Origin of the sequence: Pseudoalteromonas shioyasakiensis, from assembly GCF_001550135.1 — a bacterium.
Lineage (GTDB): Bacteria > Pseudomonadota > Gammaproteobacteria > Enterobacterales > Alteromonadaceae > Pseudoalteromonas > Pseudoalteromonas shioyasakiensis.
Genome location: NZ_LRUE01000014.1, coordinates 115,343 through 230,685, shown reverse-complemented (window position 1 = coordinate 230,685; position 115,343 = coordinate 115,343). Strand labels below are relative to the sequence as shown.

Annotated in this window: 93 protein-coding genes, 7 tRNA genes and 1 pseudogene (2 of these 101 running past the window's edge); 36 read left to right on the top strand and 65 right to left on the bottom strand. The window is 40.1% G+C overall.

The annotated features are described in order from the left end of the window. The 5 genes from phnW to PASHI_RS08275 form a co-directional block, all read right to left on the bottom strand. Positions 1 to 1,009, bottom strand: partial view of a 2-aminoethylphosphonate--pyruvate transaminase gene (phnW, locus tag PASHI_RS08295; protein ID WP_062565239.1) — the 5' portion only. 86 nt of this gene lie to the left of the window's left edge; 1,009 of the gene's 1,095 nt are visible here — the first part of the coding sequence; the start codon lies at positions 1,007 to 1,009; its stop codon lies beyond the left edge, outside the window. 141 nt (positions 1,010 to 1,150) lie between these two features. Next, positions 1,151 to 4,174: a TonB-dependent receptor plug domain-containing protein gene (locus PASHI_RS08290; RefSeq protein WP_062565238.1), complete on the bottom strand. Its 3,024-nt coding sequence runs from the start codon at positions 4,172 to 4,174 to the stop codon at positions 1,151 to 1,153. 8 nt (positions 4,175 to 4,182) lie between these two features. Further along, complete coding sequence (locus PASHI_RS08285) at positions 4,183 to 5,253, bottom strand: FecR family protein (protein WP_062565237.1); 1,071 nt, start codon at positions 5,251 to 5,253, stop codon at positions 4,183 to 4,185. Then, the gene (locus PASHI_RS08280) at positions 5,250 to 5,810 is read right to left on the bottom strand and encodes an RNA polymerase sigma factor (protein WP_062565236.1); all 561 of its coding nucleotides are present in this window, start codon (positions 5,808 to 5,810) and stop codon (positions 5,250 to 5,252) included. Before PASHI_RS08280 ends, PASHI_RS08285 begins: the two co-directional genes overlap by 4 nt. 85 nt (positions 5,811 to 5,895) lie before the next feature. Further along, entirely contained in the window at positions 5,896 to 6,771 is an 876-nt protein-coding gene (locus PASHI_RS08275) for a LysR family transcriptional regulator (protein WP_062565235.1), read from the bottom strand. 106 nt (positions 6,772 to 6,877) lie between these two features. Here PASHI_RS08275 and PASHI_RS08270 point away from each other — a divergent pair, with 106 nt between their 5' ends. The 10 genes from PASHI_RS08270 (at position 6,878) to PASHI_RS08225 (ending at position 20,211) form a co-directional block, all read left to right on the top strand. Beyond that, a complete protein-coding gene (locus PASHI_RS08270; RefSeq protein ID WP_062565234.1) occupies positions 6,878 to 7,531 on the top strand; it encodes a peroxiredoxin-like family protein in 654 nt (217 codons plus the stop codon). 55 nt (positions 7,532 to 7,586) lie between these two features. Next, entirely contained in the window at positions 7,587 to 8,279 is a 693-nt protein-coding gene (locus PASHI_RS08265) for a haloacid dehalogenase type II (protein ID WP_062565373.1), read from the top strand. Between the two features lie 203 nt (positions 8,280 to 8,482). After that, complete coding sequence (locus PASHI_RS08260) at positions 8,483 to 9,688, top strand: efflux RND transporter periplasmic adaptor subunit (protein ID WP_054561341.1); 1,206 nt, start codon at positions 8,483 to 8,485, stop codon at positions 9,686 to 9,688. A gap of 14 nt (positions 9,689 to 9,702) precedes the next feature. Further along, positions 9,703 to 12,876: an efflux RND transporter permease subunit gene (locus tag PASHI_RS08255; protein ID WP_062565233.1), complete on the top strand. Its 3,174-nt coding sequence runs from the start codon at positions 9,703 to 9,705 to the stop codon at positions 12,874 to 12,876. A 104-nt stretch (positions 12,877 to 12,980) separates the two neighbouring features. Beyond that, entirely contained in the window at positions 12,981 to 13,574 is a 594-nt protein-coding gene (locus PASHI_RS08250; RefSeq protein WP_058584935.1) for a PilZ domain-containing protein, read from the top strand. A gap of 84 nt (positions 13,575 to 13,658) precedes the next feature. Continuing rightward, positions 13,659 to 14,717: an agmatine deiminase family protein gene (locus PASHI_RS08245; protein WP_062565232.1), complete on the top strand. Its 1,059-nt coding sequence runs from the start codon at positions 13,659 to 13,661 to the stop codon at positions 14,715 to 14,717. Beyond that, on the top strand, positions 14,710 to 15,603 hold the full coding sequence (locus PASHI_RS08240) for a carbon-nitrogen hydrolase (RefSeq protein WP_062565231.1): 894 nt from the start codon (positions 14,710 to 14,712) through the stop codon (positions 15,601 to 15,603). Before PASHI_RS08245 ends, PASHI_RS08240 begins: the two co-directional genes overlap by 8 nt. Before the next feature lie 29 nt (positions 15,604 to 15,632). Next, a complete protein-coding gene (gene mfd, locus PASHI_RS08235; RefSeq protein ID WP_062565230.1) occupies positions 15,633 to 19,106 on the top strand; it encodes a transcription-repair coupling factor in 3,474 nt (1,157 codons plus the stop codon). Then, positions 19,106 to 19,936 carry a peptidoglycan binding protein CsiV gene (locus tag PASHI_RS08230; protein WP_062565229.1) on the top strand — a complete coding sequence of 277 codons (831 nt, stop codon included), beginning with the start codon at positions 19,106 to 19,108 and terminating at the stop codon, positions 19,934 to 19,936. Before mfd ends, PASHI_RS08230 begins: the two co-directional genes overlap by 1 nt. Before the next feature lie 11 nt (positions 19,937 to 19,947). Continuing rightward, positions 19,948 to 20,211 (top strand): hypothetical protein, encoded by a 264-nt coding sequence (locus PASHI_RS08225; protein WP_062565372.1) that lies wholly within the window; start codon positions 19,948 to 19,950, stop codon positions 20,209 to 20,211. 49 nt (positions 20,212 to 20,260) lie between these two features. Here the strand turns inward: PASHI_RS08225 and PASHI_RS08220 are convergent, their stop codons facing one another. From PASHI_RS08220 to PASHI_RS08210, 3 genes are all read right to left on the bottom strand, one after another. Continuing rightward, a complete protein-coding gene (locus PASHI_RS08220; protein ID WP_062565228.1) occupies positions 20,261 to 21,637 on the bottom strand; it encodes a hypothetical protein in 1,377 nt (458 codons plus the stop codon). Between the two features lie 108 nt (positions 21,638 to 21,745). Beyond that, positions 21,746 to 24,337, bottom strand: a complete 2,592-nt coding sequence (locus PASHI_RS08215; protein ID WP_062565227.1) for a TonB-dependent receptor plug domain-containing protein — start codon at positions 24,335 to 24,337, stop codon at positions 21,746 to 21,748. 590 nt (positions 24,338 to 24,927) lie between these two features. Beyond that, positions 24,928 to 25,347, bottom strand: coding sequence for a hypothetical protein (locus PASHI_RS08210; protein ID WP_062565226.1), 420 nt, complete (start codon positions 25,345 to 25,347; stop codon positions 24,928 to 24,930). 346 nt (positions 25,348 to 25,693) lie between these two features. On the opposite strand from PASHI_RS08210, the gene ccoN reads away from it, so the two are divergent. From ccoN to uspE, 10 genes are all read left to right on the top strand, one after another. Then, positions 25,694 to 27,127: a cytochrome-c oxidase, cbb3-type subunit I gene (ccoN, locus tag PASHI_RS08205; RefSeq protein ID WP_036967883.1), complete on the top strand. Its 1,434-nt coding sequence runs from the start codon at positions 25,694 to 25,696 to the stop codon at positions 27,125 to 27,127. Between the two features lie 12 nt (positions 27,128 to 27,139). Then, a complete protein-coding gene (gene ccoO / locus PASHI_RS08200) occupies positions 27,140 to 27,814 on the top strand; it encodes a cytochrome-c oxidase, cbb3-type subunit II (protein WP_054561332.1) in 675 nt (224 codons plus the stop codon). 5 nt (positions 27,815 to 27,819) lie between these two features. Continuing rightward, the gene (locus PASHI_RS08195; protein WP_054561331.1) at positions 27,820 to 28,005 is read left to right on the top strand and encodes a cbb3-type cytochrome oxidase subunit 3; all 186 of its coding nucleotides are present in this window, start codon (positions 27,820 to 27,822) and stop codon (positions 28,003 to 28,005) included. Next, on the top strand, positions 28,002 to 28,967 hold the full coding sequence (gene ccoP / locus PASHI_RS08190) for a cytochrome-c oxidase, cbb3-type subunit III (RefSeq protein WP_054561330.1): 966 nt from the start codon (positions 28,002 to 28,004) through the stop codon (positions 28,965 to 28,967). Before PASHI_RS08195 ends, ccoP begins: the two co-directional genes overlap by 4 nt. Positions 28,968 to 29,116: 149 nt before the next feature. After that, the gene (locus tag PASHI_RS08185; RefSeq protein WP_062565225.1) at positions 29,117 to 29,608 is read left to right on the top strand and encodes a FixH family protein; all 492 of its coding nucleotides are present in this window, start codon (positions 29,117 to 29,119) and stop codon (positions 29,606 to 29,608) included. Between the two features lie 9 nt (positions 29,609 to 29,617). Then, positions 29,618 to 31,993, top strand: coding sequence for a heavy metal translocating P-type ATPase (locus PASHI_RS08180; protein ID WP_062565224.1), 2,376 nt, complete (start codon positions 29,618 to 29,620; stop codon positions 31,991 to 31,993). Then, a complete protein-coding gene (ccoS, locus tag PASHI_RS08175; RefSeq protein ID WP_054553052.1) occupies positions 31,990 to 32,157 on the top strand; it encodes a cbb3-type cytochrome oxidase assembly protein CcoS in 168 nt (55 codons plus the stop codon). The genes PASHI_RS08180 and ccoS overlap by 4 nt, the downstream gene beginning before the upstream one ends. Continuing rightward, on the top strand, positions 32,150 to 32,821 hold the full coding sequence (locus PASHI_RS08170; protein WP_062565223.1) for a sulfite exporter TauE/SafE family protein: 672 nt from the start codon (positions 32,150 to 32,152) through the stop codon (positions 32,819 to 32,821). Before ccoS ends, PASHI_RS08170 begins: the two co-directional genes overlap by 8 nt. Positions 32,822 to 32,859: 38 nt before the next feature. Next, on the top strand, positions 32,860 to 33,594 hold the full coding sequence (locus PASHI_RS08165; protein ID WP_054553050.1) for an FNR family transcription factor: 735 nt from the start codon (positions 32,860 to 32,862) through the stop codon (positions 33,592 to 33,594). Between the two features lie 102 nt (positions 33,595 to 33,696). Further along, positions 33,697 to 34,620, top strand: coding sequence for a universal stress protein UspE (gene uspE, locus PASHI_RS08160; protein ID WP_058584855.1), 924 nt, complete (start codon positions 33,697 to 33,699; stop codon positions 34,618 to 34,620). Between the two features lie 48 nt (positions 34,621 to 34,668). On the opposite strand, the gene ttcA is transcribed toward uspE, so the two are convergent. The 6 genes from ttcA to PASHI_RS08130 form a co-directional block, all read right to left on the bottom strand. Then, positions 34,669 to 35,562: a tRNA 2-thiocytidine(32) synthetase TtcA gene (ttcA, locus tag PASHI_RS08155; RefSeq protein ID WP_054561325.1), complete on the bottom strand. Its 894-nt coding sequence runs from the start codon at positions 35,560 to 35,562 to the stop codon at positions 34,669 to 34,671. Positions 35,563 to 35,788: 226 nt separating this feature from the next. Next, the gene (locus tag PASHI_RS08150; RefSeq protein WP_055021044.1) at positions 35,789 to 36,208 is read right to left on the bottom strand and encodes a hypothetical protein; all 420 of its coding nucleotides are present in this window, start codon (positions 36,206 to 36,208) and stop codon (positions 35,789 to 35,791) included. Between the two features lie 118 nt (positions 36,209 to 36,326). After that, positions 36,327 to 36,641 carry a hypothetical protein gene (locus PASHI_RS08145; RefSeq protein ID WP_062565222.1) on the bottom strand — a complete coding sequence of 105 codons (315 nt, stop codon included), beginning with the start codon at positions 36,639 to 36,641 and terminating at the stop codon, positions 36,327 to 36,329. Positions 36,642 to 36,652: 11 nt separating this feature from the next. After that, positions 36,653 to 37,546 (bottom strand): polyphosphate kinase 2, encoded by an 894-nt coding sequence (gene ppk2, locus PASHI_RS08140; protein ID WP_082665603.1) that lies wholly within the window; start codon positions 37,544 to 37,546, stop codon positions 36,653 to 36,655. A 496-nt stretch (positions 37,547 to 38,042) separates the two neighbouring features. Then, positions 38,043 to 38,711, bottom strand: coding sequence for a DUF2987 domain-containing protein (locus PASHI_RS08135; protein WP_054561320.1), 669 nt, complete (start codon positions 38,709 to 38,711; stop codon positions 38,043 to 38,045). Further along, the gene (locus PASHI_RS08130; RefSeq protein WP_058584850.1) at positions 38,704 to 39,522 is read right to left on the bottom strand and encodes a glucosaminidase domain-containing protein; all 819 of its coding nucleotides are present in this window, start codon (positions 39,520 to 39,522) and stop codon (positions 38,704 to 38,706) included. Before PASHI_RS08130 ends, PASHI_RS08135 begins: the two co-directional genes overlap by 8 nt. A gap of 214 nt (positions 39,523 to 39,736) precedes the next feature. Here PASHI_RS08130 and PASHI_RS08125 point away from each other — a divergent pair, with 214 nt between their 5' ends. Together PASHI_RS08125 and PASHI_RS08120 are read left to right on the top strand one after the other, a co-directional pair. Continuing rightward, positions 39,737 to 41,032 (top strand): anti-phage deoxyguanosine triphosphatase, encoded by a 1,296-nt coding sequence (locus PASHI_RS08125; protein WP_062565221.1) that lies wholly within the window; start codon positions 39,737 to 39,739, stop codon positions 41,030 to 41,032. Between the two features lie 101 nt (positions 41,033 to 41,133). After that, positions 41,134 to 42,225 carry a DUF481 domain-containing protein gene (locus tag PASHI_RS08120; RefSeq protein ID WP_062565220.1) on the top strand — a complete coding sequence of 364 codons (1,092 nt, stop codon included), beginning with the start codon at positions 41,134 to 41,136 and terminating at the stop codon, positions 42,223 to 42,225. A 68-nt stretch (positions 42,226 to 42,293) separates the two neighbouring features. On the opposite strand, the gene PASHI_RS08115 is transcribed toward PASHI_RS08120, so the two are convergent. The 6 genes and pseudogenes from PASHI_RS08115 to PASHI_RS08090 form a co-directional block, all read right to left on the bottom strand. Continuing rightward, a complete protein-coding gene (locus PASHI_RS08115; protein ID WP_062565219.1) occupies positions 42,294 to 44,447 on the bottom strand; it encodes a prolyl oligopeptidase family serine peptidase in 2,154 nt (717 codons plus the stop codon). Between the two features lie 161 nt (positions 44,448 to 44,608). Then, positions 44,609 to 45,610: pseudogene (locus PASHI_RS08110) on the bottom strand (branched-chain amino acid aminotransferase); the annotation flags it as partial. Positions 45,611 to 45,788: 178 nt separating this feature from the next. Then, a complete protein-coding gene (locus PASHI_RS08105) occupies positions 45,789 to 46,577 on the bottom strand; it encodes an SDR family oxidoreductase (RefSeq protein ID WP_062565217.1) in 789 nt (262 codons plus the stop codon). A gap of 21 nt (positions 46,578 to 46,598) precedes the next feature. After that, positions 46,599 to 47,102 (bottom strand): Mpo1 family 2-hydroxy fatty acid dioxygenase, encoded by a 504-nt coding sequence (locus PASHI_RS08100; RefSeq protein WP_062565216.1) that lies wholly within the window; start codon positions 47,100 to 47,102, stop codon positions 46,599 to 46,601. Positions 47,103 to 47,206: 104 nt separating this feature from the next. Then, entirely contained in the window at positions 47,207 to 47,611 is a 405-nt protein-coding gene (locus PASHI_RS08095) for a hypothetical protein (protein ID WP_062565215.1), read from the bottom strand. 54 nt (positions 47,612 to 47,665) lie between these two features. Beyond that, complete coding sequence (locus PASHI_RS08090) at positions 47,666 to 48,328, bottom strand: Crp/Fnr family transcriptional regulator (protein ID WP_062565214.1); 663 nt, start codon at positions 48,326 to 48,328, stop codon at positions 47,666 to 47,668. A gap of 109 nt (positions 48,329 to 48,437) precedes the next feature. On the opposite strand from PASHI_RS08090, the gene PASHI_RS08085 reads away from it, so the two are divergent. Then, positions 48,438 to 49,727, top strand: coding sequence for an amidohydrolase (locus PASHI_RS08085; protein ID WP_055021053.1), 1,290 nt, complete (start codon positions 48,438 to 48,440; stop codon positions 49,725 to 49,727). Between the two features lie 116 nt (positions 49,728 to 49,843). Beyond that, positions 49,844 to 50,473, top strand: a complete 630-nt coding sequence (locus PASHI_RS08080) for a trimeric intracellular cation channel family protein (RefSeq protein WP_062565213.1) — start codon at positions 49,844 to 49,846, stop codon at positions 50,471 to 50,473. Here the strand turns inward: PASHI_RS08080 and PASHI_RS08075 are convergent. The 8 genes from PASHI_RS08075 to PASHI_RS08040 form a co-directional block, all read right to left on the bottom strand. Next, complete coding sequence (locus PASHI_RS08075) at positions 50,470 to 50,925, bottom strand: GNAT family N-acetyltransferase (protein ID WP_062565212.1); 456 nt, start codon at positions 50,923 to 50,925, stop codon at positions 50,470 to 50,472. The genes PASHI_RS08080 and PASHI_RS08075 overlap by 4 nt on opposite strands. After that, positions 50,912 to 52,996: an exodeoxyribonuclease V subunit alpha gene (gene recD / locus PASHI_RS08070; RefSeq protein ID WP_082710891.1), complete on the bottom strand. Its 2,085-nt coding sequence runs from the start codon at positions 52,994 to 52,996 to the stop codon at positions 50,912 to 50,914. The genes PASHI_RS08075 and recD overlap by 14 nt, the downstream gene beginning before the upstream one ends. Further along, positions 52,993 to 56,568, bottom strand: a complete 3,576-nt coding sequence (gene recB / locus PASHI_RS08065) for an exodeoxyribonuclease V subunit beta (RefSeq protein WP_062565211.1) — start codon at positions 56,566 to 56,568, stop codon at positions 52,993 to 52,995. Before recB ends, recD begins: the two co-directional genes overlap by 4 nt. Beyond that, on the bottom strand, positions 56,555 to 59,899 hold the full coding sequence (gene recC / locus PASHI_RS08060) for an exodeoxyribonuclease V subunit gamma (RefSeq protein ID WP_062565210.1): 3,345 nt from the start codon (positions 59,897 to 59,899) through the stop codon (positions 56,555 to 56,557). Before recC ends, recB begins: the two co-directional genes overlap by 14 nt. Positions 59,900 to 60,052: 153 nt before the next feature. Further along, positions 60,053 to 61,069, bottom strand: coding sequence for an alkaline phosphatase D family protein (locus tag PASHI_RS08055; protein WP_062565370.1), 1,017 nt, complete (start codon positions 61,067 to 61,069; stop codon positions 60,053 to 60,055). 41 nt (positions 61,070 to 61,110) lie between these two features. After that, the gene (locus tag PASHI_RS08050) at positions 61,111 to 62,238 is read right to left on the bottom strand and encodes an alkaline phosphatase family protein (protein ID WP_062565209.1); all 1,128 of its coding nucleotides are present in this window, start codon (positions 62,236 to 62,238) and stop codon (positions 61,111 to 61,113) included. Between the two features lie 57 nt (positions 62,239 to 62,295). After that, on the bottom strand, positions 62,296 to 64,653 hold the full coding sequence (locus tag PASHI_RS08045) for a TonB-dependent receptor domain-containing protein (RefSeq protein WP_062565208.1): 2,358 nt from the start codon (positions 64,651 to 64,653) through the stop codon (positions 62,296 to 62,298). A 212-nt stretch (positions 64,654 to 64,865) separates the two neighbouring features. Beyond that, the gene (locus tag PASHI_RS08040) at positions 64,866 to 65,909 is read right to left on the bottom strand and encodes an alkene reductase (RefSeq protein ID WP_062565207.1); all 1,044 of its coding nucleotides are present in this window, start codon (positions 65,907 to 65,909) and stop codon (positions 64,866 to 64,868) included. A gap of 331 nt (positions 65,910 to 66,240) precedes the next feature. On the opposite strand from PASHI_RS08040, the gene PASHI_RS08035 reads away from it, so the two are divergent. Together PASHI_RS08035 and PASHI_RS08030 are read left to right on the top strand one after the other, a co-directional pair. Beyond that, a complete protein-coding gene (locus PASHI_RS08035) occupies positions 66,241 to 66,822 on the top strand; it encodes a TetR/AcrR family transcriptional regulator (protein ID WP_062565206.1) in 582 nt (193 codons plus the stop codon). 85 nt (positions 66,823 to 66,907) lie between these two features. Beyond that, the gene (locus PASHI_RS08030; RefSeq protein ID WP_054561299.1) at positions 66,908 to 67,306 is read left to right on the top strand and encodes a DUF2750 domain-containing protein; all 399 of its coding nucleotides are present in this window, start codon (positions 66,908 to 66,910) and stop codon (positions 67,304 to 67,306) included. Between the two features lie 27 nt (positions 67,307 to 67,333). On the opposite strand, the gene PASHI_RS08025 is transcribed toward PASHI_RS08030, so the two are convergent. Continuing rightward, entirely contained in the window at positions 67,334 to 68,218 is an 885-nt protein-coding gene (locus PASHI_RS08025; protein WP_062565205.1) for an AraC family transcriptional regulator, read from the bottom strand. A gap of 229 nt (positions 68,219 to 68,447) precedes the next feature. On the opposite strand from PASHI_RS08025, the gene PASHI_RS08020 reads away from it, so the two are divergent. Continuing rightward, complete coding sequence (locus tag PASHI_RS08020; RefSeq protein ID WP_062565204.1) at positions 68,448 to 68,972, top strand: carboxymuconolactone decarboxylase family protein; 525 nt, start codon at positions 68,448 to 68,450, stop codon at positions 68,970 to 68,972. A 127-nt stretch (positions 68,973 to 69,099) separates the two neighbouring features. Here the strand turns inward: PASHI_RS08020 and PASHI_RS08015 are convergent, their stop codons facing one another. Further along, positions 69,100 to 70,170, bottom strand: coding sequence for a hypothetical protein (locus tag PASHI_RS08015; protein WP_062565203.1), 1,071 nt, complete (start codon positions 70,168 to 70,170; stop codon positions 69,100 to 69,102). Positions 70,171 to 70,493: 323 nt separating this feature from the next. Here PASHI_RS08015 and PASHI_RS08010 point away from each other — a divergent pair, with 323 nt between their 5' ends. After that, a complete protein-coding gene (locus tag PASHI_RS08010; RefSeq protein ID WP_062565202.1) occupies positions 70,494 to 72,203 on the top strand; it encodes a DUF262 domain-containing protein in 1,710 nt (569 codons plus the stop codon). A 593-nt stretch (positions 72,204 to 72,796) separates the two neighbouring features. On the opposite strand, the gene PASHI_RS08005 is transcribed toward PASHI_RS08010, so the two are convergent. Further along, complete coding sequence (locus tag PASHI_RS08005; RefSeq protein WP_062565201.1) at positions 72,797 to 73,693, bottom strand: hypothetical protein; 897 nt, start codon at positions 73,691 to 73,693, stop codon at positions 72,797 to 72,799. Positions 73,694 to 74,077: 384 nt separating this feature from the next. Between PASHI_RS08005 and PASHI_RS08000 the strand changes: the two genes are divergently transcribed. Beyond that, positions 74,078 to 74,734: an inovirus Gp2 family protein gene (locus PASHI_RS08000; RefSeq protein ID WP_062565200.1), complete on the top strand. Its 657-nt coding sequence runs from the start codon at positions 74,078 to 74,080 to the stop codon at positions 74,732 to 74,734. A 190-nt stretch (positions 74,735 to 74,924) separates the two neighbouring features. On the opposite strand, the gene PASHI_RS07995 is transcribed toward PASHI_RS08000, so the two are convergent. From PASHI_RS07995 to radC, 4 genes are read right to left on the bottom strand one after another with little or no spacing between them, the layout of a single operon-like run. Then, complete coding sequence (locus tag PASHI_RS07995; protein ID WP_062565199.1) at positions 74,925 to 75,164, bottom strand: hypothetical protein; 240 nt, start codon at positions 75,162 to 75,164, stop codon at positions 74,925 to 74,927. A gap of 45 nt (positions 75,165 to 75,209) precedes the next feature. Further along, positions 75,210 to 75,770, bottom strand: a complete 561-nt coding sequence (locus tag PASHI_RS07990; RefSeq protein WP_062565198.1) for a tyrosine-type recombinase/integrase — start codon at positions 75,768 to 75,770, stop codon at positions 75,210 to 75,212. 8 nt (positions 75,771 to 75,778) lie between these two features. Then, complete coding sequence (locus PASHI_RS07985) at positions 75,779 to 76,198, bottom strand: DUF2787 domain-containing protein (protein ID WP_062565197.1); 420 nt, start codon at positions 76,196 to 76,198, stop codon at positions 75,779 to 75,781. Between the two features lie 14 nt (positions 76,199 to 76,212). Then, the gene (gene radC, locus PASHI_RS07980) at positions 76,213 to 76,686 is read right to left on the bottom strand and encodes a RadC family protein (RefSeq protein WP_062565196.1); all 474 of its coding nucleotides are present in this window, start codon (positions 76,684 to 76,686) and stop codon (positions 76,213 to 76,215) included. Positions 76,687 to 76,809: 123 nt separating this feature from the next. Here radC and PASHI_RS07975 point away from each other — a divergent pair, with 123 nt between their 5' ends. From PASHI_RS07975 to dndE, 7 genes are all read left to right on the top strand, one after another. Continuing rightward, positions 76,810 to 76,998, top strand: a complete 189-nt coding sequence (locus tag PASHI_RS07975) for a helix-turn-helix transcriptional regulator (protein ID WP_062565195.1) — start codon at positions 76,810 to 76,812, stop codon at positions 76,996 to 76,998. 70 nt (positions 76,999 to 77,068) lie between these two features. Then, positions 77,069 to 77,719: a HEPN domain-containing protein gene (locus PASHI_RS07970; protein ID WP_062565194.1), complete on the top strand. Its 651-nt coding sequence runs from the start codon at positions 77,069 to 77,071 to the stop codon at positions 77,717 to 77,719. A gap of 186 nt (positions 77,720 to 77,905) precedes the next feature. Further along, the gene (locus PASHI_RS07965) at positions 77,906 to 79,945 is read left to right on the top strand and encodes a DNA phosphorothioation-associated putative methyltransferase (RefSeq protein WP_062565193.1); all 2,040 of its coding nucleotides are present in this window, start codon (positions 77,906 to 77,908) and stop codon (positions 79,943 to 79,945) included. 119 nt (positions 79,946 to 80,064) lie between these two features. After that, positions 80,065 to 81,150 (top strand): DNA sulfur modification protein DndB, encoded by a 1,086-nt coding sequence (gene dndB, locus PASHI_RS07960; protein ID WP_062565192.1) that lies wholly within the window; start codon positions 80,065 to 80,067, stop codon positions 81,148 to 81,150. After that, positions 81,147 to 82,772, top strand: a complete 1,626-nt coding sequence (locus PASHI_RS07955; RefSeq protein ID WP_055022117.1) for a DNA phosphorothioation system sulfurtransferase DndC — start codon at positions 81,147 to 81,149, stop codon at positions 82,770 to 82,772. Before dndB ends, PASHI_RS07955 begins: the two co-directional genes overlap by 4 nt. Beyond that, positions 82,769 to 84,760, top strand: coding sequence for a DNA sulfur modification protein DndD (gene dndD, locus PASHI_RS07950; RefSeq protein WP_062565191.1), 1,992 nt, complete (start codon positions 82,769 to 82,771; stop codon positions 84,758 to 84,760). The genes PASHI_RS07955 and dndD overlap by 4 nt, the downstream gene beginning before the upstream one ends. Continuing rightward, positions 84,760 to 85,110: a DNA sulfur modification protein DndE gene (gene dndE, locus PASHI_RS07945; RefSeq protein ID WP_062565190.1), complete on the top strand. Its 351-nt coding sequence runs from the start codon at positions 84,760 to 84,762 to the stop codon at positions 85,108 to 85,110. The genes dndD and dndE overlap by 1 nt, the downstream gene beginning before the upstream one ends. 202 nt (positions 85,111 to 85,312) lie before the next feature. On the opposite strand, the gene PASHI_RS07940 is transcribed toward dndE, so the two are convergent. The 30 genes from PASHI_RS07940 to PASHI_RS07800 all read right to left on the bottom strand — a co-directional run. Next, a complete protein-coding gene (locus PASHI_RS07940; protein WP_062565189.1) occupies positions 85,313 to 87,382 on the bottom strand; it encodes a DEAD/DEAH box helicase family protein in 2,070 nt (689 codons plus the stop codon). Further along, positions 87,382 to 90,165: a sigma factor-like helix-turn-helix DNA-binding protein gene (locus PASHI_RS07935; protein WP_062565188.1), complete on the bottom strand. Its 2,784-nt coding sequence runs from the start codon at positions 90,163 to 90,165 to the stop codon at positions 87,382 to 87,384. Before PASHI_RS07935 ends, PASHI_RS07940 begins: the two co-directional genes overlap by 1 nt. Positions 90,166 to 90,173: 8 nt before the next feature. Further along, the gene (locus tag PASHI_RS07930; RefSeq protein WP_062565187.1) at positions 90,174 to 90,614 is read right to left on the bottom strand and encodes a DNA phosphorothioation-associated protein 4; all 441 of its coding nucleotides are present in this window, start codon (positions 90,612 to 90,614) and stop codon (positions 90,174 to 90,176) included. Then, positions 90,604 to 92,646, bottom strand: a complete 2,043-nt coding sequence (locus PASHI_RS07925) for an AAA family ATPase (protein ID WP_062565186.1) — start codon at positions 92,644 to 92,646, stop codon at positions 90,604 to 90,606. The genes PASHI_RS07930 and PASHI_RS07925 overlap by 11 nt, the downstream gene beginning before the upstream one ends. After that, positions 92,643 to 92,810 (bottom strand): hypothetical protein, encoded by a 168-nt coding sequence (locus PASHI_RS21985; RefSeq protein WP_156426469.1) that lies wholly within the window; start codon positions 92,808 to 92,810, stop codon positions 92,643 to 92,645. The genes PASHI_RS07925 and PASHI_RS21985 overlap by 4 nt, the downstream gene beginning before the upstream one ends. Positions 92,811 to 93,095: 285 nt before the next feature. Beyond that, complete coding sequence (gene dptH, locus PASHI_RS07920) at positions 93,096 to 98,156, bottom strand: DNA phosphorothioation-dependent restriction protein DptH (protein WP_062565185.1); 5,061 nt, start codon at positions 98,154 to 98,156, stop codon at positions 93,096 to 93,098. Beyond that, on the bottom strand, positions 98,137 to 99,435 hold the full coding sequence (gene dptG, locus PASHI_RS07915; RefSeq protein WP_062565184.1) for a DNA phosphorothioation-dependent restriction protein DptG: 1,299 nt from the start codon (positions 99,433 to 99,435) through the stop codon (positions 98,137 to 98,139). Before dptG ends, dptH begins: the two co-directional genes overlap by 20 nt. 3 nt (positions 99,436 to 99,438) lie before the next feature. Beyond that, complete coding sequence (gene dptF / locus PASHI_RS07910) at positions 99,439 to 101,028, bottom strand: DNA phosphorothioation-dependent restriction protein DptF (RefSeq protein WP_062565183.1); 1,590 nt, start codon at positions 101,026 to 101,028, stop codon at positions 99,439 to 99,441. A gap of 272 nt (positions 101,029 to 101,300) precedes the next feature. Beyond that, positions 101,301 to 101,552, bottom strand: coding sequence for a hypothetical protein (locus PASHI_RS07905; protein ID WP_062565182.1), 252 nt, complete (start codon positions 101,550 to 101,552; stop codon positions 101,301 to 101,303). A gap of 76 nt (positions 101,553 to 101,628) precedes the next feature. After that, positions 101,629 to 102,060 carry a hypothetical protein gene (locus tag PASHI_RS07900; RefSeq protein WP_062565181.1) on the bottom strand — a complete coding sequence of 144 codons (432 nt, stop codon included), beginning with the start codon at positions 102,058 to 102,060 and terminating at the stop codon, positions 101,629 to 101,631. Positions 102,061 to 102,096: 36 nt separating this feature from the next. After that, the gene (locus tag PASHI_RS22210) at positions 102,097 to 102,291 is read right to left on the bottom strand and encodes a hypothetical protein (RefSeq protein WP_062565180.1); all 195 of its coding nucleotides are present in this window, start codon (positions 102,289 to 102,291) and stop codon (positions 102,097 to 102,099) included. Positions 102,292 to 102,309: 18 nt separating this feature from the next. Next, a complete protein-coding gene (locus PASHI_RS07890) occupies positions 102,310 to 103,551 on the bottom strand; it encodes an integrase domain-containing protein (protein WP_062565179.1) in 1,242 nt (413 codons plus the stop codon). A gap of 184 nt (positions 103,552 to 103,735) precedes the next feature. Then, positions 103,736 to 103,823: transfer RNA gene (locus tag PASHI_RS07885), tRNA-Ser, on the bottom strand. A gap of 146 nt (positions 103,824 to 103,969) precedes the next feature. Next, complete coding sequence (gene nadA, locus PASHI_RS07880; protein WP_054561293.1) at positions 103,970 to 105,010, bottom strand: quinolinate synthase NadA; 1,041 nt, start codon at positions 105,008 to 105,010, stop codon at positions 103,970 to 103,972. A gap of 129 nt (positions 105,011 to 105,139) precedes the next feature. After that, a tRNA-Lys gene (locus PASHI_RS07875) sits at positions 105,140 to 105,215 on the bottom strand. 51 nt (positions 105,216 to 105,266) lie between these two features. Beyond that, a tRNA-Lys gene (locus PASHI_RS07870) sits at positions 105,267 to 105,342 on the bottom strand. 51 nt (positions 105,343 to 105,393) lie between these two features. After that, positions 105,394 to 105,469, bottom strand: a tRNA-Lys gene (locus PASHI_RS07865). Between the two features lie 56 nt (positions 105,470 to 105,525). Beyond that, a tRNA-Lys gene (locus PASHI_RS07860) sits at positions 105,526 to 105,601 on the bottom strand. 57 nt (positions 105,602 to 105,658) lie between these two features. After that, a tRNA-Lys gene (locus PASHI_RS07855) sits at positions 105,659 to 105,734 on the bottom strand. Positions 105,735 to 105,790: 56 nt separating this feature from the next. Then, a tRNA-Lys gene (locus PASHI_RS07850) sits at positions 105,791 to 105,866 on the bottom strand. A gap of 168 nt (positions 105,867 to 106,034) precedes the next feature. Beyond that, complete coding sequence (gene ybgF / locus PASHI_RS07845; protein WP_054561292.1) at positions 106,035 to 106,796, bottom strand: tol-pal system protein YbgF; 762 nt, start codon at positions 106,794 to 106,796, stop codon at positions 106,035 to 106,037. A gap of 12 nt (positions 106,797 to 106,808) precedes the next feature. After that, positions 106,809 to 107,351 carry a peptidoglycan-associated lipoprotein Pal gene (gene pal, locus PASHI_RS07840; protein ID WP_054553016.1) on the bottom strand — a complete coding sequence of 181 codons (543 nt, stop codon included), beginning with the start codon at positions 107,349 to 107,351 and terminating at the stop codon, positions 106,809 to 106,811. 34 nt (positions 107,352 to 107,385) lie between these two features. Continuing rightward, positions 107,386 to 108,744 carry a Tol-Pal system beta propeller repeat protein TolB gene (gene tolB / locus PASHI_RS07835; protein WP_062565178.1) on the bottom strand — a complete coding sequence of 453 codons (1,359 nt, stop codon included), beginning with the start codon at positions 108,742 to 108,744 and terminating at the stop codon, positions 107,386 to 107,388. A gap of 9 nt (positions 108,745 to 108,753) precedes the next feature. Continuing rightward, positions 108,754 to 109,692 carry a cell envelope integrity protein TolA gene (gene tolA, locus PASHI_RS07830; RefSeq protein WP_054561290.1) on the bottom strand — a complete coding sequence of 313 codons (939 nt, stop codon included), beginning with the start codon at positions 109,690 to 109,692 and terminating at the stop codon, positions 108,754 to 108,756. 1 nt (position 109,693) lies between these two features. After that, on the bottom strand, positions 109,694 to 110,128 hold the full coding sequence (tolR, locus tag PASHI_RS07825; protein ID WP_054561289.1) for a protein TolR: 435 nt from the start codon (positions 110,126 to 110,128) through the stop codon (positions 109,694 to 109,696). Next, entirely contained in the window at positions 110,115 to 110,819 is a 705-nt protein-coding gene (gene tolQ, locus PASHI_RS07820) for a protein TolQ (RefSeq protein ID WP_054561288.1), read from the bottom strand. Before tolQ ends, tolR begins: the two co-directional genes overlap by 14 nt. Positions 110,820 to 111,963: 1,144 nt before the next feature. Beyond that, positions 111,964 to 112,968, bottom strand: coding sequence for a Holliday junction branch migration DNA helicase RuvB (ruvB, locus tag PASHI_RS07815; RefSeq protein WP_054553011.1), 1,005 nt, complete (start codon positions 112,966 to 112,968; stop codon positions 111,964 to 111,966). A 7-nt stretch (positions 112,969 to 112,975) separates the two neighbouring features. Beyond that, positions 112,976 to 113,596, bottom strand: coding sequence for a Holliday junction branch migration protein RuvA (gene ruvA / locus PASHI_RS07810; protein WP_062565177.1), 621 nt, complete (start codon positions 113,594 to 113,596; stop codon positions 112,976 to 112,978). A 1-nt stretch (position 113,597) separates the two neighbouring features. Further along, positions 113,598 to 114,122, bottom strand: a complete 525-nt coding sequence (gene ruvC / locus PASHI_RS07805; protein WP_054561285.1) for a crossover junction endodeoxyribonuclease RuvC — start codon at positions 114,120 to 114,122, stop codon at positions 113,598 to 113,600. Between the two features lie 136 nt (positions 114,123 to 114,258). Then, positions 114,259 to 115,343 carry the end of an ABC transporter permease gene (locus PASHI_RS07800; protein WP_062565176.1) on the bottom strand. The gene runs 1,417 nt beyond the window's last position, so the window shows 1,085 of its 2,502 coding nt (coding positions 1,418-2,502); its start codon lies off the right edge, out of view; its stop codon occupies positions 114,259 to 114,261.

The window sequence follows — 115,343 nt, the reverse complement described above, 5'->3', positions numbered from 1 at the left end:
AGCAATCAGCATCTGACACCTTACCTGGGTAAATCACAAACCCTTGGTTTTTAAGCAACAAATAAAACTCTTTAAAGTCATACCCATTTGCTGTTGGAGAATAAAATGAGGTGATAATCGGTGAATGTAAGCTATCATCTAAGAGTGTTTCAAAACCTAAATCTCTCATCGCAGTCACTAAGAGTTGCTGATTGTTTTTATAACGCTTATGACGTGCTGCAATACCACCCTCTTGTTCTAATTCAATAAGAGCTTGATGAAATGCGCGTACAACATGTGTGGGAGATGTGAAACGCCATTTACCTTGGTTGTTCTCCATACACTGCCACTGTGCATGTAAATCAAGTGACAACGAACGTGCAACACCCTGAGAGTCTTCAATTAAGTCACGTTTGCAAATAACAAAACCAAAACCTGGAACACCTTGAATACACTTATTAGATGAGCTTATCATTACATCAATGTGCCAATCTGCTAAGTCAAACGGTACGCCACCAAAGCTGCTCATAGCGTCTAAAATATACACTTTGTTATGGCGTGATAATAGTTCGCCAACTTGCTTTGCTGGGTTTAGCATGCCAGTCGTCGTTTCGCAGTGCACCATTGCAACATGACTAATTTTTTCATCGCTCAAGAGTGTTTTTTCAATGTCGTCACAGTTTGGTAGCTGAGTTTCAGTGTAATTTAAAACACAATGGTCAATGCCTAAATACTGGGCAATTTCTGCCATCCGTTTACCATACGCGCCATTGTTTATTATCAATAACTTATGCTCATTTGCGACTAAACTACCTAAAGCACTTTCTACACTCGCAGTGCCACTGCCCTGCATTAATGTGCACGTATAGTCATTGCTTTTAGTGGATAAAGTTACAAGTTTGCTACGAATAGCCTGTACAACACCTAAGTTATAATCGTCATCCCATGTACACCAATCCTTTAACATCGCTTGTTTTACAGTATCCGATGTTGTTAATGGGCCAGGAGTTAACAGTAAGTATTCATTCATTTTTAATATCGCCTAAATCTGGTCTAGTCCAGATATTATTAGGGATTTATGTTGATAAAAAAAGTGAAGTTTTTATGACTGCATTAAAAAAGGGCCTAACGGCCCTTTGCAAGTTAAATAATAAAGGAATCTAAAGGGAGTTTAGAACTTGTACTCTGCACCTACGTAGTAGTACGCACCGTTAAAACCAAATGGTGCTGAACGACGTGAGTAAGTGAATACACCAGGGCTTGAAACAATTGTGTTGCCGCTAGCGTCAACAATCGTACCCGAGCGTGAATTACCAATGGTGTTCTTATCTGGGTAAACATCAAATAAGTTATTTGCACCAATGTTAAATGACAGGTTTTCGTTAAAGAAGTAGTTAACTTTAACATCAGTTAAGATTTCAGCACCGTATGTTTGACGACCACCATCTTCAACTGTGTATTCGCCGTAACGGTTTAGAGATAGGTTTACAGTCCAATCTTCTAAACGGTAAAGCGCACTTAAGTTAATGCGGTCTTCTGGTTGCCATTCTTCGATAATTGATGTTTCTTGGGCAGAAAACACATCTTCTACTGGAATAGTCTCAAGACCACTGCCTGATGGCGTGAATAAATCAACCACATCAGTTTTAGTGAAGTTAGCAGCAAAGGTGAAATCTAGCGTACCGCCAAGACCTTCTGTGTTCCATGTGGCAACTAAATCAACACCTTCTGTTTCTGTGTCTGCTCCGTTTAAGAAGAACTGACCCGCACCTGCGCCTGAGCTTTCAAGTGCAGCATCTAGCGTATCTGATAAACCTTTACCTAAACGGTTTGAAATAACGATACGGTCGTCGATATCAATCGAGTAGTAGTCAATGGTTAAATTGATATTGTCGGTAACGTTATACACAATACCTAAACTACGGTTTTGTGATTTTTCTTCTTTTAGCTTAGGAATACCAATTGATTGCGCTAAAGTACTGTCGTTTCTGAACGTACCTACTTGCTCAGCCACTAAGCTGCCATCATCACCTACAACAAACTGAGTACTTACGTTATTAAAGTAAAGTTGTTGCATAGAAGGTGCTCTAAAACCAGTGCTTAATGCACCACGTAAAGACACATCTTCAGTGACAGACCAGTTACCCGCTAACTTAAAGTTAACTGTGTCACCAAAACCTTTGTAGTTATCGTAACGTACCGCACCTGAAATAATTACATCATCGATAACATAGGTTTCTGCATCCATATAGAATGAGATTACATCGCGCGACTCATCAACTGATGATGCCGGATCTGAACCACCAAAACCTTGCGTGCCGCTTGCAGCGTCAACACTACCAACCCCGCCATTCAAGCCAGAATAGATGCTCATACCATCAACAGTGTCGTAATCACGGTATGCGTATTCGCTACCTTCAAGAATACGGAACTCATCGGTACGAAGCTCAGCACCTAGTGCTAATGAGAAGTTGTCGTAATCTTTAGTGTAATCAAGGTTTAGAGTTTGCAGTGATAATTCAAGGCCATATGCATATGCTGAACGCGGAATAGTGGCACGAATTTCATCGGCCGTTAAACCTTGGTCATAGCGAAGGTAGTTAGCGTAAGAGCCGTTGATAGTGTCACTAGTTGTGTAATCAATGCTGTTTTCACCGTAGGTGTACGATAAATCAATGCTTGAGTCATTATCGAACGATTTTTTATAACCAAAGTTATAAGACACGTCATCAATTACAGTATTAATTTTTGGTAAGAAACCCATAGGAATGGTTGCATCACCATCTTGTAATACAGGGTTACCATTAGCATTAGCGTTGTGACGGAAAAACGCTGCTGATTCGTTTTCACGATTTGAATAAGTGATAAAGCCATATAGCTCACCACCAGCAAGCTCATAGCCTGTGTTAACGGTTAGAGCAAATTGCTGTGAATCTGCATCACCAATTCTAAACGTATTACGAGGTGCCGTTAACTCACGAGGGTCGCCTGCTAAAAGCGTACCGTCATCAAGTTCAGTACAGCCGTAAAATTGACATGAGCCATGAAGGCCTGCACGGTTTGTCGGCGCACGGTCACGGTAGTTGATTGTGGTATTTAAATAACCTTCATCACCTAAAGCAAAACCTTTGTTGAAATCAACAGTCACAGTTTCGCCATCGCCTTCTGAATACTCACCGTAATTAATCGCTGCTTTACCGCCCTCTTCAGCGTCTTTTAATACGATATTAATAACACCTGCAATGGCATCTGAACCATATTGCGCAGCAGCACCATCACGTAATACTTCAATACGTTTGATTGCAGCAGCAGGAATAGCATTCATGTCGGTACCCGCCGTACCACGACCTACTGACGTATTAATGTGAATAAGGCTTGCTTGGTGGCGACGTTTACCATTGATAAGAACTAAGGTTTGATCTGGCCCTAAGCCACGTAATGTTGCAGGACGAAGTGCATCAGTACCATCACTGATAGACGAGCTTGAAAAGTTAAAAGACGGTGCAATGGCCTGAAGCATACGGCCTACTTCTGTTTGACCTGTATTCTCGAGTGCTTCGGCACTTAAAATATCAACCGGAACCGGTAAATCTTCAACCGAGCGTCCTGCTACACGGCTACCGACAACGGCAATTTTTTCGATGTTTTGTTCTGCTGATTGATCTTCTGCTAACGCTTGCGTATTGGCGGCAAGCAGTAATGGCACGACTGCAGCGCTGACCCCTGATACTTTGATCATGTTATTATCTATCCTATCTACTTGTTTGAGTTTTATACTCAGCAAGCCTTGTTGATCAACAACCGCATCGAGCTCAGTGCCTTCTAGCATCGCATTCAGTGCATCAAGTTTGGTGTAAAAACCAAATACAGATTGCGCTTGATATTGCTTTGCTAATTCGAAAGAAAAAATGACTGTTTGTTCGGTTTGCTTTGCAAATTCGATTAACGCCAAATCAGCTCGTTGCGCTTTGATGTCAAATTGCAGCATCTGTTTTTCAGCCGCTATTGCTACTTGGCCTGCTGTGAGGCCATAAATAACAAAAGTGGCAGGTAACAACGGCAATTGCTTACTGCGCAATTTAAACAAACAAGTGAGGAAGAAAAATCCGCTATGTAAATTTAACTTTTTTTTAATTAATTTTTTGTGACGAGAAGGTGGCGCACAATTAACATCATTACATTGGCGTATTCTCATGGGCAGAACTAACCTTTTGCAGCGATAGTTAAGCTAACACGATGTTCACCTAAACGTTGATGTTCTACACCTAAGTTGGCCTGTAAAGAATCAAGCAAACCTTTTATGTCGCCAGTTTTAAACACACCAGCCACTTTTAATGAGGCAAGTTCTGGGTCATTTAATTCAAAACGTGTGGCAGTATAACGGCTTACTTCTTGCAGTGCTTCGCCTAAAGACTCGCCATTAAAAATCAGCATTTCTTGTTGCCATGCCAAATCACGTTGTACGTCATCAACCGATAACTGTTTAATTGGCTCTGTTTTACTTTGTTTTATTAGTGCTTTCTCACCAGATACAACAACATTAGCGCGAAGCGCTTTAATATCTGCACTGTTATCTGAGGCATCTTTTAAACGATTAAAGTCGCTAGCATCAACCTGCGTACTCGGATCAGCAATCATCACCTTGCCCTCAGTCACCACTAGCTCTAAGTCTGAAGCAGTATTTCGCTGAACATTAAACACCGTACCAAGTGCAGTAAATGATTTGTCACCAGCAATAACCGTAAACGGACGGCTCGGATCTTTGGCAACATTGAAGCGCCCTTCACCGCGGCTCAAAATCAACTGACGGCGATCGCCTGAGTAGGCAACTTCGAGTTTAGTATTGGTATTAAGCTGAACAATAGTGCTGTCTGGTAGCACAAATTCAGCTTGCTCACCCACTTTGGTGCGGTAAATTTTGCTAAATTTGGCGTAATCGTTTTCTTCACTTTGCCAATAGCTTGAATAGATAAGCATGATAGAACCAAGCAGCATTGCCACTAAAAAGCTGGCAGCGGTTGCCATACCAAACACTGCTGGTTGTTTTTGCGGTGCTTTATAAGGAAACAAACTACTTAACTCATTAAGTACACTCATTTCATCCCATAAGGTCGCAAGTTCAAACAATGCCTCTTGATGAGCTGCACTTTGGTGAGCCCACAAATGTAATTGGCTTACTTCATCTTTAGATAGGCCACGATCAATTGCACTGATCCATTGACTCGCCTGCTCTTGAATCATGTCTTTTGATGAAAATGGATGAACATTACTCATTTGTTCACCTCTTTTTCAGTGAACTCTGTGGTTGGGGTAAATGCCTGTGGTTGTACGTCGTGTGATTTCATTGCTCGGTGAACATGTAATAAGCCTTTGGCTATATGTTTTTCAACAGTACTTTCGCTAAGACTCATTTTAGCTGCAATTTCCTTTTGGCTTAAGCCATAGACTTTTTTTAAGATAAAACATTTTTTAACCTGAGGGCTTAATTCGTTAGTCACTCGGCAAAAAAACAAAAAACGCTCTTTAGAAGTCACTTCATCTTCAAGTGCCATTGAACGCATGTGATGCTCAACCTGCTGTTGTTCATCTAACGATTCTTTGTATTTATTGTCCCATTTAGCGATATGATTAAGCGCCAAATGCTTAGCCGTTTTCAGCATGTAACTGTGAGTATATTCGATATTTTGCTTAAGATCAGCTTCATAACTTTTTATAAACGTCTCTTGCACAATATCTTCTACATCATCAGGGCTGACGATACGTGATACAAAGCGCCTAAGCTTGCTCGATATCTCGGTAAAAGCGGTGATAACCCCAGTTTGATCTGTCATCCTTAACTCACCTTTATTATATTTTTATTGCTTTAGGGTACGAGATTTCAGTTTAATTACAAGCCATTTGTTAAGTTTTTGTACCTTAGGTAAACAAAGATTTCATAAACTCATAAAAAACCTCTGTTTTGCGCGTCACTAGGCTGTTTTGTGGTTTTAAAAACCACACTGGTGCGTCAGCATCTACGAGGCTATTAGGGAGTATTTCGATTAACCGTCCTTCGGCTAAATCATCTTTAATTGCAATATAAGATTTAATCGCTATGCCATGGCCTGCAATCGCCGCCTGTGTCATGTTATCTGAGTTAGATACAGTAAAACGCGTTCTCGCATTATAATTAACTATTTGCCCGCCTTCGTTAAACTTAAGCTGTCGCTGCCATGGCAAACACACCCAGTAATGGTCTTTAAGATCAGCCACCGACTTAGGTTGCCCATATTTTTCAATATAACTCGGTGCTGCGCACAAAATACGAGAGTTACTAACAAGCTTACGAGAAAGCAGGTTTGAATCTGCCAACTGACCTACCCGAATAGCCACATCTTGTGCGTCATCAACAATATTCACAAATTGATCTGTAATCATAAAATCGAGTTTTAAGTCGGGATATTGCTGTTCAAAGTGGCCAAGCTGTGGCATTACAAATTTCGAAAAGACCCAAGGCGGCATAGTGACTCTTAAAAGCCCTGTAACCGCTGAGCCCCGTGCGCCAATTTGATGCTCAGCATCATATAAAGCTTCTAAAATGGCACCAGCTCGTTGATAAAACAGCTCTCCTGCTGGTGATAAGCGTATTCGCCGACTATCACGAAACAACAATACAGTACTTAATGCTTTTTCTAACTTACTTAAGCGATGACTTACCGTTGCAGGTGAGAGGCCCTGAGCTTTAGCGGCAGCAACTACACCTTGGTTTTCAACTATGGCAATAAAGGTTTCTAAATCACATAAACTGTACATGGCTTTGATTCAACATTTTCGAATTTAGGTTTCAGTTTTGTATTGTATATATAAAAATTTAAAACTCTATACTTGCTACAAATTGTAAAAAATGATTGGAGTATGTATGTCTTTAAAAACCCAAATCGACGCATTTGAAGTGCAAAAGAAAGCCAATGTCCCAGCTGATATCTTAAATTTGATGGATGTCACGACTGAAAAACTGATTGCAGAACAATTAAGTAAACATGCTTTAAACATCGGTGATAAGTTTCCAGCATTTGAATTACCCGACAGCAAGGGCAAACAAATCAGCTCGGCTGAGTTGCTAGCGAAAGGCCCGCTTGTGCTGAGTTTTTACCGTGGTGGCTGGTGCCCGTATTGTAACTTAGAGCTTCGCGCACTTAACAATATGCAACAAGCATTTGCTGATCAAAATGCACAGTTAGTTGCTGTTTCGCCTCAGTTACCTGATGAATCACTGTCTACCCAACAGCAAAACGAGCTGGCTTATACGGTGCTTTCTGATGTGTCTAACTCTTTGGCTAAAAAGTGTGGCTTGGTATTCACCTTAGATGAACGCTTAATCCCTGTTTACCATCAACTTGGTTTAGATATTCCAAAAGCCAATGGTGACGAAAGTTACGAATTACCACTACCAGCAACCTATGTTATTGATAGCCAAGGGGTGATTAAATTTGCTTTTGCTCATGAAGATTACACACTTAGAGCAGAGCCTTTAGATGTTCTTAACGCTGTTAAGGCACTAAACCATGTTTAAAAAAGCATTTTTTAGTCTAGTTTTATTGGTAACCCTAACTTACTCAGGAGGCACAATGGCAGAATCTCAACACCAAGCAAAACCAAAAGTAATTGTGTTTGATGTCAACGAAACCTTGCTTGATCTTGAACAAATGCAAGGCTCAGTCGCTAAAGCGCTTAATGACAATACCCAGCTATTACCGCTTTGGTTTTCGACCATGCTGCATCATTCCTTAGTGAGTACGGTGTCGAATGATTATCATGACTTTGCTGACATCGGCGTTGCTGCACTGATGATGGTGGCAAGTAATAATCAAATTTCGTTAACTAAAGAGCAAGCAAAGCAAGCGATTGTGCCACCGCTTTTATCTTTACCTGCCCATACTGATGTTAAACCAGCGTTGGCGCAATTAAAGCAAGACTATAAACTGGTCAGCTTCACAAATTCGTCAAATAAGGGTGTAAAAGCGCAGTTCCAACATGCTGGTTTAACAGATTACTTTACTCACCGTTACAGTGTTGAAGATATTAAAGTGTATAAACCCGATCTGCGCGCTTACAAGTGGTTGCTTGAACAATTAAATGTAGCGCCTCACGAAGCTTTAATGGTTGCTGCGCACGGCTGGGATGTTGCAGGCGCTAAACAAGCGGGTATGCAAACAGCGTTTATCGCAAGGCCCGGTAAAGCGCTTTACCCATTGGCAAAGCAACCAGACTACATTGTTAAAAACCTTGAAGAGTTAGCCTTATTACTGGCTCAAAAGTAAAAAACGATTTAAACCGTTATATCAACGCAAAGCGAAAATGTTTTTGCGTTTTTTTGCGCCTAACAAAAAAGTAAACTACAGGGTGTACCTTTCTCTTTTTTGGGTATAAACTAAACGCTAAATGAATATGCATAGTGACGTCTTTCATGCTAATAGACTATTTTTTATGCATACCTACTTAACAATTGGACTGTGGAGTAAACATGCGTCTGCCTTTCGCACCTGCCAAATTATCATTATCTGCGTTGTTATTAGTTTCTGCTCCTTTGCTACTGCAAGGTTGTTCTGAAGCGCCACAGCAACAACAGGGTCAAATGCACCCCGCTGCTGTCGCGACTATGACAATGGAAACTCACGATGCCCCTTTTACTATTGAGCTGCCAGCAACGTTGTCTGGTTCAAAAGAAGTTGAAGTTCGTGCCCGTGTTACCGGTATTCTTGAATCACGCAACTTTGAAGAAGGTCAGCGTGTAGAGCAAGGCCAATCACTGTTTACAATTGACCTTGAACCTTATCAACTTGCGGTTGATCGTGCGCAAGCAGCACTTGATGGTGCAAAAGCAGCGCTTGTTCAAGCTGATCGTGACGTTAAACGATTAGCTAAACTACGTGCCGAAAAGTCTGTTTCTCAACGTGATTACGATAACGCTAGTTCAGCCAATGATATTGCCAAAACTGATTTAGCCGCTGCAAAAGTCGCCTTAAAAGAAGCGCAACTTAATCTTGAATATGCGCAAGTAAAAGCCCCTGTAGCAGGTGTAATGGGACGTGAGTTTGTTTCTGAAGGAACCTATGTTTCTGGTCCAGATTTATTACTGACTCAAATGACTCAATTTGACCCTATTCGTATTCGTTTTGGCTTATCTGAGCGTGAACAACTGCAAATGCGTCAAGATGTTAAAAATGGCTCACTAACATTACCTGAGCAAGGCCACTGGAAAACACAAATTAAACTTCAAGACGGCTCTTTATACGGACAAACCGGTGAAGTTAACTTCTCTGATGTGCGTATTAATCCAAACACAGGTACCAGTGAGTTTCAGGCAATTATTCCTAACCCTGATTTTCAACTTCGCCCGGGCCAATTCGTGCGCGTTGAGTTAAGTGGTGCAGTACGCAAAAACGCTTTCATCGTTCCGCAACGCGCAGTACTTGATAACGGCACTGGTAAGTTTGTTTATGTAGTAAGTAAAAACGAGCAAGGTATGGATGTCGCTTTACCTGCCCCTGTTACTGTAGGTGAATGGATCAAAAAACCAGAAAACGAGCAATACCAAAACTTTTGGTTAATTCGCAGTGGTTTAAAAGAAGGCGACCAAGTTATTGTTGATGGCATGGCACGTATTTTCTTCCCGGGTATGCCAGTCAATGTTGGCCAACCTGCCGCTAACCCAAGCCACGCAGAATAAGCACAGGGAGTCTTATGTTTTCTCGTTACTTTATAGACAGACCCATTTTTGCGTTTGTTATATCTATTGTTATTGTGCTTGCCGGCCTTGCTGCGATGCGCAGCTTACCTGTGGCGCAATATCCTGAAATAGCACCACCGGTTGTACAAGTAACCGCAGCCTACCCGGGTGCATCTGCCGATGTACTTGAGCAAACGGTTGCGACACCGATTGAAAATGCCATTACCGGTGTTGAAGGCATGATGTATATGTCTTCAACGTCAACCAGTGCAGGTTCAACCACCATCGAAGTTACTTTTGAAATTGGCACGGATGTTGACCAAGCAGCTGTAAACGTAAACAACCGTGTTAAACAGGTTGAAGCCCGTTTACCTGAAGAAACACGCCGACAAGGTGTGGTGGTTCAAAAAGGTTCTTCTAGCTTTTTACAAGTTCATGCCTTTTACTCACCAGATGGAACACGTTCGAGTTTATGGACATCAAACTATGTCACTATGAACGTACTTGACCGTGTTAAACGCATTCCTGGCACTACCAGTGTACAAATTTTTGGTGCCAAAGATTACGCAATGCGCATTTGGTTGCGCCCTGATGTAATGAGCCAATTAGGTGTTACTGTTGAAGAAATTGCAGGGGCAATTCGCGTACAAAACTCACAATATGCGGCAGGTAAAATTGGTGCGACACCTACGACACAATCTCCTCAAGAGCTGGTTTACAGTGTAACTGCACAAGGGCGTTTGTCTGAGCCTGAGCAATTTGAAAATATCATTATTCGTTCAAACACAGACGGCAGTAGCTTACGCTTAAAAGACGTAGCCCGCGTTGAGCTCGGCTCAAAAGACTATAACTTCAAAGGAACGATTAACGGTAAAGAAGCGGTACTGTTAGGTATCTTCTTGCAACCAGGAGCAAACGCTCTTGATGTAGCTGAAGAAGTAAACAGTGTTATTGAAGAAATGAAAAGCCAGTTCCCTACCGGGCTTGCACATTTAACTTCTTACGACACAACCCGCTTTGTTGAAGTATCAATTCGTGAAGTTGTAAAAACACTGCTTGAAGCCATGGTATTGGTATTCTTAGTAGTGTATTTATTCTTACAAAACTGGCGCGCAACGCTTATTCCAACCCTTGCAGTACCAGTGTCACTACTGGGCACATTTGCCGGTATGTATATGCTGGGTTATTCAATTAACTCCCTCACCTTATTCGGTATGGTGCTGTCGATTGGTATTGTTGTTGATGATGCCATCGTGGTACTTGAAAACGTTGAGCGTATCATGCACGAAGAAGGCCTAGGTGCTAGAGACGCCGCCGTTAAAGCGATGGGCGAAGTAAGCGGCCCTGTGGTGGCAATTGTTTTAGTACTTTGTTCAGTGTTTGTGCCAATTGCGTTTTTAGGTGGCTTAACCGGTGAGCTATTCCGCCAGTTCGCTATTACTATTTCGATTGCTGTAAGTTTATCGGGTGTCGTTGCATTAACCATGACACCTGCGCTTTGTGTACTTATTTTAAAGCAAGAACACAAGCAAACTGCCCGCTTCTTCTTATGGTTTAACGACATGTTTACCAAGATCACCGGCCGTTATGTCGGTGCTGTTGGATTTATGGTGCGCCGTGGTCTGTTAGGTCTTATCTTAATGACAGGCATGATTGCAGCAACAATAGGCCTTTGGCAAAACACCCCAGGCTCACTTGTGCCAGATGAAGACCAAGGTTATTACATCTCAGCAATCTTCTTACCTGACGGTTCATCGCTTGAGCGCACAGAGCAAGTCACGCAGCAAGTTGTTGAGGCCGTGCAATCAAACCCAGCGAACGAAAATGTGGTGGCGTTTACCGGTTTTGACTTTATTGGTGGCGGCTACAAAAACAGCGCTGCAACTTTATTCGTGACGCAAAAGCATTGGGATGAGCGTGAAGTTGATACCAAGGCGCTGGTGCAAGAGCTCTTCATGAAAACAGCAGGTATTAAAGAGGCGCTCGTTCTTGCCTTTAATCCTCCGGCTATTTTTGGTTTAGGTAACACAGGTGGTTTTGAGTTTTATATTCAAAATAAAGGTGATAGCGACCCAGACAAACTTCAACATGCAATGCAGTTGATGACAGCTGAAGCACAAAAGAGCCCTATCATCAGTGGCCTGCAAACACTTTGGCGCCCTGATGCACCACAGCTACGTGTTGATGTTGACCGTGAACAAGCCCGCGCCATGGGTGTCGAAATTGATGATGCGTTCACGGCTCTTGCAGGTAACTTAGGGACTTATTACGTTAACGACTTCAATAAATTTGGTCGCGCATGGCAAGTACTAATGTCTGCAGACGCTGAATTTAGAATGAAGCCTGACGACATTGGCCGTATCTATGTTAAAAACAATCAAGGTACTATGGTGCCGCTTTCAGCCTTTACCACTATCGAGTATAGCCGTGGCCCAGAAAACCTAAATCGTTATAACAACTTACCTGCTGTTAAACTGATGGGTAATGCAGCGCCGGGTTACAGCTCAGGTCAAGCTATTGCTGAAGTTGAACGTATTGCACAAGCAGTATTACCACCTAATATGACCTACGAGTGGACAGGCTCTGCATTCCAAGAGAAACGCAGTTCAGGCACCACAGGAATTGCCTTAGGCCTTGCTGTGATCATGGTATTTTTGATTCTAGCAGCGCTATATGAGCGTTGGTCACTACCACTGTCTGTGATGCTTGCCCTGCCATTTGGTACCTTTGGTGCGCTTATAGCAGTTTGGGTTGTTGGCATGACAAACGATGTGTACTTCCAAATTGGTCTGGTAACACTACTTGGTCTTGCCAGTAAGAACGCGATTCTTATTGTTGAATACGCCTTGATGAAACATCAACAAGGCTGGAGCGCAAGTACGGCTGCACTTGAAGCTGCACGGTTACGTTTTAGACCTATCATTATGACTTCGCTTGCATTCATTTTAGGCGTAGTACCTTTAGTACTTAGCTCTGGCGCAGGTGCAGGTGCCCGTCACAGTGTTGGTACCGGTGTAATGGGCGGTATGATGGCAGCGACATTCCTGGCAGTATTCTTTGTGCCGTTGTTCTTTTATTGGTTAACGGCACGTAAGTTAACTGAAAAACGTTCAAGACAAGAGCTTGCTGATGAGATAGCAGAACATCATCAACAAGAACATGTTAAAACCCAAGAGGGTAACCTGTAAAAAATGAAGGGCAAACAATGAGTTTGCCCTTTTTTTGATTATTTGATTACTAGTAATTTACTGCTTCGAACGCTAGTATTAAGGAAAGATGTGTGGAGTACAGCATGAATAATCAAAAATTAGCCGAATTTGAACAGTATTTTCAAATCAACGAGAGCAACCGTGTCAATTTATATGCGGTTGAACCAAGTGCTGTGCCAAAAACCAATGCTGAACTTGAAGCGGATATCCCTGCCCTATTTAAACTTGCCAACGAAGTAAACGAACTTGAACAAACAAGCTTACGACCACTTCGTAACCTAGGTGATGTTGCACAAGAACTCGCGGCCTTTTTACAGGCGCAGTCTCGTAAAATTGATTTAATCATGAGTCACATCTTAGCCTCAGAGCAGCCTGACGATAACGCAAACTATTGCGATAGTTATGGCGGTGGCGGTGTAAAACTTACCTCAGCTGATGTGTATGAATTAGGGCAAACATTTCGTACTAAGTTGTTCTTGCAGCACGAAGCATCTGCCATTTATTGCTATACCGAATTAGTGGCCATTGAAAAATGCGATGATGATAAATACCAATACACATTATTGTTTACTGCCATTCGCGATGCTGACCAAGATTTAGTCGTAAGAGCAGCCCTGCACGCACAAACACGCCAACTAAAAAAACGTCAGCAAGAAAACAATCAGCAAGACAGTTAAAAATCACGCTTTATCGCGCACAAAAAGCTGACATCTATGGCTAAAATGCTAAACTAGCCCCACCTTAGTTTGTTTAATACCTTCATGAAATTTAGACTTTTACCTGAATGGGCTGAGCAAGATGCCGTTATGCTCACTTGGCCTCATCAAGACACAGATTGGGCTGCAAATTTAACCGCTGTTGAGCCTGTGTATGTAGCACTTTGCCAAGCAATAAGCCAACAACAAGATGTTGTGATTGTGGCCCATGATAATGCTCTCAAAGCACATATTGCAGCTTTACTTGCAAATGCAGAGGTTGATGCTAATCGCATTCACTTTGTGGTGACACCGTGTAACGATACTTGGGCACGTGACCATGGCCCATTGACCTGTGCAAATATTGATGACGCAACTCAATTGAAAGTAATGGATTTTATTTTTAATGGTTGGGGCAATAAGTTTGCAAGTGATCTTGATAATCAAATTAATCAAGTACTTGTAAATCAAGTCGCGAGCCCTAAAAATGGTTATCAGCAAAGTGATCTGGTTCTTGAAGGCGGTGGCGTCGAGATCAATGAACACGGCGTGCTACTTACAACCAGCGAGTGCTTATTAAACCCAAATCGTAACCCAGAACTCACAAAGGCAGATATAGAACAAACGCTGGTTGAGCAACTGGGCGCTACGTCGTTTCTTTGGGTTGATCACGGTTACCTTGCAGGTGATGATACCGACAGCCATATTGATACGCTGGTACGTTTTGCCCCGAACAATACGCTTGTTTATGTTAAGTGCGACGATAAAGATGATGAGCACTTTGCAGCCCTTGATGCAATGGAAAAGCAACTGCAATCATTTAAAACAGCAGGGGGTGAAAACTACACGCTGATTGCCTTACCTTGGCCAAAAGCTGTGTTCGATGAAGATGGTGACAGATTACCTGCCACATACGCTAATTATTTAATTATCAATAAAACCGTTTTAGTGCCAATTTATGGTGACGAAAACGACCAACTGGCGCTTGGTCAGGTTGCCAAAGCATACCCAGATCACACTGTTGTGGGTATTAATTGTGTGCCAATTATTCACCAATTTGGCAGCTTACACTGTATTACAATGCAATTACCGCGCGGCTTTTTAGCAGGAACAAACAATGACTAAACCAACGCATTTAAAGGTTGCTCTTGTTCAGCAATCAAACACCGATAATGGCCAAGACAATATGGCAAAATCAATTGCTGGTATTCGGGATGCAGCAAGCCAAGGCGCTAAACTTATTGTTCTTCAAGAGCTACACCGTAGCTTGTATTTTTGCCAAACCGAAGATGTAGACGTTTTTGATTTAGCAGAAACAATCCCGGGTCCAAGCACAGACACCTTAGGTGCACTTGCCAAAGAACTCAATGTGGTGATCGTGTCATCATTATTCGAAAAGCGTGCTACAGGGCTTTATCACAATACTGCTGTGGTACTTGAAACTGACGGCAGCATTGCCGGTAAATACCGTAAAATGCATATTCCTGATGACCCAGGTTTTTACGAGAAGTTTTATTTCACACCGGGTGATTTAGGTTTTGAGCCTATTCAAACCTCTGTTGGTAAACTAGGCGTATTAGTGTGTTGGGATCAGTGGTTCCCAGAGGCTGCACGCTTAATGGCAATGGCCGGTGCTGAAATTTTAATTTACCCAACAGCCATTGGCTGGGACCCGCGCGATGAAGAAGACGAGCAAACACGTCAAAAAGACGCCTGGGTTATTTCGCAACGCGCTCATGCAGTAGCCAACGGCGTACCGGTGATCAGCTGTAACCGTGTTGGTCACGAAAGTGATCCAAGCGGTCAAAGTGAAGGTATTCAGTTCTGGGGTAACTCGTTTATCGCGGGCCCTCAAGGTGAAATCTTAGCCGAAGCAAACAACAGCGATGAGCAATTATTAGTTGTTGAATTAGACCAAGCGCGTAGTGAAAACATACGTCGAATTTGGCCTTACCTTCGTGATCGTCGTATCGATCACTATCAGGACTTAACCAAGATTTATCGAGACTAAGCAGTAAAAACAGTTTAAAGGAGTAGTAAATGGCGTTTGCGCAATGGGCAGCATTGCCTTGGGTAAAATCTGAAAAAGATAAGATTCAATGGGGACAACTTACCGGTAGCGGGCTTAGCATCGCCATCGCAGAAGGTGTAAAGCAACACAACGAGCTGGTTGTGATTGTCACCCCAGATACACCAAGCGCCCTACGCCTTGAAACTGAACTCGAATTTCTGTTGCCTGAAAACCCAGTCATGGTCTTCCCTGACTGGGAAACACTCCCTTATGATCATTTTTCGCCGCATCAAGATATTATTTCGGCGCGCTTAGCCACGTTAAATACCTTAAAAAAAGAACAACAAAGCGTATTAATCGTGCCAGTGTCGACCTTGATGCTACGTACTGCCCCTGCTTCGTTTATTTATGGTTCAACCCTTAACTTTAAAGTGGGCGATACCCTAGATACCCACACACTGCGTGAAAACTTAGAACAAGCGGGCTATTTACATGTACAACAAGTGATGGAGCACGGTGAATACGCGATTCGCGGCTCTATCGTTGACTTATACCCTATGGGTAGCCCACACCCATTCCGTTTAGACTTTTTTGATGATGAGCTCGACAGCATTCGCTTATTTGATGTTGAAAGCCAGCGCTCAGATGAAAAGGTCGACAAAATTGAGCTACTGCCAGCTCACGAGTTTCCAACTAACGACTCAGACATTGAGCGTTTTCGTATCAACTATCGTGAACAATTTGGCGCAAGCTCTGAACAAGACTCAATTTATATGCAGGTGACTAAAGGAACCTGGCCTGCCGGTATCGAATATTACATGCCACTGTTTTTTGATGAATTGGCAACCATCTTCGATTACCTACCAAGCAATACAACCTTTATGCATTTTGGCGATATTGAACATGCTGCTGATCAGTTTTGGCATGATGTGAATGTACGCTATGAAAACCGCTGTGTTGATCCGCTCAGGCCTTTACTTGAACCTGTAAAGCTGTATCAAAGCGTGAATGAGCTATTTGGTGAATTTGGTAAATATGCACGTATTCGTTTATCGCAAGCAAAATTAGGCACCAAAGCGGGTCACACCAACCTTGCTAGTAAAGAGCTGCCAAATGTTCGTATTGATCATAAGTTACATGAACCGTACCAAGGTTTAATTGACTATGTTGCCAGTGAGAAGAAACAAAAAGGCCGCGTGCTGCTCTCGGTTGAATCGGATGGCCGCCGCGAATCATTACTCACTTTATTAAAGCCAAGTGGTTTAAAGCTTAGAGAGTTTGAATCGTTTAGCGATTTTACCAATAGTTCAAGTGATGTTGGCCTAATTGTTTCGCCACTTGAGCAAAGTGTGGTGCTAGACGGTAAGCCGCGTTTAACTATTATCACAGAGCAAGAATTATTAGGCATTAAGGTCTCGCAGCGTCGACGCCGTAAACATAAATACGAAGCCAGCCAAGATGCGCTTATTCGTAACCTTGCTGAGCTACGTGAAGGCCAGCCGATTGTGCACCTTGATCATGGTGTAGGCCGCTATCAAGGCCTTGAAACCATTGATGCAGCCGGTGTGATCACTGAATTTGTTACGATCATCTACGCTAACGAGGCAAAACTATACGTGCCTGTTTCTGCGTTACATATGCTGAGCCGCTATTCAGGTGGCGAAGAAGCCTCTGCCCCGCTCCATAAATTAGGCTCTGATGCGTGGGAAAAAGCCAAGAAACGTGCCGCCGAAAAAGTTCGTGATGTGGCTGCTGAACTCTTAGATATTTACGCTAAACGCCAAGCAAAGCCTGGCAATAAATTTAAGCTTGATGGCAGTGCTTATCGTCAGTTTAGCGACAGCTTCCCATTTGAAGAAACTGACGATCAACGCAACGCCATTGAGTCTGTGCTCGGTGATATGCAAAGTAAGCAAGCGATGGACCGTTTAGTGTGTGGTGACGTTGGCTTTGGTAAAACCGAAGTGGCAATGCGCGCAGCCTTTGTTGCTGTTAACGATAACAAGCAAGTTGCGGTACTGGTACCAACCACACTGCTTGCACAGCAGCATTATGAAAACTTTAAAGACCGTTTTGCCGATTTACCAATTGAGGTGGGTGTTTTATCGCGCTTTAACTCAACCAAAGAGCAAAAAGACACCCTAGATAAAATGGCTGAGGGTAAATTAGATATCGTAATTGGTACTCACAAGCTTATTCAACAAGATATTCATTTTAAAGATTTAGGCTTATTGATTGTTGATGAAGAGCACCGTTTTGGGGTGCGTCAAAAAGAAAAAATAAAAGCATTACGTGCCGATGTCGATATTTTAACGCTCACAGCAACCCCTATCCCACGTACATTAAACATGGCAATGAGCGGTATGCGTGACCTGTCAATTATTGCTACACCGCCTGCAAAACGTTTAGCGGTTAAAACCTTTGTTAGACAAAGAGATGCTGAACTAATTCGCGAAGCAATTCTGCGTGAGATTAAACGCGGTGGTCAGGTGTACTTCTTACATAATAATGTTGAAACCATAGACCGAGTTGCTGAAGAAATCAGTGAGTGGGTACCTGAAGCCAGCGTAACAACCGCACATGGTCAAATGCGAGAGCGCGAGCTTGAGCAAATTATGAGTGATTTTTATCACCAAAAATATAACGTGATTGTGTGTACCACTATTATCGAAACCGGTATCGATGTGCCCACTGCCAACACCATTATTATGGATAGAGCAGATAAGCTGGGTCTGGCACAACTGCATCAGTTACGTGGTCGTGTTGGCCGTAGCCATCACCAAGCGTATGCCTACCTACTGACTGGTAACCCTAAATCACTTAGTAAAGATGCGGTTAAACGCCTTGAAGCGATAGAGTCACTGGAAGACCTTGGTGCAGGCTTTGCGCTCGCAACTCATGATTTAGAAATTCGTGGTGCCGGTGAGCTGCTTGGTGATGATCAATCAGGTCAAATGCAAACCATTGGTTTTAGTTTGTATATGGAAATGCTTGAGCAAGCGGTTAACTCGCTCAAAGAAGGTAAAGAGCCAACCCTTGAGAACTTATTAGGTCAGCAAACTGAGGTAGACTTAAAGCTGCCAGCGTTATTACCTGATGATTATATTCATGATGTAAACGTACGTTTAGGTATCTATAAACGCATTGCAAGCTGTGCTAACCTCAATGATATGGACGAGTTACAGGTAGAGCTGATTGACCGTTTTGGTCTACTGCCTGACGCCACGAAAAACTTATTCAGTTTGCAACAATTAAAACTGCAAGCAAGTAATATTGGCATTAAGAAGATTGAAGCAAACCCGAAAGGCGGTTATTTTGAGTTTAGCCAGCATACAAAGGTTAACCCTAGCTTCATTATAGGTTTGATACAAAGTGCACCGCAGGTGTATAAAATGGATGGCGCAAATAAACTGCGCTTTGCAATTAGCGAAGCCAACGCTCGCGAACGCTTAAAAATGGTCACTGCAATGATTGCAGATTTCGAAAAAAAGGTTAGCCATTAATGTTGTTTAGAAATAGTTTATTACTGCTTTGTTGCTTATTTACAAGCTCGTCATTTGCAGCACGTTGGTTCGAAATAGAAGTTCTTATTTATAAACAGCGCCCAGCCCCCTACTTACAGGAAGATTTCAGCCTAAAACACGATGAAATCAAGGCTAAGCGTAGCAAAGATCTATTATCTCCTGCATACACAGCACAAGCGAAGCAAGCATGTATTGAAGGTGATAGCCGCTTTCGCAGTGATTCTTTCACAGATTCTTTAGTCAATAGCAATCCTCACTCAAACGTGTGTGATGATAGTGTTGATTTTTTAGCAAGCTATAATCAACTGCCTGTGACACCCGTTGTTGAACCCCGTGAAGACACTGACGAAATTTATTTAATGGCGCCAGAACAATTACAGTTTGTTGAGCAAAAAAATCAGCTTGATAGAAAAGGCTTAACCCCAATTTTACACACGGGTTGGCGTTTTCCTGAAATGAGTGAAAAAAGAGCACCGAGTATCCGCCTCTTTGCCGGCGAGCACTTAGCAAAACACGCAAGTCCTGCAGAAGAAAACAACGACTTTATTAGTTTAGTCGGCCCTACTGAGCGCTACATTCCCGATCAGCTGCAAAATGTGCCTGAGTGGGAATTAGACGGTTTAATGAAGATTTATGTTCGTCACTACCTGTTTATAAACGCAGATTTTGATATTAGTCAGCGCTTAGAAACAGGTGATTACGAAAAAGCTCGTTTTTCACAATTTAAACGTGTGATTAGTAACGAGATACATTATTTTGATCACCCACGTATGGGGATGATCGTGCAAATAAGACGCTACAACCATTAATGGATACAATTATGAAAAAATATATGGCAATTGCAGCAGCGGCTGCGGTACTTACTTTAGCTGGTTGCTCAAAAGTAAATTTAGAGAACTACGAAAAAATTGAAATTGGTATGGATAAAACTGAGGTTGAAGCTATTTTAGGTTCAGCTGATAAGTGTGAAGAAAAGACACTACACACTAACTGTATCTGGGGTAACAAAGATAAAAACATCGAAATTACGCTAGTATCAGACAAAGTGTCGCTTTACAGCAAAACAGGTTTAGACGCTAAATAAACCGAAATGGGTGGCCAAGGCCACCCTTTCATCTTTCATCTTTCATCTTTCATCTTTCATCTTTCAGAATGTCAGTTTGTGAGTAAATACGCTCAATATTAACAATTTTGCTGCGATTTAACGTAATCTTGTAGCGCTGATACAAAGTTTCATCTTCGCTTTGTGTAAACACTAATACCACATTTAACTGATAACGCCTCTCTACGGCTTTCTTAGAGATTTTATTGCTATCTAGATGATAGAGCTTACCTTCACCCCGCTTTAAATAACGAGCAAACGGTGCCAAGCTAAATTGCATGGTTTGTTGCAAGGTATCGTAGCCAGGTAAAAACTCTTTAGCGTTAACTTGTGTTTCGCTTGCAAAATGCAGCCACTGAGCAGCCTGTTTATTTTGATGACGTCGCTTCGAAAAAATTCTTCTTACCGCTTTAGGCAGGCGTTTAAAACTGGTGTATTCAAGCCAAATGTATTGGCTGGCAATTTTGTCTTTAGTAATGCTATTTTTAAATTGAAAGCGCCATTTAGGTCGCCCTCGTACGATAGCTCGCCAGATCACCCGTGTTATGTCTTCTTTAAATATTTCACGAAGACCATAAATAACACCCAAGATCAAAATCAACGTCGCTGTTACTTCGGTAAAGTTTGAACGAGCATTTAACACAACCAACATCACAAAGGCCATGATCACAGCGGTCACCGTGCCCTTTACCATACGTTTTAAATAACTGTTTAAGTGACGCGTGCTACGTGTAAGCACCACTCCATGCTCAATCAAACGTTGTAATAGGCGCATTTTGTTGGTGATACGGTTGGCATCTTCAAGTGTTGATTGCGAGTTATATTCTTGCTCTTCACGGTAACTGTTTTCATTTTTGCAAAACTCTAATAGCTCACTGCGCTCTTTTGCAAAATCACTACTGCGCGGCCCTTCATCAAGTAGTTTTAAAAATGACTGCTCTACATGCCAGCTTAAGTAGTTATCAGCGTTTTTATAAAATGGCAGTAGCTTTTCGTCATCTGGGGTGTAGCGTCTTAGTTTTTTTAACAAACCTTTGGTTTGCTCGCACAACTCAATGGCTACAGGGTAAAACTCTTCAGCTTCTTGGTGCTTTAGGGTGTCTTTAATATCGGCATTCAGCGCGAGTCGAACTTGATAACAATATAGGTTTAAGTTTTGCCGATAATCTTGCTGTTCACCTTTGTTTTTACTAACAAAGCGGCTTCTCACTAAGGGTAAGTGAATGTTGTTAGCGTTATACGCAAGGTGCGATTTAAAGTTATTATTAAAGAATGATTCTTCGCTCAGTGTTTGTGGGTTAACACTCATTTCATTCGGAATGGAGAAATACAGGTCGAGTCGTTGCTCTGTGCGTGGTTTAAGCTCAGGCTCAATAATAAAAGATAAGTTTTCGTCTTGTTTAAGCAATATCACCTCGTTTGTTAAAAGTACATCTATAGTTTACGCGTTGATAGGCTTTCAGACAATAAAAAAGGCCCAGTAAAAACTGGGCCTTAGTAATCATTTCAAACTAGATTAGAACTTGATGTTCATACCAGCGAAGAAACGACGACCTAGTACATCGTATGTGTACGGGTCAGTGTTTGAGTCATTGTTACCTGAGTAGTAAGGTGCTTGCTTATCGAATAAGTTGTTAACACCTGCAGAGAATGACACTGTGTCGTTCAGGATGTATGAACCGCTGATGTCGTGGTATACAACAGTACCAACGCTTGGTACTAGACACTCGCTGTCGTCAGCAAGACATGCGTAGCTGTCTAGGCCGTCGATCATACGTGCTTGGTATTGTGCATCCCAGTTGTCGCCAGACGCGTTAAGAGTGAAGTTAGACTTAACTTTCGCGTAGCTACCGATACCTGAAGTTACAAGACCTGTGTAATCGATTGTGCTTGTGCCTGAATCAACGATGTACTCATCAAGGATAGTTACATCAAGACCTGTGCGCCAGTTAAGACCTGCAGCTTCAAATGCATACTTGAAGTTTACGTCGTAACCTTTAGTAGATTCATTACCAATGTTTTGTAATTGGTTGTTGAAGCTAATGCGACCAGTGCTTTGGTTGAAGTTGATTGCAGAAGACTGACATAGTGCAGTATCTTGGTTCTTGTATGCGCCAGTAGAAGCATCAAGACAGTTTTCAACGATGTACTGGTTGTTTACGCTTGAAATTGAGTTTTCAATTTCGATTTCGTAGTAGTCAACAGTCATTGAGAAACCGTCGAACCATTCTGGAGCGTATACGAAACCAGCAGTTACTGTATCAGCAAGCTCTGGCGTTAATTGGTCGTTACCACCAACAGTTACTTCAGCTTGGTCTTGTGCACCAGGGAAGTTAACTTGTTCGAATGAAGGTGATTTACCTTGGTAAAGCTCAGATACTGTAGGAGCACGGAATGCAGTTGAACGAACAGCACGTAGCATTAGTTCGTCGTTTACACGCCAAGTTAGACCTAGTTTCCAAGTCTCATCTGAACCAAATGTGCTGTAATCGAATGCACGAACAGCAGCGCTTAAGTCAACCATTTGAGCAAATGGTGCGTCAGCTAGAAGTGGAACAGCGAATTCAACGTAAGCTTCGTTTACGTCAAAACGACCACCAGTTGGTTCAACACGTGGGTCATTTGCAAGACCTTGTGAAGTTAGTGAATCTGGAACGTACCATGCTTTTTCTTCACGACGCTCGATACCAGCAGCGAAACCAACGTAACCTGCAGGAAGTTCCATTACTTCACCGTTAAGGCCAGCAGAAAGAACTAATAATTGGCTACCACCTGAGTTGTTTTCAGTGTAGTTGTACTGTGCAAGGTTGCTACCTGACCAATCAGCTTGGTTAAGTGGGTTGAAAGTACCCTCTTCGATTGCGTCTTGGATTGAACCCATGTTAAGTAGGTTAGTTGCACGGTCAACTGAGTCGTTACGACCGAATACTACTGAAGTATCCCAGCCCCAACCGTTGTCGAATGCACCGTCAAGACCGATTACTGCACGTACAGTATCAACAACTTGCTCATAACCACGAGGACCAACATCAGTCATACGACGACCGTAAGAGATGTCTTCACCGTCAGCTACACCGTGAGAAAGAAGTGAGTCACCCATAGTTGCTGCATCGTAAGTGAAGTCAAACCATACTGGCTGTGGAGCCATTTGTTGAGTTGACCAACGCTTAGAGTAAGTGAACTCAGAAACTAAACGCGTTTCATCAGTTACGTCAAAATGGCCAATACCTGTTAGGTTTAAACGACGCATTGGCGTGTAAAGGTAGCTTGTTGCTGAGTAGTTGTAAGCATCACCAGCTGAAGTGAAATCGTGCCACTCGCCGTCTGCTTGACCTTGTAAGCTTGCATTTTCAGCCCAAACGTGACCGAAAGGCGTGTAAGAAGAACCACCACAGTAGAAGCTACCGTTTTCGTAATCTTCTTCGATTGGACAATCAGAGAAATCACGGTCTGCTTGAGAAGCATCACCACGGTCTGTGTATTGTAAACCAATTACAACGTTACCACGGTCAAAGCTTGAACCCATTGTGATATCGAAAGACGTTTCGTCTGCATCGCCTTCACCAGTGATAGCACCGTTAAGGTTCATGTCTAGACCTTCGAAGTCGTCTTTTAAGATGATGTTAACAACACCAGCTACCGCGTCAGTACCATATACAGCAGATGCGCCGTCTTTTAGTACTTCAACTTGCTTGATCATTGATACTGGGATTGTGTTTAAGTCAACAGTAGATGCTGCGCCAGTACCAGAGTTGATCATACGACGACCATTTACTAGTACTAGAGTACGTTGTGCGCCTAAACCACGTAGGTCAACACGTGCGTTACCGCCTGAACCGTTGTTAACAGCAGGGTTAGTCATCGCACCGCTTGCTGCAGTCATTTTTTGTAGAACGCCATCGATGCTTGATGCACCCATTGCTTTGATGTCATCTGCACCAATTAAAGTTACAGGACTAGACGTCTCCATATCGGTACGCTTAATGCGAGAACCTGTAACTTGAATTTTTTCAATAGACTCTGCTGCATCATCAGCAGCTAAAACTTGCATGCTTGAGAACATTGGGATTGCTGAAACAACAGCTAAACCAAGAATTGATTTTTTCATGTGAAAACCCTACTTGTTGGAAATTTACCTTTAGTTAGGTAGCGCTCGTTATTATTAGAATCACGAGTCAGCGGAGGGCAACTTAGGCTCAGTTAACTGAACAAAAACTGAATGACAGGTTAAAGAAAAAACAACCCCAAAATAGCGTATCCGTTTTGGGTAATAAGGTTTCACGATGTATCAATGTTAACAGAAAAAAACACTTTTATATCAGTAAGGTAACATTATTAAGTAGCAAAAAAAACACGATTGAAATCAATTGCACGCACTTTGTAATCAAGTGTAACTAAAGCCCAATTAGTGCTACAAATGAAATTTTTACAAGTTGATCACACAACGTTATAAAAACCGTAAAAGCTTGGTAAGACTGCTAACCATAGTTATTCACTTAAATTAACTAAATAGACAAAGTTAGCCCGTTAAACAGTGTATTAGAGGAAGAATTTTTGTTTTTGTTCCGTCAATTTGTAATACCGTATAAAGATACGGCTAATAAAGAACATTAAAGTAGAAAAAGATGACGTAGGAATGACGACAATCACAGCTTTTGAATAATCAAAAACTGTGATCAACAATAATAAAGGAAGATGTTATCGAGTTTGCAGTGAATCGAAATAATAAAGCAAGGTTTGTGGTTGATTGTCGCCAGTAGTATAAGTGAGCATCATTTTCCAGGTCATTACAGGCTCAGAGCATGCGCCAACCATAGTATCAGCAACCCAAACTTGCCCTTTCTGTTTAAACTGCAGCGGAATAAAACCCATATACATAGTGACACCTTCAAGTTTTGCAGAGAGGTTTTTAGCATCTTTCGGCAGCTTTAGGTTAATTGCAAAAGGCAACTCAGGGCTGACATCTGGGTTGCTCAGCCAAACTTCTGCATTATTAGGGTAATAACAATGACTATTGTTCTCACAACTTGTACTTGTGCTCCCCTCTTCTATACTTTGGCTATCACATGCAGCTAAAAATACACTGAAAAGGAAAACGGGTAAAAAACTAGTTCGCACTCTATTTGCCTGTATAAAATAAAAGCGGATACTAGTGAGCTACCCGCGAAAAGACAACCATGCTAGATGGAATAAGCTAATAAAAATACAATCTCTGACAAAAAATAACCAACAAAGCGCTAAAATTTGATTGATGTCATAATTTTATGCAATTGACCTATCTTTTTAAGGTCAAAAATTTTATCATTTCCATCGCAAAAATAAGGGTTTCTCGAGTTTGTTTTCTGAAGCTAGCACCGCTAAGTTGGCTTTAGGTAACACGCTTGTGAAGTAATAGTAGGCCCCACTTTGAATAAAAGTGGGTAATTCATTTCTAAAACGCATTTATTGCAGCGGAAGCCAGAAAATGAGCCAAACAGTAGCATCACAAACTGAGTACAATTATAAAGTTGTACGCCAATTCGCTATTATGACAGTGATTTGGGGCATCGTTGGCATGAGTGTTGGGGTTCTGATTGCTGCCCAATTAGCTTGGCCAGCACTTAACTTTGATACACCATGGTTAACTTACTCTCGACTACGTCCGTTACACACGAACGCAGTAATTTTCGCATTTGGTACAAGTGCACTTTTTGCGACGTCTTATTACGTCGTACAACGTACATGTCAAACGCGCCTTTTCTCAGATAAACTAGCAGCCTTCACCTTCTGGGGTTGGCAACTTGTTATCGTACTAGCAGCGATTACCTTACCACTAGGTATCACAAGCTCAAAAGAATACGCAGAACTTGAATGGCCAATCGATATTCTTATCGCCGTTGTTTGGGTAACTTACGCAGTTGTATTCTTTGGTACGTTAATCAAGCGTAAAGTATCGCACATCTATGTTGCGAACTGGTTCTACGCTGGTTTCATCATTACTGTTGCCGTTTTACACATTGTAAATAGCATGGCAATTCCAGTTTCACTAACTAAATCATACTCTATCTACGCAGGTGCTGTAGATGCAATGGTTCAGTGGTGGTACGGTCACAACGCTGTTGGTTTCTTATTAACTGCTGGTTTCTTAGGTATGATGTACTACTTCGTACCAAAACAAGCAGGTCGCCCTGTTTATTCTTACCGTTTATCGGTAGTTCACTTCTGGGCTCTTGTTTCTTTATACATCTGGGCAGGTCCTCACCACCTACACTACACTGCGCTTCCAGACTGGACGCAAAGCTTAGGTATGGTTATGTCAGTTATCCTATTCGTTCCATCTTGGGGTGGTATGATCAACGGTATCATGACGTTATCAGGTGCATGGCATAAACTACGTACTGACCCAGTACTTCGTTTCTTAGTTGTTTCTCTATCTTTCTACGGTATGTCTACGTTCGAAGGCCCAATGATGGCTATTAAGTCAGTTAACGCGCTTTCTCACTACACTGACTGGACTGTAGGTCACGTACACTCAGGTGCACTAGGTTGGGTTGCAATGATTTCTATCGGTGCTATCTATCACCTAATCCCAGCACTATTCTCACAAGGCCGTATGTACAGTGTTAAACTAGTTAACACGCACTTCTGGTTACACACTGTTGGTGTTGTTCTATACATCGTAGCAATGTGGATCTCAGGTGTAATGCAAGGTCTAATGTGGCGTGCAGTAAACTCAGACGGTACGTTAATGTACAGCTTTGTACAGTCATTAGAAGCTTCGTATCCGTTCTATATTATGCGTTTCCTAGGCGGTGTATTCATCGTAACAGGTATGCTAATTATGGCTTACAACGTTTATCGTACTATTGCAGCGAAGAAAGATTCGCTTCAATTAGACGCTGACGCACAATTGGCATAATGGAGTAGCACGATGAGCAATAATAATTCACAAAACAAACACGAAATAGTCGAAAAGAACGTTGGCCTAATGGCTATCTTGACTGTCTTTGCAATCAGCTTTGGTGCGTTAGTTGAGATTACTCCACTAATGTTCCAAGACGATACGACTAAACCTGTTGATGGCTTACGCCCTCTTACAGCGTTAGAAATGGAAGGTCGTGATATCTACGTGCGTGAAGGTTGTTACAACTGTCACTCACAAATGATTCGTCCTTTCCGTGACGAGGTTGAGCGTTACGGTCACTACTCTGTAGCTGGTGAGTCAGTATGGGATCACCCATTCCAATGGGGTTCTAAGCGTACTGGTCCTGACCTAGCTCGTGTTGGTGAGCGTTACTCAGACGATTGGCACCATGCTCACTTAATGGACCCACGTGCTGTGGTTCCTGAGTCAAACATGCCAGCGTTTCCTTGGTTAGACGAAAACAGAGTCGATACGACCCATACACTTAAAAAGCTTCAAGTATTCCGTGATAGCTTCGGAATCGACAAAGCAAGCGACCGTTACGACGGTAAAGGTTACGGAAGCGACGAAGAGCTAAAAGCTGACATTGCGAAAATCGAAGCCATGAACAATGGTGAAGGCGCAACTGAAATGCAAGCTCTAATCGCTTACTTACAACAGCTTGGCACACACTTGAAGTAATTATTATGGATTACGGAACATACAGAGGCATTTTGACTCTGGTAATTTTAGTACTGTTTATTGTGATTGTTGTATGGGCATACAGCAAGCGTAGCAAAAGCCGATTTGATAACGCTGCTAATGCCATATTTGAAGATGAAAAAAAACACAACAACACAATCTCTAACGAGGAAAAGGAGTCTGAGAAATGACTAGCTTTTGGAGTATATGGGTTATCGTATTAACCCTAGCGTGTCTTGCTATCATCTTCGGCCTACTTCTGTGGAACTTAAAAAACTACACAGGTGTTAAAGAAGGCGAAAGCTGTGGTCACGAGTTTGACGGCATTGAAGAACTAAACAACCCACTACCAAAATGGTGGACTTACATGTTCTTCGCGACATTCATTTGGTCTGTATACTACCTAGCTGCTTACCCAGGTTTAGGTAACTGGGAAGGTTTAGGTAAATGGACAAGTTCTAACCAAGGTATTACTTCTTTAGCTGAGTCTAAAGAAGCGACTGAACAAGCATTAGCTAACGGTGAGAACGTTCAATTAGACCAAGAATTTATCGCTGCTGATGAGCGTTTTGGCCCAATCTTTGAGTCATTCGCAAAACAAGATATTGAAACACTAGTTAAAGATGAGAAAGCGCTTGAGATTGGTCAACGTTTATTCTCACAAAACTGTGCACAATGTCATGGTTCAGATGCACGTGGTGGTCAAGGCTTCCCTAACCTAACGGATAACGATTGGTTATACGGCGGTACACCAGACAAGATCAAAGAAACACTTCTTTACGGTCGTGTTGCTGCGATGCCACCTTGGGGTGATGCACTTGGCGAGCAAGGCATTAAAGAAATGACTGCTCACGTACTTAGCCTTTCAGGCCGTACTGTTAACCAAAAAGACGCTGCTGCAGGTGCTGCTAAGTTTGCAATGTGTGCTGCGTGTCACGGTGCTGACGGTAAAGGTTCAGTTGCACACAATTTACCATTTGGTGCACCTAACCTAACAGATAACATCTGGTTATACGGTGGTTCTAAACGTGCTGTTGAAGAAACACTAATCAATGGCCGCGCCGGTGTAATGCCAGCATGGAAAGACATTTTAGGTGAAGATAAAGTTCACTTATTAACAGCGTACGTGTACAGCTTATCGCAAGATAAATAACCACGCGGTTAATAAAATGTATAAACAATTAATCTTTTAATTCAATAGATTAATTAAGATCAAAAAAGCCTCCATCTGGAGGCTTTTTTTTAGTCTTTTGCTTTTAAATCCGATAAAATGCGTACAACGTTTTTAAAGGTATAAGTACTATGAAACCCACTCCTTGGTATAAAAACTTTTGGCCATGGTTTTTAATCTCTTTTCCTCTTGCAGCCATCATCGGCTGTGCTGGTCTTATTTATATGGCGATTGGCAACGGCCCAGATATGGTTGTTGATGATTACTATAAAAAAGGCAAAGCAATTAACCTTGAACTCAGCAAATTTAATAAAGCAAAAGCACTTTATTTACATGGCGATTTAAATGTTGCAGGCGACAAAGTAACTTTCACTTTCACCAAGGGTGATGCAAGCAATGTTCACTCTTTAAAAATGTCATTTTATCATCGCACCATTAAAGCCAATGACTTTGATGTAAGCCTAATGAAAAACGCCCATGGCGATTTTACTGCCCTACTCGACACCCATGTTGACGGTGCATACACAGTGTTTATTGAACCAATCGATAACAGTTGGAAACTTAAAGAAGATGTAATTCTACCAACTGAAAAAACGATTTCGATTAGCCCTGAATATAAGTAGTAAACTCTAATGTCCGATAATTGCTTTCATTGTCTTGAAAGTGTGCCAAAAGGCTTTAATGCGACTGTCGAAATAGACGGTAAGGCACAACCTATGTGTTGTATTGGTTGCCAAACGGTTGCTGAGAATATCGTCGCCCAAGGCATGACCGATTACTATAAATTTAGAACTGTACGCTCTGGTAAAGTTGAACAACTTGTTCCAGAGCAACTCGAGTTGATTAAAAGTTACGATAACGAAGATATTCAAGACGAGTTTATTTCAGCCACTAATGATTTATCAGAAGTGCTATTAACGGTTGAAGGCATCACCTGTGCTGCCTGTGCTTGGTTAATCGAAAAACAACTACTTAACTTAAAAGCAATCAAACGTGTTGATGTAAATACTTCAACCAACCGTGCCATGATCCAGTGGGATAAATCGGTTACACCGCTTAGCCAAATTATCACCTCATTACATGAAATCGGCTATAAAGCCTACCCGTTTCAGGCAGACCTTGAAGCGAGCCAAAAACAGCAAGCCGCAAAAGCCTACATTCGCCGTTTAGGGGTTGCCGGTCTGATGACCATGCAAGTAATGATGTTTGCTTTTGCCATGTATTTTGGCATGTTCTCTGGCATGGAAGAGAACTTTGAGCAGTATTTTCGCTGGATAAGCTTAGTGCTTGCTTCTCCAGTTATTCTTTATAGTGCCCTGCCATTCTTAACCAATGCCATTAATGGTTTAAAAGCCAAACAGCTGAATATGGATTTACCCGTCTCATTAGCTATTTTTGGTGCTTATGGGGCAAGCTGTTATGCCACATTAATGTCGGTTGGCGAAGTTTATTTTGAATCTATCTGTATGTTTACCTTCTTATTATTATTAGGTAAATATTTAGAATTTAGAGCTCGTTTAAAAGCCAGTGAATTTACCGCTAACTTGCAAAAGTTACTGCCGCTTACAGCTCGTATTATTGATGAAAATAATCAAGAATCGATAATTGCCGCTAAAAAACTAAAACTAGGTGATGTTGTATTAATCAAAGCAGGCGAGACAATTCCTGCTGATGGTATTGTTACAAAAGGTCAAACAACCGTTGATGAAGCCATGATGACGGGTGAACACCAGCCAGTTAACAAGTTTGTCAGCCATCAAGTTTACGCAGGAACGATTAACCATGATGGCGTGATCAGTATTGAGATCAACAAAATCGGTCAAAATACCCTGCTTAATCAAATTATTAAGTTACAACACACAGCGTTAACCAAGCGCCCGCGATTAGTTGAGATAACAGATAAAGTAGCGCAGTGGTTTGTTGCCTGTTTATTAGTGTTTGCCTCAATAACAGCAATTGGTTGGTATCAAATAGACCCCGAGCATGCCTTTTGGGTTACTATTTCTGTACTTGTTGCAACCTGCCCTTGTGCGCTTAGCTTAGCAATTCCAACCGCTCTCACGTGCGCTGTAGCCAGCCTTACGAAGCGTGGAATTTTAATTAAACAAGCCCATGTGTTAGAAACGCTACCACAATTAACAGATATCGCTTTTGATAAAACAGGTACTTTAACGCAAGGTCGCTTTACCATTGAACGCGTTGAACTTGTTAACAGCCAATACAGTGAAGCTGATGCATTACGACTAGCAGCGCAACTTGAAAGTTTCTCTGAGCACCCTATTGCTAATGCATTCGCTGGTTTCAACGACACAGTGAACCCTATTGAAAATGTGACTATCGAACCGGGTAAAGGCATTACCGCTTTACTCAATGATCAGCACCTTGCGATAGGTAAAAGCGGTTGGTTTGATACCGAAAAAGCAGATGCGCAAGCAACCTTATATATCGATAAACAAGTCATTGCGCGCTTTTACTTAGCCGACAGCTTACGTAATAACGCAGAAAAATTGATTACTACACTGCACTTGCAACAAATTAAGTGCCATATGTTAACGGGCGATGCCTCTAACAGTGGTGAGCGAATTGCAAAACAGCTCAATTTAGATACCGTGCATGCTGCATGTAGCCCTCGTGATAAACAAACCCATGTTGAAGCACTTGCAAGTAAAGGTGCCATTGTTGCTATGGTGGGTGATGGCGTGAATGACAGCCCAGTATTTGCCAGTGCCCATTTATCTATTGCGATGGAAACCGGCGCTGATATTTCCAAAAATAGTGCCGATGTGGTATTACTCAATAGTGATCTAACGGCCATAGAGCATTTGCTTACTGTCTCGAAAAAGACGCGCCGTATTGTTAAGCAAAACTTGGCATTATCACTTATTTACAATGGTTCGATTTTACCATTGGCAGCCCTTGGGCTCGTTGCTCCTTGGATGGCTGTAATTGGTATGTCTGCAAGCTCCATTTTGGTTATTACCAACTCATTAAGGTTATTAAAACTATGAGTATCATCTACATGCTTATCCCAATTGCCATTTTATTTGTGCTAATTGCCATTGGGGTATTCTTTTGGGCTGTAAAAAGCGAACAATTTTCTGATTTAAACAAACAGGGCCACAGTATCCTGTTCGAAGACGATAAAGAGCAGCACAACAAAAGTAATGATTGATCCGCTGTTTATTAGTGCATTTATAATGGGCTTGTTAGGCAGTGGTCACTGCCTAGCTATGTGTGGTGGCATTGCCAGTAGTTTACAACTTGCCGCCAACAAAAACCGTGCAGTGAGCTTTTCGGTTGCTTATAACCTAGGCCGCGCACTAAGTTACATGCTTGCCGGTGCTCTTGTAGCAGGAATTAGTAGTCGCTTTGCAGTGCAAAATACTTCTATATCGATAGCGTTGTCGTTTTTGAGTGGTATTTTTATGCTCCTTGTTGGGGTTTACATTATGCGTTTAGCGGCAACCCTACAGTGGCTAGAAAAGCTAGGCAAAACCCTAGTATGGCAGCATTTAGCTAAACTTAATCGTTATTTATTACCAGTCGATACTACCCCAAAAGCTCTACTCTATGGCGCTTTGTGGGGTTGGTTGCCCTGTGGATTAGTTTATTCAGCGCTAACCTGGGCACTGACTAGCCCATCAGCATCACATGGTGCAGGTGTGATGTTGTTTTTCGCGTTAGGCACCTTTCCTGCGATGATAAGCGTAGGACTCGTCAGCCAGAAAATAAACACTATTTTCAACCATGTTTGGACTAGGGTTATTCTAGGCAGCGTAATAATATGGTACGGTATATACTTATTAATTATAGCAACCGATAAGCTAATTCATTAATCTTACGGGTTGTTAACTTATTTGAATGGATTTGATGTATGGACTTCTCACAAAACAAGTCAAAAGGCTTATGCACAATTAGCTGTAATAATTGCAGTATCAGCCAGCTATGTTTGCCATTTTCATTAAACGGTCAAGAAATGGATCGTCTCGATGAAATCATCGAACGTAAGAAACCACTGCATAAAGGTGATTATTTATTTGAGTCTGGCGAAAGCTTAAATGCCATTTATGCGGTACGCTCTGGCTCGTTTAAGTCTTATACTTTGTCAGAACAAGGTGATGAACAAATTACTGGTTTTCATCTAGCTGGTGATTTGGTTGGTTTCGATGCTATTAACAAAATGGCTCATCAAAGCTTCTCACAAGCCCTTGAAACTTCAATGGTATGTGAAATTCCATTCGATACTCTAGACGAATTAGCGGGTAAACTACCTAAGCTACGCCAACAAATTATGCGTTTAATGAGTAATGAAATTAACTATGACCAAGAAATGTTATTGTTACTCAATAAAAAGTCAGCTGAAGAGCGTCTAGCCAGTTTTATTTATAATCTTGCAGAGCGTTTTGGTGAGCGTGGTTTCTCACGTAAAGAATTCCGTTTAACCATGACACGTGGTGAAATCGGTAATTATTTAGGCCTTACTGTTGAAACAATTAGCCGCCTTTTAAGCCGCTTCCAAAAAGCTGGTTTTATTAAGGTTGAAGGTAAATTTATCACCATTTTGGACCAGCAAGCGCTTGCAGCAACAGCAGCGATTAAATGTAAATAGAGTTTGATTTAACGCAACTTTATATGGTTTGCCCCTTTAACTGTTCTAAATTTAGGTTACACTCAAAGTACTACTTTTTGCGGAACAGTTAAGGAGCAGCACATGGACGCAATTAAACGAATTTTAGCAGTTATAGACCCAACCAAAGAGCAGCAACATAGTTTAAGCCGCTCAATTGATCTAGCCAAAAAATCTGGCGCGACCATCACCGCTTTCCTCAGTATCTACGACTTCTCTTACGAAATGACCACAATGCTTTCTGCTGATGAGCGTGAAGCAATGCGCGAAGCCGTAATAAAAGACCGCCAAGAATGGTTAAATGAACAAATTGCCCTTTACCCAGAGCTTACCATTGATAGCTGTGTTGTTTGGCATAACCGCCCTTACGAAGCCATTATCAATACCGTGATCAACGATGGTTTTGACCTTGTTGTCAAAGGCACCCATCAACACGATACACTTAAGTCTGTTATTTTCACACCAACTGACTGGCACCTCATTCGTAAGTGCCCTGCTCCAGTTTTGCTTGTTAAAGAGAAAGAATGGCCGGCAAAAGGCAATATTTTAGCTGCTGTGAACGCAGTGAGTGAGAATGAACAACACCTTGAACTTAACAAGCGTATTATCAATGACGCTCGTTTCATTTGTGATTTGGCCAACGCAACGCTTAACCTTGTGAATGCCTACCCGGCAACTCCAGTTAATATCGCTATTGAAATCCCTGAATTCAACCCAGGTGTTTACAACGAATCAGTTAAAAAACATCACTTTGAATCAACGCTTTCATTAGCTGAAGGGTTTGATATTGATAAAGCTCATTGCCACATTGAAGAAGGCTTACCAGAAGATGTTATTCCTGATGTGGCTGCACGCCTCAACAGCGAATTAGTAGTGATAGGTACAGTTGGACGAACTGGCTTAAGTGCAGCGCTTGTCGGTAACACAGCAGAGCATGTTATTGATAGCCTTGACTGCGATGTTTTAGCACTAAAACCAGACGGCTATGTGAGCCCACTTGCTAAATAACCTTTTAAATATGCATTAAAAAAGCCCCAGTTTGGGGCTTTTTTCTTTTTATATATTTGTTACATCTATAAATAATGATTCATCAATGTTCGTCGATGAGACCACCGCCTCGCTAAAGTCATAGCTTTCACGATTGCCTTCTCTATCAAGTGGTAAATTTTCAAAATCAAATAAGTTTCTGTCTGCAAGCTGGCTTGGGCTAACATTTTGTAAAGACTTAAAGATACTCTCAACACGACCTGGGGTTTTCTTATCCCACTCTGTCAGCATCGCTTTAATTGATTGACGCTGCAGGTTTTCTTGTGAGCCACATAAATTACAAGGAATAATTGGGAAGTCTTTGTGCTCAGCGTATTTAATTAAATCTTTTTCACGGCAATATGACAACGGACGGATTACCACGTTACGTTCATCATCAGAGCGCAATTTTGGTGGCATCGCTTTTAGTCGTGAACCATGGAACATATTTAAGAACATTGTCTCAACGATATCATCCATGTGATGACCAAGTGCTAGTTTGGTTGCACCAATTTTTTCTGCAAATGAATAAAGTGTGCCGCGACGAAGTCGTGAACACAGACCACAGGTAGTTTTGCCCTCTGGTACTTTTTCTTTTACTACTGAGTAAGTATCTTTATCAACGATGTAATACGGGATATTTAGCGTTTCAAAGTAATCAGGCAAAATGTGCTCAGGAAAACCAGGTTGCTTCTGATCAAGGTTTACTGCAATCACTTCAAATTTAATCGGCGCTGCTTTTTGTAAATTAAGCAAAATATCTAGCATTGCAAAAGAATCTTTACCACCACTGATACATGCCATAACAACATCACCGTCTTCGATCATGTTGTAATCAGTAATTGCGTTACCAACATGCCTTCTTAGACGCTTTTGAAGTTTATTAAATTCAAGAGTTTCTTTTCTAGTATCAGTTTGATTCATTTGCTCTGCTCATACAGGCTTTTGTTAGCCATGTTTCATAGTAAAAAGTTCGGCGTGGATTATACGGACTTTTTGAGCCAGTTGAAATGATTAGCATGGGATAATTAAAGCGCTTCACTCGTAGAGATACCACGTAAAGCACAGCGCTTTGGGAATAGACTCAAAAGTTTATGAATTTATAGGCTGAAAGCTCTAATTTTCTGACCTCTGTAAACTAACTGCTGATTTATTTTACTGTGCATTTGTAACGAGAAGCTGTACAAGCAAGGTCAGGCCAATCATCTCTGCCCCAACAGTATTTATCATTTCTAAGAGGTTTTAGATGCCAAACCACAGGCTTGCCCTTTTTATCTAAGCGAGTTTCATTTTCAAGCTGCACACGGATTAAATTTTTCTCTGCTGAGAGAATATTATAAACGAAGGTTTTTCTCGCTTCAGACGCAGAAATATAGCCCTGCTCATCATAAGAGATTTCTAATGTTTTATTTTTAAACGTTATGGTATGAAAATTAGCTTCACAAACTGGGCTATTTGTAGACTGCCATGAGCCTTGCAACTTAGTTTGCATTTCTTGGTTGATAGGTGAATGACTGCTACAAGCTGAACATAGCAGTAAAATAACAAAAATAGGCGCTGAAGTTTTCATTAAGATGCTTTTAAGTCCCTGAAAAAGTTAGGTTTAGCATATCGAGAATCGTAAAAATGTCCAGCTATACGCTTAATAAAAAACACAGGGCACATGAGCCCTGTGCCCTTTGTTAACTTTAAGCGCTTTTAGTTTTAGCTTTTTTATTCTTTGCCATTCGTTTAGCACGTTTTATTGCCGACTTTTTCGACGCATTTTTCTGCGCTATTTTTAACACTTTGGCCTCTTTTAATTGCTTTTTAGCTGCTTTCAAGCGCTTTTTAGCATTTTCGGCTAGGTTCTCTGCTTCACTGGCACACTCTACAGCTGCTTGTGCTTTTAGTGCTGCATCTTTTGCGATTTCAGAGGTTCTAGCCACTTCTTTTTTACTCTTTTCGAGAATTTTTTCGAGCTTAGCAAGACGTTTCTCAAATACTGACTGTGAATTTTTCATAGTATTTTCCTTTACTGACGTGCAGACATGCGGGTAGGTTCGGTGACAATAAGCGGGTCGAGACGATTCACAATTTCGTGATCTTTTTCTGGGTAATCCAAACAGCTTAAGAAATGACGCATACAGTTGATACGCCCGCGCTTTTTATCATCAGATCGAATTTGTGTCCAAGGTGCATCCTTAGTATGGGTATGAAACATCATGGCATCTTTGGCATCACTGTAATCATGCCATTTAGCCAGTGATGCCATATCAACTGGGCTTAGCTTCCATTGTTTGAGCGGGTCATTTTGGCGCGATTTAAAGCGTCTAAATTGCTCTTCTCTGCTGACCGAAAACCAATATTTAAATAGCTTAATACCGCTATTCACCAACATACGTTCAAGTTGAGGTGTTTGACGCATAAACTCTAAATATTCGTGATCATCACAAAAGCCCATTACCTTCTCAACACCGGCCCGGTTATACCAAGAACGATCAAATAGTATAATTTCACCCTTTGTTGGCAGGTGGTTAATGTAACGCTGAAAGTACCATTGATCACGCTCTCTTGCAGATGGTTTTTCTAAAGCCACTACGTGCGCCCCACGAGGGTTTAAATGCTCCATAAAGCGCTTAATAGTGCCACCTTTACCCGCCGCATCTCGACCTTCAAATAAAATCACAATTTGCTGGTTAGTCTCTTTTACCCAGCCTTGCATTTTTAAAAGCTCGATTTGCAGTTCGTGTTTATGGCGCTCGTATTCAACTACGTCCATTTTGCGTTTATATGGGTATTTACCGTCAGCATTCCACTTCAAGCTTGGGTTTTTAACATTTAGATCAAAAACCACATCCTGCTTCGCATTGGCTTCGGCTAATTTCTGCTGTTTAACTGATACAGGTTCGACATTGACTGTCTGCATAACGACTCCTTTAAAACTATAACTACCTATATTGAGATCTTTATAGTTTTACTTTAAGCCAGTTATTGCTAAGTAACTTGATCTAAATCTATATTTTCAATTCTTGAAAAATCATTTAAAAATAGAAGGTTAGCACTTAATAATTAAGTAAAAATAAGGATACTAAAATAAAATTAAACCTTTTATCTATAGCAAGAAACAATCAGTAAAAACTCATATCTTCATACTGTTTTCAGATCTAAAAACACGCTGATTCTTAAATGCACAGCAATACAAATAGTTAGAAAAGATATGAATTAAAGGGAATAATGTAGATAAAATAAACAGTCAAAGTAACTGCACTGCTTACGATGAATTTCAGATTTTGATGCTAAACCAAAATACCGAGGCAACTCTTTAAAAAAAGAGACATAAGAACTATCTGCTTCACAACGAAAAAAGGACCTAATAAGGTCCCTTTTGTCGATGTTTAAACGCTTTTACCAATATATGGTCGCTATTTAACAATCCACGGTGTGGCACTGATAAGCTCAGCATGACTGCTAAGCACTGTGTTATCGTCTTGCCAGTCGTCTGTTACTTTTATTGAACAACGCTGCTCTTTACAGCTAACGTCATTTGCCGAAATAGCATCTTGGCCGTTAAATTTAAGTACAACACCTTGTTGTTCAGGCAGTAAAAACCACATTAATTTGCTAACAAAAAAGCCTGACAAATCAGATAAAAGCTCGTCAAATTCTTCATTTAACGTATATAAGTTCGCTTTACTGAGTTCAAAATCAGCTAGATCAGTTGCTTCAATTTGTAACTTTAACTGGCATTCATGTTTTGGATTTTCAGGTTGAACAACAATTACGGCTTTATCAGTATCTAGTTGCTTATCAAAAGGTAAAAGTAACTGAGCCTTATCTGTATATGTTAGGTCAAACTCTTGTTTTTCTGTAATTATTTTACCTGATTTAATTGTGCATACTTCGTTGCTAGCAATATCAGACAAATAAAAGTTAACTTGAGCGTATTGAAACTCGCCTTTATTAACAACTTTCAAACGATCGTAAAAGCCATCATAGGCAACAACAAATTCTGTTGCAGCGGCCTTTGAAGCAACTGCACCTAGCGCAACCGCGATGGTTGCTGCTTTTAACCATGGAAGGAGTTTATTCATCAAAGTAAGCTCTGTTTTGATTTATCATTTTATTCAATTCTTCAATGTATGCTTCACGTCGTTCAGAGTAAGACAGTAAACCTTGTGTTAGCTTAGTTGCATCAATTGGCTTTTGCTGGCGACGTAAATCAGCACGAATTGATCTTAAATCTTTATACGCCGCATGGGTATTAATATTTTTAAAATAAGAGTTTACAGCAGCACGTACCGATTGAAACGCAGCCACTTCGTGAGCTGCTTCGTTGGCACGGCGACGAGGAACCATGCCACAGCCTTTTTTATAACACCACTGGCCGAAAAAGTTTAAGCCAATACGTGCAAAGCGTGACGTACCCCATGCTGACTCATTAGCTGCTTGCATAAGCGCAAGCTCTTTAGGAATAATATCAACACGACGAAGTGCCTGGGTAAGCGATAAAGTATCTATGGTGGTAGGCAACTTGTAGCTATTCAGTATTTTTTTAATATCTGATTGCTGTTTGCTACTTAGTGGCTCATTGTACTCCAGCATCATGCGCGCGATTTCTAAAGTCGCACGTTGCTGTAGAATCTTTTTATTTTCGGCCTCAACATGAGGGCGAATAAAATCAAAAAATGCATGTTTCTTTTCTTTCACATCAGTAAAAGCTGCAAAATCTGGCAGTTTCACATTATGTAATGGCTTTTCTTTTTTGATTACGCGCTGGGTCCCTTTTGGCGTTGTCTGCGATTGTTCAGACCCACTTTCTACTACTTCTTTATCTACAAATGGCGATAACAACGCCCATGCAAAAAAAGCAGCAAGTAAAGCTCGAAAAACGTAATTAAGCATGTATTCTCTCATATAAACTACTACTCATGTGCGGTAACGTCACGCACACACAAAGGCGAAGTATACCAAAACCGTCTATTTTTGGCGAATTTGCCCTAAGGAAATTACCTAAACCTTTACCAAAATAGCGTGATTTAGCGCCAATTTACTCGCAATTTTCAAGCGCTTGCGTATACTGAAAAGCAAGCAAACGAGAAAAAGGTAGGTTATTTTTATGTGCCAATCTTGGCAAGCTCGCATTATTGATCAGCAAAAATATCGTCCAAAAGATAACCGCTCAGCTTGGCAAGTTGACCGCTCTCGAATCATCCACGCCGCAGCCTTTAGGCGGTTGCAGGCTAAAACCCAAATTATGGGTATTGGCTTAAATGATTTTTATAGAACCCGTCTGACCCATTCTTTAGAAGTTGCTCAAATTGGCAGTGGTTTATTACGTCATCTAAAAAAGCAGCACCCTGAATTTACGAATTTTCCGAGCGGTAGCCTACTCGAGACCCTATGTCTTGCTCATGATATTGGCCACCCTCCTTTTGGTCATGGTGGTGAAATAGCATTAAATTACATGATGCGCGAGCATGGTGGCTTTGAAGGTAACGCCCAAACATTAAGAATTGTGTCTAAGCTTGAGCCCTATTCAAATGGCTATGGCATGAACTTAACCAGACGCACCTTATTAGGCTTTATTAAATATCCAGCCTTTATTGATGATTTGTGGCACAGCATTCCACCTTTGAGTGAGCAACGTAGTTTTATTAAAGCTGACCATTGGCGACCAGCCAAAGGCTTATATAAAGACGATAAAGATGTTTTCGATTGGATCATTGAGCCACTGTCGAATAACGATAAAGCGCTGCTGAGTAGTCATTATAAGGTTGATGAGTTTAGAGCTAAAACCCATTACAAATCGATAGACTCAGCAATTATGGAATTAGCCGACGATATTGCTTATGCCGTACATGATTTAGAAGATGCCATAGCTACAGAGGTTTTAACGCTGGCTGATTGGCAAAACCACGCCCTTGTACAGTTACAAGAGCTCGATTCAGCGTGGCTAACTACCCATTTAAGCTCGATAACCGCCAGACTCTTTTCTCATCACGAGTATGAGCGTAAAGACGCTATTGGTGAGTTGGTTAACACCTTTATTATTAACGCTCAGTTAGTTGTACAAAACGCAGATTTCGAATCAGAAATACTGCAATACACAGTAAGCCTACCGGATGAATTTGCCGAAATTCTTAACGTGCTAAAACATTTTGTTTTTAAACGTTTAATTCGCGAGCCAAAGATGCAGCAAGTTGAATTTAAAGGGCAAAACCTGCTGATTGAGCTATTTAGTGCTTTTGCTAGCGACCCAATGCGCTTATTACCTGAAACAACCCAAGAAATGTGGCTAAATGCGCATCAGCAAGGTGATAATGCAATGCGCATAATATGTGACTACTTATCAGGGATGAGTGATGAATATGCTTATAAAACCTATCAGCGCTTGTTTTTGCCATCTGCTTAAGTAATTTTTGAACAGTAGTTAAAATTGTTCTAAAATTAAACAGGTTATAGTAATAACAACCTCACCCCTTGAATGCATTTTATTTAACATGGATTGAAATAATGCTCAAAAAATACCTGCTTATTAGTGCTGCTGTTGCAAGCTCATTTGCTTGCTATGCTGCAGAAACACTTCCTGATCCGCTTCTTGAAGAACGCGGCATAATCATAAAAGATGCCACTCATTTCGATTGGGTACGGCTGAATTCGGGCGAATGGCTCAAAGGCGAGCTAGTCTCAATGTATGATAAAGAGATTGAGTTCGACAGTGATGTGCTCGACACATTAATTATTGATCGCGAAGATGTCTACATGATTATCTCAGATCGTCACCATACCGTTCGCTTTAACGATGGTAATGAGCTAAGCGGCACATTAAATATCTCTGGTGGTTATGTAAAAGTTGGCGAACAAGAAGCTAAATACCGTTATCGCGATTTAGTCTCTATTGCGCCTTCAGTTGAAAGCGAACTCAGTGCATGGACAGTGAAAATATCACTAGGTGCCGATATATCAAAAGGTAATACTGACCAAACAGAATATTCGGCTCGTGCAGATATCAAGCGCCGTACGGCGTCTAGCCGTTTCCTCGCAGAGTTTTTAGGTTATCGCACCACCAGCGATGAGCAAGTCACTAAAAACAACATTCGCGCTAACGGTACCTTCGACTGGTTTCAGACCCAAAAAATGTATTACCGCCCTATATTCTTTGAGTACTACCGTGATCCGTTTCAAAATATCGCTAACAAGTACACAGTGGGTGCCGGTGTTGGTTACTATGTAATGGATACCGATAAAACAGAATGGGATTTTTCAACAGGGCCTGCTTATCAAAAAACTGAGTTTGATACTGTCGCTACGGGTGAAGAAAAATCAAATTCATCTTGGTCATATTTTGTCGGCACTAATTACGAGCTAGAGGTCACCAAGAAAATTGATTTTACCTTTAATTATCGCTACCTAACTGCAAACAGTGATGCAGGTGGTGACTCTCAATATGCGATGGCTGCGTTTGAGTTTGAGATCACTGATGATATTGATTTTGATATGTCATTAGTATGGGACTATTTAGCTGACCCGATTGCCGATGAAAACGGTGTAGTACCAGAAAAAGAAGATTACAAAATGATTTTCGCGCTGGGTATCGATTTATAAACACCCCAATTAATCGATATAAAAACGCCGAGCTTAGCTCGGCGTTTTCATTTTAGTTAATAAATATCTTATAGCGATTTAACACCCATGTTATATAGGGTAAAGCCATAAATATCAGCGTATTGATCAATGATCTTACTTGTTGGTGTTCCTGCACCATGACCTGCATTTGTTTCAATGCGAATAAGATACGGATTTTGTTTCGCACCTTTTTCTTGTAGCTCGGCTGCAAACTTAAATGAATGCGCAGGCACAACACGGTCATCATGATCCCCTGTTGTTACTAAGGTTGCTGGGTAGCTAACACCCTCTTTTACATTGTGAACTGGTGAATAGCCTTTTAAGTACTCGAACATTTCTTTACTTTGTTCACTAGTACCGTAGTCATACGCCCAACCAGCACCCGCTGTAAAAGTGTGGTAACGCAGCATATCTAAAACACCTACAGCAGGAAGCGCAACTTTAAATAGCTCAGGGCGCTGTGTCATAACCGCACCAACTAATAAGCCACCATTAGAGCCACCACGTACCGCTAGGTAATCAGGTGAGCTGTATTGTTTTTCGTTTAAGTACTCAGCCGCAGCAATAAAGTCATCAAATACATTTTGTTTCTTAAGCTGTGTACCATTTACATGCCATTCTTTACCGTATTCGCCACCACCACGAATATTAGCAACAGCATATACACCACCGTGCTCAAGCCATGCCGCAATTGTAGGGCTGTAGCTTGGTGTTAGGCTCACGTTAAAGCCACCATAACCATATAAAATAGTCGGATTTTTACCGTTAAGTTCGGTGCCCTTTTTGTACGAAATTATCATCGGAACTTTGGTGCCATCTTTTGATGTATAGAACACTTGTTCAGAGATATATTCTTCGCTATTAAATTTAGCGCCCGACTTGCGGTACACATCAGACTTACCTGATTCAACATCAAACGAATAGGTATTGCCTGGTGTAGTGTAATTAGTAAATGAGTAATACAGCGTTTGTGCATCGTGCTTACCGCTAAAGCCATATGCAGTACCCACACCTGGCAGGCTGATATCACGCACCAATTTGCCTGATTTATCGTATTGTTTTACTTGTGAAATCGCATCAACCATATACTTAGCAAAGAAGTAGTCACCACCTTTTGAAAGGCTAAGCACATTGTCAGTTTCTGGGATTAAATCTTGCCAATTTTCAGGGCTTGGATCAGCTGCATCAACAGTTACAACACGTTTATTTGGCGCGTTTAAGTTAGTCACTAAATACAGTTTCGAGCCGTCATTATCAATAATTGAGGTATCTGAGTCAGTGTTATCTAAAATAGTCACTAGCTCGCTGTCAGGCTTAGTTAAATCTTTGATAAAAAGTTTATTACCTGAAGTTGAAGTACTTGCAGCAATTATTAAATAACGATTATCACGGGTTACATCAGCACCAATATAACGATGTTTCTGAGCCTCTGTGCCACCATAAACTAATTGGTCATCTGCTTGTGCCGTGCCTAACTTATGGTAGTAAACTTTATGTTGATCTGTTTTTGCAGACAGCTCACTACCCTTTGGCTTATCGTAGCTCGAATAATAGAATCCTTCGTTGCCAAGCCAAGAGATACCGCTGAATTTTACATCGACTAATGCTTCTTCAATTGGTTGTTTAGTCGCTGTATCAATAATGATAATTTTACGCCAGTCACTGCCGCCTTCAGAGATTTGATAGGCCGCTAGCGTGCCGTCCTCTGTGAATGTTAAGCCCGACATTGAGGTTGTGCCGTCGCTACTGAAAGTATTTGGATCTAAGAACACCTCAGCTTCTGAGTCACCTTTTTTACGATAAACTACATACTGATTTTGCAGACCATCGTTTTTATAAAAGTAGGTGTACTCACCCTCTTTAAATGGCGCTGTGACTTTTTCGTAGTTCATCAGCTTTTCAAGCGTAGTTTTTAGCTCATCGCGATACGGAATATTTTTTAGATAAGAAAAGGTAACGTCATTTTCGGCTTTAACCCACTGGGCTGTTTCGTCGCTCATATCGTCTTCTAACCAACGATACGGATCGGCTACTTTCTCACCGAAGTATTCATCAACAACATTGCCTTTTTTAGTTTCTGGATAATTCACAGCAGCTTTAACCTCTGCAGTTTTTACTGTTTGTTCTGTTTTTGTTGGGGTAGATTCACCGCAGCCCGCCAATGCAACAACAATTGCACATGCTAGTGTTTTCTTGATCATAATAAATTTACTTTTAGTTATTGTTAATAAAATGAAAGTAAAATTAAAGCATTAGAATGTCTAGTAATTTGCGGTTAAACACAGGAAGTGCTGTAAACCAATGTAAAAACAAAAAAGCCACGTAGTAACGTGGCTCTTCAAAGCATGAATTTGCTCAGCGATTATACTTTTGTTAACCAGCCATGAGTATCTGCTGATTTACCCCATTGAATATCATTCAATGCTTGGCGTAATTTAGCAACTTTCTCACCTGGTTCACCCGACCCCACTTTAAACTCTTGGTCGTTATGAATAAGTGTGCCAACCGAGGTAAGTACCGCAGCAGTACCTGATAACGCAGCTTCAGTACCTGGTTTAGCGGCTCTTTCTAGTAACTCAGACACAGTAAAGTTACGCTCAGATACTGTCATACCTAAATCTTTCGCAATCGTTAAAATACTATTACGCGTCACACCGTGTAAGAATGTGCTATCAAGTGCTTTTGTGATGATCTCATCACCATCAATTAGAATGAAGTTTGCAGCACCCGTTTCTTGTACATCACCACCAGGGCAGAATAAAATTTGGTCTGCTTGATGCTCTGAGCGAGCTTCTAAGATTGGACCTAATGCACTTGCATAGTTACCACCACTTTTAACCATACCCATGTGTGGTGCACAGCGCATGCCGTCTTCTTCAAGTAATACACGTAATGCTGTAGCACCACCTGAGAAATAGTCACCTACTGGCGAAAGCAATACATAAAGCAAGGAACTCATTGACGGCGCAGCCGCTTTACCGATTGCCGCTTCTGTACCAATGTGAGTTGGGCGAATATACATTGAACCCGGCGGTGTTGGTGTTTCGTCTGCGTACTCTTTTACAATGTCTTTGATCATTTGCTCAAGCATGCTTTCGTCAAAGTCAGGTAAGTTTAGTAACTTAGAGCTTTGTTTCATACGAGCAATGTTAGCATCCATACGAAAGATATAGACCGAGCCATCTTCGTGACGAAATGCTTTTAATCCTTCAAAACAGGTGCTTGAGTAATGTAATACGTGAGCACCCGCATGTAATTCGATTTTATCAGATGGGACCAGCTCGCTTTCACTCCATGAGTTATCAGCAAAACGTGCTTGGATCATTTGTGGCATAAATACAGTACCAAATGCGGCCATTGTTGTTCTCTCTTGTTTGGACTACTTTTACCCCATTGTATGCTAATCCATCCCCGTTTAACCATAGCAAACTAGTGCCTTTTATCGATTAAAGTGATAATAATCCGACCATTTGGTACAAAAAATGCGCAACCCAAGTTGCGCATTGTTTACTGAGAATCATTCGCTAACAAATGATAATAAATTATCTATAGTTCATTTTTGCTGTGAGGCGGTTAAAAAAGCCCGGGAAAAAACGCTTAATAGTCGGTGCTAAACCACTTATTCCTTCACCTATAACAACTTCATCTTTCTCGGCTTCAATGGCTTTAATCATTTTTGCAGCCGCTTTTGCCACATCCATACCGTTTTCGATTGATTCCTCTGGCTTATTTTGCGGTATACCTTGGCCATCTAATGAATTATGCGCAATCGCTGTTTTAATTGAACCCGGGCAAATAGTCAGGCAATTCACATTTTTGTCGGCTAATTCTGCTCTTAAGCAATCCATAAAGCCGACAACCGCATACTTAGAACCCGAATACCCAGTTCTGAACTTTGAACCGACTTTACCCGCTACACTGCTAATTGATACCACCATGCCCATACCTTGTTTCACCATCTGTGGTACGACCGCCTTAGTTAAAGCAATTAAACCAAAGTAATTTACTTCCATCAGTTGGCGATAAACAGTAAATTCATTTTCTAAAAATAGACTACGCTGCGACACCCCACCGTTATTGATAAGCACATCAATGCGGCCAATTCGCTCAATCACTGCTGGCATATCTTCAAGTAAGGCTTCAGGCTTTGCTAAATCAAGAGCGACCACATGATGATTACCGCCGAGTCTTGTATTAAGAGCGTTGAGTTTTTCCTCATTACGGGCAGACAGTACTAACGTTGCCCCTTTTGCCGCCAATTGCTCACAAAGTGCCTCACCAATTCCAGAAGATGCCCCAGTAACCCAAACTGTTTTACCATTTAATTGCATGTGTGTTCCTTATTATTGTTGTTATGCTTTGTTAGGCCCTGCATTTTGTTCGATATGATCAGCAATATCTTTATAAAAACCAAGCATAATCAAAAACTCTGCTAATACAAATAACGGCCCTATGACCAAACCAATTAAATCATCAACAAAGGCTGGCTTTTTACCTTCAAAATAGTGACCAATAAACTGAAACACCCAACCAACAACGAAACTGCCAATGCTCACAGCTAGCCATAACTCTGTTGAAAGCGACACCACAGGCTCAGCAGCAATGCTTAACAAACTTAAGCATACAGCCATAATTAACCCCATAGATAAGCTAAGCATTAAGTAATAAAGACAGGTGAGTGCGATCACCATGGTTGCCAAGGAGATAACGGCAGGCTCTGAGATAAGCGTGACGCGTTGTAATAAACAAATAATTGCAAACACAATTAATGGAATGCCAATAAAGTGAGTGTAAATATTGCGTTTAGAACGGTGATAAAGGGCGTAATTTGTCAGTTGTTGTTTTAATGTTTTCATTGTTTTTCCTGCCAAAACTGTGTTCAAAATTCAGATTAGCAGAAAATTCACCTACAAGAATGTCAACTAGCCGACATTTACAGTGGCTAGCTAAAACTCACACATTAAACCAGCGCATCAATAACTTTGCCTTTTTCGGCTTCTGGTCGCATATCCATGCGTTCGCGACCTTTTTGATACTCTTCATCGAGCATCGCTTGCAGCTCATTCATTTTTTCTTGCAGTGCTTTAGTATCGGCACCTTGTTGTTGCATTTGTTCAGCAAGCTTCTCTATTTGCGCTTTTATTTCATCAATTTTCTCTTTATCAACCCCGAGCCGCTGATAAACCAAAGCTTCTTGTGCCTGCGCTAAAAAAGAGCTGGACTCAAACTGCTTTTGTAAAAGTTGTTGTGCTGAAGATGCTGGCGTATGCATGGTATTCACATCATCGAGGCGAGTTGTTTGCGATAGCTTAGCAGCAGCCGAAGCGTGATAAGGGTTATATTGATTATGAAATGTAATTGCCACAAGTTGTGTTCCATTTAAGCTTGATTACAACTTTGTAGCAATTTTAGTTCCAAGCTAGCATTGGGATTGCAATTTATCGATATCAATAATCTCAATCGTTTGATATTTAAGATTAATAATTGAATCAGCTTGCAGAGATTGCAAAATTTGGTTAATGGTTTGCCTCGTTAAATAGGTCATATCGGCAAGTTGTTGCTGGGTAAGCGGCAAACAGCTTTGGAGTGACGACTGATAAAGCATGCACAACCGCTTACTCACCTTTTGCTTTGCTGTAAGGAGTGCGTGATCTTCTAATGAGTCAAACAGGTTTCGCACTTTATTGGTAAGCAGAAGTCCAAAATCATGCCAATATGCAGGGCTTTCTTGTAATAACTGAGTTAATGCCCGCTCAGGTACGTGTAAAAGTCGTACCGCAGTTTGAGCATACACATCGTGGGTGCGCTTACCACCATCAAACAGAGCAACTTCACCAAACCACATAGCACTGGTTACAAAACTGAGCACGGCTTCTTTGCCTTGGCTATTAACCCCAGAAACTCTAAGCACGCCATTAATAACACAATACAGACCGGTATTTTCATCACCACGCAAAAACAATGCATCACCCGCATTTAAGGTGATTAATTTAGCATTTTTTACTAGCTTGTCCCTAAATAATTGTGTGCGATTTTTAAACCATTTGTCTTGGTTAATTACCGAAAGGTCTTGTTCATTCAAGTGTTTATCCTTTACATTGTTGTAGTGTGCATATATCCAAGCCACCTCAAAATGCAGAATTCAGCGTTTCACAGGTTATTTGGATATCTAAATAATAAAAGGATACGGGATGTTAAACAAACTACTTTCGACCAGCCTACTTCTCAGTGCTATTTCTACACCTGCATTTGCTAGTGATATTAATACTGAACTTAAATCTGCCAATAAAAGCGTCAGCGAAAAAGTCATTAAATGGCGCCGTCATTTACACCAATACCCAGAGCTTAGTAACCGTGAGTTTGAAACAGCCAAATACGTGGCTAAGCATTTACGTTCGTTAGGCCTTGAGGTTCAAACAGGTGTGGCTCATACCGGTGTGGTTGCCAAACTTAAAGGGGGCAAAAAAGGCCCGCTTATTGCGCTACGTGCTGATATGGATGCACTACCTGTTAAAGAGCAAGTAGACTTACCTTTCGCGTCAACTCAAACAACAGAGTACAAAGGCAATACAGTTGGCGTAATGCATGCCTGTGGTCATGATAACCATGTGGCTATTTTAATGGCAGCAGCTGAGTCTCTAGTAAAAATTAAAGACCAACTAGCGGGTGATATTCTGTTTGTCTTCCAACCGGCTGAAGAAGGTGCACCAGATGGAGAAGAAGGTGGTGCTGAGCTGATGCTTAAAGAAGGCTTATTTAAAGAAAAGCCAGAAGCCGTATTTGGTTTACACGTAACCAGCTCTCTTAATACCGGACAAATTGGTTTTCGTGAAGGGCCGTTAATGGCCAGCGCCGACAAATTTACTATCACAGTAAAAGGTCGCCAAACTCACGGTTCTCGTCCTTGGAATGGGGTTGACCCAATTGTAGCGTCATCACAAATTATTATGGCAACACAAACCATCGCTTCTCGCCAAGTTGATGTGACCAAAGCGCCTTCTGTGGTTTCATTTGGTGCCATTAATGGCGGTGTGCGTAACAACATCATCCCTGATCAAGTTGAAATGGTTGGCACAATCCGTACCTTTGACCAAGAAATGCGTGCTGACATTAAAAAACGTTTAGCTAAAACCGCTGAGATGGTAGCTGAATCAGGTGGCGCAGAAGCGCATGTTCACATTGATCATGGTTACCCAGTAACAGTGAACGATGTTGAATTAACCAAGAAAATGACACCAACTCTTGCTGGTGTGGTTGGCAAAGAAAACCTGATCACAACGCCACTTATCACAGGTGCCGAAGACTTTAGTTACTACGCCTTAGAAACACCAGGCATGTTCTTTTTCTTAGGTGTCACACCAAAAGGTCAAGATGCAGTTACAGCACCTAGTAACCATTCACCACACTTTTTTGCAGACGAAAAAGCTTTACAGCTTGGTGTAAATGCAATGACGCAATTAGTGGTTGATTACCTAAAATAATAAAAATTTTCTTACCGGCGGGTGACATCACTACCCGCCCTATTTTCTTAGCTGTTCAGCATCAATAAAGTTCATTTTGCTAGGGTTAGATTACTTTTAACAGGTAAGGAAGCCCCATGACATCAGAATACTTTCATTTTTTAAGCATTATCGGTGTAGCGTTTTTTGCTATTTCTGGCACCTTACTGGGCCATGAAAAAAGTGTCGGTGGTTTTGGTGTGGTGGTTGTTGCCACAGTCACAGCTCTGGGTGGTGGCACACTTCGAGACATATTGCTCAACAAACCAGTATTTTGGATAGCTCAGCCCGATTATTTGTACGCAACTTACATAGCCATATTCGCCTCTATTTTATCTATTCGTCACTTACCCGATTTAAGTAACACCACCATGCTATTAATGGATGCCGTAGGGATGGCTATTTTCAACATTATTGGTATCGAAAAGGCGCTGATCGGCGGCGCAGATATGGTTGTAGCCATCACCATGGGTATGACCACAGGTATTTTTGGTGGCCTGATGCGTGATGTGATCTGCCGAGAAGTGCCTTTAGTAATGGGTGAAGAACTCTATTCAACCGCTTGCTTATCTGGCGGGCTGACTTATGCGGCTTTATTCACCCTTGAGGTGAGTTATATTTGGTGCATTCTTGGCGCATTCGCTGTGACGGTCTGTTTAAGATTAGGCGCCATACATTTTGGCTGGCAACCTAACCTGTTTCGTAAAAGCAGCTTTAAACGCTCTTAGCAAGTCATATAAATACAGCCATCGAGTGGCATGTCCGCTGGATACTGGGTTTGTATAAAACCCAGTTTTTCATAGGCTGTTTTAGCAAGGGTATTGTGGCTATACACAAACAACGACAAGCTAGCGCAGTTCAATTGCTGTTTACCCTGCTCTCCTAGTAAATTTATCAACACTTTTGCAAGACCTTTACCACGTTCACTTGGCGCGATAACTAGCCGCCCTAAATGGCAACGACCTTCACGTAAATAGAATTGACCAAACCCTAACATTTGGCCTTCGTCATTAATCAACGCGAAGGAATTCAGCGCATCTAGGTTTAAATCATTTTTAAAGCTTTGCGTATCAAATGGGTAATTAAAAAATGGCCCAGACCAAATACGCAGTTCAGCCTCTGAGTTAAACCAACCCATTAACTCTTTGAGTTGGTCACTCGTTACTTTAACTAGCCTCATGTTTTAACCTATCGTATAAACCTGATGCACGAGTAACAGATTTATTCATTGCCATGAGCAATACATTTTTATCGGCCACCAGCTCAAATGTGGTTTTCGCGCGGGTGATACCCGTGTAAACCAACTGCCTGTTAATGCCCTGATTAGCCTGTTTTATTGGTGGTAAAATCATTGCTGTGTAAGCAAATTCAGAACCTTGCGACTTATGAATTGTCATGGCATACACTTTATCGTGAGCAGGTAAACGTGCGGGCGAAAAGGCGCGAATATTTTCTTGTTCATCAACAAACATGGCTTTTAACTGACCTTGCTCATCATGCATTAAAATACCTATGTCGCCATTAAACAGTTTTAGCTGGTAGTCGTTTTGACTGATCATAATTGGCATACCCACATAATGCCTTTGGTATGGCGAAATTAAACCTTGTTGAGCCAGTGCTTTTTCAATACGCTGATTAAGGCTATTTACACCATAATCACCCTCTCTGACGGCAGCCAGTAACTGATAATGCGCAAATGCTTTATGCACACTGGCAACACTTGCCCCTTGTTGTATAAGTTGCAAATAATCGTGGTATTGCAACGCCGCTTGTTGCACAAATTGCTCAATCGGTTTACTAATTACGCTGTAATTAAGTTTAAGGTCTTTGAAGCCACCTTGATTAATCGTTTGCTCTACATAGCCCAGTAAGCCAGTGTTATTGGTATTTACAGCTTGTGCTAATTGACCAATGCCGCTGCTGCCATCAAAACGATAACTTTGCTGTAAAAACGCAATACAATCGTTAAGTACAAAATGACTGCTCGCCGCGGGTATCTCGCTCTGATTATTAAAACAAACGCGATTAAGCTGCGCTGCTCTTTCACTGCTGTAATCAGGCATTTTGCCAAGCTCTAACCCTTGGCATAAGTCACTAAGAATACTGCCCGTATCAACCGAGGCTAATTGGTCTTTATCACCCAGTAAAATAAGTCTTGCATGGCTTGGTAATGCCTCGATTAGTTTTGCCATAAGCGACAAATCTACCATCGATGCCTCATCAATGATCAGTACATCTAAATGCAGCGGATTACGCTTGTTATGGCGAAACTTATTGGTATGCGGAATAACGCCAAGTAAACGGTGAATCGTTTGCGCGCTTTCAGGAATAAGTGGCGCGATATTACCAGGGATCATATTCAGCTTTTGCTTTGCCCCTAAAATCGACTCGGTTAAACGCGCTGCCGCTTTACCTGTCGGTGCAACCAGCTTAATTGTTAGCGGCGCACTGGCATACAAGGATTGTAATATTGCTAGTAGCTTAGTTACTGTGGTGGTTTTACCGGTACCCGGGCCGCCAGTGATCACACTAAAGCCTTTTGTTGCGGCAATCGCACAGGCTACTTTTTGCCAGTTTAATGTTTTAATAGGATCGCTTGGGTTTGTTGTATGTTCACTATTAGGAAAATACACCTCAAGTAATGCCGTTAATTCGGCTTCATCAAGGGTGAGTTCTTTCGTTGCTAAATGATGTAAACGCGAAGCTAGTGTGGTTTCGTACTCTGCCAATCGGGCAAAGTAAAGTTTATTCGCAAACAATAGCAGTGGTTTGTCGTCCCCGACACACTCAGCATTCATTAGTTTATTAACAGCCTCATTAAGGCCAAATTCCATATCAAACGGGGTTAAAACCTCAGGGGCTACAATGCTGGCATCAGCTAGGCTTTGCTCTCTTATTTCAAACGGGTTTTGCCAGTTTATATTCACGAGTTCTAAACAGCTGTGCTGACTTTGCTGCGCTACCGCAAGCAATAAAATCAGGTAAAAAACCTCATTGTGCGCTGCATCGTTATTCTCTATCAACGATTGTGAACCGGCTACTGTTTCTGTACCAGTCAATAGCTCTGCGAGTTTCACATCAACTAAGCGAATACGTTTTGCCTCAAGTAAATAACTCAGTAAAGGCTGCGTTTTAAGTTCTGTGGCAGGTAACACTGAGTCGCTTTGGGCATGTTGTGCTGGCTGCTGTGGTTGCTTATTCATTGGCTCGTTTGGCTCATGGTCATCAAAGCCGAATGTCATTTGACTCATAGCATGGCTCCTTGTGCGAATAAGCTATCAAGCTCAGTTATTTGCTGTTTAGTAAGCTGATTAAAGTACACCCCTTGCCCTTCGCTCATACCACGTAAGAAGGTGTAGTAAACACCGCCTAAATGCGTGTCGCTATCGTAATCTTGAATACGTTGTTTTAATAAGCGGTGCAATGCCACGGTATATATCAAATACTGCAAATGATACTGGTGACTGGTCATGGCTTGCTCTAGTTGCTCATGTTGGTAGTCAGCCGCACTATTGCCTAAAAAGTTCGATTTATAATCAAGAATATAATACTTACCCTGCCAGCAAAATATTAAATCTATAAAGCCTTTTAGTAAGCCTTGCACCTCACTAAAATCAAGCTGCCCGGGTAAGTTAAAGTGTTTTACTAACACTTGGTTAAGCTTATCGCTTGAGAGCGATAACAGCGGTAAGTTAAATTCCATTTCGACTAAACAGGTATCGGGCTCAAGTACTGATAAACTAAGCCCTTTATCGTTTAATGGGCAATTCAGTGCAGCAAGGATCCACTGCTCGGTCATTTCCTGCCAACTATCGTCAATATGGTATTTTTCGAATAACGTTTTGATCACTTTATCTAGTGCGTGGTCGTCTTGCTCAGTGGCTGGACGCTTTAACGCATAAGGGTCAGTAAAGTCTAATTGCTCAAATATTTCATGCAAACAACTACCCTGCTTTGCGCCTTTAGGGAAGCTGTAAGGTGTTAAAGCATTGGCATTTTGGGCTAAAAATTCATCTTTTTCGTGGTCTTCATCACTGCGACCAAGCTCAATATGGTCAGTATGCTTTTTCAGCGTCAAGCTACTAAAACTGGTTGAGCGCCAATCACGCTGAATGTCTGCTTTTACAGTATTAACTTGATAGGCTTGTTCACTGTCAGCACCAGCAAATGTTAACTTTTCAAGCTCATCCGCTTCGCTAAACGCCTCATAGTGCATGTGCGCTGAGCCTTCACAAAATTGTTGTAACAACGCGCGCCATTCATCGCCCGATTTAATCTCTAACCCTGCAAATAATACGTGGCCGATACTAGTACTTTGAATACCAGGGCGAGCACTGCGACCTTGCGAAATGTTATACATACCCACAGAACAAAAATGCACGGCACGAGTCAGCGCCACATAAAGTAAGCGTAAATCTTCAGCCAAGCGCTCTTGCTCTGCTTTTTGCATTGCCTCGTCACTTTTAGCAAGGTCATAAATCAGCTTACCGTCTTTATGATAAAGGGCTTCTTTGCTTTCTCGATAGCCACAGGCAAACGGCATGAATACAATCGGGTACTCTAAGCCTTTTGAGGCGTGCATGGTGACAATTTTCACCAAGTTAGCATCGCTTTCTAAGCGTACTTGCACCGCTTCACCATCTTGTTGACTGACTTTTTGCGCAAACCAACGCAGCAATCGATGGGTTCCCTCAAGCTCAATTTGCTTTTGCTGTAATATTTCCCCTAAATGGCGGAAATCCGTGAGCCAGCGCTCAACGTTGTAACCTAAGCCCTGCCAACGTGCTGCGAGCTGATTATGGCTTAATAAACGCTCGAGCATCGCCATAGCGCCCTGTTTATGCCAAATGTGAGCAAGCTGAGCAAAAAAGTTTAAATGCTCTTGCCATGCACTTTCATTTTCGTGAAGCTCATAAATGCGGTTGTAGCTTAAGCAAAACAATGGCCCAGCAAGCACACCACGCAGTAATGATTCATCATACTGTCCATGCAAGGCCGTTAAAAAGTTCAGTAAATGATGACTAAGCTCTTGGTTAAACACACTGTCACGGGACAAATACACGCTGGCAATGGCGGCTTCTGCTAGTGCGTTTTTCATCAACTGTGCTTCGTTTCGGTCACGCACTAACACACAGATATCAGCGGCCGTGAGAGGCTTTCCTGCAATGGTTGCAGCGCCTGCATTAGCTTGCTTGAGTAGCTCAGTAATTTTTTTCGTATACTGCAAAGCCAGTGCCTGTTGAGCCACCCCTTTGCTGGTTGGCTTGTTGTTGGCTTCGGCGTACTCATCAACAAAAACCGAAAATTCAAACGCACTGGGCATTTCACCGTTTATTAAAAACGCTTTGTCTTGCTGTTTTCCTTTGGCATTGACCTTTTGAAATGGGATCGCATCGTTGTAAATAAAGCTATTAGCATTTTTAGCAAATAAGCGGTTTACACTATCAACAACCCCTTCACTTGAGCGGTAGTTGGTATCTAGGGTGTATTGCTTGTCTTTTGCTACGGCTTGTTTTGCGCCAATATAAGTAAAAATATCTGCACCACGGAATCCATAAATAGCTTGTTTTGGGTCACCTATCATGGCAAGCGTGGTGTTTTTAATGCCATAAATACGGCTAAAAATGCCATATTGAATTGGGTCGGTATCTTGGAATTCGTCAATCATGGCAACCGGAAACAAAGCGGCAATTTTTTCACTTAATGCTTGGCCTTGCTCACTTAAAAGCGCTTGATGCAAATTACTCAGTAAGTCATCTGGAGTAATAACGCCTTGCTCTTGCTTGCGTTTAGCTAATGCACTAGCCACCCATTTAGCAGCATATTGCACTATCGCAATATTCAATCCGTTATTGATAAGGCTACTGAGTGTGGCCATTTCATCAAACTGAGCCAGCATTTCGTGACTGAGTAAGCTGCCGTTTTTCTTATAATTTGCAGGGTCGCTTAAATTCTCTGTACTCCACACTTCAAACGAGTATTTACTGGTACCAAATACAAAAAACAACTCGTCATTGCTTATATACTCTTCAAGCGCAGCAAGGCTATTTTTTCGACCTGGGGTTTTTGAACCACTTAAATCAGATGCTTTTACAGCATTAATAAATTCACTCTCACGGCACGCCGTTTTAAATGCCGGTACTTTTGCCACAAAGTTGTCGCGTGCTTGCCATATATCGTCAAGGTCGTACTCAGGGGTAATTGTTGCCCCTTGTTTATTGAGTAAACTCACTACCTGTGAATACAGTGACGCAGGCACTGGGAAAATATCGGTAATTGCTTGCGTGCGCTCTTTTGATTGTGGGTAAACAAAGGCACGCCAAAAATCATTAAGGGTTTCTTGAATAAGCTCACGCTCATCTAAAATAAACTCTAAGTTAAACGCCACGCCAGATTCAAAAGCATGTTGTTTCAGCATTCGCTGACAAAAGCCATGAATGGTGAATATAGCGGCTTCATCCATCGACTTTGCTGCAGCGTCTAACAAATCAAATGCGGCGTGTTTGTCAGTCACCTCGTTAATTACTTGCTCAATCAACTCATCATCTGGCTTTTTACCAAGCAATGCATCTCTTGCATCGATTATACGCGCCCGCACACGGTCTTTAATTTCTTGGGTTGCAGCCTCGGTGAAAGTCACCACCAGTATTTGCTCAACACTTAGAGGCGTATTTAATGCTTCATCTTCACCGGTCGCTTTTTGTAAGCCCAACAAATACCGTAAATACAAACCTGTGATGGTGTAGGTTTTGCCTGTACCGGCACTGGCTTCGATAAGGCTTTGCCCACACAGCGCCATACTCATTGGATTAAGCGTTTGCATGATCGGCCTCCTGTGCTAATTCAACAATTGGCGATAACAGCAGCTCGCTCCATTTTATAAACTCTTCTTCACAGTCTTTAAGGCTTTTTATGGTTAAGCGAATATACGGATTTTCACCCTCACCCATGCCTATGTATTGCGGCGTGAATTTATTGTTTGCTTTGACCATGTCTTTATCTGTTTTTATGTACTCGTAACCACTGACCGGAAAAAACGCCACTGGGCGAGTTAAAAGCGTTTCATAAAGCAAAAACCAATCATTTAAATAGCTGCGGGCATCGTCTTCTGACAAGGGGGAAAAACTAATTTGCTTGTCTAAACCAAGAATAAGGGTTTCAACAGGTTGCCCCATTATTTGCGCCGCTAAATGATGCACAAAGCCGCGAATAACATCTTTTGCTTTAATGCTGGCGGTGCGATAAAACACCTGTTTTTGACCATAAATATGATTTAACCAACCTTCTAAAGTGGTGTTGGCTATTTTAATATTTACTTCAACGGGTAATGCTTCATCACCTTGAATATGCGCTTTTACTTGCCCAGCAAGCACATCAACTCGGTGCTGCATACTTTCAAATACAAGATCGCCAACATGGGCTTGGGGTAATTCACCGCGCTGCATTATTTGCGCTTTGTTAAGCGGTAGCTCTTGAATGCTAGCTTCGAGAATTTCGTCAAGGTAAACGTAGCGGCGTAATGCATCTAAACTAAATGGCTCTTCATCTTTAGCGATATCGTTAAATTGCGGTAGGCGTAAACCCAAACTTTGCTGATAAAAGCTCTCGTGCGGCTGGCAAATACTGCGAATAAACTGAGTTAACTCAACACTGTTTTCTGGCTGAACACTTAGCGCTTGCTGTGGCTCAGGATTAACAGCTTGAGTTGGCATCCACACTGGGTTATAGCTGTGTAATTGTGTGGCTAACGGTTTGTTTGCTTTTTGCTCGTCATCAGTTTGGCTTTTATTACCTTCTTTGTTAGTGGTCAGATAATAAGCTGGGTTAAATGGCTGTAAGTGCTGATAATTAATCAGCGCCTCTGGTAGCTTTAAGTGAGTGTCTTGATCAGCAAACTCAAAGCTACGGGCTATGTATTCCAAAAGCTCGCTCACTAAAGTCGAGGGCATTCTTGGTTGGTTATCAAAGCAAGAACGGCCAATATAACTGATGTATAAATTTTCACGGGCACTTAAAATCGCTTCTAAAAACAGGTAACGGTCGTCGAGCTTACGAGAGCGGTCGCCTTTTTGGCGTTTTGAGAAAGGCACTAAATCAAAACCAATTGGCTGAACGGTACGCGGGTAATCTGCATCATTTAAACCTAGCATACACACCACTTTAAATGGCACTGCACGCATTGGCATCAGCGTACAAAAGTTAACTTGCCCCACTAAAAAGCGCTGTCCTACGCCTTTTTCTTGAATACCTTGTTTTACAAGGTAACTAACAATGCGCTGCGAAACAGCTTGTTGGTAATCGCCATTGTCATAATGCTTAATCAGTGTATCGAGCACTTTTTGCAGCACTAATAAATCCCAGCTTTGTTCGCCTTCATCGCTGTACACATCGTTTAATAATTCTTTTAGAATTTCTGCTTTTTCGTTAAGTGGTGCATCAGCTTGCAGCTTGGCTTTATAACGGGCCAGTACATCAATAAATTCAATGAGTTTATTTAAGGTATTTAATGCCATGCCCTCAACTTCATCGGCACTGTAAATCCCCGAAAACGGCAATTGTTCATCACGTTGCGCAACGCCAAGTAACAAGCGGTTTAGGCCATGTTGCCAAGTGTTTAAATCTATTGCGGGTAAGCCAAAACTGTCTTTGTGGGCGGCATCTAAGCCCCATTTAACGCCAACGCGTTCAAGCCAAAAACCAATTTGCTCATATTCATGGGCTTCGAGGTTAAACTTCTCGGCAATTTGTGTGACTTGCAGTAAATCAAGAATGTCAGACACACCAAAGCGTGAGTATGGTAAGTCAGCTAAACTAGCAAACGAACTAAGCACAGGTTTTTCTTGCTCTATGGCTAAATCGGCTAACGCATAAGGGATAAAGCGTCGTCCTTCTGCACCACCAAACACTGCCTCAATATACGGGCTGTATGTGCCAACATCCGGCATCATTACAATAATATCTTTTGGTGTTAGCGCTTTATTTTCATTGAATAAATTGAGTAAGTAATCATGTAGTCGTTCGACTTCGCGTAGTGGCGTGTGACAATCGCTCAGCACAATGCTGGTGTCATCAACCTGAATCGGCAATTTGCCTTCGTCATTAATAAACCATTCTTTATCAGGCGTTAGTGATTCACCCTTAAAAGCTAATTGATAAATTTCAGACTGTATTTGCGATAACAAGCTTTGATCAAACTCGTTATCGAATCCGTCAAGCCACTGCGCATCTAGTTGCAGTAACTGCTCAAAATAGTCTCGGCCTAATTTACCCCACGACGATAGTAACGGGTTACCAATAAAAAAGTACTCGTGATCAGGGTTTTTAGCGCTGTCTTCAAGCGCTTGTAACTGCGGGCGTTTGGCATATTTAGCAGCAATTTTGGCTGCTGTTTTTTCATCGAGTGTGTCGCCCCAGTAATGTTCACTTGGGTTAAAGAAAAACAAAAACACCTGCGTTTTTTTCGCAATGGCCTGAAACACTTCAAGCTGGCTACTCGCAATTGCAGAAATACCAAATAAGCTAATACGCTCAGGTAATTGGCTTGCGTCCATTTTTTCAAGGGCTGCAAGGAGTTTGTCTTGCATATTGGCGCGGTGATATTGGCTTTGCCCTAGTTCTTTACTGTGCGCCACCAGCTTACGCCAGAGATCTGGCTGCCATGGCGCAATGCCCACATCAACATCATCAAGTTCATCGATGCCCTGCTCCCAAGTGGCAATCCAATTGGGGCGATACATTAAATATTGGTCATAAACGTCGGCAATTTTCTCGCACAAGGCAAAGGTTTTTTGCCCTTCACTGTCACCATCCAAATAGGTTTTCAGCGGTAAGTACAGCGGCTCATCAATGCAGTTTGGTAAAATAGCAAACAGCTTCCAAGCAAGGTTAGCTTTGTTATACGGAGATTCACTGGGTACATCTGGCAATAATTGTTGGTAAAGCTGCCATATAAAACTCGAAGGCAGCGGAAAATCAACCTGAGCGGCAATCCCTAAGTGTTCACTTAAACCTATTTTTAGCCACTGCGACATACCTGGTGACTGCACAAGCACAATTTCTTTTTTAAAGGGGCTCGTTAATGGATTAACTTTAAGAAGAGCGTGAAACCGCGCTTGCAGTGCTTCCATGCGATTTGATTGAATTATATTCAGCACTCTACACTGTCCTTGCTTGAAACTAACTAATTGACACAGTGTAAGATATTTTAATTAGATGGGATAGAGAGAAATACCCGCAAACAAGGCTTAACCCATGTTTGCAGGCATGAGCTGCGGGCATATGTTAAGGATATACGCTGCAGGCAAGATTTACTGGTATGGGCTTATCGTCGATAACGCGAACTCAGTGTGCATTATCTCATCACCCTTAATACCTTTAAGCGCAATACGAATGATAGGGTCTGCTTTTTGCCAATCGATTGTTAAGTCGCCGTAATTCACCTCATGAGTGTAATCACCCACACGGTGTTTATTAGGGCTAACATCTTTCCACTTTTCTGTTAGCCCAGAACTAGTCATCTCATACAACGGGTAATCTAGGTTTTGTTGATACTTAGACAGCTCACCCCAGTGAGTATCACCACTGACAATAATCACACCGTTTACTTTATGTTTTTTAATAAGCGCAAATAAACGCTCACGATCAGCAGGATAATTTGCCCATGACTCCCAGCCTGTAAAATCAGCTAATAGCTGCAAGCTTGAGGCAATGATTTTTATCTTCTCATCTGACTTAAGCTCTTGTTCGAGCCATTGCCATTGGCTTTCACCAAGCATAGAGGCGTTTTTATCGGTTGTTGGGCTATAAGGCCCTTGTTTTGCAGGTTTTCGCTCAAGTTGGTAGGTTATCGCCGATACGTGATTTAACGGTGCGCGATTAAAACGCAGATCTGGCATGATGACTTTTACTGTTTGCTCACCGTCACCGTACGTGTACGAAGTGTAAATACCATCTTCACGAGTCCTGCGAGCAGAATCTGCAGGCTCTTGCCAAAAGTCGAGCATGATTTTTCGTGACTGCTGTTTTTTGGGGTATTCACTGCCAGCATCATTTTCGCCATAATCGTGGTCATCCCACATGGCAATGATTGGCGTATTCGCACGTAATGTTTTAAAGCCCGGCTTTTGCCCTAAACGTTGATATTTATCAGCAAGTACCGACATATCTTCGGTATCTCCATAAATGTTATCGCCAAGGAACATAAATAAATCGGCTTGCTCTTTGTTGATGGCATCAAAAATCGGAATAGCCTTGTCTTGATGACCACATGAGCCAAACAAAATTTTACTCGGTGCGGCAATCGCACTCGCACAACTAACCAGCATTAATCCAGATAAGGCGCTTCTAAAAAAACTAAAAGTTAAACTCATTTTAAAATCTCCTTAATCGGCGCTGCCATCTTTGGGTTAACTTGCTGACTGTTGATACCTAAAACGCTCAACACGGTTGCAGCCACTTGCGCTTGTTTAAGTTCATTTTTGGGCTTTATTAAGCCTTTTGCTTTTATATCTGGGCCAATGGCCGCTAACCAAATATGCTCAGAGCCAACAATGCCGTTTGGAAAACGTTGCTTACCTTGCTCTGAACGTGCCAAAGCACGCTTCGAACTATGATGCTGCCAATCATCTGCATGACTGCCACGGCCATGATCGGTGGTAATGATCATTGTGGTGTTGTCTTTATAGCCCGGTGTTTGTTGAATTGTTTGCCAAAGGTCACGAATAAACGCATCACTTTGTTTAGCCGATTTTAAATAGGCATCGTATTTACCGTTATGGGCAAAGTCATCGGTTTCACCCAAGCTAATAACAAGCAAACGCGGCTGTTTATTTAATAAATATTGTTTGGCAAATCGGTAGGTAAAGCTGTCGAGGCGAACATTGTGCCAAGGACTTGGGATCTCGCTTTGCATTTGGTTTAGCAGAGTCACTTCCTTTGACTTCACAGCATCAAAAGCTTCAAAGCCAGCATTAACATAAACCCCACTGCGCTCACGATTTACAATATAGGGAAACACATCCCAGCTACCAAAAAGCGCGGTTTTATCTTTAAACTCTGGCTGAGTATTTAAACTCTCTAAAATCGTTTTATTGGGGTTAGGCACTTTATCGTTACTATCGATATTTTCATCTACCATACCGGTTAAAATTTCACTGTAACCTGGGTATGAGAAATACCACGGGTTGCTTACCGACATCAATGAGCCTTGCGTTCTATCGCCAATCAAAACGCCTTGTTTTGCCAATGTTTCGCTAAAAAATGGCATTAACGCTTGAGTTCGCTGTGCTTGGTCATCTCGCCAAAAAAGCGCCTTTAGTTCATCTGTATCTGCAACAAAATCAGTGTTATCGATTAGGTTTTTATCTGCACCAGAGAACACTTCTTGCCAGCGAAGGCCATCAAGGGTAATGAGCACAACATTGTCGGCAGCTTTACTGTTTAAGCTTAATAGTGATGCCGCTACCACCGCCGTGGCTAAAATTAATTTTTTCATATTTCACCTGCAAAAAAGCCCATCAACGATGGGCTGTTTTAAACGTTAGCTTATTACTTAAAACTGCGCTGTAAGTGTTAAAGCTGCGGTACGTGGTGCACCAATAAAGTAGGTTGAACCATTACCTGTACCACCCGCTAGATATGATTTATCAAACAGGTTATTCACCACAAATGCAAGGTCGATTGATTTAAACACGCCTGAATCAAGACTGGTGTTATAACCAATGTTTAAATCAACCAAGGTGTAACCATCAACCTCGTTACGCGAACGGGTTTGCTCATCAGTCCATGCACCTAAACGCTCACCTGTGTATTTAGCCGATAAACCAAAGCGGAAATCACCGCTGTAGTAGTCTGCCGATACCACAAATAAATCTTGTGCTGAGTCAATCACTTCATCACCCGCTTTAAAGCTGGCTGATGCATCCTCAAGTAGCTCACCATCGCTGTTGTAAGCACTTGGATCGTTCGATTGATACTCAGAGTTATTGTAGGTATACGATGTGTAAAGATTCCATTTGTCAGTCAGCATATAGCTTGCTGAAAGCTCAACACCCGTTGACTCAATACCACCAACGTTGATGTAAGAACCGTTCGTGCCAATGGTGTAATCAATACCATCGGTATCACTGCCCGGAGCAATAAAGGTAATACGGTTATCAAATTCGATGCTGTAAGCGGTTGCCGTTAAACGTAAACGGTCATCACTGTAACGTACACCTAGGTCGATGTTTTCAGCTGTTTCAGGTTCAATTTCGGTCAGTGTTGATGAATCACGTTCAAGTACACCATCTTTAATTGCTGCAAAGTTTTCGCTGTAGCTGGTAAATAACTCTGTGCTTGCAGATAGCTGATAAAGCACACCACCGCTGAATAGGACGTCTGAATCACTGTCGATTTTATCTGAGTATTCATCTTCAAAATGATTATAACGCTGAAGCTCAACAAGGTACTGTTTAGCACCTAAATTAAGTGTGAAGTCGCCTAAACTGATTGAGTCTTGTACGTACCACTTGAATGTATCTGTTTCGAAGGTGTTTTTATACTGTGTCCAATACGGCGTATGGTCAAAGTGATGATAAATACGGGCATCAATAACTTTATGCCAGTCACGTGACTCATCACGGTCTGTTTGCTCAAACCAAAAACCGGCTTCAATATCATGATTGCCAAGGGTTACTTGGTACTCACCGGTCATACCTAAGCGGTCTTTTTTGTAGTGAGTATGACGATACGACATAACCGGAATAGCATCATCTGGGTAACAGGCTGGGTTTAAGCCAGGGCCTGAAGACCATGGCCATTCTAAACTTGCAGTACAACCCGCAGCTGGTGCAAGTGGATTACCGTCGCTATCTGTAAAGCCGTAGCTGCCAGCGTTTTCGCCGCCAATTGTTGTTGGATTGCCATCGCCATCAACCGGTGACGTTAAATAAGGCGGGATCCAATCGCCATGACCTGAATTCTTATGATAGTAAGGTGACAAGCTTAAGTTTGAAGTGGCACTTAACGCGTAATCAAACTTTACATACGCAAGGGTATTTTCACGCAGTGTACCCCAGCCCTCAGCAAACATTTGATCAAAATGCGGCACGCCAGTCCAATTCCAAGTTAAACGATCCCAATCAGGGTTTTGTTCAAACTCACTAATGCTGATGCTGTTATAGTTAATTTCGTGAACATCATCATACGAAACACGACCTGTTACAGTTAAGTCACTAAAGTCTGATACAAACTTCGCTTCGATGTGCTGATTGTCTTTACCACCATTGCTGCCATCACCAACCCAGCGGCTGGTATCTGTTTGCGAATAGCTGATATAGGCTTGCGTGTTATCAAACACAGTGCCGGTTTCGTGCTTCACAAAGTAGCGGCTAGCGTTATGATCGCCCGTTGTGTAAGCAAACGTGGTGCTTTGCTCGGTACTCGGTTGTGCACTCACAAAATTGAAAGTACCGCCTAATGCTTCGAGTGAGGCTGAGGCAATATCAGACGTACCTTGCCCTACTTCAACTGTTGCTAAGTTTTCGCTGTCTAAGTAACGGTTTGCTTTTGCACCGCCACCATAGTTAGAACCACCATTAGGAATACCATCAATCGTCATACCTAATTGCTGTTGATTACCATCAATACTAAAGCCACGCATAGTAATGGTGGTTGACCAATCGTCACCACCAAACGCATCACCTTCGTTGATGCTGATACCCGGTAGGTTATCAATCACGGCTAACACGCTTGATACTGAACTTTGTTGCTCAAGCATGGCAGGTTCAATAACGTTATTTGCATAACTGGTTGGCTTTGCAACAACGGTAATTTCTTCAATTTCGTTATTCGTGTTTGCATTTGCCGATGTTGCTAACAGCGTTGCGACTATAAGGCTTAGCTTTGTTTTTTTAGTTACTGTGCTCATTGTTTTTCCAAGGTTACGTATTTAAAAGCGGGCACAGTATGCAGAGCGCGTATGACATTTAGGGTCAAAATTTTTGACACAACAATTAAACAATTAATGCATTTTCATGGCAGATTTAAGACTTAACTGTTTAATAAATAAGAAAGTATTAGAAAAAACGCCCAGTTAAATTAACTGAGCGCTTGTTGGTTGGACAATATTATTAGGTTTGCTTAAATCAGTTCAGCCAGCATTTCGTCGCTGTATGGTGTTAACGCTTCACCATTTTTAACTTTACTGATGTAATCTGGGTTCGCAATGAATGGGCGACCAATCGCAATTAAGTCAAATTGGTTATTATCGATAGCTTGATTAGCTGTCTCAAAGCTATAGCTGCCTACCCCGACTAAGGTACCTTTGAATGCACCGCGCATATATTCAGACGCCGACTTATCACCTAAGCTTGCAAAGCGCATGCTGTCATCAAAAATACCAACATGTAAGTACGCAAGGTTACGTGTTTCAAGGGCTGGTAATAGATAATCAAATACCGCCTTATCACCGTCACTTTCAGTCATATTAAAATACGCACCTGGCGATAAACGTAATGCTGTTTTATCTGCACCAATGGCTGCCACTACTGCATCAACGACTTCAAGAGCAAAACGCGACATGTTTTCTGGTGTTTTACCGTATTGGTCTTCACGTTGGTTGGCAGCAAAGTGTAAGAATTGATCAATTAAGTAACCATTCGCACCATGGATTTCAACCCCGTCAAAACCCGCTTCAATTGCGTTTTCCGCCGCTTTTGCGTAGTCAGCAATCAAACCTTGGATGTCTTCGATGGTTGCCGCTTTTGGAGTAACGTAAGTTAATTCACGCATTCTTGGTACCGAACCTTCAATACCAATTGCTGATGGTGCCAGTACATCACCACCAAAAAAGTGAGGATGAGCAACACGACCTACATGCCAAAGCTGAGCAAACATTTTGCCGCCTTTGGCGTGCACAGCATCGGTCACTTTCTTCCAACCTTGAATTTGTTCACTGGTAAATAAACCCGGCGTATTTGGATAACCTTGGGCATCTGGGCGGATAATCGTTGCTTCACTAATAATTAAGCCAGCATCGGCACGGCGTGCATAATAATCAACCATTGCTTGTGTAGGTACTAGGTTATCGTCGCTCATACAGCGCGTAAGTGGTGCCATTAGTATACGGTTTTGCAGCTCAATGCTGTCGTTTAATTTAAACGGAGAAAGTAAATCGGTTGTCATGGTTTTATCCTTATCTTGAACATACATTCAAGATAAGGGCGAAACATACACACTTCAAGGTTAATTTTGAATAATCGTTCAAGATTACGTAAACTTCGTTTATACCAATTCGCTTAATTAAGTGGTCTATTTTGAGGCAAGAAAACCTCGTTGATAACAAGGCAAAAATTTCGTTATTTAGTTGTGCTCGGCAATTGCTCCTGCATTGCTCTACCTTCTGCATCCATGCAGTCGTAAATCAGAAATTTTTAACGCGGGTAGTGACAGGTTTAATCCCTCAAAATGACTAAGTATTATTGCGGATTGGTATTATATACCGTGAGGAGCTTTAATGAGAACTGCTGAATTTGATACTGAATTTGTACTACGCCAAGCTATGCATGCTTTTATGCAATATGGCTATGCGAAGACCAGTATGCAAAAATTAAAAGAAGTGACTCACCTTCACCCAGGTTCTATTTACGCGGCTTATGGCAACAAAAAAGGCTTGTTTTTAGCCGCCACCGAGCAATATCAAAAAGATAGAAACCAACAATTTACTGCTCTTTTTAATGACCAGCAATCAATTTTATCGACCCTCAAACATTACTTAACTGTGATTGTCGATGAATGTATTGAAGGTGAAGTAGCTAAAGTGTGCTTACTTACAAAAAGTATTTCTGAGGTTGAAGGCAACGACCCACAAATTTGCACTGTGCTGCGTGGTAACTTAAACGCTTATGAGCATGCCCTCGCCGAACAACTTCAAAAAGCGCTAGATAACAACGAATTTGTAAGTAGCAAGTCAGCTCAACAGTTGGCGCGCTTTTTAGTCATGGGCATATACGGTATTCGTACCTATGCGCTGACAAATCAAGACCCTAAATCTCTGCAACAACTTGCTGACGATCTATTTGCTGCATTAGTAAATTAATTTAGCTATTAACTTTACTTGTCATATTAATTTATCACCTTATGATTAAGGTGTAGCTGTGTATAACTAAAAGAGTGAGCCTGTCATGAATAATGCAACTGCTAAACGTGTTGAAACTGAGTTTGATGCTGTACTCGCCTTAGGCGCTAAGAAACGACTCGCTTATATGTTTGAAACGGTTCAAGAGTTTAAACAAGTGTGGATCCTCAATGATGAACATGGCTGCGTCATGCTCTCAAACGAAGACGACGACTGCGTGCCTGTATGGCCTAGCCGTGAATTTGCCCAAAGCTGGGCAACCGGTGAATGGCAAGACTGCACCCCAAAAGCCATCCCTGTAAAAGACTGGTTAAGCCGCTGGACACCGGGCCTTGAGCAAGATGACTTACTGATTGCAGTATTCCCCACTGACCAAGACGACGGCACAATTTTATTCCCTGATGAGTTTGACTCACAACTGAGAATGCCAAAAAGACGATTTTAAGTACAAGGGAGCTGAGCGCTCCCTTTTTTATGCGATTTGTTGTAACCGCAGTGCCGAAATATCTTTTATCGGTGGCTTGCCAAAAAAGCGTGTGTATTCGCGGCTAAACTGGGATGGACTTTCGTAACCCACTTTTAAAGCCGCAGAGCCTACATCAATTCGCTCATTAAGCATTAATTGCCTTGCCGCCTGCAACCGTAGGTTTTTTACGTATTGCAATGGGCTCATCTTTACCACATCACGAAAATGTAGCCTGAATGTCGACGGACTCATGTGCGCATCACGGGCTAAATCATCAATTGAAAATTGACTCGTGTAGTTTTCTTTTAACCAGCATAAGATCTTGGCTATTTTTTGATGGGCAGAACCAGACATCACAATTTGCCTTAAATAAGGGCTGTGCGGACTATTTAACAAGCGCAATATAATTTCTTTTTTAATAAGTGGCGCAAGGTTAGCTTTTAATTGAGGCTCTTTGTCGAGTTGAATAAGCCTTAGTAAAGCATCAAGCAGGCCATTATCAGTATCAACCACCGACATAGCTTGGTGTTTAGGGAATTTGCCTTGCCCAGCAAACTCCATTTCAGCAACAATGTGGCTGATCTCATGGGCATCTAAGCGTAAGTAAATGCCGTAAAATGGCTGCTCTTTACTAGCACGCGTTATTTGTGAAGCTACGGGCACATCGACTGAGGTCACTAATGATTGGCCGTCAGTGTAATCATAACTATGTTCACCCAACACAACTCGCTTTGCACCTTGCAAGCTAATACCCAGCCCTAACTCATACACGCAGGCCATCGGTAATGAAACTTCGCTTCGTCTGAACACCAATAACTCAGGAATTGCTGTTTCAAAATTACCGTCTGAAATCGCTATCGCTTTAACCGCTTCTATTAATGCCTGACGCATTTAGATTACCTCTAAGAAATACTCAATTAAGTGTATCACCGTAATTTGAGGTTAGGACCATTTTGGGTAACAGTTCGTTATTTTAGGCAAAAATTAAATCATTTATGGCAAGCAGAAATCGCCATCATCAACCATAATGTATTTTCAATTTTTCGATTGCATGCTCTTTGCAATCAGCCAAAGCTACAAAACCTCAATACATTCAATATCTAAAATCAAAAGAGAAATTATGAACCATAACAACACGGATTTATTTGTGTTTGTCGCGATCGCTGCTTTGGTCACCGTTCATGACAAGCCCTTGTTAAAACGAGCATGTCAGCACGCATTGAATGATGGCGTTTCAATGCAAGAGTTGTGTGATATTTTACCGCATATTAGTGTGTATTCTGGGGTGCCAAAAGCATTGCTGGCGCTAGAGATTTTAAACTCACTTGATGATATTCAAGGTTCAAATACGTTGCTTATCAAGCGCACAGAGCAGCAACTAAAAACCGCACTCACATTTGGTCAGCTGCCGTTTGGCATAGAGCAGCAAAACAACACAGTATTTGAGCTTGCCTCTTTAGGCGCTTTATTTGCCCTAGACGATGCCAGCAGCTTAGTTAGCGAGCAACTTAAACGCTGTGTATTGCTTGGTTATAGTCGTGAACAACTTGAATTATTAGTAATAGAACTTGCAAGGAAAGTCAGTAGTCACATAGCCATGCGTGCTAAATGTAATCTTGAAAAACACTTTGCGATGGCAGGGTAAATTTAAGAAATGGCGGTGACGGAGAGATCTTCCGCCAAAAACAAAATAGCCACTATCTTTTTGAGTGTCGTAATTAACTTAAAATTTTTTAAAAGTTAGTGACTGAGCTTTATGAACAAGTTGAATTCTATGCTTTCATACTCTTTATTAACTTACTAATTTGCTCTAAACCATCATAAGAAGAAGGAAGCTTTCCTTCTTCTGAAACTATTCCAGAAAAAATAATATTCTCAAATTTAGACAATGACTCAGAGTCTTGTTTCTTTAAACCTGCTGAATAACCAGAGTAGCTTTGAATAAACCTGCACAATGTTTTTCTTAAATCAATTTGTAATAATTGAGATTTAACAGACTTATAATTTACGAGTAATATTCTAAAATAATACGTGCAAATTGCGACAAATGATATTGTTGGAACTAATGAAACTAAAAGACCATCTTTAATTGCTGCTATATCTTCAATATTATTTAAAATTACAAATAACTCCGACACAATAGGCAAAATTATTACGACTGAAAGGATTCTCAACCAATACAGAATTGAGTCTTTTTCTTTTGTTTTCTCTACCGCCAAGTCATCAAAACCCTGATATAGCCCGACAAAATTAAAAGCATTTTCGTATTCATCCAAAGACTTTTTTAGCTGATTAACTCGCTTTTCTTTTTCTGAAATTTCTCTTTCCCACTCCACTTTTAACTGCTCAGCCTTTTCTTGGTTTAGATTAAAATCTTTAATACTAGTAATTGAGTCAGAATTTAAAAGGCTTTTGATTATACTAATGGGCATTTCCTTAAGTGCAAAATCAATCTCCAATCGTGCATCTTCTTCAAATTTGTCTAGGTTTGTTAAGATAAAACGCTTTACACGCTCAAAATTCCTAGACAAATCATTTTTTATAGAGAGATCCATCTCAAATAAAAAACGAAAACAGTCAGAGCAAATCAAATCTAATTTTCTTTTATCAAGCTGCTCATTACTATCTGATAAACTTTTTATAAAGTAACCACCGATCCACCCTATATTAATTTGACAACACAAATCCCATTGTTCAGGGGTGCTTTCCATTGACCTTAGCACTACTAAAATACAATGGTTTCTCCCCTTCTCATATTCATCTTCTGTTTGAATTGCCTCAACTCTTATCCTAAAAGATTGCAGGGCTTCTTTTGCTTCGGGCTTAACAAATAAATTTTCCATTTTATACCTTTACTAAAATTTTTTTGCGTGGTTCATATTTTTTAAGATATCTTTTTTCTAATAAGATGAACAACCTAAACTTACAGGGAAAATTAACTAGTCTTGTAGACTCTATAGACTGGATATTGATTAAACTTTGTTAACATAAATTGCTAATCAACATAGAAATAAGATACCCACAAAAATGACCTTTTTATAGTTTTAATATAGTTCATTCAAAACTATAAAATTACTTAAGGCCTTACAGGTAGCAAACCTTACTTTTTTAAATCTAATACGTTAAGATAAGTTCAATAAAAACAAGTTCTTTTAAGTTGAAAAAGATGAAAATTGAAGCTAACGACAAGGATTTAAGGGACGTATTTAAACTTGGTTATTTCAAAATACCTCGGTTCCAAAGGCCTTATTCTTGGGAAAAAGATGAAGTTGAAAATTTCTGGGATGATATTACCAAAAATACTTCCCCTGAGTATTTCATTGGTTCAATGGTTGTGTACCAAGACAACAAGCCTTATTTTGGTATTGTGGATGGGCAGCAACGTTTAACAACTATAACGCTTATACTATCAGCTATAAGAGATGCATTCATAAAGCTAGGAGAGCAAGACCTTGCTCTTGGTGTTCACCAATATGTCGAACAGCCAAACATAGATAATATTAATGAGTTTGTCCTACACTCTGAAACTTCTTTCCCTTATTTGCAAAACCACATTCAAAGTTACTCAGAGCAAAAAATTGATCTTGATGTTGGAACCGAGGAAACAAAGCTTAAAAATGCTTATCAGATAATAACTACCAATCTAGAAAAGTATTCTGGATGCGGTTTTCTTCAATCAGGTCAGTTAGAACTAGTTCCATCAGAAAGTTCGCCAATAACAAGACTCAAAACTCTAAGGGATAAAGTGCTATCTCTTAAGTTAGTGTTTATACAACTGGACAATGAAGACGATGCATACCTTATTTTCGAAACTCTAAACGCAAGAGGTAGAGACCTAAAATCATCTGATCTAGTTAAAAATTTATTATTAAAAACAATAAAAAATACAAATGTTAACATAGATACTCCAAAAGAAGCTTGGGTAAACCTTGTTAATAAATTTGACGACATCGGTGAGATTGATGCCGTAGACAACTTTATACTTCACTACTGGATATCTAAGCATTCATACTGTTCTGAAAAAGAACTTTTTTCAAAGGTTAAAGAGTATGTTCAATGCAAAGATACCGCTCAAAATCTTTTAGCCGACTTTAATTTCTATGGTCTGCTGTACTGTAAAATGCTAAACCCTGATTTCTTTACTTGGGATAAAAATAGAGGAACTAAAATAGTTAAATCGAGTTTACTCACTCTTAACCGATTTAAAGTAAAACAACAATCATCATTTGTACTAGCTTTGTTAGCTAGTTACGAGAAAAAAATCATAACCTTAAATAACCTGCAAAATGCTTTGCAAAAAATAGAACATTTCCACTTTATTTTTAACGCAATAACCTCACAGCGTTCATCTGGGCATATAGTTACGACGTATTCAAAAAATGCAGTGTTGTTATCAAATGCAAAAGATGCAAATGCTGCAAATAAAGTAATAAAAGAACTTTTAGAATCATTAGCTAAAAAACTACCACATTATGAAGAGTTTGAAGTTAAGTTTATGGAACTTATGTTTACTAAGAGCAGATCAAAAGATCGAAATGTTATTAAGTACTGTTTGAGTAGACTTATGCCAGACACTAGTGCATGTCTAGACATAAACTATGATTCTCTCACAATAGAACACCTAATTTCTCAAAGCGACAACAACAGAGATATTGAAGAAATTGGGAGTATTGGAAATTTATTGCTTGTTGACCAAATAACCAACTCAGAAATTTTAAAAAATAAAGCTATTACAGAAAAACTAAACCACTTAAAGGCAGAGAATTATCCTCTTGAGCAATCTTTTATACCTGAAAGCTTTTCTGGCACTTCAGAAGATATTGAACAAAGAGCAAAAAATATAGCTCGTCACTTGTTTCAAAAGAGTCAAATTTAGTTTTTTTGAAGCTTTACTTATAGACTGCGAGCACTTCTAATTTCTTTTAATTCCAGCCTACTCTGAGGTTTACCATTACCTCAGAGTAGAATTCACAAATATGTTGGGCGCCTTTGTAATTGCGAGGCCAATCAAAAGATAGTAAATAAGCAAAATAACTGCCTAAAGTCATATTAGCTATGACACTCAATATTCTTTGACTATTTAATTGAATGCAGCTTAATTTATAACTCTCTAAATTTTTGTAACTCCTTTTTCAAAACAAACCTAGATATGCACCTGCTACATTCAATGTATGGCTTTCAGCACTTACATGTTTGATAACAAGTAAATAAGTACTAATTGTATGCCCCACAGGATAAAATCCTACGTCATCTTTATTTATGATGAAGGTATAAGAGAAACTTTTTAAATCTATTTTTATAGAATATTTTTGAGATCTTTTAAGAAATGGCGGGACGGAGAGATTCTTTAAAAATTCTTAAGCGCATGTTTTACATAACAATAAATAAAACCATAAAAACACCGAAATACCAAATGGAGTACTAAAAAATTAAGTGCTCCAAATAGGTTAAATTAAGAGAAAATCTATATCATATACTTTTGTACTCTTTTTCAATCAATTGCTCTACAAGCTGGTTGAGCTTTACCCCTTTAACTTTGGCTAATTCGTCCAGCATATTTTTTACATCTTCACGTAAAACTAAATTACATGCCTTTTTACCTTTAAGATTGTCACGATATTTTTTTTGCTGCCACGCTTTGTTAAAGTTGATTTCGAAAAGTTTCTTAGCTTCTTCAGAAGATTGCCATGTGTCATAAGCAAAATATATTGCTAAATACATCTCTTCAATACTCGAAGACCAAAATGTAGATACTTCAGGTTTAGATATTGTAAAAGTAAAATCAGTCTTCCTTACATAGTCATATGCCCAACGACACTGCTCTTCGTTTTCTCTATCTAACCAAGAAAACGGTCTACGTCGATTAAGAATTTTCTCACAAATATTTTTGAGGTGAGAAATCAGACTTAATCGCCACCCCAAGTTCAATTCAACACTGTCAAAATATTTTACAATTTCGTTATACCTTTCTTTGGAGCTTGAAGGGTTAAGCTTTAAACCTAAACTTCTATAGGTTGTAGCATATGAAATTGGCGATTGGCTACTTGGAAATAATACCGGATGCAACGGATATCTGTAATAGGACCCTTTAGTAAGTTCCTCCCAAACTACATAACAAGCCCTATCATTCTCTTCCAACCACTCTAATTCACTCAAAGCTAAAACAGCGTGTTGGGCTTTAACTTTGATATTTTTAATATGTTGATCACTTTTCTCTTTATTTAAGTTCTTATTAGCGACAAATTGCCTTAATAGGTTTTTCCCTACACTTGGATCTGAACAATATTTAAGAAATTCTACATCTCCGGATTCTTCATACACAACATTGAAACATGCATTTATAAACCGTACATCATCATCTCGCATTTTTAATTATCCTTAATTTACAATCATAGTTCATCACTACTAAGTAATTTTTTCGTAACCAATATAGTAGTTATTAAAATAATAAATTAATAGTAAAATTGTATATTTTAAGTAATAAAAATACACCATCCCCCACGTCGCTGTAAGCTATGAGCTTGATAAAGAGTTAAATATAACTTCAGAGTAGAATTAATTGTGGGTAAAGCTTATATGTAGCACGCTCGAGAAAAGAACCACTTGCTACGGGCTTGATTTTTTCAAGCCTAATTTCGGTTTGGTAGTATTTATTAGAGTTACTAGTAACGAAGGAATTAACAAAACAAATTCAAATAAAAAAATACGATTCATCCACCTGATATGTAATATTAACAATCAGGATAAAAGATGAATAATCAAACACAATACTCAGTAACTACTAACCCTACTTACAAGCGATATCAAACACTCGCTAGAGACAATCAGCCTCTAGTTACTCCATACTTAGATGCTATTGAGAAAGTCATGCTTACTGCTTGTGCTGAATATAAAAGATCGTTTGCTGTGAGGATTGATTTAAGGCTACCTGCTTACTCAAATACAATTGATTTGGATAACAATAAAGTGTGTACTAGATTTGCTGCCTCCCTTGAAGCACAGATTAAAGCTGATACAAAGCGTAAAACCCGTGAGGATAAAACTCCACATCCATGTAAAATTAGGTATATTTGGGCTAGAGAGCAGAATATTGCTCAACACCAGCATTATCATCTTGTTCTATTTTTTAACAAGGATAGGTATCACTGTACGGGTAAAATAAATGCCGAGAGTGATAACCTGTTTACTCGAATAGTTAAGGCATGGGCAAGTGCGTTGAGCTTACCTATAGATGAAACTATGGAGTTAGTTCATTTACCTAATAATGCACATTACTATCTTGACGCTAATAGCTCTAATTTCACTCAAGACTTTCATGCTCTGTACTATCGACTGAGTTACCTCGCAAAACTCAATACTAAGCAGTATGGATTAGGGCAGCGTTGTTTTGGTTATAGTCAGAGGTGATATTCTAATTAAGACCTGTGCTTCTCAATACTTGTTCTAACCCCCTTTTGAGACCTTCAACTAGCTAAGTAAGCTTAAACCCTTAGTATATAAGGGCTGGCAAGTTCCCAAAATAGCATTACGAGAAGCTAAAAATACAATCAAAAACAAAAAAAGAACGCACTCATAAAAATGCGTTCTTCGTTTGTTACTAGTCAAATAAACTAGCAATGCCAGCGATTACGCCACCAGCAACCGCCAATGGAACTGTAACAGGAGCAGAGACTGTACCAGCCCCAATGATGATCGCACCGGATGTAATCGCCCCTGCTGCGGCTCCAGAGCCAACAGCAACGGCAGTACGACCAATACTGGCCTCACATTTACCCGTAATCTGTTTTGATAACTCATTGCCAACGAGCCCACACGTTACGGCTTTATTTAAAGACATAATGCCTCCTATTAAATTGAAAGTAGCACCTAATGCACTACCCTGCTATAGCTCTAACTCTTCAAAATCTTTATCTATTTCCTCCTGTGTTATGCCAATGTAGCGAAGTGTTGTTGCCTCGGAGCTATGGCGAAGCATTTTCATTACCCGCGCTATATCATGCGTTTTATGGTAAAGGTGATACCCACGTGTTTTACGCATTGAATGCGTGCCTAATTTAATGTTCAGTTCTTCGCCAACAAGTGCAAATGCCCTTGTAACAGCCCTTCGTGATAATGGCCTAGGTTTAGAGTATTTTGCTTGTTGATTACGGTAGGACTGAAAAAGGTAAACGTGAGTAGGATGAGTTGAGCGAATCTCATTTATAAAGCTCAATGCCTTGTTATTTAGTTTAATCTCGGCAAGCTTCCCTGTCTTACTTTCAAAAATGAGTAGCCGATCATTTTGTATATCTGTAAATTTAACTGATAACAGATCAGATATTCTCAGAGCTAAATTTAAACCGATATTCCAAACATCACTCATCTGCTTAGAGCTACGCTTCTCTAGTAAATAACTTATTAATTTAACCGTATCTAGATCTTTAACTGCCTGGACTTCAGACATACTCCCTCCTAGTCACAAGTTATTGATACCTGATAACAGCCAGTGCGGTAATACTCAACAAAGTTCGAAATAAATAAAGCAAAAAGTTCCTTTGCTTCATGATGATTCAACCAGCCGACAAGCAAATGAAAAACTCGCTTGCTAGAAAAGCAAATATCAATTTCTTTAACCAATTCAGGGTAAACATTTCCCTGGTAAGAAAAATCAGTAATATATTCGAATTGCCAATTGTTAGTATGCTTTTCTAATCGCACTTCAACTGGATGAAAGCCCCCTGCTTCAGGCGCGTATTCAGGATCTTTAAAGTTGAGCGTTAACGACTTCGCTTTGTCACTAAAACACTCACTAAATGCAATCTCCTTACTAACTATTTCAATAAAAGTGTTTGGCACTTTTAAACCCTTTATTTGCTCTATTTTGATTGCCATTACTCGGTCTCCTTTTAAATTAAGCCATGCTCAGCAAATGAAAAACTTGTTTCACCGATTATGATGTGATCAAGAACAGAGACATCTATTAGATTTAATGCATCGCGCAGCTTGTTTGTGATTAATTTGTCTGCTTGGGACGGTGTAGCAACACCAGAAGGATGGTTATGAGACAAAATGACTGAAGCTGCATTTAACGACAAAACTTCTTTTACAACTTCTCGCGGATAAACGCTCGCCGCATTAATGGTTCCTCTAAAAAGCTCTTTAAAAGCAATAACGCGGTTTTGACTATCTAAAAACATTACCGCGAACACTTCGTATTCATGTAATGCCAACTTATGTCTCAGGTAGCTTTCGCAATCGTTCGGGCAATTTAATACACCATCACGAAACTGCTTCTGAGCAATAATGTATGCTGCTGCCTCAAGAATTTGTTCATCATCGACAGGGTGCTGAAACTCATACAAAGGTTTTTTCTCTTGCATTTTTTTGTCTCCATTGTGGTGAATGCAAGTAAATGATGTATAGCTATAAAATTTTAGTTTTAGGGCATAAAAAAATACGAGCTCCGGAAATGTTATGAACTAATAACTAACCGGAGAAAATCCATGCGTTTAATCAAATTAAAAGAAGTTTTACACATGACAGGCCTAAGCCGCGCAACGGTATACCGTTTTATGGCTGCTGGTGGATTCCCTATGAAAGTGGAGCTAGGTGGCAACTCTGTAGCTTGGGTGGAAAGTGAAGTTGAAGATTGGATAAATGAGAAAATATTCAAAAGAGACGACGAAAAATAAACACAGCCTGTAGATTTTACAGTCATTTAGCAGTAAGTTAGTCTTATTAAAAAGGATTTTAAGACTAAACATGCTTCACAAAGAACTAAAAGAAAAACAACGTAAACTACGAGATAACTTCCCTGAAGGATTAGCTCTAAGAGTACACAGAGCACTTAGCTGGTTAGATAAATCAGAACAATGTAATCAAGATTTAGACTGCCAGTTTATATTTTTATGGGTTTCTTTTAATGCAGCATATGCACAAGATACAGAGTGCTTAAGTTTCAATGAAACCCAGTCATTCAGTCATTTCTTAGAAAAACTAGATAAACTTGACTCGAATAGCAGGATTTATAACTTACTTTGGAATGAGTTTCCAAACAGTATTCGAGTTTTATTAAGTAACAAGTTTGTTTTTCAGCCGTTTTGGCAGCTCCATAATAAACAAATTACAGAGCAGGAATATGCTCAGCGTTTTAGTGATGCCAAACTAGCAGCTAACTATGCTTTGGCAAATGAAGAAACGGCAAAGTTAACCTCCATCGTATTACAGCGACTCTATACTCTAAGAAATCAATTGATACATGGGGGAGCTACTTGGAACAGCAGCGCTAATAGAGAGCAACTCAAAGATGCTGTACAGTTTTTATCGCAACTTGTCCCATTTATTATCGATATAATGATGGATAACCCTAATGAATTATGGGGCGATGCACACTACCCTTTAATTAACAAATAAGATATTTATATTCGGGAATAGATATTATCAAGATGAATCAAAAAGGTATTTGGCTTAGCAGTAAAGAAACGATGAAATACTTAAAGCTCTCAGGTTGTGAGCTTATGCATCGCCGTGAGCGAGGATTGCTTAAATTTGAAAAACGCGGACGCGCTTACTTTTATTATTGTGAAAAAATAACCCACTATGGACTTTCCTGAATACAAGCAGTTAATAAAAAGCCTAAAGCATGGTAAGTCTTTACCTACCGCTATTTATCTACATAAATCTTGTATCTCAGAGTGCTTACCTGAAGCGCTGTTAGCGTTAATAAATACAACAATAAAAACGTTAGAGGTAGATGCTGATTGGAATCTAATAAAGCTCTATAAACGTGATTTTAAATTTACCCTGCTCGAGTACCCTAGTTTTGATCAAAGCTCATACCCTGAGCTTCTTAAAAGCCATACAATAGATATTTACGAAAACACGGTAAAAACGACAGATTACAGTGGCTCTGCCAACCCACCAATATTACATCGTAAAGAAACATTCGTTTTACCAAACTACCCTCATCACAAGCTTTTTGAAGAATTAACAAAAGAAGGTGAACAAATCGGCCTTTATCAAAACACCAAAAGTATTGGCTTCAAAAAACAATGGCAAAACTTAATAAAACGCAAAGGCTACAAGTTAGATGAAAATGGCAGACTTCATCGAGTAGCTAAAATAGTTGAGCCAAAAAACCCCGAAGAACCACAACAAATACAGCGGCACCTAACAGCTATAAACAGAGATAGGCTATCAGCCCCATTCCAGAAGCTTGCAAAGTATGGCTACTTAAATGGTGATTATTCAATTCTTGATTACGGTTGCGGTTTAGGTGACGATGCGACCGAGCTTGAAGCTCATGGACTAAACATAAATGCCTGGGATCCTGTTCATCGCCCTCATGCAACTAAAACACCATGTGATATTGTTAATCTTGGCTTTGTACTTAATGTTATTGAAAATCAAACAGAGCGCCAAGACACTCTAAAGGCAGCATATCAATATACAAATAAGTTACTACTTGTTTCTGTCATGCTGGCTAACGAAGCTAAGCAAGAGCATTTTAAGCCATATAAAGATGGTGTAATTACAAGCCGTAATACGTTTCAAAAATACTTTAGCCAAGCTCAAATACGCTGCTATATAGAGCAAGTTTTAAAAGTAAAAACAACTCCATTTGGGCAAGGTATCATTGCCGTTTTTAAATCTGCAGAACTTGAAGAAGCACACCACCTTGAACTGCAATTTCAAAATTATAACTGGCAACACATTACACAACGCCCAGCCCCTAAGGTTATAAACAGAGCTGAGCAAAAGTCGTTATTCGAAAAGCATCAAGACTTATTAGCTGACTTTTGGCAATATTGCTTACATTTAGGCAGAATGCCTGCAAATGACGAATTTGAACAAAGTGCTGCGATTAGGCAAATATTTGGGAGCCATAATAAGGCGTTCCAGCTCTTGCAGAGCTATTACGACCAAGCTGAATTTGAGAAAGCAAAAGCAAAAAGGCACGATGATTTACTGGCTTATTCCGCCCTTAGTCTGTTTGGAAAGCGTAAAGCTAAAAGCCACATGCCAGCGAAGCTTACCCGCGATATAAAAATACATTTTGAAAGCTATACTCATGCACTCGAAGAAGCTAAGTCACTATTATTTTCAATTTCTGAGCCTACGAATATTGGAAATGCATGTTATAAAGCATATGAAGATATAAAACTTGGCGAACTTTACGACAACCACTCTTACATTTTACCTACCCGTTTTTTAAACCAACTTCCCGCTATTTTACGTGTTTATATTGGCTGTGCCGTACAGTTATATGGCGATATTGACGACGTAGATTTAGTAAAAATACATATGCGATCAGGCAAGGTTACCTTTTTAAAATACGATGACTTTAGTAAAAAACTACCGCTACTTATTGAGCGAGTCAAAGTAAAATTACTCGAACAAGATATCGACTACTTTATCTATGGCGATGATTACCCTAACCAACCTCTCTACAACAAAATTCGTTATTTATCAAAAGACAGCAGTGAATACAAAAGCCAGCAACGCTTTGATAAAAAACTAGCAGCCATGCTTAAAGGTGTTCTCAAAGAAGAATGGCCCAATTGGCCTATTTTACTCAAGGTGTTTGACTATTGGGCTGTTGAGTTAAAAAACAATCGTTTTATTAAGCTAAAAAAATAAAATCATACTTAACACTTCCCCTAACTGATAAATTAACTAATTAAAAAACAATCAGAGATTGAATTATTACGTAAGGTACGTAATAATATTACGTACAAGCCATTAGTAAGCCATCACCAATGAGTAATCTAGACACAAATTATTGTTACAGCTTCCCCGCTGTAAGAGGCCAGCAAGCTGGCAAGCCTTTTTACATTGCTACCTGCCCGCTTCGACTTATCCCAAAAATATTCGTTTATGATGAAGAAGAAGTCCCTGTCGAATTAAGAGCTCAACGTACTTTAAATAAAAACCGTATTCCTGAAATGGCCCGTTATTTAGTGGACTCACCAAATGACTATGTTTTTTCTGCAATTACAGCTTCAGTAGGCTCTGAAGTGGACTTTATAGGCTCTGGTGATGGTATCAACCTTGGCACTTTAAAAGTTCCTATGGATGCCCAAATCCTCATAAATGATGGACAACATAGACGAGCAGCAATTGAAGAGGCAATTAAAGAGCGACCTGAGCTTTGCCAAGATAACATTGCTGTACTTTTCTTTGTTGATGAAGGCTTGCAACGCAGTCAGCAGATGTTTGCCGATTTAAATAAGTATGCCGTTAGACCAAGTGCGTCTCTGTCGACATTGTATGACCACAGAGATCAAGCCGCAGAGCTGGCTCGTTACCTTGCACTAGAGTGTGAGCCATTTTTAGGTTTCACGGAGTTTGAGCGCTCTTCTATTGCAGCTAAAAGTAGCAAGCTTTTTACACTTAGCGGTATAAAGCAAGCTAACAAAGCTTTGTTTGGTAAAGGCTTAAAAGAAGGCTATAGCGATGAAGAGAGAAAAGTAGCTGTCTCATTTTGGCGCAATTTAAACCAATATATGCCCGAATGGCAGCAAGTGAGAGATAAACAGCTTTCAGCTGCTGAGTTTCGACAGGAGTACATTAGTGCTCATGGCATAGGGCTTCAAGCTTTAGCAATAGTAGGAAACGAACTACTAAAACTCAGTGAGCCTGAGCAAAGTAAATGTTACACTCAGCTACATAAAATTGATTGGCGAAAAGCAAACCCAGCTTGGAAAAACCGTGCAATGAACCATGGTCGACTCTCTAAAGCCGTTTCAAATATATTTTTAACAGCCATAGAAATAAAAAAACAAATTGGCTTAAAGCCCTCTGTTGAAGAGCTAGCTAAAGAAAAAGAATTGTTAAATACATGACATTATTAAATCAGTACGATCTAGACGACTATATCGAGTTTATAGAAAACGAGTCATTTGCAGGTGGAAAGCTTCATGAATTTGTAGCTAATACTCAGCGAGTGTATATGGCCGACAAACGTCCTTGGGTTATAGGCTACAGCGGTGGTAAAGATTCATCAGCTGTGATGACACTCGTTTATTTTGCGTTACTAGGATTAAAGCCCGAAGATCGCCACAAGCCTGTATTTGTTGTTGCATCAGATACCCTAGTTGAAACGCCTATGGTTGTTGATCACGTCGATAAATCTCTAAAACTTATTGAAGAAGGCGCAAGACGCGAAGGTTTACCAATCACTTCGCATAAGGTTGTGCCTAAGTCTAACAATACTTTTTGGGCAAACTTACTAGGCAAGGGTTACCCGGCACCAACGCGTAACTTCCGCTGGTGTACTGAGCGAATGAAAATTGATCCGGTAAGTACATTTATAAAAGAGCGTGTTAGTGAATATGACGAAGTAATCGTTGTACTTGGCTCTCGCTCTCAAGAAAGTGCCTCTCGTGCCCAAGTTATTAAAAAGCACAAAATTGATGGCTCTGATCTTGCTGTACACACTACATTAAATAATGCATTTATTTACACTCCAATCGATACATGGAGCGTAGATGACGTATGGAAGATATTACGTCTTTGCCATTTAAAAACGGAAGAAACACCCTACGGCACAAAAAATAAATGGCTAGATAAATATGACCTTGAATGGGAAAACCCATGGGGTGGTAAAAACCTAGTTTTATGGAATCTATATAAAGACTCATCTGGCCAAGGTGAATGCCCTCTCGTTATTGATGAAACAACACCATCGTGCGGTAACTCGCGCTTTGGATGCTGGACTTGTACTGTTGTCACCAAAGACCGCGCAATGGAGAGCTTAATTCAAAATGGTGAGCAATGGATGCTACCGCTGTTAAAGTATCGCAACATGCTTTCTCGCAGTACTTCACCAAAGCTTAAAAAGAAATATCGCAACCATATACGCCGTGATGGTCGACTTGCATTTAAAACATTAAAAGAAGATAAAGAGCGCGTACTTACCGACGATTACACAACGGGCCCTTACTTATTAAAATACCGTAAACATGCCATGCGTTTACTGCTTAATATTCAAAAGCAGTTTAATGAGCAAGGTAGAGATGTAGAGCTAATTACAGTTGATGAGCTGCACGCTGTACGTCACGAGTGGCTTAACGATCCTAACGAGCCTGATTGGGACGATTCATTACCTGCTATTGTGTTTGATATTTTAGGTATTAAGTTAGACTGGACGATTGATGACTCAAACCAATTTAGCTTTACCGAAAGCCAGTTATTACATGACATTGCACCTAAACATGGCGTGTCACCGCAAATGGTTAAAAAGTTAATTGATGTTGAAAAACAAATGAGTGGGCTTGCTCGCCGTACCGGTATATTTAATCGAATTGGTCGCTTAATTCAGCAAGACTGGGAAAGCGCAGAGACCATTATTGCCTCTAATTTAGATATCAGACAAAAACAAATGCGCCAAAGTAATGAAGTAAAAACGCTTGAAGACGAGTTAAAGCAAATAAACGCAATGTTAAAAGCTGAGGGCATAGAATGATTTTTAAAACACTCACGCTTAATAACTTTCGAGTTTTCAATGGCGAAACCAGTATCGACTTAACACCTCGCAAAGAAGGTGTTTTTGAACGCCCAATTATATTATTTGGTGGTTTAAACGGTGCAGGTAAAACATCAATTCTAACTGCAATTCGTTTAGCATTACTTGGTAAACGCGCACTTGGTGCGGTGATCACTAAAAAAGACTATCTTGCTTATTTAAATGAACAGACAAATAACACAGCTTTAAAAAGTGATGAAAGCGCACAAGCACGAGTTTCATTAAGCTTTACACACACTCATCAGGGTGAACACAAGCTTTATGAGGTCACACGTCAGTGGCAAGCAGAACAAGATGAAACATTAACGCTTACAATTAATGGAGTGCTAGACACTTCTCTTAATAGCGAACAGGTGCAAGCTTTTTTACATGAATTAGTGCCGCCGGGTATTGGGGATTTATTCTTTTTTGATGGTGAAAAAATTGCAGAGCTTGCCGAAGACGACACAGGCTCTTACTTAAAAGAAGCAGTACAAAAACTGCTTGGTATCGACATAATTAATCGCCTTGATTCTGACTTAGATATTTACCTTAAAGGTTTAGGTGCAGAAGCAGCAGACAAAGAAACCATTAAAAAGATTAATGCAGCCGAAGCCGAAAAAAAGGCGATATCAGTACAAGTTAATGAAGCCCAACAAAATGCAGACCATATCGGAGTTAAGCTTACTGAGCTTAAAACCCAAATAGCCTCTAAAGAGCAGAGCATACAAGCACGGGGCGGCGCTTGGGCAAAAACCAAAGATCAAGAAGAAGCCAAAGTATATGAACTCATTGAACTTGAAAAAGAACTTACAGCTAAAATTCGCCAAGAATTAAGTGGCTCATTACCAATGGCTTTAGCACCAACGGCAATGCAAAGCTTAATTGAGCAGCTAACAAAAGATCAAAAAATCAAACAAGCAAAAGCGTTTGGCAATGAGCTGACCCAAGCTTTACCTGACTTAGGAGCTAAATTAGCAACGCAATTTAGCACTCAAAGTAACGATATTATGGCAACGGTAAACAGCTATTTTGGCCAATTAGTTGCTCAAAGTAGTATGGAATCGCCTGAGCTTGATATTTCTGACTCTGAGTTTGCGCTTATTCAAGCACAGGTTACTGATGCTCAAAAGTCACAGGTATTACTAAAAGAGCTAACACAAGCCCTTGAAGCTGTTCAAAATAAGCTAAGTACCTTATCAATAAATATTGAACGTGCACCAGATGCAGAAGAGCTTAAAGACCTATACGAATCGTTACGAGCCCTTGAAAAACAGCGCGATGCAATTAGCAAAGAGTACATTAGCGAATTACTTAAAGCGAAAGACCTCAAAGCGAAAGAGCTTGAGCTGGCAAAACGTTTAGAAAAGTTCTACGCGAAGCTAAAAAACAAACACTCATCAGACAAAGCTGTAGAGCGAGTAGAACAAAGCCAAAACGTACTCCACGAATTTAAAGAGGCACTCACTTCACAGCGTGTTAGCCAGCTTGAAGAGCTGTTTGTAAAGGCATATCGCAAACTTGCTCGTAAAGAAGATTTAAAGCTATCAGCTAAAATTGACCCTAACAGTTTTGATGTAAACCTTGTTGATGCCGAAGGCTCAGTGATTAACCGCAAATCAATGTCTGCTGGTGAAAAGCAGATTTTTGCTTTTGCTATTTTGGAGGCACTTGGTAAGCTTTCTGGCAAAGTACTACCTGTCGTGGTAGACACGCCTCTTGGCCGATTAGACTCTAAGCACCGCGACAAGCTAATTAAACACTACTTCCCTGAAGCCAGCGAGCAAGTAATTTTACTATCAACAGACACCGAGGTAGATGAAAGCTTCTACCAAGCTATTGAGCACAAAGTATCTCACGCGTTCGAAATTGAATTTAATCAGCAAACAAGTAGCTCAACTCTTCGTGAGGGTTACTTTTGGGCTGAGCTTACACAGGAGGCCATATAATGCTCCCACAAACAATGTGGCTAAATAAAGCCGTTGAAGAGCAATTACAAACACTAAAAGGCAAAACAGGCGTTACACCAAACGTTGCTGCCCGTATTGCTTTTTTTCGCTCTGTTGAAAAGGGCTTTGTATTTGATAAAGACACTGATTATAAGCTTTCTGGTAGCCTCAAGCTCGATAAATTTACGTGGTTAGGTAAAACCCAAATAGTCACTGAACTATTGCTAAAACAGCGCTACCCTGAGTATTCTGATAAAGAGTTACAAACAGCTTGGGCAGCGCATGTTGAGGATGGAGTATCTGCGATTAGAAATCAAAGTGAGCTTAGAACATTAATTAACGCTCTCTAGAATAGATTAGTCATAACAAAAAAATTAACCACCTCACAGGTGAGGATGTGACTTTTAAGTTGTACTATATTGTATTGGCTCAGATTTTGTCTGGCAGTTACCCGTTTCGAGCTGTCACTACCAGTTTAATTTGGGCTAGGTGTTGCGAGTCGTTCTTCGCATGTTGCATACAACTCCCTTTATGACTTGTAGCCGCACTGATTTAAATATCAAATTTCTTCCTAATGCTGGAAAAAAGCTCTAAGGTATCCCCATAATTCATAGCTAGCTGAGCAAACTCTTCGATTCTAGCTAACTCTCTTCTAAATAAATTCTTAAATATTTTTAAATCTTCCGGTGAGAAGCCATCCATATCAAAATTTGGAGGAACTGCAATATAGTCATGTATATAAGCGAACTCTTTATTTGGAGATTTTCTTAATACCCTGCCTCTTCTTTGAATATATTCTCTAGGATTTGTTGAAGAAGCTAATATATAGGCATGTTGGGTTGATGGAACATCTACACCTTCATCTAAGCATTTAATCGCAACGATGACGTCGGTTTCCCCTTTATCAAAGTTGTCTAATAAGACACTTCTCTCGTCTAAGTCCGTTTCTGCTGTAAACTTATTACATGAAACACCATAGGTTGTACCTAATTCCTTAACGACGTATTCAACAGCTCTTAGATCTCCCTCCCTAGTATCACCTACATAGATTAGTGTGTGCTTTTTTAAACCAACGTCTCGTACTTGCTGAAAAAATTTTTTGTATTTATTTTCCATTGAGTTGATTAATCTAGCTCGTTTTAAAAGAAGAGTTTTAGCTAATTCTGAAACTTTCACCTCTCCATTTTTTCCGAAATTAATCAACCTTGAAATTTGACGTGAAAGTTCTTTGTAGTCTTCCCATTCTTCATCTGTAAATTCGATGAGCGTTGGGTAATAAAAGTATTTCGTTAAACATTTATTATTTATTGCGTCCTCAAGAGTAAAGTTTATAACCTCATCTCCGAAATATTTATATAGTTCATCTGTGCCTTCTTCGTCATTATGTCTATGGGGAGTTGCGGATAATCCAAGCCTATAATGGCTAGTACTTGGCAGCCTTTTTAAACCTTCAGATGAACCTAAGTTATGCATCTCATCTGCAACCAATAAGGACGGCATTTTGCTGAAATACGTATCAAACCGCTTAAAAGAATTAGAGGTAAAGGTGGCATTAGTGCATATAGCTAAGGTGACACCAAAATGCTGAATAATTGAAGAAGTTAAACTTTGTACAAGTTGCCCTTCCCACTTTGTAACTCCACCAAAACATCTAATTGGGCTAAATCCAAATTCTTCTGCTTCTGTACACCATTGCTTTGCGAGGTGGGTATAAGGAACAACGATTAAAACGAATAAAGTGCTATTCTTACTGTTTGTGTGTGCTGCAAGTTTCGTCACGGCAGAGAGAGCGGTCACCGTTTTCCCCGCTCCTGTAGCCATACAAAATATACCTCTTCCATTCGCCTTAAACCATCTATTTACAGCGTCTGTTTGATAGCTTCTCAGCTCCCCATTATCATCTAGAAAATGCTTGGGAATTGAATACTTCATCTTTAAGCGGTAGGGCCTAGAGTTCAACTGAGTAAATTCTATATAAGGTGCTAACGACGTATCCGAAGGCGTATATACTTTTAGGTTGCTATCTTTTCCCTCCCACATTTCGTCAAAGTCAACTTCTATATCTTTGAGCCTGGCTTCAGATTCTTCACTAGAATAAGAGGTAAAGATATCAATTCGTTCCCAATTTCCTTTTGAAGATCCTGTTAAGTTGTATGATCCTGAAAAGGCAATTTTATTACCATTTTCATCTTCAAAAACCCCCATTTTGGCGTGCATGATACCGTCTAGATTATTGCATGGTATTGCTATTTTAAAATTTAGAATTCCATCAGCAATTAACCAACTAATAGCAGCTAAAGTATCATCTTTTAAAGACAAATATAGCTCTTGAAAACTTTGCTTAAAAACTCGTTCTCTATATAAGTCACTATTACTTCCTGAGATTAGGGCTTCATAGTCAGATTTAGAAAGTTGAGGAGATATAAGCCAGTATGCTTTACCTCCATTCGAAGCTAAGTTGGCGATACCTTCTGCCACATCCTTTATCCACTTCGATGAAAAGTAACCTACAGCAACCTTATAAGATAAAGAGTTGCTTAAAAGAGGCTCAAAAAGCGAATCATTAGGGTTTTCTTTAGTCGTTTTAATTGAATAAGGCAGTTTTAGTTTTTTGAAACTCATTAAAACCCTAACTCCTTAATTATTGTTGAAGAGTTTAATCCTTCGCCTTCCTGATCGCCTTTTAGCGTCAATTCTCTATGGATTTCTCTAATGCGGCTTTGAATTTCTGATAGATTTGTAATTGCGTTGAAAGATGGAGTCCAAGAGCTTAAATCAATAGGACTAGCTATTTTCAAAAAATCATCGGAAACTTCAATGTTAACTGAATTCTTTCTTATGTAGTCTAATAGAGTTTCGTACTCTAACTTTTTGTTGAACTTTTCTATTTTATCCAATATAAAATGAATTGTTCTATTCTTTTTCTGTAAATAAAACAAGCTAATATATTCAGCACAAGCTAAGTCTAAGATACTTATATGCTCACCAATTAAGCCGTATAAACCACGTTCTAATCTTACAATATGATTACTTCGCGCAAGTTCTGCAACTATAGTTTGGTCGTGATAATCTCCTATTTGATTCGCTTCAATTTGCAGGTCTTTTACAGACAAAGGCCCACACTTCAACAAAGAATTAGTTAAAATTTCTCCGAATGCGATCAAATCACTTTCTGAAAAGTTGCTGCTTAGGCCAATTTTCAGTCCGTATCGATGGCAATAAAACCTCTTATCGTCTTGTAATATGCCATATATGGCATATCGGGACACTTTATCTATAGCAAGATTGCTAGATAGTATCTTATGCAAGTCGGCCGCTGAAATATATTTCTTTTCAAGGTTTGAGCTGAGATGACTAAAAGATAAATCACGAATCCTTTTAACGACATCACCTTTAAAAGGTAAAATATCGTATGTTCCATACGTCCCACGATCCATTATCAAAAACTGCTCTGAATCCATAATAATATTAGCTACTGTCCGCATATCTCTGGGATCACGAACTTCATCACTATACTTAGAATAGACCTCTTCCATTTTCATCGGATATCCGTGAAAGTTAACAACGCTAGCACAAATATCTTCTATAGGTTTTTCTATAGATAACGTTTGCTTATTAGATTTAAAAAAAGTAATTGCTTCTTCGCTTAAAAAAGGCGCTAAACTTTTTATTTCATTATCAGTTGTGTGAGTTAATGATAGAACTTCGCAAATACTTTTAAACCAAGTTGAATTTTCTATTTTGCTTTCGTAATACTCAAAGAAGTTCTCTAAAACGAAGAAATTATTACGACGTGTGCTAACTGCACTTAAGGCACTTTGATAGCCATCCTTTATTTTTAAAAGGTTTCTAACCCAGCTAGGAAATGATTCAAATAGGTCTTCAACTTGATCTTTATGAATGATTCCAGATTTTATTGCTAATGTTTCCTTTAAATATTCACTTTGCTTGGACAAAAACATTTCAAGTAAAAGCCAGCAATACGCTGTTTTTGATAAGAGTAATTTGCTTGTTGTGGCTTTTTCAATTTGCCTAATTCTCTCTCTGGTTACCCCGTAAATCTCACCTAACTCCTCAAGAGTCAATTTTTCTGTGGCTAGTAATCGTCCTACAATACAACCAACTCCTCTTTCATTATTAAAAACTGCCTCTGGCATGAGCTTTTTCAACGCTTGATAGTCTGAAATATCGCAGTTATGGATTGTGTCTAGTTGAGCTAGATATATGGCCTCGATCAGTTTATATGTTGAATCTTGTATGCATACACCATTTAACAGGTCTGACAATTCCAATTTGATTTCTTCAACAGAGTTTAGCTTGTATATCTCTTCTAAAGCTTCTTTAAAGGTATTAACAGTGATCTCTTTAGAATCTATATTTATAAATTTTGAATCACTCAAAATTAGGTCTTTAAGAACTAAATATTGGCAATAAGCCAAATTCGGAGCACTATTAAAGGCGTTAGAAATTATTTCTTCTATAAGTTTAGATAAACGAAGATCCGAGGGGTAAAGTCTAAAAAGAGAGGCTAAAAATCGATCATCCTTTACAGGCTTTAGGTTTAATAAGTCCTGGGTAAAGCAACCTGAAATAAAAGATGAGCCATTATTTTCAATGCCTGAAGTAATGTGCTCGTCTATTAAATTTCTTATTTCTTCTTCCGACTTTCTTCCGCAATGAGCAAACTTGTATTTGAAACTACCGCTTAGATCTGACTTAAATAACGTGTTATGGGCTTCTACGGCATTTTTAATGATATTTGACGTTCTTACCGAGCAAGTAGCTTTTTTTTGTTCTATGAGGTTTAGTAATTTGGGTATCAAATCCATGTCATCATCAAGGTCATCGTATGTTTGATGATTTCCAATAAGATCCTGTTTTAAAGCATATTCTGAAATCAATGTCCTGATTTCTTTTTCTGACTTTTCACCACAGTTAGCAAACTTTGTTCTAATGCTTTGGGTAAGCTCGTCACTATAAAGCGTAGTTTGATTGGTAAATGCTATTTTAATGATGTTTGCCGTTCTGACAGAACATGACACTAAGTTAGAGTCTAATAGTGCTTTGAGTTTAGGAATAAGATCTTCCCTTATTGATTCAGGATTATGGCTCTGAACGCTGGTATTTTGTTTTTGATTATTATCAGTAGCTGATTCTTGAGGAGTGCATACATCATCCACATTTAATTCCAGAAGACAAAACTCAATTGCATCCGTAGGATTATTTTTCTCAAAATTCTGGAATTCCTCTTCCGTTACAAAGTAGCCTTCATTTTTACGGAATGTAAAAGGAAACAGTGAGAGTGCTTCTTGAAAAGGAGTATTGTAAACAATACGTCCTTTTACTTCGTTACCTCTTCTATCTACATGAATAATTGCTGGAGAAAATTTAAATGTTTTTCTCATACTTCCGCCTACAGTGTTAAAGAGGATATATCATAGATAACGCTGCTATCAGCTTCTTCATCAGCTAGTAGCTCGACGAAAGAGTCTAGAATGCTCTTTCCTCTACCTAAAACTTCTTCACTAATAATTTTTAACCCTGCTGCCGCATACTCTTCAAAGATTAGGACTTTTCTATCGTGATTGTCATCTGACAAAAAATGTACTTCGCACTCATCTGGCTCTGTTATAGCAATACTGTTCATTACCGCTATATCAAATTCACCATTAAACACATGAATTGGAATCGGCTCTGACGATTTAGAAAACTGCTCTCTTATTTGTCCTCTAGATTTAGCTAAACATGCTGCGAAAACTAAAATATCTTTGTACGAGGAAAATACCTTTTCTTCATCTTTAAGTAGCTTAAGTAACGAGTCATATTTTTCTGGCTTTCTTACTCTATCGGTCATAGTATCCCTCGTTAATTTCAGTCCTTTCAAAGGTGTCGCTTCTTTTTAAAAACTCTGTTTCTTCTCCCTCTAGTTTAGGAGAGTAATAAATTAGACTGTTGTGTAAATTTACAGCCCCTGAAAACTCATTTTCCACAGATCCTTTCCATTGTGAAGAAGATACAAATACGATTATTTGCTCAGCTAACTCCGGTACGTACTTAGCTATAAGCGCTCTGTAATCATCATCTAAAGAACCGAAGGGAGAGTCCATTACGATAGGAAAAATTCCACCTTGGGCCAGGCCATTAGACTTTGCTTCATTTTCTTTAGCCAAGCTAACAATACACGATATAAAAGCCAAACTAGTTATTTGGCTCTCGCCAGTAGACTTTTCAGTTACAACTTGTTTACCTCTGCCAGAAATATCTTTAAATATTTGCAATGCATAGTTGTCGTCAATTTCGGCCCAATAGTTTTTTCTGATTATGCTTTGAAATACTTTATTAACACGTTCAGACAGTTTAGTTTTTATGCTATCGGATAATGAATCTAAGAGTTTACCTAATACTATTGAACTTTCTTCTGCTATGTCGAACCTCTTTTTAACTACAGACTTAACTTGTTCACTATCAGCTAATTTTTTTCTCGATTTTTCAGCTTCTTTTAGCTCCTCATCAAGCTTCTTAATTTCACTCTTAACTTCACCAATAGACTCAATAGTTTTATCTTTTTGTAGATCTAGTTCTTTTCTTCGCTCTTCCAGATCCGCTGCTTGTTCAATAACCCCGACATCATTCGAAATAGTATCCAATTCACCTATTAATTTATGTCTTTCAGTATCTAAGTTTTTCCTTTTTACTTGCAGTGTTTTAATAGCATCAAATAGAGACTTTCTTTGCGGCTCTATGTGTTGCAGACTTCCTGAAAGCTCTATAAATGCATCCTCCATAGACTTTGAAGAAGCTTTTGATTTATATCGTCTAAGCATTGATGATGCTTCAGTTCCTTCTGAAATATCAGCTCCGCAAATGCAATATCCATCTTCTAGTAAGTCATCAATAAATTGCTCTCTTATCCTGTAAGGCAATTCACCTTTTTCTCTCTTCTCGTCTAGAACATCTTTTACAGACTGTGCAGTCTTATCAAAAAAACCTAAAAAGCCTTTCTTTGATATTTCGAGGCTAAGAGACGCTTTGTTGTCTTCAAGTTCTTTTCTTATTGTTGTAATTCTTTCTTCTATTTCATCTCGTCTTTTTTGCAGTTGGGCAGATTCTTTAATTTCTTCTAGGCGGTTTCCTATTTCCTTTATTGATTTTTGTAACTGCAAATGTGTTTTTTCCAAGTTTTCCAGCTCAATATTTTTGCTGCTCAGCTTTGCAATTAGGTTCTCTTCTAATTCCATTGCCTTAGCCAAGTCAGATTCACTTGCATGAGATTTCATTTCTTTTCTAAAAGAATTAATTACATATTCATCAAGATGCTTTTTGCCTCTCTCAATTATTTGAAGCCCCATAATTGATTTTATCGCATGTTTAATATCTCCTGACGAAGATGAGCTAGCCAATTTTTCTATCCTTTCACCATTGAAGAAAAAGTAACTGTGAAGTGATTTAGGTAAAATCTGATTTATATGCGTTTCAGGATTATTAGATGCTTTCTTTTCGCCAGAATCTTTATCAATCCACTCCAAAGTAAAAAATGAACTACCTAACTTTTCAATGTTGTCATCTTCATACTTTTTATGCAGTTGCTTTCGTTTAGCAGTATAAAGAGTGTCCTCATGAATAAATTTAACAAAAACCTCACACGGCACTTCGTCACCAGGACTAGCTTCTGCTATTGACTGCTCATTAAGTAAATTTTCTGTCCCTGAGTCAAAATCTACTTCCCCATAGAAGCACCACTTAAAAGCATTTAGAATTGAAGTTTTACCAGCACCATTTTCACCATGAATTACAGTAATGTTCTTTTGAGGGTCTATAGAGAAATGCAATGAATTTACATTATTAAATTGCCTATAATTATTAAGCGTAAGTGTTTTCAGTTTCATTTGGCCTTACCTTCTATACACTTTTGAATTTTTGAAGCAATCCGCCTTTCTTTTTCTTCTATAGCGTTTTGATAATGTCGGTAGCCTTTTTCTATTTTAATGATTTCCATTATTACTTCCCTAACCTCAGGAGAAGCAGAATCAAGAATTTCTTCAGGTGACATATAACCCTTCCTTATTAAATATTGTTACACTAACTTGTAAAGTCTATTCGGCCCATGGGTGTTTGAAAACATTCTTTTTATGCTAATAAAAAAAGACCCAATCATTAAAAATTCAGACTGAAGACGCAATTAGATTTATTTACAATCAAATCTTAGAGCTATTTTTCAATACTTCACTGATACTCCCTTGAATATACTTAGCGAGCGCCTAAGCCATTATTAATGGTTTATTAGGCGCATGCTATCAGCACGGCTCCAATGCTTAATATTGCTGCATGTAATTCATTAGGCGTCATTCAATAACTCCCAAAATGCCTTATCTTTAATACGCTTAATTTGCTTTTCACCGTTGATATATAGGCTTGTATGCTTTTCTAATTCGCGAATATTTTTCATAAGAAGCTCTTGCTCTGACTTATCATCCACATTGAATATGCCTTTAATATCTTGATTTTTGATTTGCGCTACGCGGTGCACAATCCAGCTTAAAATATACGCTGAATAGTCGTTTTCACCGGTTTTAAAATGCGTAATATCTTGGGTCGATAAAATCACACCAACACCGTATTCACGGCCTTCTTTTAAGATCTTGCGAAGGCTTGGAAAGTTCTGCGACATAAAGTTGTCTGCTTCATCCACCAGCACAAGTTTAGTCACTTGCCTAAAGTCACCTTGCACTTCGGGTTTACCTTGCTTTTGCATTTGCGAATAAAACAAATCAAGCGTAAGAGCTACCACTAAGTTTTGAACTTCGCTTGGGTAACCCGCCAGCTCTACAACCGTAATGCCATCAACTAGGTCGTAAAGCGACATGCACTTGGTAGTATCATCTTCAAATACTTCAAGCTCACAAACACTTTCTAGCGCAGCATAAAGCGAATCTTCAGCGGGTTCGCTATCTAAAAATAGCGCCCAAAGGTCTGCCATTGTTGGTGCAGCTTTGTGCCATGTTGATTTGTCAGATTTATGAATCCCCGCAAGGTCGTAAGCTTCACCTATAAGCTTACGTAATTTAAGCTGCTGCTTAGTGCCTAAGTTGAATGCTTTACCCATCGTCTCTGAGAAACCGCGGGCAGTGTGCACAGGCAACATTGGCGTATCACCAAACAAACTAAGAGGGTTATACGGAAGCTTATGCAAATTAAACTTTTTGCCACTCGTAGCATTTAAAAATTTATCGTCCACATAATCTGACTTGTAATCAAAAATCAAAATGCCAATCGGTTTACCCTCTACATTTTGATGTTGATTTCGATAAAGCTGAGTTACTACAGATTTAGTACATTGGGTTTTACCTGTACCCATTGTGCCTATAATACCTGAGTTGGTATTCATAAACTTGGCGGTATTTGTGGGCTCCCAATACACAGACTCGTTACTAGGTATAACATGACCCACCAATACTTTTAATGGCTCTTTCTCTTTTCGCTCAGCCACTACAATCGGCCCATTTGCTTCAGCAACTTTAGGATATACAACTGGAGTTTCATTATTGACTGCAGGTGCATCATCACTCGTTTCAGGGTTGTCACTTGCAGGCTTAATGCTAATGCTCTCATCAGCTTGAGTAATGCCATTCAATATATATTGTTCAGGTATATAGCAAAGCTCACTGCTTTGAATGTTGCTTAGCAAGCTTTGCAATGGTGTGCTGATAAAGCGATTTAAATTTGCGCTCGGTATTTTTATTTGCAGAATGTCGTCTTGTAGGTCGAATTCTTCTTTCGCAAATGAGGCATTTTCAAAAAATGCCATCATGAAACCTTGCGGGTAATCCGCTAAATCAGCAACCTTGTAGTCACCTTGTAACCACCATTCTCGTTGTGATTTAAGAGCATCAAAGTAATCTGGTTGATAAACTTTATATAATTCAAACTTATCAACTTGCATTAAAATTTGTCTTACGAATAGGCCGCGATATAAATGCCCAGCTAAGTCGTTACGGCCAAATAGGTTTTCAACTAAATAGCGCTTTAACTCTTTAGCTTGTTTAACGCCTTTATCATGAGTACGTTGCTGACCAATTTTCACTTCGAGCGGTAGCAAATACATGTTTTGATCTTTGAAACCAACGAACAATACATCATCTGAAATCGCGCCGCTTTTAAAACCTTGGGCAAAGCGCGAAAACTCACTTTCACTCATTTTTAAACCAACATTACCTGCTACGCGTAGCATTTCGGCCACGCTCATTGGTACCCAGGTAATATCGCTTTGGTGTAATAGGCAGTTAATGTACTTATAAGCGCCAATGATACTTTTTTTCTCTTTCCGCTCGTTATCATTGCAAGTGATCATTTTAAGCAACCACTCGCCATTAAAGGCATTAAATTCATCAATTAAGCCTTTAACACCTTGCGAAAGTACTTGGTCGTATAGATCACGACGTTTTGTTACGGTAATCGCATCATAATTAGCAGAGTTCGAAAAGTTATCTGAATAATGTATTAGTACGGCATCTTTTTGCGATTTAAAAAAGTCGAGCGTTACTTTTGGATCAATAATTACTGTCCAAACAGAGCTCTCATAAACATCTTCTAGTAACTCGGTAAGCTTGCCTGCCACTTTTAATGCTAAGCCATTATTGGTTTCATACTTTTGCCCGCACCAAGCTGCTTTGGCTAGATTATTAAATTGACTACTCAATTTGAGGCTTGGGTTATTATCTAACGCTAAATTCTGCAAACCGTATGTTGTAAGGTAAGTATTTTGCTCGTTATAGGCGGTTTCACCTGCTAATAAACCATGGCATGCAACACCCGACTTTTCGGTTAACACATCAACAGGCGTTGGTTCGACACTAGTGTCGTTACAAACAAAACTAATGTGCGCATAAGCAAAGTCAAGTTCACGTTCTAGTTTGAACTTACTGTAAGTTATACGGTTTTTAAGCATATCTGCTATGGCATCTGCTTTGTCTTTTTCACCTGTAAGCTCTGCTAGTTGCTTTAACTCATCGTAACTTGGTGCATCGGCAAACTCATCAAAATAAGTACGCTGTAGTGATTTATCGTATAAATTTACATGGATCCGATTTGCATCGTCTGGTGTTTGTTTTTTTAGATAATCAACTAACCCTAAAAACAATGCTTTGTTATCGGCATTATTAATTGAGTTGATATGCAGAGTTTCTTTTTTGCCCTTACTAAATAACACATCAAACGCTTTAGCAAACTCACTTGCTTTTTGTCTTACCAGTGGGCGTACATAACCTAAACTAACGTCTTTATTTGCAACTAGATTACACCACATGCGATTGTCAGGCAGAGCTTGGTTGTATGCAAAACCATCTTTTGCATGCCAAACAAAAGGTAATAGTCCTTCCGCATTTAAGCGTTTTAATGTGGCTTTTGGTAATGTATTAAAGCTTTTGTCGTTTTCATCACTCGCTTTAGGTACTAATTGAGTAAAATAAGCTAAGCATATTGGGTGATATGGCGTTATAAGCTCTTGCTCTTCAAACTCTGCGATACCAATATTTACTAGCATGCTAGACTCAGGCGAGAGTAATGCTTTGGTTTCTATTTTTTCTATTTCGCTTAAATAGCACTCAACCACATTTTGCGCCAAGCTTGTAAACTGTTGCCCCCAAGAGCATGTACTTATTAGCGCTTTACGTGCATCTAGATAATCAAATAGCTCGCTGTAAGCCTTATATAGTGATGGGTGAGTATTTTCGATATCGCTTAGCATTAATTGAGGACGCTGCCCCACTGTAGTTGCTAGAGCCCTATTATCTTGTAGTTCTGCTTCCCATTTTAATAGCGTTTTACGCAAACCTTTAGGTGTTAGGTCTTTACCATCTAGTACCACTTTCTCTTTTGCACGATTATAAAGGCCGTTAAAATCATCGTTATATAGTCGGTTAAATAAATTGGTATCTAAAACTAATGGCAAAGATAGGCTGTCTGATGACACTGCGCCATCGACCTCAAAATTCAAAATACTCTCGCCACTTTGGACGGCAAAAGTAAGTGTATCGGTTTCATTTGCGAACTCAGCAAAATCAACTGCTTGAGTTTGTTGTACCAAAAACGTTTGATTAGACTGAGTTACCTTAGCAGTACTACCCTGTTCTGAGACTTTAAGCATTCCTGCATTAGTTTGCAGTGTAATGAGTTGTTTTCGTGGTACAAGTAAAAAGCTATCAGCCAAGTCCTCAAGGAAAAATGCCCCTTTTGGTAACACAAGGATCCGGTATTTAAACCTCTCTTGCGGCTTTTCTCTTTTAAAGTCAACGCTAAAGTAAAGAGGCTGCCCTGAGAAAGAGCCTACAACTTCAACGACACTATGCTTTGCTGAGCGGTTATTTACATCTAGCGTAATTGGCTCTTTTGTGTGTTGCAGCTTTAATTCATTTTTTAAAATCTTGCCTCCAGTGAAGTAAGATTCTAATTTAAACTCAGACTCACCCTCAGGCATTTCAATAATTAGATGCCTTTCTTTTTTATTTTCACGAGCAATAAAAGTAAGCTTTTGCGCAATTTCTTTTTCAAATGAAAGTAGGTTTTCTTTGTTATCTCTACGCTCTTTTAAAATTGCGCCAAAATCTAGATCTTGCCAGTTTTTATTATCACCAAAGTGCTCTGAGACAAACTTTTCACCAAGGTCTAGATCACCCAGCTTCTCAACTAGCTCTTGTGGGTATTTTTCAACAATTTCACTAATGCTTTCAAATAGCTGATGGTTCTGTGATAACCGCTTATCTATTTGTGCCGTATCATCCCAACCAATTATGGTGTTGTCGTTAAATAGACCTAGCTCACGAAATTGAATAACGCCATCTTCAAGTGCTTCAAAGAGCTCGCTGAAGCCGAACATGGTTGCGCCATCTTCAATTATTAGTTTAAAACGGTGTTCAAGTAGGCATTGAGAAATTTGATCCGTACCACTAATTGATGTGATCAATTCACTCAATGAATGCTTTATTGTAGAGGGGTGCCAAACCTCGCCTACATTGCCTAAGTCTCTTGCAGAGTTAATTAATGTATCTAAGTACGAGTTATGTACTACAAGTAAAATGCAATCACCCAACTCTCCATCTTGGCTGGATATTAAATCACGTAGGTGCGAAATATAGTTTTCACTTAGGCCATTTTCAGATTCACTGTGTACAACTGGAATGAGTTTTTTATCAGCTAGAGATAGAGCTTTAAATTGCTGGTTTATATCTGCCGTTAGTATTTCTACAGTCGTGTCTGCCTTTCTTAATAGGGCTTCATATAAGTTTTGGCTATTTGAGCTATCCGGAGAGCGAAATTGAAAACGACTTTCGCCTTCAAAGCCCTTAGCTGCCCACTTACAAAAGTGCTCGACTAAAAAGTCTTCATATAGTTTTTTTGACATATACTGCATCCCCGCTATCACTCATTCGCTCAACATTACCCATGCGCTCAAATAGGTCTATTAAACATTCTTCACTACTTTTATCAAAAAATACGCCACGGTTTCGAAACTCAACTAGCAGCTCATGAAGTCTTAGCTTTTCTCTTGAGCCAATTGAGATATTGGTAAGTAATAAAAGATAGTCCTGATTTAAAACAAGGTATGAACCAGCTCGCCCACGACTTTGTTCAAAAGGCTTAATCAATGTTTCACGTGTCGCTTTTACAAAGTTATTAAAAGCTGTTTCTCGTGTAGCCCCTTTCTTAAACTGCTCAGTAAATAACTTTATTAGGCTTGTTATGGCTTGATCTATATTTTCTGCCGGTAGTAGCTCACTCGTTAACTTACGGTCTTCATGAAACTTAGCCGCATAGTTGTTAAGCGCATCAATATCATTACTTGTTAATTCACCAACAAGTTCCCACAGCGGCACAATTGGTGATTTAGCGTCTTGCAAGCTCTCGTTTAAAGCAAGATAAGGAAATAAAGCATAACTAGATTCAACAACTTGTTTGTGCCCATGAAGCTGCAGCTTTGTACGCTCTTTACTTGCTTTTTCGCTATCAAGAATGAAATAACATGGCTTTACTTCTGGTTGGCTCGACCAACCTCGTACATTGAGTGCAAGTTGTGCTGTATATAAAAAGCCATATAGCTTTAAAAACGACTTAATATTCTGTAAAAAATACTCAGGGTAACCTACTAAAAACTCTAAGTCTTTTTGAAAAAACTCACTCAGTTCAGGTAAGTATGGCTTGTTAAATTTCTTTAGTTTTTGACTTTTTTTAGTAACCAGAGGCGAATCAAATACAGTTTTGATTTCTCTTTCTAAAAAGTTTAAGTGTGACTCTGGCGGCTGAGTTAATTGTAAATCGCCCAACAGGCCAACTAAAAAAGCTGTTAAACGCTCATCACCCGCATTGCTACTTTCTGGGTTTAATACTTTCAGAGCTTGCATTTCTGGCGAAATATTGAGTACTTGCTCGTTATCGAAGTACATTTTCTCAATAATATGCCAAAAAGGCTCACCATCAAGTTTGTTTGTAATTTGAGTTTTACAAAGCAACTTAAAGTCATCTAGCGTATTAATCGTTTTCTCTAGCTCTATGTTATGTAATGACTTGATAAAAAAGCCAACAACGGTTTCCCATTCATACTTATTATTTGCACTGTTGGCTGAAACAGGAAAATAGCTAGCTGCACTGTTATTTTTAGGTTTTAATTGTTCAACTAATGGCATTGCTTATCCCTCACTTACCATTATTTCTTCGTCATCTAACTCTAAGAGGTACTTTTGCCCATCGCCGGTAATGACCAGCTCATTTGACGATTTAGCTTCTTGAATAATTTCACTGGCTAATTCATCTAATAGAATAACTGAGTTTTTGTCGTGCTTATTTGGGCGATAGCCATTATTAATATTCATTAACAACGCTAATAAGTTGATGTTTATTGGCAAGGTAAATTTTGTGTTTTTCAACTTGAGTCGCGCATTAAAAAAAGCACTACTCGTTGTTGTATTCAACTTAACTTCAGCTAAGTCCATTGATAAATCAGCAGGTGCAGCCACTTGGTATTCGCCAAAATCTGACAGTAAGAAGTACTTCTTACCCAGCTTAGGTGCGTTTCTATTTATGTAAGTTCTAATTGCTGCAATTAATATTTCGCGATAAAAAGCTTTTATTTCACTTTTTTGCTCTGGTGTATCTTTGAAATCTTTATGGAGCTGATAAATTTCAATGTATTTATCAATCAAAGTAGCACTGAAGTCAGGTTTGAATTGTTTATGGAAGTCGTTAGCAAAATCTTCATATTTAAGAACATAAAACAACCTTAAATATTGCGCCCCGGTATTTAAACCACTAATTCCAAAGGTTTGAAGAGCACCTTTAAATGCGTGGAATTCTTCATCTGGCAAGTTTAAGTCATAGGCAAGAATAAAACGGTCGATTTCTTTTGTTCTTAAGTTTGCAGGATCAAAATCTTCAATCTTATTTGCAAGCTCATTATCACCACCTGCAAATAAGTTATCAAACAAGTAGCCGTCTGAAACTAAAAGTTCATGAATAAAATCGAGTAATGCCCGCGCTGTTAAGAATTGATCACGCATTAATCTCGCTTTAAATAGTAAATCAACAATTACTCGTTGTACTGATGGGATACTCAGAAGCTCAAAGTTTGTGATAATACGTTGTGAGCCAAAATCATTTAGTTGTTTTTCTTTTTCGACTAATTGCCTGATTATATTGTCATTTTGCTGGGTGATTCGATCTAATAACTTTTGCGCAAACTCTGAGTCGTAGCCATGCTCGTGGATTGCAAACTTAGGATAATCTTCAAAGTTAATAAAGATAATGTCTTCAGTTATTGATTTACGATTAGTTAAATAGCGAGCTATAACAGTTTTAATGTTTTGATCTTTACCTTCCTCTGCATAATTGCCCATCATGCCAGCATTGATGCCTACAACAAGAGGTGTTGATCCTTGATTGAATTTTTCAAAGACTTTGTCGAGCGTTTCAATAGCAGTACCTTGAGGATCAAAGCTATGAGTTGCATCTAAGTGAAAGTTAATTCGTTGACCGTATTGTTGCTTAGCTTTGGTTAATAGTTCTGATTTACCATCACCACTGCTACCACATAAAAATAGAATTTTTTTATCATTTGCACCAAAGCTCGAAATAGCTTTATTTACTGCTATCTCAATTGGCATTTGGATGTACAGGTATGACTTGATTTCATCAAGTAGAGACTGACGCTGAGCGTTTCTTTCTGTAGAAACAGCGTAAGGTGAAGACTTTGATAAAACGCTGAGAGCTTCTTTTAAGCGCATAAATTAAATCCTGTTACTGCGGCTTAACTTAAAATGGTAAACCGCTCCGTGGTTAACTTATTATTTTTTAATAAAAATCTTAAAAATAACACTAAGTGAAATAGAAATCCATACTATTTTATAGTTTTAAATTATGGGATAACTGAAGTTTTAAGAGGTGAGATTTGGATTAAAAAGGTGTATTTACGAGAAGCGAAATTTTTTGGTACCTGAGTGGATTTAAATTAATGGCTTATGTGATCAGTAAATAAGCCATTTAGATGGGCTTTAATTTAAAGTTGATAATGATCTTCACAAACCGGGTTGCTTTGTAAATAACGTACAGCAGCTTTTTCGCAAAATTCGCATTCAGTACCTTCTGGCACTTTATGCTCATCACAATAAGGGCAACTTGCTAGCCTAAAGTTAAACTTATGCTCGCATACTTCACACTCTATTAAATCAACCTCACAATCCGGACAGTTATCATACTCATCCAAATCAAATGTCAGTTTACACTCTTTACATTTCACTAAATCGCTCATATTCCCTGCTTTATTTTATTAATTTAAATTTAATGTAACTTTTTATGTGTATTCATTCAAGCAATGATATTAGCCATTAAATAGCCAATTCCTTAATCAACAAAGAGCCAAGTTGCCTGGTATTGAGTGGATTGCCATTACCATTCAATATTGATAACCCTAATTTCTTAGCTATTTCACGTAAGTAAGGCTTGCTCGGAGAGACAAGCTCTTCATTACAGAATACTTCAATACTTCCATTTTCAAGCTCAACTATCTTGTAGCCCTGCCACAGTACTTCTTTAACTTTTAATAAGTTACGCTTCTGAACTGGCGATCTCAATAGTTTGCTTACAGCAATAGTACTCTTACCTGTTGGAACTATATTCATTAATACTTTTGCTTCTGCAACAGGAGTATCTAATAAGGTTTCAACCTGCATTTCCTCAGTGTTTATTCTCAAAATAATGATACGATCAACCAGCTCTAATGTATTTGTATTAAAGCTTATATGACCGCATGTACTCATCTTAGCTGTTGTTTTGACATATACTCTTCACCAATACTAGATACCAGCGTAGCCAACCTGGTTAACTTCAGTTGCCATACGGTCATTCGTGATGAGTGCGGCGTATAGCCCACCTATCCTGCCCGTTAAGTGCCTAAGTTCTGTTGGGGGTACGTCCCAGCTTAACTCTCTTTCTAGCCAGCTCATAGCTCCACCAAGATACTGAATAATTTGCATTTGTGTTAGAGCCATTTGTATATTCCTTTATTATCATCTAACTAATGTCTTTTTATTTATACTCAGAATAGAAACTGATCCTTGCGAGGACCTTTCAATATGATCACTCCACCAGCTCATTAACTCTTTGCGCTTTTCATAATAATCACTTCGATTATATGCTGCCCTTATTTGATTCTTATCAACGTGAGCTAAGGCAGCTTCAATCACATCAGGGTTAAATCCCTTTTCATTCAGTGTCGTGCTCCCTAGGGACCGAATACCATGACTAACTAAACGTCCTTGAAACCCCATTCGCCTTAATGCAACATTTGCTGATTCATTATTAATATGTTTTTTAGGATCTCGGTCTGATGGAAATACAAACTCTCTATGGCCTGATAGGGGTTTAATTGCTTCTAATAGCTGTAGGGCTTGTTTAGATAGTGGGATCACATGCTCTTTTCTCATCTTCATGCGACTAGCAGGAATAGTCCATTCTTTTTTATCTACATCAATTTCATCCCAGCGAGTCCCTGCAGCTTCTCCTGGTCGAGTGAGGGTGTGAAGTTGCCACTCTATTAGAAATCGAGTTATATGCTTGATACTGGCATTTGCCAGTGTTTGCATAAGCTCTGGTAATTCATCTGGTTTAAGAGTGGGCATATGAACTCTTTTTGGTGAACTGTAGTTAGCTTTAATTCCCGCTATAGGGTTAACTGTAATGTAGTTCTTGTTCATCGCAAAAACCATTACCCTATTAAGCCTTTCGCAAAGACGCTTAACAGTTTCTAATCTATCATCCTTGGCAAGCGGATCTAATAAGTTGCTTACCAGAGGTGCTGTTAGTTTTCCTATAGGACGTTTTCCTAATTTTGGAAAAATATGATTATCCAAAGAACGCCACATATCATCGCAATAATTTTTAGACAAACCTTTACTAGAAAACTCAAACCACTCTTTAGCAACTTTCTCTAAAGTTAGTTCTTCTTGGGCTAGCTTTTCTTTGCGTTTACTTTCTCTATGCTCTTTAGGATCTATATCCAGTGCAAGCAACTCTCTGGCATCTTGAGCTAACTTGCGTGCAGTAACCAAGCTCAAATCCGGATAAATACCAAGACCCATATTAATACGTTTTTTGTTTATAGGATGGTAATAGTTAAAATTCCAATGTTTAGAGCCATTTATACGCACCCTAAGCTGTAAACCCTTTCCATCAGATAATACATAATCTTTTTCTTTAGGCTTAGCATTTTTAACTTCGTTATTGGATAAAGGCTTTATAGTTTTAGGCATAATCAAATAAATTTAGCTGTTTGGTATTCCTAAGTATGGCATTAAATGCAAGGAATACCATGCGGGATACTATAAAATTGCGCTGCGATGAGACGGGATGAGACACCATGGGATGGTAAGTTATTGATTTGGAATACTTAAAGGCACAAAAAAAGACGTCATGAGACGTCTTGATATTGAATAATGGCGGTGACGGAGAGATTCGAACTCTCGATACGTTGCCGTATACACACTTTCCAGGCGTGCTCCTTCAGCCACTCGGACACGTCACCTAAGGCGCTTAGATTATAGCGCGGCGTTATAGTATGAAAACAACCCTATAGACGCAAGGGCTTTTTAAAATAGTGCAGTTAAGTGATTAGTAATCAAACAAAAAAGGCAAGGTAAACACCTTGCCTTTTGTATAGACGATTCGTTCTTAACGCTGAAGCGTTGCTGAAAAATCTAACATACGGTTAAGCGACTTTAATGCGCCTTCGCGTAAGTCCATATCAACAAACACTTCTTTACCTTCTGGGTCTGTCAGTGCTTCTTCTATCGCTTTTAAGCCATTCATTGCCATCCACGGGCAATGTGCGCAGCTTTTACATGTTGCGCCTTCACCCGCTGTTGGGGCTTCAAAGAATTCTTTCTCTGGGCATAACTGCTGCATTTTGTAGAAAATGCCTCGGTCAGTCGCTACGATGAACTTTTTGTTGTCCATAGTTTGCGCTGCTTTGATTAGTTGGCTTGTTGAGCCAACCGCATCAGCTAAGGCTACAATCTCCGCAGGGGACTCTGGGTGAACCAATACAGCCGCATCTGGGTGTAAGGCTTTCATATCCTTAAGTGCTTTGGTTTTAAACTCGTCATGAACGATACAGGCGCCATTCCACATGATCATGTCTGCACCTGTGTTCTTTTGAATGTAAGAACCTAAGTGTTTATCTGGACCCCAAATGATTTTTTCGCCTTGCTCATCAAGGTGCTCAACGATTTCTAGGGCACATGAAGAAGTAACAATCCAATCTGCACGCGCTTTAACAGCTGTTGATGTATTTGCATACACTACTACCTTGCGATCAGGGTGCTGATCACAAAACGCTGAGAATTCTTCAATTGGGCAACCTACGTCTAATGAACAAGTTGCAGCAAGTGTTGGCATAACAACTGTTTTATTTGGCGTTAGGATTTTTGCTGTTTCGCCCATAAAGCGAACACCGGCTACCACAATTACATCTGCGTCGTGCTTAGCGCCAAAACGCGCCATTTCTAGCGAGTCAGCAACACAACCGCCTGTTTCTTCAGCTAGTGCTTGAATTTCAGGATCAGTGTAATAATGGGCAACAAGAACCGCGTTCTTGTCTTTTAATAATTGTTTGATACGTGCCTTATACTCAGCTTGCTCGTCTTTTGATAACGGAGCTGGCTTTGGAGGGAAGATATAATCTTCAGGCATAATTTGTTCAGCTAGACTCATTTCTCGACCACTTAGTCCACAGTGCATTCATGGCGCGAATTATACGAGAATCTTAAGCTAAAGAACAGTATTGCTGTGAGCTGTTAAGATAAATAAAGGATAACTTAGAAAGAAAAGATAAATCAGCAATGGTGGGTCATGATGGACTTGAACCATCGACCAATGGATTAAAAGTCCACTGCTCTACCAACTGAGCTAATGACCCGCTCTGTATATTTAGATGCGTAAATCCGCCGATATGAGACCATTCGAAAAATGGTGGGTCATGATGGACTCGAACCATCGACCAATGGATTAAAAGTCCACTGCTCTACCAACTGAGCTAATGACCCGCTCTGGATGTTGAATTGCGTAAATCCGCCGATATAAGACCATTCGAAGAATGGTGGGTCATGATGGACTCGAACCATCGACCAATGGATTAAAAGTCCACTGCTCTACCAACTGAGCTAATGACCCGCTCTGATGCTTGTAATAAGCTACGTAAATCCGCCGATATAAGACCATTCAAAGAATGGTGGGTCATGATGGACTCGAACCATCGACCAATGGATTAAAAGTCCACTGCTCTACCAACTGAGCTAATGACCCGCTCTGATGCTTGTAAAAAGCTGCGTAAATCCGCCGATATAGAACCATTCAAAAGAATGGTGGGTCATGATGGACTCGAACCATCGACCAATGGATTAAAAGTCCACTGCTCTACCAACTGAGCTAATGACCCGCTCTGATGCTTATAATAAGCCGCGTAAATCCGCCGATATAGAACCATTCAAAGAATGGTGGGTCATGATGGACTTGAACCATCGACCAATGGATTAAAAGTCCACTGCTCTACCAACTGAGCTAATGACCCGCTCTTTTTTCCGCATTTTGGCTGTTGTTACCAATCGCCTGCTGCGGGCGCTTATAATACTTATTTAAATGCTGAGTGCAACAGAAAATATCTCTTTTTTTAAGTTTTTATGTCTAGTTGCCTAATTTTAGACCGCTTATGTCAAAAAGCAGTCTAATCAGGTCAAATCTACATTTGCGACAGACGTTCTGTGGCTAATTTAGCAGCGGTAGTACTTGGGTACTGATTAATTAAATCATTAAAGGTTTTAAGGGCTTGCTCGCCTAAACCTTGATCCGCTAATAAGTTTCCTAACTTTAACATCGCATCTGGGCGCTTATTAGAATTAGGGTATTCATTCACAACAACTTTAAAGTGCTCAGTTGCACCAGCTTGATCGTTTTGGATTGTTAACAGCTGACCTAACCAATAATGCGCATTAGATGCATACACTGAATTAGGGTAAGTAGTTAAGAATGTTTGGAACTCAGGAATTGCTTGCTCATAACGTTTATCTTTCATGATTAACGCTACAGCACGCTCATAGGCTTCGTTTTCAGATAAGTCTGAACTAATTGCCTGAGATGCACCCACATCCGTATAAGTGTTAGTAGGTTGAGTTTGTGTTGCAGCAGGCTGGCTATAAGCTTGGCTTACACGGTTCTCAATCTCTTGATAAAGCTCACGCTGACGTTGTAATACTTTTTCAAGCTTATAGCTTTGCTCTTCAGTAATACCACGTACTTGGCTCACTTCGTCTTGTAAAATATTAAGCTGCTGCTGAAGCTCAGCTTGCAATAAATTACGTGACTTCATCATGTTTTCTAAAGCGACTAAACGCTTCTCAATGCTCGATTGCGAGCTTGCAGCTTCTGAAACAGGAGCGGGAGCAGCCCATAACTGGGTGCTCCCGCTTAAGATCATTGCTGCCAAAATAATTTTCGGCTTCATAATGACTCTTTATTAGTAAACTAATACTGCGCGACGGTTCTTCGCGAACGCTTCTTCAGTGCGAGACTTAACCATTGGCTTCTCTTCACCATAGCTCACTACTGACATTTGGCTAGCAGAAACACCTAAACTTTGTAGGTATTTTTCTACTGCTTGACCACGGTGCTCACCTAGTGCGATGTTGTACTCAGGCGTACCGCGCTCATCTGCGTGACCTTCGATTAGAACTTTAACTGAAGGGTTTTGTACTAAGAACTCAGCGTGTGCTTGTAATAGTTCAGCATATTTGCTTTGGATTTTTGCGTTATCAAAACCAAAGTAAATGATTTGCTCTTGACGTAACGCTTCGTATTTTTCACGAAGTGCTTCTTCAGCTTGTTGCTCTGGAGTAAGCGTTGCAACTTCAACAGTATCAGTGTTGTTTGATTGCTCAACCATACCTTGGTTAGATTGGTTTGCAGCACCTTCGTCAACACCTGAAGAAGAGCTACATGCCGCTAATGTCATCACTGGCACAGCAATTAGCAGGCCTTTTAAAGTTTTATTAAGTTGCATTTAATTGATTCCTATATTGAGTAAACCAGTAAAATTACTGTAAATAAGGCGACCAAGCTGGTGCCTTTACTTGTCCGTTTAGCACAGGTAAGCGTGCTTTAAAGCGACCGTCCATAGAAACTAACGCCAACACCTGTTTATTATTATGAAGCGTGCTGTAGATAATCATCGAGCCGTTTGGAGCGATACTCGGTGATTCATCTAAGCGAGTTCTAGTTAATACTTGGAACGCGCCTGTAGCTAGCTCTTTCTTAGCAAGATGGTATTGACCGTTGGTACGGTTCACCATCACTAATTCTTTTCCGTCTGGAGAAATCGAACCTGCTAGGTTCATATCTCCGTCAAACGTCATGCGTTTTGACCTACCAGTTTGCAAATTTAACTTATAAATCTGGGCATTACCACCCCTTTCAGACGTAAACACAATATCTTGCCCATTAGGGAACCAAGATGGTTCAGTATCTATACTACGGTGGTTTGTAAGACGTCTTTCTTTACGAGTTGCAAGGTCTAAAACATATACTTCTGTTGCACCATTTCTGTCTTTAGAAAGCACTAATAATAACTTTTTACCATCAGGCGAAAACTGCGGTGCACCATTAATACCAGGGTGACTTGTGATCAGCTCACGTTTACCTGTGTATAAATCTTGAATGTAAATTTGGCTTTGACGATTCTCAAATGTTACGTACGCAAGCTTAGTACCATCAGGTGACCACGCTGGTGACATTAATGGCTCTTTAGAGCGAAGTAACACTTGCTCATTAAAACCATCGTAATCAGCAACTACAAGCTGGTATGGCTTAGGTTCTTCTTCGCGAACAATCACATAAGCAATCTTCGTTAAGAATGCACCTTTTTCACCCGTAAGCGCTTCGTAAACTACATCACTAATGCGGTGCGCGTAACGGCGAAAACCTGTTTCAGCAATTACGCTTTCACGTGCGTCTAAAATGTGATCTTGGCTTTTAACTAATTGGCCATTGCTCATCATTTGCGTTTCGCCACCGGTAATTTGACCACGAATAACATCAATAAGCTCATACTTAACTAAGTAACGGCCATTTGTTTGCTGCTCGACTTGGCCTACAAGAACCGCTTCAACGCCTTTATTAACCCAAGCGCCGTAATCAACGTCGGTGTCAGTTGCTGGAAGCTGCGGCATTGTGTTCACGTCAATTGGCTTAAACTTACCACTACGCATTAAGTCAGCTGCAATCACTGAGCTTAATTTTTCAGGGATAGTTCCTACACCATTGTACTGGAAAGGTACAATCGCAATTGGACGTGCACCGTCAATACCATCGGTGATCACAATTTCTAGTGCAGCACTGGCAATGCCATGAAAGCCCAGTAATACAATAAAACATGCTGTTTTTATCTGGTTAAACATATCATTCCTTTAAAATTGAGGCGCTATTGTTAAATTAATATTTTTAAGTTGCTCAAATACTTCACGGTCAGGTGATACTGGTAGTGTGTCTGCCATACGTACCGCGCGCATTGCAGCTTCGCATACCAAGGTATCGCCGCCCAGTGATTTTACTTGAGTCACTAAGCCATTAAAACCAAGACGAATATTAAGACGACATTCTTTACCTTTCATCTTCTCATCTTTTAAGAAGTTTTGTTGAATGCGCGCCATAATTAACGCTTTATATTTTTCAACTTCGCCCACTACTTGTTGCTGGCGCACTTTATTACGTGCAGCCTGCTCAGCAGCTAATTGTTCTTGTAGCATTTGCTCTTGCAATGCTTGCTGGCGTTTACGCTCTGCTTCAGCTTCTTTGCGTTTACGTTCAGCTTCAGCTTCGGCAGCTTTACGCTTACGCTCTTCTTCCGCTTTCTTTAACGCTTCTTCTTCAGCTTTACGTTTTTCAGCTGCAGCTTTCGCTGCGGCTTCAGCTTCTTGCTTTTGCTTTTCAGCCTGTTGCGCTTTAGCTCGTTCTTTCTCTTGAATTTCACGTGCTTTCTTCGCTTGTGCTTCTGCTTCTGCTTTTTCTTTCTCTTTCGCGCGGCGTTGCTGCTCTAGCTTTTTAAGGCGTCTGTCTTCAGCTTCACGTTGCTTACGCGCATCATTTGCACGGCGCTCAAGGTCACGAATACGTTTTGCTTCGGCTCGTTTTTTTGCTTCTTCTTGCTTTTTAAGCTCGGCAATTTTCTGCTCAACCTTTTGCTGATCAACCGTTACTGCGGCAACGGCTTTTTCAGGCTCTGGTAAAGCAGGGTTCAGCGTTACTTCCATCACCTTAGGCGCTGGCATATGAAAATTAGCTGTTGCTACTAATAAACCTGCTATTGCAAGGTGCAAAAGAACCGATTTTACTACTGATGCACCCATACTAGCCTTTCGTCCCCTCGAATGATTCGGTCATAAGACCCACTGAAGGCACACCAGCATTTTTCAAAAAGTCCATAAGCAGCAGTACTTCTTGATAAGAAACACGGCCAGAACCTTTAATCATCACAGGTGTATCTGGATTTTTTTGCAGTTGAAGTTTAATTACCGCCGCAACATCCAGCGCTTCCATTGGTGCTTCTGGGTCAGTACCAATACTTACATAGTACTTACCTTCAGCATCAATTGACGCAATGATAGGCGGTGTATCTTTGGTATCAACTAAATCCGATTCTTCCATTTTCGGCAAATCCACTTTTACACCATGGGTAATAAGTGGCGCAGTTGCCATAAATATAATTAGTAGTACCAACATTACATCAATGTAAGGTACTACGTTTATTTCACCTACAGGGCGACGTTTCTTACGCTGATACATTCGCTTTAGCCTCTATTTGCGCAGCTGCTTGGCGGTGTAAAATATTGGCGAATTCTTCCATGAAGTTAATGTAATTACCTTCAAGCTTTTCTACTTTATTAGCAAAACGGTTGTAAGCAATTACAGCAGGGATTGCAGCAAATAAGCCCATTGCAGTTGCAATCAGCGCTTCGGCGATACCTGGCGCTACCATTTGTAGCGTTGCTTGTTTAACTTCACCTAACGCGATGAATGCGTTCATGATACCCCATACCGTACCAAACAGACCGATGTAAGGACTAATTGAACCCACTGTTGCTAAAAACGATAAACTAGACTCAAGCTTTTCAACTTCGCGCGACAGCGCAACTCGCATTGAACGATGTGTGCCTTCCATTACGATGCCTGCACTTTGAAATGTATTTTTCTTATGACGTGCAAACTCTTTAAATCCTGCAACGAATAATGCTTCAACACCTGATGCACCACCAGGACGAGCAGATACTTCGTTATATAATTTACTTAAATCAATACCTGACCAAAACTTTTGCTCAAAACGCTTAGCGCCATTAAGTGCATCAGAAATCGCTTTTTTACGTTGAAAAATAATTGCCCATGACATTACCGACATACCGACTAATGCCAACATTACTAGCTGGACAAGTACACTGGCTTCTAGAATAAGATCTAAAAAGTTAAGCCCTGATCCCACGTTAAACTCCTAAAATAGATTTCTATGTAATTTGTTATATTTTTTACACTTGCATTTATTGACCACAATCATGGCCAAAAGTTACATCTAGTGTATCTAGTCAGTTATAAACTGACAACGCTCTTGCTGTGAATTAGCGGCAAATAACGGTAAAAAGCAATTTGCTTAGTTATTTTTTAGCCATATTAGGTTTTATCAACACATTTACGCATATTTTCACCTTAATAATAAGTCACTAGAATAGCTCTCAAAAGCAACCAAAACAGCCAAAAACACGACGTTTATTCATAAATTACGCATAAACACCCAAAAGCACTTTTGCAAATCTACTACAGAATACTTAAACTAATCCTGAATAAAGATCACAAAAATTATAAAAACTCTTTTATTCAGAAGGTTAAAAACAAAATAGTTACAAAGTGAACAAAAAGAAAACAATTAAATTTTTAGCTCACATTAGTTTTTTTTATCTGAAAATAAAATTTTTCTAGTTTGAAGAAAAATCCATCATTGCGTATTATTTACCTATACCGAGCAAGCAACCTCATGAAAGTTTCTTTCATCAAGCTCCGTTTTTAGCAATATGAAGTTTCGTATTGCTCTAGGTTTACTTAAATCGGGATAAAACCTTATTCAAGTAGACCGTAGTTCCCTGGATTACTTCCTTCAACTTGTTGTTTGCCCGCATCCTTATGCGGGCTTTTTTTTGCCTACACAAACGCCAATGAGAATACCTACCGATAACTTAACAGCATGTGAATTACAGATGTTAAAATGAGACAACAACCCACTGGTTAGTGGTTAGTGGTTAGTGGTTAGTGGTTAGTGGTTAGTGGTTAGTGGTTAGTGGTTAGTGGTTAGTGGTTAGTGGTTAGTGGTTAGTGGTTAGTGGTTAGTGGTTAGTGGTTAGTGGTTAGTGGTTAGTGGTTAGTGGTTAGTGGTTAGTGGTTAGTGGTTAGTGGTTAGTGGTTAGTGGTTAGAACAAAGTAAAACCAATTTCATAGATAGCAAGCTTTATGTTTAATTACACAAAAAAATAAAACCACCCTCTCGATCAACTGATATCTAACTTCTGAAGTCTAACTACTAAAAAACCTAACTTCTAATGTCTAACTACAAAAAACCCCGCTTCGCGGGGTTTTAGTTATTTCTCTGGCGTTAGCCCAAAGTGCAGGTAAGCGATGTCTGAAACAAGTCGTCCGCGGGGGGTACGCTGAATAAAGCCTTGTTGAATTAAAAACGGCTCTATCACATCTTCAATGGTTTCTTTTTCTTCGCCAATTGCAGCCGCTAGGTTATCAAGGCCAACGGGGCCGCCCATAAATTTTTCGATAATAGCTAGCAAGTATTTTCTATCCATGTAGTCAAAACCGCTTTTATCGACATCAATCATATCGAGGGCTTGCTCTGCAACTGTAGCATTTACTTTACCGTCTGATTTCACTTGGGTGTAATCACGAACGCGGCGTAATAAACGGTTTGCTATGCGCGGTGTACCGCGTGAACGCTTGGCGATTTCGGTTGCGCCTTCATCACACATGGTTAAGTCTAAAAAGCTTGCTGAGCGGGCAACAATTTTTGATAAGTCTTCAACAGAATAAAACTCTAATCGCTGAACAATACCAAAACGGTCTCTAAGTGGTGAAGTGAGTGAGCCAGCACGAGTTGTTGCACCAATTAAAGTAAATGGCGGCAAATCAAGCTTGATAGAGCGTGCTGCGGGGCCCTCACCTATCATTATATCCAGCTGATAATCTTCCATTGCGGGATACAAAATCTCTTCGACTTGCGGGCTCAAGCGATGTATTTCGTCAATAAACAGTACGTCGCCTTCTTCAAGGTTCGTTAAAAGTGCGGCTAAATCGCCTGCTTTTTCGAGTACTGGCCCCGACGTTGTTTTAATATTAACGTTAAGCTCGTTGGCAACAATATTTGCAAGTGTGGTTTTACCAAGACCCGGTGGGCCAAATATTAATAAGTGATCCAGCGCTTCGCCACGGTGGCGAGCTGCCTCGATAAAAATTTCCATTTGTTGCTTAACATGCGGCTGGCCGGTGTAATCGGTTAACAGCTTTGGTCGTATGGCACGATCAACACTGTCTTCGTTACTTTGTTCACTCGCATCTATTAAGCGATCTGCTTCAATCATGGTTTACTCACAACATTGATTTTAGAGCTTCTTTAATTAGAACCTCGGTCGTCATATCTGGTTTGTTCACTGTTTTAACCGCTTTTTGTGCTTGCGGTAGCTTATAGCCTAATGCCACAAGTGCTGATACTGCGTCATCGGCAGCATTATTTGCCACAAGGGTATCATTACTTGATGGCTCAATGACGGCATTATCGCTAAATGGTGTAAATAAGTCATTACCCCAATCTTTGAGTCTGTCTTTCATTTCGAGCACTAAACGCTCAGCCGTTTTTTTACCAACACCCGGCAGTTTAACCAGTGTTGTTGCATCTTCATTGTTAACACAACTTACAAATTGCTGCGCCGACATACCCGATAAAATAGCTAGACCAAGTTTTGGCCCAACACCATTGGCTTTTAATAACTCTCTAAATAAAGCGCGTTCGGTTTTGTTGTTAAAGCCAAATAATAGCTGGGCATCTTCACGTACCACAAAATGGGTATAAATAATCGCTTGCTCACCCACTGCAGGTAAATCATAAAAGCAGGTCATCGGCATTTGCACTTCGTAGCCTACACCACTTACTTCAATAAGAATTTCTGGCGGCTGTTTTTCTACTAGTAAGCCATTTAATCGACCAATCATATTACTTCCTTAATCGTCCTCTTACGGTTTTGCTCGCACTGCCCGCAAGTTTTATTAAATTTTGTTCTGAATGTGCATGACAAATAGCAATTGCTAAGGCATCTGCGGCATCGGCTTGAGGGGTACCAGGCAGCTTTAAAATGTTTTTAACCATATGCTGTACTTGAGACTTATCGGCTCCGCCATTACCTACAACGGCCTGCTTAATTTGCCTAGCTGAATATTCATAAACTGGCAGCTCTGCCATTGAAGCGCCAACGATAGCAGCGCCACGTGCTTGACCGAGCTTAAGCGCTGAGTCTGGGTTGTGTGCCATAAACACTTTTTCTATAGCAAAACTGTCTGGTGAGAATTGCTCTACCAATTGACTGATCCCTTGGTAAATCATTTTTAAGCGTACCGGAAAATCGTGATCGGCCAATTTAATGCAGCCACTACCTAAATAAGTGAACTTAGCACCTTGGTGAGCAATCACGCCGTACCCTGTTAATCGTGAACCAGGATCAATCCCTAAAATAATCGCCAACTAACTGATCCGTCTATTATCATTATTATCTGCGGTTAATAATGCCAGAGCACTGTATAAATTACCAGTAACCAATTGCAATTCATAAAAAATGCCCGCAATTGCGAGCATTTTATAGCCAACCTTCAAGAGACTTTTACGCGAGTGAGCGTAATAAGCCTTGGGTATTTTTTCGCATTGTTCGCGCTATCATCAAATAGCCCAAACATGCCACGAATAAGCCACCGACGGCTGGGCCAATCACCCAAATATGAGGGTGGAACTTACCTGCTAAATCGAACATTTGTTTTTGCACTATTAACAGAGCGATGTCACTGACAATGGCAGCGACTAAACCTGCAGTAACGCCTAATAGTAAAAACTCATATAAGGTGGCATTTTTAATTAAGCGCCCTTTAGCACCTAAAGTTCGCAAAATAACAATCTCTTGCATTCGCTCACCCAAACTTGCTTGCACTTGTGAAATAAGTACTAAAGCGCCACAGGCAACCACAATCGCTAGTACAAAGCCAATCGCTAACGATACTTGCTCTATGGTTGAGCGAATTTGTTTAATGAAGCTTTCAACATCTATCACGTTAACCGTGGGGTATTGACGCATTAGCTCATTAAACTCTCGTTTTTTCTCTGCTTTAACATTTACTGATGAAATATAAGTAGCAGGAAAACTCGCAAGCACATCAGGGCTCAAAATAATAAAGAAGTTAGGTTTAAGCGTGGTCCAATTAACCTTGCGCACACTGGTAATTTTTGCATCGAATGATTGTGCACCAATTAAGAAGGTAAGCGTATCGCCAATTTTTACATCAAGGCGTTCAAGCATCGACTCTTCTACCGATGCCTCAGCTACTGAGTCTTCAGTAAACCATGCACCGTCGATAAGCTCGTTTTGATTAGGCAAGTCTTTACGCCAAGTTAGATTTAACTCACGGCCAATACCAGAGCGGGCTTCTTCATCTTTCTTTTCGTTGTCTTCTTGCGATACTTCGCGGGCAACCAACTCGCCATTGACAGCGTTTACACGGCCACGAACAACCGGATAGAAATCAGACGTTGGCATATCGTTTTGCGCTAAGAAGCTAGTTATAGGCTCTAACTCTTGCTCAGTAATGTTCACTAAAAATGAATTAGGTGCATTTTCAGGAAGCTGAGACTGCCAATCCGAAATCATGTCGTTCTTAAGTACAATTAAAAACAGTAATAACTTGATAGCCAAAGCAA

Excerpts from the sequence above, each read along its gene's own strand:
- PASHI_RS08290 (WP_062565238.1), bottom strand. The coding sequence starts at position 4,174 with ATGAGAATACGCCAATGTAATGATGTTAATTGTGCGCCACCTTCTCGT.
- PASHI_RS08285 (WP_062565237.1), bottom strand. The coding sequence starts at position 5,253 with ATGAGTAATGTTCATCCATTTTCATCAAAAGACATGATTCAAGAGCAG.
- PASHI_RS08280 (WP_062565236.1), bottom strand. The coding sequence starts at position 5,810 with ATGACAGATCAAACTGGGGTTATCACCGCTTTTACCGAGATATCGAGC.
- PASHI_RS08275 (WP_062565235.1), bottom strand. The coding sequence starts at position 6,771 with ATGTACAGTTTATGTGATTTAGAAACCTTTATTGCCATAGTTGAAAAC.
- PASHI_RS08270 (WP_062565234.1), top strand. The coding sequence starts at position 6,878 with ATGTCTTTAAAAACCCAAATCGACGCATTTGAAGTGCAAAAGAAAGCC.
- PASHI_RS08265 (WP_062565373.1), top strand. The coding sequence starts at position 7,587 with ATGGCAGAATCTCAACACCAAGCAAAACCAAAAGTAATTGTGTTTGAT.
- PASHI_RS08260 (WP_054561341.1), top strand. The coding sequence starts at position 8,483 with ATGCGTCTGCCTTTCGCACCTGCCAAATTATCATTATCTGCGTTGTTA.
- PASHI_RS08255 (WP_062565233.1), top strand. The coding sequence starts at position 9,703 with ATGTTTTCTCGTTACTTTATAGACAGACCCATTTTTGCGTTTGTTATA.
- PASHI_RS08250 (WP_058584935.1), top strand. The coding sequence starts at position 12,981 with ATGAATAATCAAAAATTAGCCGAATTTGAACAGTATTTTCAAATCAAC.
- PASHI_RS08245 (WP_062565232.1), top strand. The coding sequence starts at position 13,659 with ATGAAATTTAGACTTTTACCTGAATGGGCTGAGCAAGATGCCGTTATG.
- PASHI_RS08240 (WP_062565231.1), top strand. The coding sequence starts at position 14,710 with ATGACTAAACCAACGCATTTAAAGGTTGCTCTTGTTCAGCAATCAAAC.
- mfd (WP_062565230.1), top strand. The coding sequence starts at position 15,633 with ATGGCGTTTGCGCAATGGGCAGCATTGCCTTGGGTAAAATCTGAAAAA.
- PASHI_RS08230 (WP_062565229.1), top strand. The coding sequence starts at position 19,106 with ATGTTGTTTAGAAATAGTTTATTACTGCTTTGTTGCTTATTTACAAGC.
- PASHI_RS08225 (WP_062565372.1), top strand. The coding sequence starts at position 19,948 with ATGAAAAAATATATGGCAATTGCAGCAGCGGCTGCGGTACTTACTTTA.
- PASHI_RS08215 (WP_062565227.1), bottom strand. The coding sequence starts at position 24,337 with ATGAAAAAATCAATTCTTGGTTTAGCTGTTGTTTCAGCAATCCCAATG.
- ccoN (WP_036967883.1), top strand. The coding sequence starts at position 25,694 with ATGAGCCAAACAGTAGCATCACAAACTGAGTACAATTATAAAGTTGTA.
- ccoO (WP_054561332.1), top strand. The coding sequence starts at position 27,140 with ATGAGCAATAATAATTCACAAAACAAACACGAAATAGTCGAAAAGAAC.
- PASHI_RS08195 (WP_054561331.1), top strand. The coding sequence starts at position 27,820 with ATGGATTACGGAACATACAGAGGCATTTTGACTCTGGTAATTTTAGTA.
- ccoP (WP_054561330.1), top strand. The coding sequence starts at position 28,002 with ATGACTAGCTTTTGGAGTATATGGGTTATCGTATTAACCCTAGCGTGT.
- PASHI_RS08185 (WP_062565225.1), top strand. The coding sequence starts at position 29,117 with ATGAAACCCACTCCTTGGTATAAAAACTTTTGGCCATGGTTTTTAATC.
- PASHI_RS08180 (WP_062565224.1), top strand. The coding sequence starts at position 29,618 with ATGTCCGATAATTGCTTTCATTGTCTTGAAAGTGTGCCAAAAGGCTTT.
- ccoS (WP_054553052.1), top strand. The coding sequence starts at position 31,990 with ATGAGTATCATCTACATGCTTATCCCAATTGCCATTTTATTTGTGCTA.
- PASHI_RS08170 (WP_062565223.1), top strand. The coding sequence starts at position 32,150 with ATGATTGATCCGCTGTTTATTAGTGCATTTATAATGGGCTTGTTAGGC.
- PASHI_RS08165 (WP_054553050.1), top strand. The coding sequence starts at position 32,860 with ATGGACTTCTCACAAAACAAGTCAAAAGGCTTATGCACAATTAGCTGT.
- uspE (WP_058584855.1), top strand. The coding sequence starts at position 33,697 with ATGGACGCAATTAAACGAATTTTAGCAGTTATAGACCCAACCAAAGAG.
- ttcA (WP_054561325.1), bottom strand. The coding sequence starts at position 35,562 with ATGAATCAAACTGATACTAGAAAAGAAACTCTTGAATTTAATAAACTT.
- PASHI_RS08150 (WP_055021044.1), bottom strand. The coding sequence starts at position 36,208 with ATGAAAACTTCAGCGCCTATTTTTGTTATTTTACTGCTATGTTCAGCT.
- PASHI_RS08145 (WP_062565222.1), bottom strand. The coding sequence starts at position 36,641 with ATGAAAAATTCACAGTCAGTATTTGAGAAACGTCTTGCTAAGCTCGAA.
- ppk2 (WP_082665603.1), bottom strand. The coding sequence starts at position 37,546 with ATGCAGACAGTCAATGTCGAACCTGTATCAGTTAAACAGCAGAAATTA.
- PASHI_RS08135 (WP_054561320.1), bottom strand. The coding sequence starts at position 38,711 with ATGAATAAACTCCTTCCATGGTTAAAAGCAGCAACCATCGCGGTTGCG.
- PASHI_RS08130 (WP_058584850.1), bottom strand. The coding sequence starts at position 39,522 with ATGCTTAATTACGTTTTTCGAGCTTTACTTGCTGCTTTTTTTGCATGG.
- PASHI_RS08125 (WP_062565221.1), top strand. The coding sequence starts at position 39,737 with ATGTGCCAATCTTGGCAAGCTCGCATTATTGATCAGCAAAAATATCGT.
- PASHI_RS08120 (WP_062565220.1), top strand. The coding sequence starts at position 41,134 with ATGCTCAAAAAATACCTGCTTATTAGTGCTGCTGTTGCAAGCTCATTT.
- PASHI_RS08115 (WP_062565219.1), bottom strand. The coding sequence starts at position 44,447 with ATGATCAAGAAAACACTAGCATGTGCAATTGTTGTTGCATTGGCGGGC.
- PASHI_RS08105 (WP_062565217.1), bottom strand. The coding sequence starts at position 46,577 with ATGCAATTAAATGGTAAAACAGTTTGGGTTACTGGGGCATCTTCTGGA.
- PASHI_RS08100 (WP_062565216.1), bottom strand. The coding sequence starts at position 47,102 with ATGAAAACATTAAAACAACAACTGACAAATTACGCCCTTTATCACCGT.
- PASHI_RS08085 (WP_055021053.1), top strand. The coding sequence starts at position 48,438 with ATGTTAAACAAACTACTTTCGACCAGCCTACTTCTCAGTGCTATTTCT.
- PASHI_RS08080 (WP_062565213.1), top strand. The coding sequence starts at position 49,844 with ATGACATCAGAATACTTTCATTTTTTAAGCATTATCGGTGTAGCGTTT.
- PASHI_RS08075 (WP_062565212.1), bottom strand. The coding sequence starts at position 50,925 with ATGAGGCTAGTTAAAGTAACGAGTGACCAACTCAAAGAGTTAATGGGT.
- recD (WP_082710891.1), bottom strand. The coding sequence starts at position 52,996 with ATGAGTCAAATGACATTCGGCTTTGATGACCATGAGCCAAACGAGCCA.
- recB (WP_062565211.1), bottom strand. The coding sequence starts at position 56,568 with ATGCAAACGCTTAATCCAATGAGTATGGCGCTGTGTGGGCAAAGCCTT.
- PASHI_RS08055 (WP_062565370.1), bottom strand. The coding sequence starts at position 61,069 with ATGCTGGTTAGTTGTGCGAGTGCGATTGCCGCACCGAGTAAAATTTTG.
- PASHI_RS08050 (WP_062565209.1), bottom strand. The coding sequence starts at position 62,238 with ATGAAAAAATTAATTTTAGCCACGGCGGTGGTAGCGGCATCACTATTA.
- PASHI_RS08045 (WP_062565208.1), bottom strand. The coding sequence starts at position 64,653 with ATGAGCACAGTAACTAAAAAAACAAAGCTAAGCCTTATAGTCGCAACG.
- PASHI_RS08040 (WP_062565207.1), bottom strand. The coding sequence starts at position 65,909 with ATGACAACCGATTTACTTTCTCCGTTTAAATTAAACGACAGCATTGAG.
- PASHI_RS08035 (WP_062565206.1), top strand. The coding sequence starts at position 66,241 with ATGAGAACTGCTGAATTTGATACTGAATTTGTACTACGCCAAGCTATG.
- PASHI_RS08030 (WP_054561299.1), top strand. The coding sequence starts at position 66,908 with ATGAATAATGCAACTGCTAAACGTGTTGAAACTGAGTTTGATGCTGTA.
- PASHI_RS08025 (WP_062565205.1), bottom strand. The coding sequence starts at position 68,218 with ATGCGTCAGGCATTAATAGAAGCGGTTAAAGCGATAGCGATTTCAGAC.
- PASHI_RS08020 (WP_062565204.1), top strand. The coding sequence starts at position 68,448 with ATGAACCATAACAACACGGATTTATTTGTGTTTGTCGCGATCGCTGCT.
- PASHI_RS08015 (WP_062565203.1), bottom strand. The coding sequence starts at position 70,170 with ATGGAAAATTTATTTGTTAAGCCCGAAGCAAAAGAAGCCCTGCAATCT.
- PASHI_RS08010 (WP_062565202.1), top strand. The coding sequence starts at position 70,494 with ATGAAAATTGAAGCTAACGACAAGGATTTAAGGGACGTATTTAAACTT.
- PASHI_RS08005 (WP_062565201.1), bottom strand. The coding sequence starts at position 73,693 with ATGCGAGATGATGATGTACGGTTTATAAATGCATGTTTCAATGTTGTG.
- PASHI_RS08000 (WP_062565200.1), top strand. The coding sequence starts at position 74,078 with ATGAATAATCAAACACAATACTCAGTAACTACTAACCCTACTTACAAG.
- PASHI_RS07995 (WP_062565199.1), bottom strand. The coding sequence starts at position 75,164 with ATGTCTTTAAATAAAGCCGTAACGTGTGGGCTCGTTGGCAATGAGTTA.
- PASHI_RS07990 (WP_062565198.1), bottom strand. The coding sequence starts at position 75,770 with ATGTCTGAAGTCCAGGCAGTTAAAGATCTAGATACGGTTAAATTAATA.
- PASHI_RS07985 (WP_062565197.1), bottom strand. The coding sequence starts at position 76,198 with ATGGCAATCAAAATAGAGCAAATAAAGGGTTTAAAAGTGCCAAACACT.
- radC (WP_062565196.1), bottom strand. The coding sequence starts at position 76,686 with ATGCAAGAGAAAAAACCTTTGTATGAGTTTCAGCACCCTGTCGATGAT.
- PASHI_RS07975 (WP_062565195.1), top strand. The coding sequence starts at position 76,810 with ATGCGTTTAATCAAATTAAAAGAAGTTTTACACATGACAGGCCTAAGC.
- PASHI_RS07970 (WP_062565194.1), top strand. The coding sequence starts at position 77,069 with ATGCTTCACAAAGAACTAAAAGAAAAACAACGTAAACTACGAGATAAC.
- PASHI_RS07965 (WP_062565193.1), top strand. The coding sequence starts at position 77,906 with ATGGACTTTCCTGAATACAAGCAGTTAATAAAAAGCCTAAAGCATGGT.
- dndB (WP_062565192.1), top strand. The coding sequence starts at position 80,065 with ATGAGTAATCTAGACACAAATTATTGTTACAGCTTCCCCGCTGTAAGA.
- PASHI_RS07955 (WP_055022117.1), top strand. The coding sequence starts at position 81,147 with ATGACATTATTAAATCAGTACGATCTAGACGACTATATCGAGTTTATA.
- dndD (WP_062565191.1), top strand. The coding sequence starts at position 82,769 with ATGATTTTTAAAACACTCACGCTTAATAACTTTCGAGTTTTCAATGGC.
- dndE (WP_062565190.1), top strand. The coding sequence starts at position 84,760 with ATGCTCCCACAAACAATGTGGCTAAATAAAGCCGTTGAAGAGCAATTA.
- PASHI_RS07940 (WP_062565189.1), bottom strand. The coding sequence starts at position 87,382 with ATGAGTTTCAAAAAACTAAAACTGCCTTATTCAATTAAAACGACTAAA.
- PASHI_RS07935 (WP_062565188.1), bottom strand. The coding sequence starts at position 90,165 with ATGAGAAAAACATTTAAATTTTCTCCAGCAATTATTCATGTAGATAGA.
- PASHI_RS07930 (WP_062565187.1), bottom strand. The coding sequence starts at position 90,614 with ATGACCGATAGAGTAAGAAAGCCAGAAAAATATGACTCGTTACTTAAG.
- PASHI_RS07925 (WP_062565186.1), bottom strand. The coding sequence starts at position 92,646 with ATGAAACTGAAAACACTTACGCTTAATAATTATAGGCAATTTAATAAT.
- PASHI_RS21985 (WP_156426469.1), bottom strand. The coding sequence starts at position 92,810 with ATGTCACCTGAAGAAATTCTTGATTCTGCTTCTCCTGAGGTTAGGGAA.
- dptH (WP_062565185.1), bottom strand. The coding sequence starts at position 98,156 with ATGTCAAAAAAACTATATGAAGACTTTTTAGTCGAGCACTTTTGTAAG.
- dptG (WP_062565184.1), bottom strand. The coding sequence starts at position 99,435 with ATGCCATTAGTTGAACAATTAAAACCTAAAAATAACAGTGCAGCTAGC.
- dptF (WP_062565183.1), bottom strand. The coding sequence starts at position 101,028 with ATGCGCTTAAAAGAAGCTCTCAGCGTTTTATCAAAGTCTTCACCTTAC.
- PASHI_RS07905 (WP_062565182.1), bottom strand. The coding sequence starts at position 101,552 with ATGAGCGATTTAGTGAAATGTAAAGAGTGTAAACTGACATTTGATTTG.
- PASHI_RS07900 (WP_062565181.1), bottom strand. The coding sequence starts at position 102,060 with ATGAGTACATGCGGTCATATAAGCTTTAATACAAATACATTAGAGCTG.
- PASHI_RS22210 (WP_062565180.1), bottom strand. The coding sequence starts at position 102,291 with ATGGCTCTAACACAAATGCAAATTATTCAGTATCTTGGTGGAGCTATG.
- PASHI_RS07890 (WP_062565179.1), bottom strand. The coding sequence starts at position 103,551 with ATGCCTAAAACTATAAAGCCTTTATCCAATAACGAAGTTAAAAATGCT.
- nadA (WP_054561293.1), bottom strand. The coding sequence starts at position 105,010 with ATGAGTCTAGCTGAACAAATTATGCCTGAAGATTATATCTTCCCTCCA.
- ybgF (WP_054561292.1), bottom strand. The coding sequence starts at position 106,796 with ATGAAGCCGAAAATTATTTTGGCAGCAATGATCTTAAGCGGGAGCACC.
- pal (WP_054553016.1), bottom strand. The coding sequence starts at position 107,351 with ATGCAACTTAATAAAACTTTAAAAGGCCTGCTAATTGCTGTGCCAGTG.
- tolB (WP_062565178.1), bottom strand. The coding sequence starts at position 108,744 with ATGTTTAACCAGATAAAAACAGCATGTTTTATTGTATTACTGGGCTTT.
- tolA (WP_054561290.1), bottom strand. The coding sequence starts at position 109,692 with ATGGGTGCATCAGTAGTAAAATCGGTTCTTTTGCACCTTGCAATAGCA.
- tolR (WP_054561289.1), bottom strand. The coding sequence starts at position 110,128 with ATGTATCAGCGTAAGAAACGTCGCCCTGTAGGTGAAATAAACGTAGTA.
- ruvB (WP_054553011.1), bottom strand. The coding sequence starts at position 112,968 with ATGATTGAAGCAGATCGCTTAATAGATGCGAGTGAACAAAGTAACGAA.
- ruvA (WP_062565177.1), bottom strand. The coding sequence starts at position 113,596 with ATGATTGGTCGATTAAATGGCTTACTAGTAGAAAAACAGCCGCCAGAA.